Annotated in this window: 114 protein-coding genes and 3 tRNA genes (2 of these 117 only partly in view); 39 read left to right on the top strand and 78 right to left on the bottom strand. The window is 58.0% G+C overall.

The window, feature by feature from the left end; genetic code table 11:
- Both HFP51_RS02215 and HFP51_RS02210 read right to left on the bottom strand, forming a co-directional pair.
- A protein-coding gene (locus HFP51_RS02215) for a DUF484 family protein (protein WP_176874163.1) crosses the window boundary here: on the bottom strand, positions 1-217 show its 5' end (the start). The gene continues 344 nt to the left of window position 1, outside the view; only the first 217 of its 561 coding nucleotides appear in the window; it begins with the start codon at positions 215-217; its stop codon lies off the left edge, out of view.
- 48 nt (positions 218-265) lie between these two features.
- Entirely contained in the window at positions 266-1,621 is a 1,356-nt protein-coding gene (locus tag HFP51_RS02210) for a GntP family permease (RefSeq protein ID WP_176874162.1), read from the bottom strand.
- 136 nt (positions 1,622-1,757) lie between these two features.
- On the opposite strand from HFP51_RS02210, the gene HFP51_RS02205 reads away from it, so the two are divergent.
- Together HFP51_RS02205 and HFP51_RS02200 are read left to right on the top strand one after the other, a co-directional pair.
- On the top strand, positions 1,758-1,988 hold the full coding sequence (locus HFP51_RS02205) for a DUF6356 family protein (RefSeq protein WP_176874161.1): 231 nt from the start codon (positions 1,758-1,760) through the stop codon (positions 1,986-1,988).
- Between the two features lie 10 nt (positions 1,989-1,998).
- Positions 1,999-3,195: a thiolase family protein gene (locus tag HFP51_RS02200; RefSeq protein WP_176874160.1), complete on the top strand. Its 1,197-nt coding sequence runs from the start codon at positions 1,999-2,001 to the stop codon at positions 3,193-3,195.
- 225 nt (positions 3,196-3,420) lie between these two features.
- Here HFP51_RS02200 and HFP51_RS02195 read toward each other — a convergent pair.
- Both HFP51_RS02195 and cpdR read right to left on the bottom strand, forming a co-directional pair.
- A tRNA-Val gene (locus HFP51_RS02195) sits at positions 3,421-3,495 on the bottom strand.
- Between the two features lie 51 nt (positions 3,496-3,546).
- Positions 3,547-3,921, bottom strand: coding sequence for a cell cycle two-component system response regulator CpdR (gene cpdR / locus HFP51_RS02190; protein WP_176874159.1), 375 nt, complete (start codon positions 3,919-3,921; stop codon positions 3,547-3,549).
- Between the two features lie 137 nt (positions 3,922-4,058).
- On the opposite strand from cpdR, the gene HFP51_RS02185 reads away from it, so the two are divergent.
- Entirely contained in the window at positions 4,059-4,934 is an 876-nt protein-coding gene (locus HFP51_RS02185; RefSeq protein ID WP_176874158.1) for an N-formylglutamate amidohydrolase, read from the top strand.
- A gap of 182 nt (positions 4,935-5,116) precedes the next feature.
- Here the strand turns inward: HFP51_RS02185 and HFP51_RS02180 are convergent, their stop codons facing one another.
- Together HFP51_RS02180 and HFP51_RS02175 are read right to left on the bottom strand one after the other, a co-directional pair.
- A complete protein-coding gene (locus tag HFP51_RS02180; RefSeq protein WP_176874157.1) occupies positions 5,117-5,917 on the bottom strand; it encodes a SapC family protein in 801 nt (266 codons plus the stop codon).
- Between the two features lie 69 nt (positions 5,918-5,986).
- Positions 5,987-7,429 carry an FAD-binding oxidoreductase gene (locus tag HFP51_RS02175; RefSeq protein ID WP_176874156.1) on the bottom strand — a complete coding sequence of 481 codons (1,443 nt, stop codon included), beginning with the start codon at positions 7,427-7,429 and terminating at the stop codon, positions 5,987-5,989.
- A 94-nt stretch (positions 7,430-7,523) separates the two neighbouring features.
- Here HFP51_RS02175 and HFP51_RS02170 point away from each other — a divergent pair, with 94 nt between their 5' ends.
- The 3 genes from HFP51_RS02170 to HFP51_RS02160 all read left to right on the top strand — a co-directional run bounded on the left by HFP51_RS02170 (position 7,524) and on the right by HFP51_RS02160 (position 11,092).
- The gene (locus HFP51_RS02170) at positions 7,524-7,961 is read left to right on the top strand and encodes a hypothetical protein (RefSeq protein WP_176874155.1); all 438 of its coding nucleotides are present in this window, start codon (positions 7,524-7,526) and stop codon (positions 7,959-7,961) included.
- A gap of 107 nt (positions 7,962-8,068) precedes the next feature.
- Positions 8,069-9,460: a DEAD/DEAH box helicase gene (locus HFP51_RS02165; protein WP_176874154.1), complete on the top strand. Its 1,392-nt coding sequence runs from the start codon at positions 8,069-8,071 to the stop codon at positions 9,458-9,460.
- A 99-nt stretch (positions 9,461-9,559) separates the two neighbouring features.
- Positions 9,560-11,092, top strand: a complete 1,533-nt coding sequence (locus HFP51_RS02160) for an NAD(P)/FAD-dependent oxidoreductase (RefSeq protein WP_176874153.1) — start codon at positions 9,560-9,562, stop codon at positions 11,090-11,092.
- Between the two features lie 9 nt (positions 11,093-11,101).
- Here the strand turns inward: HFP51_RS02160 and HFP51_RS02155 are convergent, their stop codons facing one another.
- The 7 genes from HFP51_RS02155 to HFP51_RS02125 form a co-directional block, all read right to left on the bottom strand.
- Positions 11,102-11,872 (bottom strand): enoyl-CoA hydratase, encoded by a 771-nt coding sequence (locus HFP51_RS02155; RefSeq protein ID WP_176874152.1) that lies wholly within the window; start codon positions 11,870-11,872, stop codon positions 11,102-11,104.
- 3 nt (positions 11,873-11,875) lie between these two features.
- Positions 11,876-12,997, bottom strand: a complete 1,122-nt coding sequence (gene tgt, locus HFP51_RS02150) for a tRNA guanosine(34) transglycosylase Tgt (RefSeq protein WP_176874151.1) — start codon at positions 12,995-12,997, stop codon at positions 11,876-11,878.
- Between the two features lie 9 nt (positions 12,998-13,006).
- Positions 13,007-14,032, bottom strand: a complete 1,026-nt coding sequence (queA, locus tag HFP51_RS02145; RefSeq protein WP_176874150.1) for a tRNA preQ1(34) S-adenosylmethionine ribosyltransferase-isomerase QueA — start codon at positions 14,030-14,032, stop codon at positions 13,007-13,009.
- Between the two features lie 6 nt (positions 14,033-14,038).
- On the bottom strand, positions 14,039-14,752 hold the full coding sequence (locus HFP51_RS02140) for a peptidylprolyl isomerase (protein WP_255454773.1): 714 nt from the start codon (positions 14,750-14,752) through the stop codon (positions 14,039-14,041).
- Between the two features lie 109 nt (positions 14,753-14,861).
- Positions 14,862-15,371 carry a pantetheine-phosphate adenylyltransferase gene (gene coaD / locus HFP51_RS02135; RefSeq protein WP_176874149.1) on the bottom strand — a complete coding sequence of 170 codons (510 nt, stop codon included), beginning with the start codon at positions 15,369-15,371 and terminating at the stop codon, positions 14,862-14,864.
- The gene (locus tag HFP51_RS02130) at positions 15,371-16,228 is read right to left on the bottom strand and encodes a polyprenyl synthetase family protein (protein WP_255454772.1); all 858 of its coding nucleotides are present in this window, start codon (positions 16,226-16,228) and stop codon (positions 15,371-15,373) included. The genes coaD and HFP51_RS02130 overlap by 1 nt, the downstream gene beginning before the upstream one ends.
- A gap of 45 nt (positions 16,229-16,273) precedes the next feature.
- Positions 16,274-16,525, bottom strand: a complete 252-nt coding sequence (locus HFP51_RS02125) for an exodeoxyribonuclease VII small subunit (protein ID WP_176874148.1) — start codon at positions 16,523-16,525, stop codon at positions 16,274-16,276.
- A gap of 109 nt (positions 16,526-16,634) precedes the next feature.
- Here HFP51_RS02125 and HFP51_RS02120 point away from each other — a divergent pair, with 109 nt between their 5' ends.
- Entirely contained in the window at positions 16,635-17,999 is a 1,365-nt protein-coding gene (locus HFP51_RS02120; RefSeq protein WP_176876492.1) for an NAD-dependent succinate-semialdehyde dehydrogenase, read from the top strand.
- A 1-nt stretch (position 18,000) separates the two neighbouring features.
- On the opposite strand, the gene HFP51_RS02115 is transcribed toward HFP51_RS02120, so the two are convergent.
- The 4 genes from HFP51_RS02115 to HFP51_RS02100 form a co-directional block, all read right to left on the bottom strand.
- The gene (locus tag HFP51_RS02115; protein WP_176874147.1) at positions 18,001-19,668 is read right to left on the bottom strand and encodes a long-chain fatty acid--CoA ligase; all 1,668 of its coding nucleotides are present in this window, start codon (positions 19,666-19,668) and stop codon (positions 18,001-18,003) included.
- Between the two features lie 69 nt (positions 19,669-19,737).
- A complete protein-coding gene (locus HFP51_RS02110) occupies positions 19,738-20,499 on the bottom strand; it encodes a DUF1013 domain-containing protein (protein ID WP_176876491.1) in 762 nt (253 codons plus the stop codon).
- A gap of 139 nt (positions 20,500-20,638) precedes the next feature.
- Entirely contained in the window at positions 20,639-21,664 is a 1,026-nt protein-coding gene (locus HFP51_RS02105) for a glycosyltransferase family 1 protein (RefSeq protein WP_176874146.1), read from the bottom strand.
- A complete protein-coding gene (locus HFP51_RS02100; protein WP_176874145.1) occupies positions 21,661-22,545 on the bottom strand; it encodes a UDP-2,3-diacylglucosamine diphosphatase in 885 nt (294 codons plus the stop codon). Before HFP51_RS02100 ends, HFP51_RS02105 begins: the two co-directional genes overlap by 4 nt.
- 121 nt (positions 22,546-22,666) lie before the next feature.
- On the opposite strand from HFP51_RS02100, the gene HFP51_RS02095 reads away from it, so the two are divergent.
- Positions 22,667-24,328: a GSCFA domain-containing protein gene (locus HFP51_RS02095; protein ID WP_176874144.1), complete on the top strand. Its 1,662-nt coding sequence runs from the start codon at positions 22,667-22,669 to the stop codon at positions 24,326-24,328.
- 14 nt (positions 24,329-24,342) lie between these two features.
- Here HFP51_RS02095 and HFP51_RS02090 read toward each other — a convergent pair whose 3' ends face one another.
- Positions 24,343-24,960 (bottom strand): glutathione S-transferase family protein, encoded by a 618-nt coding sequence (locus tag HFP51_RS02090; protein ID WP_176874143.1) that lies wholly within the window; start codon positions 24,958-24,960, stop codon positions 24,343-24,345.
- Between the two features lie 2 nt (positions 24,961-24,962).
- The gene (locus tag HFP51_RS02085) at positions 24,963-25,961 is read right to left on the bottom strand and encodes an NAD(P)H-quinone oxidoreductase (protein WP_176874142.1); all 999 of its coding nucleotides are present in this window, start codon (positions 25,959-25,961) and stop codon (positions 24,963-24,965) included.
- Positions 25,962-26,036: 75 nt separating this feature from the next.
- On the opposite strand from HFP51_RS02085, the gene HFP51_RS02080 reads away from it, so the two are divergent.
- The 4 genes from HFP51_RS02080 (at position 26,037) to HFP51_RS02065 (ending at position 31,777) form a co-directional block, all read left to right on the top strand.
- A complete protein-coding gene (locus HFP51_RS02080; protein WP_176874141.1) occupies positions 26,037-26,234 on the top strand; it encodes a DUF1192 domain-containing protein in 198 nt (65 codons plus the stop codon).
- Between the two features lie 145 nt (positions 26,235-26,379).
- Entirely contained in the window at positions 26,380-28,710 is a 2,331-nt protein-coding gene (gene clpA / locus HFP51_RS02075; RefSeq protein ID WP_176874140.1) for an ATP-dependent Clp protease ATP-binding subunit ClpA, read from the top strand.
- 158 nt (positions 28,711-28,868) lie between these two features.
- Entirely contained in the window at positions 28,869-31,079 is a 2,211-nt protein-coding gene (locus HFP51_RS02070) for a transglycosylase domain-containing protein (protein WP_176874139.1), read from the top strand.
- Between the two features lie 71 nt (positions 31,080-31,150).
- Positions 31,151-31,777: a glutathione S-transferase family protein gene (locus tag HFP51_RS02065; protein WP_176874138.1), complete on the top strand. Its 627-nt coding sequence runs from the start codon at positions 31,151-31,153 to the stop codon at positions 31,775-31,777.
- Between the two features lie 136 nt (positions 31,778-31,913).
- Here the strand turns inward: HFP51_RS02065 and HFP51_RS02060 are convergent, their stop codons facing one another.
- The 3 genes from HFP51_RS02060 to HFP51_RS02050 form a co-directional block, all read right to left on the bottom strand.
- Positions 31,914-32,477, bottom strand: coding sequence for a hypothetical protein (locus HFP51_RS02060; RefSeq protein WP_176874137.1), 564 nt, complete (start codon positions 32,475-32,477; stop codon positions 31,914-31,916).
- 82 nt (positions 32,478-32,559) lie between these two features.
- On the bottom strand, positions 32,560-33,681 hold the full coding sequence (locus HFP51_RS02055) for a hypothetical protein (RefSeq protein ID WP_176874135.1): 1,122 nt from the start codon (positions 33,679-33,681) through the stop codon (positions 32,560-32,562).
- Positions 33,678-34,286, bottom strand: a complete 609-nt coding sequence (locus HFP51_RS02050; protein WP_176874133.1) for an RNA polymerase sigma factor — start codon at positions 34,284-34,286, stop codon at positions 33,678-33,680. Before HFP51_RS02050 ends, HFP51_RS02055 begins: the two co-directional genes overlap by 4 nt.
- Positions 34,287-34,582: 296 nt before the next feature.
- Here HFP51_RS02050 and HFP51_RS02045 point away from each other — a divergent pair, with 296 nt between their 5' ends.
- The gene (locus HFP51_RS02045; protein WP_176874131.1) at positions 34,583-35,299 is read left to right on the top strand and encodes an autotransporter domain-containing protein; all 717 of its coding nucleotides are present in this window, start codon (positions 34,583-34,585) and stop codon (positions 35,297-35,299) included.
- A gap of 72 nt (positions 35,300-35,371) precedes the next feature.
- Here HFP51_RS02045 and HFP51_RS02040 read toward each other — a convergent pair whose 3' ends face one another.
- Positions 35,372-36,124 (bottom strand): Bax inhibitor-1/YccA family protein, encoded by a 753-nt coding sequence (locus HFP51_RS02040; protein ID WP_176874128.1) that lies wholly within the window; start codon positions 36,122-36,124, stop codon positions 35,372-35,374.
- Positions 36,125-36,252: 128 nt separating this feature from the next.
- On the opposite strand from HFP51_RS02040, the gene thpR reads away from it, so the two are divergent.
- Entirely contained in the window at positions 36,253-36,786 is a 534-nt protein-coding gene (gene thpR, locus HFP51_RS02035; protein ID WP_176874126.1) for an RNA 2',3'-cyclic phosphodiesterase, read from the top strand.
- A 1-nt stretch (position 36,787) separates the two neighbouring features.
- On the opposite strand, the gene HFP51_RS02030 is transcribed toward thpR, so the two are convergent.
- Positions 36,788-37,252, bottom strand: a complete 465-nt coding sequence (locus tag HFP51_RS02030) for a low molecular weight protein-tyrosine-phosphatase (protein ID WP_176874124.1) — start codon at positions 37,250-37,252, stop codon at positions 36,788-36,790.
- A gap of 82 nt (positions 37,253-37,334) precedes the next feature.
- On the opposite strand from HFP51_RS02030, the gene HFP51_RS02025 reads away from it, so the two are divergent.
- Positions 37,335-38,939: an MFS transporter gene (locus HFP51_RS02025; protein ID WP_176874122.1), complete on the top strand. Its 1,605-nt coding sequence runs from the start codon at positions 37,335-37,337 to the stop codon at positions 38,937-38,939.
- Here the strand turns inward: HFP51_RS02025 and HFP51_RS02020 are convergent.
- The 4 genes from HFP51_RS02020 to HFP51_RS02005 all read right to left on the bottom strand — a co-directional run bounded on the left by HFP51_RS02020 (position 38,936) and on the right by HFP51_RS02005 (position 42,133).
- Positions 38,936-39,487 carry a superoxide dismutase family protein gene (locus HFP51_RS02020; protein ID WP_176874120.1) on the bottom strand — a complete coding sequence of 184 codons (552 nt, stop codon included), beginning with the start codon at positions 39,485-39,487 and terminating at the stop codon, positions 38,936-38,938. The genes HFP51_RS02025 and HFP51_RS02020 overlap by 4 nt on opposite strands.
- A gap of 94 nt (positions 39,488-39,581) precedes the next feature.
- Positions 39,582-40,313 carry a 3-deoxy-manno-octulosonate cytidylyltransferase gene (gene kdsB, locus HFP51_RS02015; RefSeq protein ID WP_176874118.1) on the bottom strand — a complete coding sequence of 244 codons (732 nt, stop codon included), beginning with the start codon at positions 40,311-40,313 and terminating at the stop codon, positions 39,582-39,584.
- A 10-nt stretch (positions 40,314-40,323) separates the two neighbouring features.
- Positions 40,324-41,157 (bottom strand): 3-deoxy-8-phosphooctulonate synthase, encoded by an 834-nt coding sequence (kdsA, locus tag HFP51_RS02010; RefSeq protein WP_176874116.1) that lies wholly within the window; start codon positions 41,155-41,157, stop codon positions 40,324-40,326.
- Positions 41,150-42,133 (bottom strand): SIS domain-containing protein, encoded by a 984-nt coding sequence (locus HFP51_RS02005; protein WP_176874114.1) that lies wholly within the window; start codon positions 42,131-42,133, stop codon positions 41,150-41,152. The genes kdsA and HFP51_RS02005 overlap by 8 nt, the downstream gene beginning before the upstream one ends.
- Positions 42,134-42,419: 286 nt before the next feature.
- On the opposite strand from HFP51_RS02005, the gene HFP51_RS02000 reads away from it, so the two are divergent.
- On the top strand, positions 42,420-43,616 hold the full coding sequence (locus HFP51_RS02000) for a capsule biosynthesis protein (RefSeq protein WP_255455003.1): 1,197 nt from the start codon (positions 42,420-42,422) through the stop codon (positions 43,614-43,616).
- Between the two features lie 42 nt (positions 43,617-43,658).
- Here the strand turns inward: HFP51_RS02000 and HFP51_RS01995 are convergent, their stop codons facing one another.
- From HFP51_RS01995 to HFP51_RS01965, 7 genes are all read right to left on the bottom strand, one after another.
- A complete protein-coding gene (locus tag HFP51_RS01995) occupies positions 43,659-45,380 on the bottom strand; it encodes a polysaccharide biosynthesis/export family protein (RefSeq protein WP_176874110.1) in 1,722 nt (573 codons plus the stop codon).
- Positions 45,377-46,534 carry a hypothetical protein gene (locus HFP51_RS01990; RefSeq protein WP_176874109.1) on the bottom strand — a complete coding sequence of 386 codons (1,158 nt, stop codon included), beginning with the start codon at positions 46,532-46,534 and terminating at the stop codon, positions 45,377-45,379. The genes HFP51_RS01995 and HFP51_RS01990 overlap by 4 nt, the downstream gene beginning before the upstream one ends.
- A complete protein-coding gene (locus tag HFP51_RS01985; protein ID WP_176874107.1) occupies positions 46,531-47,190 on the bottom strand; it encodes an ABC transporter ATP-binding protein in 660 nt (219 codons plus the stop codon). Before HFP51_RS01985 ends, HFP51_RS01990 begins: the two co-directional genes overlap by 4 nt.
- A 4-nt stretch (positions 47,191-47,194) precedes the next feature.
- The gene (locus HFP51_RS01980) at positions 47,195-48,052 is read right to left on the bottom strand and encodes an ABC transporter permease (protein ID WP_176874105.1); all 858 of its coding nucleotides are present in this window, start codon (positions 48,050-48,052) and stop codon (positions 47,195-47,197) included.
- Between the two features lie 6 nt (positions 48,053-48,058).
- Positions 48,059-49,375 (bottom strand): UDP-glucose/GDP-mannose dehydrogenase family protein, encoded by a 1,317-nt coding sequence (locus HFP51_RS01975; RefSeq protein WP_176874103.1) that lies wholly within the window; start codon positions 49,373-49,375, stop codon positions 48,059-48,061.
- A 79-nt stretch (positions 49,376-49,454) separates the two neighbouring features.
- Complete coding sequence (locus HFP51_RS01970) at positions 49,455-51,167, bottom strand: hypothetical protein (protein ID WP_176874102.1); 1,713 nt, start codon at positions 51,165-51,167, stop codon at positions 49,455-49,457.
- 15 nt (positions 51,168-51,182) lie between these two features.
- Positions 51,183-52,412 carry a glycosyltransferase family 2 protein gene (locus HFP51_RS01965; RefSeq protein WP_176874101.1) on the bottom strand — a complete coding sequence of 410 codons (1,230 nt, stop codon included), beginning with the start codon at positions 52,410-52,412 and terminating at the stop codon, positions 51,183-51,185.
- A gap of 156 nt (positions 52,413-52,568) precedes the next feature.
- On the opposite strand from HFP51_RS01965, the gene HFP51_RS01960 reads away from it, so the two are divergent.
- Positions 52,569-54,605 (top strand): glycosyltransferase, encoded by a 2,037-nt coding sequence (locus HFP51_RS01960; RefSeq protein ID WP_176874099.1) that lies wholly within the window; start codon positions 52,569-52,571, stop codon positions 54,603-54,605.
- A gap of 97 nt (positions 54,606-54,702) precedes the next feature.
- Here the strand turns inward: HFP51_RS01960 and HFP51_RS01955 are convergent, their stop codons facing one another.
- Positions 54,703-55,893: an OmpA family protein gene (locus tag HFP51_RS01955; RefSeq protein ID WP_176874097.1), complete on the bottom strand. Its 1,191-nt coding sequence runs from the start codon at positions 55,891-55,893 to the stop codon at positions 54,703-54,705.
- Positions 55,894-56,446: 553 nt separating this feature from the next.
- Between HFP51_RS01955 and HFP51_RS01950 the strand changes: the two genes are divergently transcribed.
- A complete protein-coding gene (locus HFP51_RS01950) occupies positions 56,447-56,704 on the top strand; it encodes a DUF3297 family protein (protein ID WP_176874096.1) in 258 nt (85 codons plus the stop codon).
- Here the strand turns inward: HFP51_RS01950 and HFP51_RS01945 are convergent.
- Positions 56,701-57,102: a hypothetical protein gene (locus HFP51_RS01945; RefSeq protein WP_176874094.1), complete on the bottom strand. Its 402-nt coding sequence runs from the start codon at positions 57,100-57,102 to the stop codon at positions 56,701-56,703. The two genes, HFP51_RS01950 and HFP51_RS01945, sit on opposite strands and share 4 nt — an antisense overlap.
- A gap of 157 nt (positions 57,103-57,259) precedes the next feature.
- On the opposite strand from HFP51_RS01945, the gene HFP51_RS01940 reads away from it, so the two are divergent.
- Entirely contained in the window at positions 57,260-58,309 is a 1,050-nt protein-coding gene (locus HFP51_RS01940) for a helix-turn-helix domain-containing protein (RefSeq protein ID WP_176874092.1), read from the top strand.
- A 302-nt stretch (positions 58,310-58,611) separates the two neighbouring features.
- Here the strand turns inward: HFP51_RS01940 and HFP51_RS01935 are convergent, their stop codons facing one another.
- Positions 58,612-59,376 carry a CPBP family intramembrane glutamic endopeptidase gene (locus HFP51_RS01935; protein ID WP_255454771.1) on the bottom strand — a complete coding sequence of 255 codons (765 nt, stop codon included), beginning with the start codon at positions 59,374-59,376 and terminating at the stop codon, positions 58,612-58,614.
- Between the two features lie 121 nt (positions 59,377-59,497).
- Between HFP51_RS01935 and HFP51_RS01930 the strand changes: the two genes are divergently transcribed.
- From HFP51_RS01930 to HFP51_RS01920, 3 genes are all read left to right on the top strand, one after another.
- Positions 59,498-60,025: a DUF2975 domain-containing protein gene (locus HFP51_RS01930; RefSeq protein WP_176874090.1), complete on the top strand. Its 528-nt coding sequence runs from the start codon at positions 59,498-59,500 to the stop codon at positions 60,023-60,025.
- Positions 60,025-60,240, top strand: a complete 216-nt coding sequence (locus tag HFP51_RS01925) for a helix-turn-helix transcriptional regulator (protein WP_176874089.1) — start codon at positions 60,025-60,027, stop codon at positions 60,238-60,240. The genes HFP51_RS01930 and HFP51_RS01925 overlap by 1 nt, the downstream gene beginning before the upstream one ends.
- 146 nt (positions 60,241-60,386) lie before the next feature.
- Positions 60,387-61,226 carry a sterol desaturase family protein gene (locus HFP51_RS01920; RefSeq protein WP_176874087.1) on the top strand — a complete coding sequence of 280 codons (840 nt, stop codon included), beginning with the start codon at positions 60,387-60,389 and terminating at the stop codon, positions 61,224-61,226.
- 71 nt (positions 61,227-61,297) lie between these two features.
- On the opposite strand, the gene HFP51_RS01915 is transcribed toward HFP51_RS01920, so the two are convergent.
- The 5 genes from HFP51_RS01915 to HFP51_RS01895 form a co-directional block, all read right to left on the bottom strand.
- Complete coding sequence (locus tag HFP51_RS01915) at positions 61,298-63,079, bottom strand: patatin-like phospholipase family protein (protein WP_176874085.1); 1,782 nt, start codon at positions 63,077-63,079, stop codon at positions 61,298-61,300.
- Between the two features lie 227 nt (positions 63,080-63,306).
- A complete protein-coding gene (locus HFP51_RS01910; protein ID WP_176874083.1) occupies positions 63,307-63,756 on the bottom strand; it encodes a hypothetical protein in 450 nt (149 codons plus the stop codon).
- A 98-nt stretch (positions 63,757-63,854) separates the two neighbouring features.
- Positions 63,855-64,412, bottom strand: a complete 558-nt coding sequence (locus HFP51_RS01905; RefSeq protein WP_176874082.1) for a DUF4287 domain-containing protein — start codon at positions 64,410-64,412, stop codon at positions 63,855-63,857.
- A gap of 154 nt (positions 64,413-64,566) precedes the next feature.
- Positions 64,567-65,139, bottom strand: a complete 573-nt coding sequence (locus HFP51_RS01900; RefSeq protein WP_176874081.1) for an SRPBCC domain-containing protein — start codon at positions 65,137-65,139, stop codon at positions 64,567-64,569.
- Positions 65,136-65,510 (bottom strand): helix-turn-helix transcriptional regulator, encoded by a 375-nt coding sequence (locus tag HFP51_RS01895; RefSeq protein WP_218135318.1) that lies wholly within the window; start codon positions 65,508-65,510, stop codon positions 65,136-65,138. Before HFP51_RS01895 ends, HFP51_RS01900 begins: the two co-directional genes overlap by 4 nt.
- Positions 65,511-65,694: 184 nt before the next feature.
- Here HFP51_RS01895 and HFP51_RS01890 point away from each other — a divergent pair, with 184 nt between their 5' ends.
- The gene (locus HFP51_RS01890) at positions 65,695-67,266 is read left to right on the top strand and encodes a sodium:alanine symporter family protein (protein ID WP_176874079.1); all 1,572 of its coding nucleotides are present in this window, start codon (positions 65,695-65,697) and stop codon (positions 67,264-67,266) included.
- A 78-nt stretch (positions 67,267-67,344) separates the two neighbouring features.
- Positions 67,345-67,926, top strand: coding sequence for a YqaA family protein (locus tag HFP51_RS01885; protein WP_176874077.1), 582 nt, complete (start codon positions 67,345-67,347; stop codon positions 67,924-67,926).
- Positions 67,927-67,937: 11 nt separating this feature from the next.
- Here the strand turns inward: HFP51_RS01885 and HFP51_RS01880 are convergent, their stop codons facing one another.
- The 3 genes from HFP51_RS01880 to HFP51_RS01870 form a co-directional block, all read right to left on the bottom strand.
- On the bottom strand, positions 67,938-69,134 hold the full coding sequence (locus HFP51_RS01880) for a fumarylacetoacetate hydrolase family protein (protein ID WP_176874075.1): 1,197 nt from the start codon (positions 69,132-69,134) through the stop codon (positions 67,938-67,940).
- A gap of 82 nt (positions 69,135-69,216) precedes the next feature.
- Positions 69,217-69,855: a glutathione S-transferase family protein gene (locus HFP51_RS01875; protein WP_176874073.1), complete on the bottom strand. Its 639-nt coding sequence runs from the start codon at positions 69,853-69,855 to the stop codon at positions 69,217-69,219.
- A 103-nt stretch (positions 69,856-69,958) separates the two neighbouring features.
- Positions 69,959-70,498 (bottom strand): DUF6456 domain-containing protein, encoded by a 540-nt coding sequence (locus HFP51_RS01870; protein ID WP_255454770.1) that lies wholly within the window; start codon positions 70,496-70,498, stop codon positions 69,959-69,961.
- Positions 70,499-70,603: 105 nt separating this feature from the next.
- Here HFP51_RS01870 and HFP51_RS01865 point away from each other — a divergent pair, with 105 nt between their 5' ends.
- On the top strand, positions 70,604-71,167 hold the full coding sequence (locus tag HFP51_RS01865; protein WP_176874071.1) for a helix-turn-helix domain-containing protein: 564 nt from the start codon (positions 70,604-70,606) through the stop codon (positions 71,165-71,167).
- Positions 71,168-71,311: 144 nt separating this feature from the next.
- Complete coding sequence (locus HFP51_RS01860; RefSeq protein ID WP_176876487.1) at positions 71,312-71,887, top strand: LuxR C-terminal-related transcriptional regulator; 576 nt, start codon at positions 71,312-71,314, stop codon at positions 71,885-71,887.
- 277 nt (positions 71,888-72,164) lie between these two features.
- Here HFP51_RS01860 and HFP51_RS01855 read toward each other — a convergent pair.
- Together HFP51_RS01855 and HFP51_RS01850 are read right to left on the bottom strand one after the other, a co-directional pair.
- Positions 72,165-72,240: transfer RNA gene (locus HFP51_RS01855), tRNA-Val, on the bottom strand.
- Positions 72,241-72,492: 252 nt separating this feature from the next.
- Positions 72,493-72,912, bottom strand: coding sequence for a hypothetical protein (locus tag HFP51_RS01850; protein WP_176874069.1), 420 nt, complete (start codon positions 72,910-72,912; stop codon positions 72,493-72,495).
- Positions 72,913-73,126: 214 nt separating this feature from the next.
- On the opposite strand from HFP51_RS01850, the gene HFP51_RS01845 reads away from it, so the two are divergent.
- Together HFP51_RS01845 and HFP51_RS14780 are read left to right on the top strand one after the other, a co-directional pair.
- On the top strand, positions 73,127-73,534 hold the full coding sequence (locus HFP51_RS01845; protein ID WP_176874067.1) for a hypothetical protein: 408 nt from the start codon (positions 73,127-73,129) through the stop codon (positions 73,532-73,534).
- A 42-nt stretch (positions 73,535-73,576) separates the two neighbouring features.
- Positions 73,577-73,855, top strand: coding sequence for an Imm27 family immunity protein (locus HFP51_RS14780; protein WP_176874065.1), 279 nt, complete (start codon positions 73,577-73,579; stop codon positions 73,853-73,855).
- Between the two features lie 35 nt (positions 73,856-73,890).
- Here the strand turns inward: HFP51_RS14780 and HFP51_RS01835 are convergent, their stop codons facing one another.
- From HFP51_RS01835 to HFP51_RS01800, 8 genes are all read right to left on the bottom strand, one after another.
- On the bottom strand, positions 73,891-74,316 hold the full coding sequence (locus tag HFP51_RS01835; protein ID WP_176874063.1) for a hypothetical protein: 426 nt from the start codon (positions 74,314-74,316) through the stop codon (positions 73,891-73,893).
- 663 nt (positions 74,317-74,979) lie between these two features.
- A complete protein-coding gene (locus HFP51_RS01830; RefSeq protein WP_176874062.1) occupies positions 74,980-75,447 on the bottom strand; it encodes a hypothetical protein in 468 nt (155 codons plus the stop codon).
- A 1,463-nt stretch (positions 75,448-76,910) separates the two neighbouring features.
- Entirely contained in the window at positions 76,911-77,858 is a 948-nt protein-coding gene (locus tag HFP51_RS01825) for a MarR family transcriptional regulator (RefSeq protein ID WP_176874061.1), read from the bottom strand.
- Positions 77,859-78,092: 234 nt separating this feature from the next.
- Entirely contained in the window at positions 78,093-78,788 is a 696-nt protein-coding gene (locus tag HFP51_RS01820; RefSeq protein ID WP_176874060.1) for an aspartate/glutamate racemase family protein, read from the bottom strand.
- A 91-nt stretch (positions 78,789-78,879) separates the two neighbouring features.
- Positions 78,880-80,385, bottom strand: a complete 1,506-nt coding sequence (locus HFP51_RS01815; RefSeq protein WP_176874059.1) for an NAD(P)(+) transhydrogenase (Re/Si-specific) subunit beta — start codon at positions 80,383-80,385, stop codon at positions 78,880-78,882.
- The gene (locus HFP51_RS01810) at positions 80,385-80,678 is read right to left on the bottom strand and encodes a proton-translocating transhydrogenase family protein (protein ID WP_176874058.1); all 294 of its coding nucleotides are present in this window, start codon (positions 80,676-80,678) and stop codon (positions 80,385-80,387) included. The genes HFP51_RS01815 and HFP51_RS01810 overlap by 1 nt, the downstream gene beginning before the upstream one ends.
- A gap of 9 nt (positions 80,679-80,687) precedes the next feature.
- A complete protein-coding gene (locus HFP51_RS01805; protein WP_176874057.1) occupies positions 80,688-81,818 on the bottom strand; it encodes a Re/Si-specific NAD(P)(+) transhydrogenase subunit alpha in 1,131 nt (376 codons plus the stop codon).
- A 15-nt stretch (positions 81,819-81,833) separates the two neighbouring features.
- Positions 81,834-81,971, bottom strand: coding sequence for an aa3-type cytochrome c oxidase subunit IV (locus tag HFP51_RS01800; RefSeq protein WP_176874054.1), 138 nt, complete (start codon positions 81,969-81,971; stop codon positions 81,834-81,836).
- A gap of 187 nt (positions 81,972-82,158) precedes the next feature.
- Here HFP51_RS01800 and HFP51_RS01795 point away from each other — a divergent pair, with 187 nt between their 5' ends.
- Positions 82,159-83,598: a sigma-54 dependent transcriptional regulator gene (locus HFP51_RS01795; RefSeq protein WP_176874052.1), complete on the top strand. Its 1,440-nt coding sequence runs from the start codon at positions 82,159-82,161 to the stop codon at positions 83,596-83,598.
- Here the strand turns inward: HFP51_RS01795 and folP are convergent.
- From folP to glmM, 6 genes are all read right to left on the bottom strand, one after another.
- On the bottom strand, positions 83,595-84,710 hold the full coding sequence (gene folP / locus HFP51_RS01790) for a dihydropteroate synthase (protein WP_176874050.1): 1,116 nt from the start codon (positions 84,708-84,710) through the stop codon (positions 83,595-83,597). The genes HFP51_RS01795 and folP overlap by 4 nt on opposite strands.
- Positions 84,711-84,775: 65 nt before the next feature.
- On the bottom strand, positions 84,776-85,915 hold the full coding sequence (locus tag HFP51_RS01785; protein ID WP_176874048.1) for a site-specific DNA-methyltransferase: 1,140 nt from the start codon (positions 85,913-85,915) through the stop codon (positions 84,776-84,778).
- Positions 85,916-86,102: 187 nt separating this feature from the next.
- Positions 86,103-86,675, bottom strand: coding sequence for a ribonuclease HII (locus tag HFP51_RS01780; protein ID WP_176874047.1), 573 nt, complete (start codon positions 86,673-86,675; stop codon positions 86,103-86,105).
- Positions 86,666-87,466, bottom strand: a complete 801-nt coding sequence (thiD, locus tag HFP51_RS01775; protein ID WP_176874045.1) for a bifunctional hydroxymethylpyrimidine kinase/phosphomethylpyrimidine kinase — start codon at positions 87,464-87,466, stop codon at positions 86,666-86,668. The genes HFP51_RS01780 and thiD overlap by 10 nt, the downstream gene beginning before the upstream one ends.
- Positions 87,463-87,696, bottom strand: coding sequence for a DUF1272 domain-containing protein (locus tag HFP51_RS01770; protein WP_176874044.1), 234 nt, complete (start codon positions 87,694-87,696; stop codon positions 87,463-87,465). The genes thiD and HFP51_RS01770 overlap by 4 nt, the downstream gene beginning before the upstream one ends.
- On the bottom strand, positions 87,696-89,033 hold the full coding sequence (gene glmM / locus HFP51_RS01765) for a phosphoglucosamine mutase (protein ID WP_176874043.1): 1,338 nt from the start codon (positions 89,031-89,033) through the stop codon (positions 87,696-87,698). The genes HFP51_RS01770 and glmM overlap by 1 nt, the downstream gene beginning before the upstream one ends.
- A gap of 104 nt (positions 89,034-89,137) precedes the next feature.
- On the opposite strand from glmM, the gene HFP51_RS01760 reads away from it, so the two are divergent.
- Positions 89,138-90,532, top strand: coding sequence for a sodium:alanine symporter family protein (locus HFP51_RS01760; protein ID WP_176874042.1), 1,395 nt, complete (start codon positions 89,138-89,140; stop codon positions 90,530-90,532).
- Positions 90,529-91,521, top strand: coding sequence for an aldo/keto reductase (locus HFP51_RS01755; RefSeq protein ID WP_176874041.1), 993 nt, complete (start codon positions 90,529-90,531; stop codon positions 91,519-91,521). The genes HFP51_RS01760 and HFP51_RS01755 overlap by 4 nt, the downstream gene beginning before the upstream one ends.
- Here HFP51_RS01755 and HFP51_RS01750 read toward each other — a convergent pair.
- The 4 genes from HFP51_RS01750 to HFP51_RS01735 are packed head-to-tail and all read right to left on the bottom strand — an operon-like array spanning position 91,518 to position 96,559.
- On the bottom strand, positions 91,518-92,210 hold the full coding sequence (locus HFP51_RS01750) for an NnrU family protein (protein WP_176874040.1): 693 nt from the start codon (positions 92,208-92,210) through the stop codon (positions 91,518-91,520). The genes HFP51_RS01755 and HFP51_RS01750 overlap by 4 nt on opposite strands.
- A 7-nt stretch (positions 92,211-92,217) precedes the next feature.
- The gene (locus HFP51_RS01745; RefSeq protein WP_176874039.1) at positions 92,218-93,519 is read right to left on the bottom strand and encodes an amidohydrolase family protein; all 1,302 of its coding nucleotides are present in this window, start codon (positions 93,517-93,519) and stop codon (positions 92,218-92,220) included.
- On the bottom strand, positions 93,516-94,928 hold the full coding sequence (locus tag HFP51_RS01740; RefSeq protein WP_255454769.1) for an amidohydrolase: 1,413 nt from the start codon (positions 94,926-94,928) through the stop codon (positions 93,516-93,518). The genes HFP51_RS01745 and HFP51_RS01740 overlap by 4 nt, the downstream gene beginning before the upstream one ends.
- On the bottom strand, positions 94,925-96,559 hold the full coding sequence (locus HFP51_RS01735) for a peptide MFS transporter (RefSeq protein WP_255455001.1): 1,635 nt from the start codon (positions 96,557-96,559) through the stop codon (positions 94,925-94,927). Before HFP51_RS01735 ends, HFP51_RS01740 begins: the two co-directional genes overlap by 4 nt.
- Positions 96,560-96,703: 144 nt before the next feature.
- Between HFP51_RS01735 and HFP51_RS01730 the strand changes: the two genes are divergently transcribed.
- Both HFP51_RS01730 and HFP51_RS01725 read left to right on the top strand, forming a co-directional pair.
- Positions 96,704-97,285: a nitroreductase gene (locus HFP51_RS01730; RefSeq protein ID WP_176874038.1), complete on the top strand. Its 582-nt coding sequence runs from the start codon at positions 96,704-96,706 to the stop codon at positions 97,283-97,285.
- A 66-nt stretch (positions 97,286-97,351) separates the two neighbouring features.
- Positions 97,352-97,699: a GntR family transcriptional regulator gene (locus tag HFP51_RS01725; RefSeq protein ID WP_176874037.1), complete on the top strand. Its 348-nt coding sequence runs from the start codon at positions 97,352-97,354 to the stop codon at positions 97,697-97,699.
- Between the two features lie 36 nt (positions 97,700-97,735).
- Here the strand turns inward: HFP51_RS01725 and HFP51_RS01720 are convergent, their stop codons facing one another.
- Positions 97,736-99,481, bottom strand: coding sequence for an acyl-CoA dehydrogenase (locus tag HFP51_RS01720; RefSeq protein ID WP_176874036.1), 1,746 nt, complete (start codon positions 99,479-99,481; stop codon positions 97,736-97,738).
- A gap of 50 nt (positions 99,482-99,531) precedes the next feature.
- On the opposite strand from HFP51_RS01720, the gene HFP51_RS01715 reads away from it, so the two are divergent.
- Both HFP51_RS01715 and aqpZ read left to right on the top strand, forming a co-directional pair.
- Positions 99,532-100,491 carry an L-threonylcarbamoyladenylate synthase gene (locus HFP51_RS01715; protein WP_176874035.1) on the top strand — a complete coding sequence of 320 codons (960 nt, stop codon included), beginning with the start codon at positions 99,532-99,534 and terminating at the stop codon, positions 100,489-100,491.
- 85 nt (positions 100,492-100,576) lie between these two features.
- A complete protein-coding gene (gene aqpZ / locus HFP51_RS01710) occupies positions 100,577-101,293 on the top strand; it encodes an aquaporin Z (RefSeq protein ID WP_176874034.1) in 717 nt (238 codons plus the stop codon).
- 47 nt (positions 101,294-101,340) lie between these two features.
- Here aqpZ and msrA read toward each other — a convergent pair whose 3' ends face one another.
- Together msrA and HFP51_RS01700 are read right to left on the bottom strand one after the other, a co-directional pair.
- A complete protein-coding gene (gene msrA, locus HFP51_RS01705) occupies positions 101,341-101,886 on the bottom strand; it encodes a peptide-methionine (S)-S-oxide reductase MsrA (protein ID WP_176874033.1) in 546 nt (181 codons plus the stop codon).
- A 72-nt stretch (positions 101,887-101,958) separates the two neighbouring features.
- Positions 101,959-102,033: transfer RNA gene (locus HFP51_RS01700), tRNA-Gln, on the bottom strand.
- A gap of 119 nt (positions 102,034-102,152) precedes the next feature.
- Here HFP51_RS01700 and HFP51_RS01695 point away from each other — a divergent pair.
- Positions 102,153-103,142: an NAD-dependent epimerase/dehydratase family protein gene (locus tag HFP51_RS01695; RefSeq protein WP_176874032.1), complete on the top strand. Its 990-nt coding sequence runs from the start codon at positions 102,153-102,155 to the stop codon at positions 103,140-103,142.
- 14 nt (positions 103,143-103,156) lie between these two features.
- Here the strand turns inward: HFP51_RS01695 and HFP51_RS01690 are convergent, their stop codons facing one another.
- Positions 103,157-104,041 carry a branched-chain amino acid aminotransferase gene (locus tag HFP51_RS01690; protein WP_176874031.1) on the bottom strand — a complete coding sequence of 295 codons (885 nt, stop codon included), beginning with the start codon at positions 104,039-104,041 and terminating at the stop codon, positions 103,157-103,159.
- Between the two features lie 70 nt (positions 104,042-104,111).
- Here HFP51_RS01690 and HFP51_RS01685 point away from each other — a divergent pair, with 70 nt between their 5' ends.
- Entirely contained in the window at positions 104,112-104,618 is a 507-nt protein-coding gene (locus HFP51_RS01685; protein ID WP_176874030.1) for a MarR family winged helix-turn-helix transcriptional regulator, read from the top strand.
- Between the two features lie 10 nt (positions 104,619-104,628).
- Here HFP51_RS01685 and proC read toward each other — a convergent pair whose 3' ends face one another.
- From proC to HFP51_RS01660, 5 genes are all read right to left on the bottom strand, one after another.
- Positions 104,629-105,435 (bottom strand): pyrroline-5-carboxylate reductase, encoded by an 807-nt coding sequence (proC, locus tag HFP51_RS01680; RefSeq protein WP_176874029.1) that lies wholly within the window; start codon positions 105,433-105,435, stop codon positions 104,629-104,631.
- Between the two features lie 4 nt (positions 105,436-105,439).
- On the bottom strand, positions 105,440-105,949 hold the full coding sequence (locus HFP51_RS01675) for a YbjN domain-containing protein (protein ID WP_176874028.1): 510 nt from the start codon (positions 105,947-105,949) through the stop codon (positions 105,440-105,442).
- Positions 105,950-106,065: 116 nt separating this feature from the next.
- Positions 106,066-106,368: an accessory factor UbiK family protein gene (locus tag HFP51_RS01670; protein WP_176874027.1), complete on the bottom strand. Its 303-nt coding sequence runs from the start codon at positions 106,366-106,368 to the stop codon at positions 106,066-106,068.
- 51 nt (positions 106,369-106,419) lie between these two features.
- Entirely contained in the window at positions 106,420-106,965 is a 546-nt protein-coding gene (locus HFP51_RS01665) for a TspO/MBR family protein (protein WP_176874026.1), read from the bottom strand.
- Positions 106,966-107,006: 41 nt separating this feature from the next.
- Positions 107,007-107,756, bottom strand: a complete 750-nt coding sequence (locus HFP51_RS01660) for a TlyA family RNA methyltransferase (protein ID WP_176876484.1) — start codon at positions 107,754-107,756, stop codon at positions 107,007-107,009.
- A gap of 86 nt (positions 107,757-107,842) precedes the next feature.
- On the opposite strand from HFP51_RS01660, the gene HFP51_RS01655 reads away from it, so the two are divergent.
- Positions 107,843-108,712, top strand: coding sequence for a hypothetical protein (locus tag HFP51_RS01655; protein ID WP_176874025.1), 870 nt, complete (start codon positions 107,843-107,845; stop codon positions 108,710-108,712).
- On the opposite strand, the gene dxs is transcribed toward HFP51_RS01655, so the two are convergent.
- The 3 genes from dxs to HFP51_RS01640 form a co-directional block, all read right to left on the bottom strand.
- Positions 108,709-110,640 carry a 1-deoxy-D-xylulose-5-phosphate synthase gene (gene dxs / locus HFP51_RS01650; RefSeq protein WP_176874024.1) on the bottom strand — a complete coding sequence of 644 codons (1,932 nt, stop codon included), beginning with the start codon at positions 110,638-110,640 and terminating at the stop codon, positions 108,709-108,711. The genes HFP51_RS01655 and dxs overlap by 4 nt on opposite strands.
- Positions 110,641-110,715: 75 nt before the next feature.
- Positions 110,716-111,180: a Fur family transcriptional regulator gene (locus HFP51_RS01645; RefSeq protein WP_176874023.1), complete on the bottom strand. Its 465-nt coding sequence runs from the start codon at positions 111,178-111,180 to the stop codon at positions 110,716-110,718.
- A 56-nt stretch (positions 111,181-111,236) separates the two neighbouring features.
- Positions 111,237-111,605 carry a MerC domain-containing protein gene (locus HFP51_RS01640; RefSeq protein ID WP_176874022.1) on the bottom strand — a complete coding sequence of 123 codons (369 nt, stop codon included), beginning with the start codon at positions 111,603-111,605 and terminating at the stop codon, positions 111,237-111,239.
- A gap of 164 nt (positions 111,606-111,769) precedes the next feature.
- On the opposite strand from HFP51_RS01640, the gene HFP51_RS01635 reads away from it, so the two are divergent.
- Positions 111,770-112,620: the 5' portion of a COX15/CtaA family protein gene (locus HFP51_RS01635; protein WP_176874021.1), read on the top strand. The gene runs 196 nt beyond the window's last position; only the first 851 of its 1,047 coding nucleotides appear in the window; it begins with the start codon at positions 111,770-111,772; the stop codon falls past the right edge of the window.

The raw sequence follows: 112,620 nt of genomic DNA, 5'->3' as shown, positions 1-112,620 counted from the left end.
CGCCCAGAATGTCGGGCCACTGTTGGGTAACGATGTGCAGGAGATGATCGAGCCCTTCGGCCGAAATCGCTGCGAGCACGGCATTGTGAATAGCTTCGGTTGCACCCGAATGACCGCGCGCAAATGCGAGCAGATCGCTATTTTCCTCTTCCGCTTCTGCCACACGCCTTTGCAGCTGCGCGACAGCCCCGGTTTCAAAGTCGATTACCGTGCCCATAGCGCGGATTCTAACCCAAACATGGTTAAGAAGATATGAGTAATTGCCCTAGAAGATGGCAAAAAGGCCGAGCGCCACGACAAGCCCGATCAGCGGGACAATTACGGTCAGCGCGCCCACAGCGCCGTAGGCGGCAGCATGGGTCTCTCCGCAAATCGCCCGGATGGTTGTTACGACATAACCATTGTGCGGCAGGCTATCGAGCGCACCGGAGGCGATTGCGACGGTTCGATGCAGCTCATCGGCACTGGCACCGGCATCCAGATAATGCGGCGCAATCAGCGGCAACGCGATACTCTGTCCACCGGACGCGGATCCCGTCAGGCCCGCAATCACGGTAACGGCAATCGCGGCACCAATGAGCGGATCGCCTGGCAAGTTCTGGACCAGCACAAGCGCTTCCTGAAACGCCGGCGACAAGGACGCGACTGCGCCAAATCCAACGACTGCACAGGTATTGGTAATGGCTACGACAGCACCGGTCGCCCCTTTCGAAAATGCGCTCGGCATCTTGGCGCGGCTCTGTAGACCGACCAGTAGTGCAATCACCGTTCCCGCTCCCAAAGCAGCCACCAACGCCCATTTGTCGAGCGATTGCTCCGGCATGATCGCGGATAACGGACCGAGCTGCTGCGGATATTGGAAGATCATGAATACGCCCAGCACAGCCACAAGCGGCATTAGGCAGAGGAACGGATTGGGAAGCACGCGATCTTCTTCAACAGCATCGTCGGTATCACGGCCTTCAAAAACTTCGCCGCGCGCAACCGCCCGCCGCACCATCCATTGCAGCCAGATAAAACCGAGTACCGCCATCAGAACGGCAACGACCAGGCTGACTTCCCAGGCCGCATAAGCGGTAGTTCCCAGATATTGCATCGGTATGAGGTTCTGGATTTCCGGAGAGCCGGCCGATGTCATCGTGAATGTGACCGAGCCAAAACAGAGCGCGGCCGGAATAAATCTGCGCGGCAAATTGGCTTCGCGAAACAGACTGACGGCGAGCGAGTAGACGGAGAAGGCAACGATGAAAACGCTGACCCCGCCATAGGTAAGCAAGGCGCAAGCAGCGACGACCGCGAGCACCGCATGTTTGATTCCGATCTTCTCGATAATCCAATGGGCTACACTCGCAGCAGCACCAGACGCGCCCATTACTTCACCGAAGATGGCGCCGAGCAAGAACATGAAAAACCAATCGGCGAAGAAGCGCGTGAATCCGGCCATGTAACTGGTGGCAAAATCGGGTGCATCAGCTTCGGCCAGTGGCGGCAACCAGGCAATCCCGCTCGTCGCCGCGACAATGGCAGCAGCGACAGGTCCGGCAATCAGGATGTTTACACCGCGAACGGTCATCCAGATGAGCAATGCCAGTGCGCCGATCAGGCCGATCGTGCTTATCATGATGTCCCCTCTTCTCGACCGGTTCGTCTAACCACCGGAGCGAGACCGTCAATACGCACTGCCCGGGTGATTTTCCAATTGAGATCGCTTAGGACTGCCCGAACGGGTGTAACCATAGCGAGGATCGGATCTAATTATGGCAACTTTGTTGACGCAGCATCTCCGCGATGTTGGTGAGACATATACTGAGCATCTTGGCATGGCCTCAGGATTTGGATTGAGATTGGTTGTAACAGGGTGTGCCTGCCTTGTTCACGGCATCTTTCCGTTTCTGTTTGAACGTACCGGGAGCAACATGGTTCGCCGCTTACATGCCGAAATGGTGCGGAAACGCGCTGATACCCTGCATCAAGACTGGGTGATCTAGGAGAAACCATATGCGCGAAGCCGCCATCGTCTCGACCGCCCGTACGCCAATCGGCAAGGCCTATCGAGGCGCATTCAACGCAACGGAAGCGCCGGCATTGGGTGCGCATGTTGTGAACGCAGCGATCGAACGCGCGGCGATCGACCCGGAGCGGATCGACGATTTCTTCTTCGGCGCGGGAAACCAATGGGGCACACAGGGCGGCAACCTTGGCCGAATGACATTGTTTGCTGCCGGCCTGTCCAACACGATCCCGGCCTTCACGCTTGATCGGAAATGCGGCTCAGGCCTGACGGCGGTAGCACTCGCGGCTCGTGCCATCATCTGTGACGAGATGGATGTCGCCATGGCCGGCGGGATGGAGAGCATCTCCCACACCGTTACCAAAGATGCGCCGCGACGGATCAACCAGTCCGTGATCGAAAAAGTTCCGCACGCCTATATGCCGATGATCGAGACGGCCGAAATTGTTGCCGAGCGATATGGCATCAGTCGGGAGGACCAGGATGCCTACGGTGCGATGAGCCAGCAACGCGCGGTTGCGGCCACCGAGGCGGGCAGACTGAATGACGAAATCGTCCCGATCACCGTCGAAAAGCAGCTCTACGAAAAAGATGGCAGCAAGGCTGGCATGGAAACGGTTACCCTGGCCCAGGACGAAGGCCTGCGCGCCGGAACAACCGCCGAAGGACTTGCCGGACTGAAAACTGTCTGGTCCGACGGTGCATTTATCAAGGAAGGCAAGCACATCACGGCTGGCAATGCGAGCCAGCTTTCCGACGGTGCGTCTGCCCAGATATTGATGGACCGAGCGACGGCAGAAGCCGAAGGCAAAGAAATTCTCGGAATTTATCGTGGGTTCCAAGCTGCGGGCTGCGATCCGGATGAAATGGGGATCGGACCCGTGTTCGCGATCCCGAAGCTCTTGGAGCGAACCGGCGTGGCAATGGACGAGATCGGGCTTTTCGAAATCAACGAAGCCTTTGCCAGTCAATGCCTATATTGCCGCGATACGCTTGGAATCGATCCGGAAAAGCTAAATGTCGACGGCGGGGCGATCGCCATCGGCCATCCGTTCGGCATGACCGGAAGCCGTTTGGTTGGCCATGCGCTCGTCGAAGGCCGGCGCCGGGGCGTTCGATACGTCATCGTATCAATGTGTACAGCTGGCGGAATGGGGGCAGCCGGTCTTTTCGAGATCGTGTGACCTACATCACAGAGCGAATCATCGCAGCCGCCGATAAGGCTTCTCGACGATAACGACACTCCAAAGCTTTATCGTTATGGCCATCATGGTTCACCCGGTTTATGCGACCCGGCCGGACACCATGATGGCCTTTCCTTTGGACACACAAATATTTCCTCAGACCCACAATCGAGCTGAGATTCTGGTGCAGAATCTTAGGGTATCATGATGACATGTAAGGGAAAATGGTGGGCACGGCTGGGATTGAACCAGCGACCCCTGCGATGTCAACACAGTGCTCTACCACTGAGCTACGCGCCCACGCGAAGGGGCTATCTAGTGGAGCGGCTCGCCATGCGCAACCGCTGATTTTCAAAGGCCTGATGCGTCGCCGACCTCGAACATCCGATCCACTTCAAGCACGAGATCGCGGAGGTGGAATGGTTTTGACAAAACTTTGGCATTTGGCGGTGTTTTGTTGTTTTTCAGTGCGACCGCCGCAAATCCGGTAATGAACATCACGCGCATTCCCGGCGCAATTTTCGAGGCTTCTTGAGCCAATTCAATGCCATCCATGCCTGGCATGACGATATCCGTCAGCAGCAGGTCATAGCGTTCTTTCTCGAGCATCGGCATCGCCGAAACCCCGGAATCCGCGGTATCGACTGCATAGCCGGTGCGTTCCAAGGCGCGCTTCAGATATTCGCGCATCGAGTTATCGTCCTCTGCCAACAGGATCCGGATCATTGTCTTTTCATCGCCTAATTATGCGCCACCCCCTGGCGCTAGTGTCCTGATTATAGAGCAGAGCTCTTAAAATTTTCCAGCCCTTGCGTAAATTTCCGTTGCTTGCCTTTGTTCAAGGGCGATTCTAGGCCGGAATCATGGAAAACAGCGGATCTGAAGAGATCTATCTTACGCAGCTTGGTCCGACCGCACCGCAGAGTCCGGTCATCCTGTCTGTGCCACATGCCGGCCGCATCTACCCGGATGAGCTAAAGCTTCAGGCAAGACTGGACGAAACGCAACTTCGCGGCCTGGAAGACCGCCATGTAGATCGGCTTGTGAGTCCATTGGCCGAACAGGGCTATAGCGTGATCATAGGGACGGTTGCGCGCGCCTGGATTGATCTCAATCGATCCGAACGAGAGGTTGACCCATCGATGATCGCACCGCGACCATCACCCGGCAGCTTCGATATTTCGGCAAAAGTTCGCGGTGGCCTTGGACTGGTTCCGCGCAGACTGGGTAGTTTCGGAAACATTTATCGGCATCCGTTGTCCCAGCGTGATCTGGCAGATCGAATATATCGCGCACATCGTCCCTATCATGCCGCGGTGTCTGACATGCTGGATGCCGCACGTCGGCGCTTCGGGTTGGCGATCCTGCTTGATTGCCATTCCATGCCGCCGTTGAAGCCTAATGATGGAACGGCGCCTGCAAAGATCGTGATTGGCGATCGCAATGGGAAAAGCGCGGCTCCCATATTCGCGGCCCGGACCGAATCAATTTGTCGCGAAGCGGGATTTCGAACGACCCTCAATTCGCCTTACCCGGGCGGCCATATCCTGGCACGCCACGGAAAACCGGAACGCGACATACACGGTCTGCAACTTGAGCTATGCCGATCGCTCTATCTTGACCCGTCCCATGACCAACTCAGTCTTGCGCATGAACGGATAACCGAACTTATCGAACAGATTGCGGATGGTTTGGTTGACGAAGCCATGTCGCCGCCAGACTCGCTCGCCGCAGAATAAAAAAACCGCCCCGCGCCAAAATGCGCGAGGCGGCCAGGTTCAGGGAGGGAGCGCATCACAAGATGCACTCACACCTGGCTGCGAAAAGGGGGGCACGCAGCCACGTGCCCCCCTTAGATATTAACGCAACAATACGGATTCAAGCGGGACCGATAATCAGCCCCAGCTTAAAAGCTCGCAGTTTAGCTCGGCTCCATCGCCTGCGGCACATCAGCGTCGGGCTGCGGAGGTACCTTATCCTGCTGAAGCTGCATGGCGAAAATATCGCGCACCAGCTGCAGTGACATCATGTGCGAATAAATCAGCGCCATCATGCCGTTCTGCACCCATTTACGCGCCTGATCGCCGCGGATTTCCTTGAGCTTTTCTTCGTTGACCATCTGGAAGCCACGATAAACGAAAGGCTTGTCCGAGTTCGGCGTATCGATCGCGACTTCACCTTCCATCAGCAGCTCGGCATCAACCAATTCCTGGACAAAGGCGACGGTGCGATGGCCCGATGTTTCGACCTGCTCGCAGAACTGAAGCAAGCTCTTTGTTGTCTCGCTCGCTTCACCGCCATCGAACAGCGGTTCGCCTTCGTCATATTCACCGATGATATCAGTCGTCGGGTCAAAGCAGAGCGACAGCTCTTCAGAATCTTCCCGCAACTTGGCAAGCAAAAACGGATAGCGACGCGCATAGGCCGGCATATAAACCGGGTTGCCAGCCAATTCGCCGTTCTCGTCGAGGAAAACATTGACGCCCTGGTTCAGGCCCATCAGCGCCAGCGGCACCGGATTTTCGCCCGATGAAAAGACGATCGGCATGACCCGCTGGACCATGACGAATTCGTCAATCGTCACCGGAACGGCATGCGTTTCAGCAAGGAACGGCATCTTCGGACGAACCTGCAACTTATAGTTTGCATGATCCTGGCTCGAGAGCGGAATCACATCATTATACAACAGCGGAAAGTTCTGCTGCGGGGCAGCGCTAGCCATGAAATATCTCCTGTGGCCGGAATAGGGAGGAGCCAACGGCAAGGCCGGTGGAACCAGTTGCCCTGCCCTCTATGGATTATCGTCGGGATTCGCAAGCGGTACGAGCTTGCCAGGGTTCATTATTCCGCGCGGATCAAGCGCCTGCTTGATCGCGCGAAGCGCAGACAGGAGGGTCGGATCCGTTACGCGCGCAAACTCCGATAGTTTCAACTGCCCAATTCCATGTTCAGCAGACAGAGAGCCGCCCACGCCATGGGTTAGGTCATGAACGAAACTACTCACCTGGGGACCGGTTTCCGCTAGCCATTTCGCATCATCGCCGCTCGCTGGTGCACGCACATTGAAATGAACATTTCCATCGCCAAGATGCCCGAACGCAACGACGCGGGTTCCCGCAAAACGGTCTTCCACCGCTTGCGTCGCATCTTCGATAAAGCGTGGCATAGCCGAAACCGGCACCGAAACATCATGTTTGGCAGCACGACCATCGGCCCGCTCGGCTTCAGAAATGACTTCACGAATTTTCCAGAACGCCTCAGCCTGCCCTTCGCTTTCGGCAATCACCGCATCCGCGATCAGGCCTTGGTCGAGGGCCCCTGCAAGCCCGGATTCGCATTGGCTACGCAAATCTTCCGGGTCCGATGCGCTGCGTAATTCTGTCAGGACATTCCAGCGATGCTCTCCGGCAAGCGGGGCCCGGGTTCCTGGAATATGCTTGAGAACCAGTTCCAGAGCGGCTTGCGGCACAAGTTCAAAACTCTCGACGGCATCGCCCACTTCGCTCTCCAGCAACCGCAGGAGTGCGAGTGCATCGCTGGCAGAGCCTAAGCCGATCCAGGCCACTGTCCGGTGCGGCGCGGCAGGAATGAGCTTCAGGCTCGCCGCCGTGATGATACCGAGCGTTCCTTCGGAACCCGCAAGCAGCTGGCGCAGATCGTAACCGCGATTGTCTTTGCGCAAGGTCGACAGACCCTCAAACAGGCTGCCATCCGGTAGTACGGCCTCAACACCCAACGTCAGGTTTCGCATCGATCCGAAGCGCAACACCTGCGTGCCGCCGGCATTAGTTGCGATCAGCCCGCCAATCGTCGCGCTGTCTTTTGCGCCAAGCGACAGGGGAAAGCGCCGCCCATGCTCTTCGGCCGCCGCATGGACATTGCTCAATATCGCCCCGGCCTCGGCGGTAAGGCTATTGTCAGCCGCATCGATGGAACGAATGGCATTCATCTTGCGCAGGGACAGCAGGATTGCGCGATCGCCCGGACATGGCACACCGCCGGCAACCATGCCCGTGTTTCCACCTTGCGGTACAATTACGACGCCTGCCTCGCTCGCCAGCCGCACAATGGCCTGCACCTGGCCAACATTCTTCGGTGAAACCAGCGCCAGGGCATCGCCCGTTACGCGTTCTCGCCAGTCGGTAAGCCATGGAGCAAGATCTGCAGCCGCTGTCGCGATGCCAGAGGGCCCGACTATGTCGGTCAATCCGTCAAGAAAGGATCTATCATCCATGGTGCGTGGATAGCGTTTCCGGCGGCCCAGTCCAATTCATCTTCAGTTAAACGCAGAACAGCGACAAGGCCCTGCACCACAATTGGAACTATTCGTGTCGATCGTTGGAACCGCTTTGATGTTGATGGTCACATCGCCTGTGACCCTTCCGCTGCACATCTCAATGCAGGCGACGATCGAGCAGCGCATCATCATTCGCATTCCAACTCGGCCCACCCAACGGCCCAGGCGCCGCGCGCCGTCCGGGATAGTCTGGCGCGAGCGCCCGACCGATGATTGCCAGCCGGTGTCCGAGATCTCCCGCGCCCGCTTTACCCGGCCCGGTGTGGTCGACCTGCTGATGCAAGATCGCAGCCTGGTGCGAGCACGGCTCAGTTCCGAATGCGTTGCGCTCGGATATTATTCGGCATTCTATCTTGTTCCGGGTGATGATGGACAGATTTGTGCATCGCGGGATGCGATTGTTTCACGCGCTGGAAATGAATGCGCGATATCCGGATTTCACCGGCTCGAGCCGCGCCAGAACGACTGAAGGAAAAGCGCGCTTTCGCTTGACTTTTGGCCGCCTAGCGCCCAATCGCCAGCCGCGAAAGCGCGACCTCGATATTCCGCGCTCAATCAAATTATTTCGGAACCTGTATGACCTTCGCCGATCTCGGCCTTTCTGATGAATTACTGCGCGCAGTTGGCGATGCGGGGTATACCGAACCGACACCTATTCAAGCCGAAGCCATCCCCCCGGTCCTGATGATGAAGGACCTGGTCGGCATCGCTCAAACCGGTACCGGCAAGACCGCCAGTTTCGTGCTGCCGATGATCGATATTTTGAGCCATGGTCGCAGCCGCGCGCTGATGCCACGCTCGCTCATCCTCGAACCGACCCGCGAGCTTGCGGCGCAGGTTGCCGAGAATTTCGAGAAATATGGCAAATATCAGAAACTGGAAATGGCGCTGCTGATTGGCGGCGTGAGCATGGGTGACCAGATGAAGGCGCTCGAAAAAGGCGTCGACGTATTGATCGCTACGCCGGGCCGCCTGATGGATCTGTTTGATCGCGGGAAAATCCTGCTTTCTGGCTGCGATATCCTGGTGATCGATGAAGCGGATCGCATGCTCGACATGGGCTTCATCCCGGACATTGAGAGCATCTGCCAGAAGCTGCCGACCAACCGCCAGACGCTGTTGTTCTCGGCAACCATGCCGCCGCCTATCAAGAAGCTCTCGGACAAGTTCCTTAGCAATCCGAAGCATATCGAAGTAGCGCGTCCGGCAACGGCGGCGACAAATATCGATCAGCGTCTGATTGAAACGAGCCCCCGCGGCAAGAAAACGACGCTGAAAAAGCTGCTGCGGTCTGAAGACATAACCACGGCCATCATCTTCGCCAATCGCAAGACGACTGTCCGTGATCTGCAGAAATCGTTGCACCAGGACGGCTTCAAAGCCGGCCAGATCCATGGCGATATGAGCCAGCCCGAACGGATGCGGGAACTCGATCTGTTCAAGTCGGGCGATATCAATATCCTGGTGGCATCGGACGTCGCTGCGCGCGGACTTGATATCAAGGGCGTCAGCCATGTGTTCAATTATGACGCACCATGGCACCCCGATGATTATGTGCATCGTATCGGCCGGACCGGCCGCGCCGGAGCAGCAGGCACCGCGATCACGCTCGTCACCAAAGCGGACGAAGAAGCGATCGAGAATATCGAAAAGCTGACCGGGCAAACAATTGCACGCGGCGATGACGGCGGTGGGAAAAAGCCAGCGGCCAAATCCAAGCCATCCGAAGATCGCGATGAAGCGGCGGATGACAAACCGAAGCGCAAGCCCCGCTCGCGATCAAAGCCCAAATCGGAACCGAAAGACGACAGCCCGGCTCCCGAAAAGTCTGAAAAGCCAAAAGCCAAAAAAACTGCTGAAAAGAAGCCCAAAAAGGCGCCGGCCAAAAAAGCCCCGGACAGCGATGGTGGCGATGACGAGTGGAACGGCCCGATGCCGGGCTTCCTCAACGTCAAACTCGGCGAATAATTCCTCTAAATCGCTGGTTTTATGCGGGTTAGCCCGGTTGCTTGCCGTTAACGTCAATCCGTTCTACATTGCAACTGAATTTCGCATGAGGAACAGGTTATGGCTCGAGAAGACGCTCCAGAGCATCTAGACGTTATTGTCGTTGGCGCCGGAATTTCCGGAATTGGCGCGGGCTATTTTCTGCAACGCGATTGCCCCGATAAAAACTATGCCATTCTTGAAGGCCGTGAGAATATCGGCGGCACATGGGATTTGTTCCGCTATCCCGGCATTCGCTCGGATTCCGACATGTATACGCTCGGCTATTCGTTCAAACCCTGGACCGAGCAAAAGGCGATCGCCGACGGCCCCTCAATCCTGAAATATCTGGATGAGACGGCGAGCGAGAATGACATTCACGAGAAGATCCGCTTCAAGCACCATGTGAAGGGCGCGGAATGGTCGTCCGATACGGCGACCTGGACCGTGGAAGCCGAGATTGACGGCGAGACCGTCCATATGACCTGCGACTTCCTCTTCATGTGCACCGGCTATTATAATTATGAGGCCGGCTACACGCCCGACTGGCAGGATTTCGAAAATTATAAGGGCACCATCGTCCATCCGCAGCATTGGCCGCAGGATCTCGACTATGCCGGCAAGAAGGTCGTGGTTATTGGGTCGGGCGCAACCGCGGTGACCCTCGTCCCCTCGATGATCGATGGCGAAGGCGCTCCTGAGCATGTCGTGATGCTCCAGCGATCGCCGACCTATATGGTCTCCCGGCCTGCCGAAGATGCCATGGCCAACCGTCTGCGGAAATTCCTGCCCGATATGTGGGCGTACAAGCTTATTCGCTGGCGCAACACATTGCTTCAACACATCATTTTCCGCCGGGCCCGCAACAAACCGGAAAAGGTGAAAACCTTCCTGCTCGACAAGGTGCGCGAGGAGCTGGGTCCCGATTACGATATGGAGACCCATTTCACGCCCAACTATAATCCATGGGAACAGCGTTTGTGCCTGGTGCCCGACAGCGATTTCTTCCGCGTGATCCGCGATGGCAAGGCATCGGTCTCGACTGGTAATATCGAGCGCTTTACCGAAGACGGGATTCTCCTGACCTCCGGCGAGAAGATCGAAGCCGATATTGTGGTCACGGCCACCGGGCTCGACCTCGAAATGGCGGGTGGCGCCAAGCTGGTGGTCGACGGCCAGGCGATCAACTTCCATGACAAGATCACCTATAAGGCAATGATGTTCGACGATGTGCCGAACATGGCCTTCTCGTTCGGCTATACGAATGCGTCCTGGACGCTGCGCGCCGATCTCACTTGCGAATATGTCGCGCGGCTGCTCAACCATATGGATGAAAACGACGCGCAAATTGCTGTGCCGCGCCTGCCACAAGACGAAACGGTCGAGCGGATGCCCTGGGTCGATTTCTCATCCGGCTATTTCAAACGCGCCGAGAAGAAGCTTCCGGCGCAAGGTGATCGCGGTGTTTGGAGAAACCTCCAAAATTATCGCAAGGATATCAAAGAGCTGCGCGAAGCCCCAATTGCTGATGAGGCGATGGTGTTTGCCAAGAAGGGCGAGCTCAGCCTCGGCCCGGCAAGTGCCGAGGAACCCGAAGCAATCGCTGCCGAATAGGCTTTCGACCTAGTCTTTCTGATCGCGTCCGCGCGCCTGAATGGCCGCGCGCCGCGCTTCAATTTCATCTGCTGAAACGCCAGCATTTACCGCCGCGCGCTCCTGTTCGATGGACAGGCCCTCACCAAAGGTGGCGGCAAATCCATCGTCGATAAGCTTGCGATAATTGATCAGCATCTCGGGCTCGACGGAAAGCATGTCCTCAGCCAATTGCCGCGCCGCAGGCAGCAGTTCCGCAGCTGGCACAACGCGATTCACCAGACCCCACCGCTCTGCCTGTTCGGCCAGCAAGAAGTTACCAGTTAGCGAAAGTTCCTTGGCGCGCGATATGCCGATGGCGCGGCTCAGCTTCTGGCTCAATCCCCAGCCCGGCATGATCCCGACCCGTGCATGGGTATCCGCAAATCGCGCATTTTCGCTGGCGATCAGGACATCGCAGGCCAGCGCCAATTCGAAACCTCCGGTAATCGCCACGCCATTGATTGCGCCAATCACCGGTCCGGAGAAACGGCCAAGCGCAGTCACGGGATCTTCGACATCAACGGCGTCACCCACCGACGATTCTCCTGACCCCAGTTCTTTGAGATCAAGACCGGCGGTAAAGGCCCGCTCCCCTGCCCCGGTCAGGATCAGGGCACGGATTTCCGGGTCAGCTTCGATATCGAGAACGGATTGCGCTAGCTCGGCGCGGAGGGCTGCCGACAGCGCGTTCATTGCATCCGGGCGGTTCAGTGTGAGAATGGCATAGCCATCAAAACGATCGATCTCGACAAGAGCCATTGCTTATTCTTCCTGCTTGTAGCGCGCGACAAAGCCCGACGCGAAACGCTGAAACTCGCCGGCGGCAATTGCAGAACGCATATTGGCCATCAGCGACTGATAGAAATTGATATTATGCTCGGTCATCAGCATCGCGCCCAATATCTCACCCGAGCGCACAAGATGATGCAGATAGGCGCGCGACCATTGATTGCAGACCGGGCACCCGCATTCTGGATCAAGCGGCTCGGTATCTTCGGCAAAGCGCGCATTCTTGATATTGATCGGGCCATCAACCGTGAACGCCTGTCCGGTCCGTCCGCTGCGCGTCGGTAAAACGCAATCGAACATGTCGATACCGCGGGCGACCGCGCCGACAAGATCGTCCGGCTTGCCGACACCCATCAAATAGCGTGGCTGGTCCTCTGGAAACTGCGCCGGTGCGAAATCGAGACAGGCGAACATGGCCTCCTGCCCCTCTCCCACAGCAAGGCCGCCAATGGCATATCCATCAAAACCAATATCGCGCAGGGCATCAGCGGATTCCTTGCGTAAACCCTCGTCCAGCCCACCTTGCTGGATGCCAAACAGCGCGCCCGAGTTACCCAGCTCATCAAAGGCCTCGCGCGATCGTTTTGCCCAGCGCATCGAGCGCTCCATCGCTTCGGCCTGCGCTTCTGGCGTATCCGTGGTCTTCACCAGTTGATCAAATGCCATGACGATGTCTGCGCCGAGCAAGGTTTGGACTTCCATCGAGCGTTCCGGGCTCAGCATATGACGAGACCCATCGATATGGCTCGCAAAGGCCACGCCCTCCTCGCTGACCTTTGTGAGATCGGACAGGCTCATCACCTGATAGCCGCCGCTGTCGGTGAGGATCGGGCGATCCCAGCCCATGAATTCATGCAGTCCACCGAGTTTGGCGATGCGCTCAGCGCCGGGCCGGAGCATGAGGTGATAGGTGTTGCCGAGGATGATATCGGCGCCAGCCACACGAACATCAGCAGGTTTCATCGCTTTGACCGTCGCCGCAGTCCCGACCGGCATGAAGGCCGGCGTGCGAATTTCACCCCGCTGCATGCGGATAGCTCCGGTGCGCGCGGCGCCGTCCGTTGCGTCGATCGAAAAAGAGAAACTATCGCTCATGATCGCGGCTTAGGGCAGCAACAGGCTGGCGTCACCATAGCTGTAGAAGCGGTACTTCTCGGCAATGGCATGTTCATAGGCCGCGATCATGCGTTCCCGGCCCATGAGAGCGCTGACCAGCATAAACAGCGTTGATCGAGGCAGATGGAAATTGGTCATCAAGCCGTCAATCGCCTTGAATTCATAGCCTGGCGTAATGAAGATGTCGGTATCGCCATCAAACGGCTGGATGGTGCCATTTTCGTCAACCGCACTTTCCAGCAAGCGCAGACTCGTCGTCCCGACGGCGATCACCCTGCTGCCAGCCGCACGGCACGCATTGAGGCGGTGCGCTGTTTCCGCGTCGATCCGGCCCCATTCGGAATGCATCACATGATCGTCGCTATCATCGACCTTCATCGGCAAGAAGGTGCCCGCCCCGACATGGAGCGTCAGCGTTTCATGGGCGATCCCGGTCGCTTCAAGCCGTGCGATCAATTCCGGTGTAAAATGCAGAGCCGCCGTGGGCGCAGCGACCGCCCCCTTTTCGCGCGCAAACATGGTCTGATAATCTTCGGCATCCCGCTCGTCGGTTGGTCGCTTGCCCGCAATATAGGGCGGTAACGGCATGGATCCTGCCCGTTCCAGCAACACTTCCACCGGCTCATCGCCAGCAAAGCTCAGCAGGAAACTGCCATCCGTGCCACGGTCCGAAGCAATCGCGGACACACCGCCGCCGAATTCGACTGTGTCACCGTCATGCAAGCGTTTTGCATTGCGGATAAAGGCGCGCCATTGGCGAAGGCCTTCGCGCTTGTGCAGGGTCGCGCCAATCTTGGCGTCGCCGCGCCGTCCCACTAGCTGGGCCGGGATGACCTTGGTGTCATTAAAGACCAGCATATCCCCCGGACGCAGGCAATCCGGCAGGTCACGCGCCAGGCGGTCATGTGTTGTGTCTCCATCGAGCACCAGCATACGCGCACTATCGCGCGGGCTAGCCGGGCGCAGCGCTATGCGGTCTTCGGGGAGCGCGAAATCGAAAAGATCAACGCGCACGGCTTGCTATTGGGGCGTCTCGCCCGCCAATTCGCCAAGCGCAGCTTCCAGCGCCGCGGCCTGATCATTGGCGGCCGGCTGGTTCATCGCAGCAATTTCCGCAGCCGATGGCGGCGGTACATTGTCGGACCCGATCGACGCGCGAATGATCCGGGCGGGATTCGCCGGTGGCTCGCCGCGCGGAATGGCATCCACATACTGCATGCCCGACGTCACCCGGCCGAAGGCTGTGTAGTTACGATCAAGGCCGAGATTGGGCATGAACATGATGTAGAATTGGCTATTCGCGCTATTGGGATCGGTAGCGCGCGCCATCGAAACCGTGCCGCGAACATGCGGAAGCGTCGTGAATTCAGATGAAAGGTCCGGCAGCTGCGAGCCGCCCTGACCGGTGCCCGTCGGATCGCCGGTCTGCGCCATGAACCCTTCGATGACACGATGGAAGATAATGCCGTTGTAAAAACCCTGGCGCGCCAATGCCTTGATCCGCTCGACATGCGATGGCGCAGCATCTGGTCGCAGCCTGATGGTAACCCGTCCGCCGGTGGAGAGATCCAAATGCAGCGTATTCTCCGGATCCGCCGCAGGCGTGACTCCTGTTGCATACCGAACTTCCGGCGTACCGCTGACATCGGTGACGCCGCCCTCATCATCCTGCGCATGGGCAGCGCTGCCCATGGCAAGCGCTACAATGGAAAACAGAAACAGCTTCAAACGCATACAATCCTCATACGATTCATTTTACCGAGCGCATGATCCGCCACGGTCATATTTCAATGTGCTTTAGCCCAACCAGAGCGCGTCTGAAAGGAGCATGAACGCTTAGTCGTTAATCGCCCTTCCGGCCGATCTTCTCGACCCGTGCCTTCATTTCGCTTTCGACAGCCGGGGTCACGAATTTGTGAATATCACCGCCATACATCGCAATCTCTTTCACGAGCCGCGAGGCAATTGGCTGCAGGGCCACATCGGCCATCAGGAACAGCGTCTCGATATCCGAGTTGAGCTGCTGGTTCATGCCCGCCATCTGGAACTCATACTCGAAATCGGCCACTGCACGGAGACCGCGCACGATAACCGTTGCGCCTTCCCGCTCAGCAAAATCCATCAGCAACGAGTTAAAATGCACAACGCGAATATCGCCTTCGCAAGACGCCACTTCGCGTTCTACCGTCTCAAGCCGCTCCTCATCCGAAAACATGGGCGATTTGCTGGGATTGGTCGTCACCCCGATGATCAACGTATCGACAAGTTTCGCGCCACGCCGGATGATATCCATATGGCCGAGTGTGATCGGATCAAATGTACCGGGATATACTCCCACCCTGTTCGCGCCCATCAATGCGTCCTTTCAATTGAGAAGCGAGCAATTTCGCGCAGCATATCAGCCTCTTCGCCATAGTCACGTAGATGATCAATAGCCTGATCTACAAGCATTTTTGCCTGCTGCTTGGCTCGATCCAGCCCGAGTAGCGAGACGAATGTCGCCTTGCCAGCTTCTTCATCCTTTCCGAGCTTCTTACCCGCCATTTCTTCGTCACCTTCCACATCAAGCAGATCGTCTGCGATCTGGAAGGCAAGACCAAGGTCGCGTGCATAGCCGCGAAGGTGCGTACGGTTTTCCGGCGGGATGCGGCCCAGGATGCACGCCGCCTCGAGACAGAATCCCATCAAGGCGCCCGTTTTGAGCTGTTGAAGCCGCGTCACTGCCGGCAGGTCCAACTGTCGATTCTCCGCCTCGAGATCCATCATCTGGCCGCCGCCCATGCCGGACGGGCCGCTGGCCTTGGCAAGGGCCGCCATCAGCTCCGCCCGGACAAACGGATCGGGATGGGTCGCCTCTTCTCCCAAAATCTCGAAGGCCAGCGCCAAAAGGCAATCGCCTGCCAGAACCGCAGTCGCTTCATCGAATTGCTTGTGCACCGTCGGCTTCCCGCGCCGCATGTCATCATCATCCATGCATGGCAGATCGTCATGGATCAGCGAATAGACATGGATGCATTCGACGGCGAACCCGGCCCGCATCGCGCTATCACGATCGACATTGAAAACCTCTGATGCGGCCACCAGCAGCATGGGCCGTAATCTTTTTCCGCCACCAATCGCCGCATAGCGCATGGCTTCATACAGTTTCGAGCGCGAATCACCGGGTACAGTAAGCCAGGTGTCGAACAGAATATCGACATCCTTCGCCATGCGCTCGAGCGCTGGCTTTAGCCCCATGGATACGACCGGCACAGGCTAGTCCGGATCCAGCGGTTCGGTGCCAACCGGTTTGCCGTCCGCATCTATCTGGAGCTTGTCGATCCGCGCCTGTGCCGCCTTTAACCTGGCTTCGCACTGCGCACGCAATTTGTCTCCGCGGGCGTAGAGGGCGATCGATTCATCCAGCGGCGCCTCTCCAGCCTCCAGCTTTGCAACAATCGATTCCAGCTCCTCAAGGGCAGCCTCGAAGGAAAGATCAGCAATGTCATTGGCGCTTTCATCAGTCATGCAGTCGCTATGGGCGAGCGACCAAGCTATGGTCAAGCAAGAGCCGCGCGCGATATGCGATTCGACAGGTTCAAGGGGTCACCGATCGGCACGAAAACGAGGGGGAATGATGCCTACACAAGTAAATCCGGCCACTGGCGAAGAGGGCAAGACCTTTCCGGCACTGACCGATGAGCAAATCGAAGCAAAGCTCGCCAAGGCAAGCGAAACCTTTCGATCGTGGCGCACCACCGATCTTTCGACCCGAACGGACTTGCTGATCCGCATTGCCGACCAGTTTGCCGCGCAGAAGGAATCGCTCGCGAACATTATTACCGCCGAGATGGGCAAACCCATCACCCAGGCCCGTGCCGAGATCGACAAATGCGAAAAGGCATTTCGCTTCTACGCCAAGAACGGCCCGCCAATGCTGGCGCCGGTCGAGCAGAAATTGGTGAGCGGAACATCAGTCTCCCATTGGCTGCCGCAAGGCCCGGTGCTGGCAGTGATGCCGTGGAATTACCCCCTATGGCAGGTTGTCCGCTTCATGGCGCCGACGATCATGGCCGGTAATGTCGGGGTGCTGAAACATGCCAGTTCGACACCGGGTTGCGCTGCTGCGCTTGAACAGATCGTTCTTGATGCAGGCGGTCCCGAAGGCGTTTTCCAGAATCTGCACATCAGCGCCTCCAAAGTAGCAGGGATTATCGCGGATGATCGCATCGTCGCCGTCACCATTACGGGCAGCGAAGGCGCAGGCATCAAGGTCGCCGAAGCGGCTGGCCATAACCTCAAAAAGGTCGTGCTGGAACTGGGTGGTTCGGATCCGTTTATCGTGATGCCGAGCGCCGATGTTCGCAAAGCGGCGGAAACCGCGGTCACTGCACGCCTCCAAAATGCCGGGCAAAGCTGTATCTGCGGGAAACGGATGATCGTCCACGAAGATGTCTATGACGAGTTTATGGAGATTTTTGTCGAGGGCGTGAAAACCATCAAGATTGGTGATCCGACCGACGATGGCACCCAAATGGGACCGCTCTCGAGTGTTGGCGCGCGAGACGAGATTGCCGCGCAGCTGGACCAGGCCGTGCAATCCGGTGCGAACAAACTTTATGGTGGCGATATCCCGGACCAGCCGGGCGCTTGGATGACGCCGGCTATTTTGACCGACATTCCGGATGACGCCCCCGTCGCACGGGAGGAGTTTTTCGGACCGGTAGCAATGGTGTTCAAGATCAAGGATATCGACGAAGCGGTTGCGGTTGCGAACAATATCCCGTTCGGCCTCGGCTCCAGCGCCTGGACCAATGACGCCGACGAACAAGCCCGTTTCATTCGCGATATCGAGGCCGGGATGACCGCTATCAACCAGATGTTGGCGTCCGATCCCTATGCACCCTTTGGCGGGGTCAAACGCTCCGGCCATGGTCGCGAACTGGGCTCACACGGTCTGCACGAGTTCATGAACCTCAAAAATGTGATGCTGCCGGAGTAGCTTAGACGCCCTCTTCCGCGCGCAAGGCCTTGCGATCCAGCTTGCCGATCATTGTCTTGGGAAGCTCGTCGCGCACGACGACCGCGGTTACCTGCTCATGCTTGCCGAGTTGCGGGTTGAGCCAGGCAGTCAGCTCTTCACCCGTCGTGGTTGCGCCGGTTTCCAGGGCCACAAAGGCTTTCGGTTTCTCACCGGTATAATTGTCCGGAATCCCGATCACGAGCGCCTCTTTGATCGCGCGATGCGAATAGAGGACCTCTTCGAGCTGGCTTGGGAAGACCTTGAACCCGGAGACCGCAATCATGTCCTTCAACCGATCGACGATGAAGATATAACCATCCTCGTCAATCGTGCCGACATCGCCGGTACGCAAAAAGCCATCATGCAGGATCTGGTCATCGGCATCGGGTCGGTTCCAATAGCCATACATGATCTGCGGGCCAGCAATCACGATCTCACCCGGTTCACCTTCAGGCGCCGGTTCGTTGGGATCTTCCTTGTCGACCAGCTTCACGATGGTGGCTGGCGCTGGCTGTCCGATCGAACCCGTCTTGTTCTCGCCCTCATAGGGGTTGCACGAGACGACACCGGAGCTTTCCGTCAGGCCATAGCCTTCGACGAGCTTTGCGCCGGTCATCGCCTCGAACTTGGCTTTGGTCTCGGCCGGTAGCGGCGCTCCGCCGGAAATACAGACGCGGAGCGAGCTGAAATCGGTCTTGCGCGTCAGCGGATGATCGAGCAGCGCGGTATACATGGTTGGCACACCGGGCAGCGCCGTTGCCCTTGTCCGCTCCATCGCTTTGAGAGCCTGGGCCGCATTCCAGCGCGGGAGCATGATGATTTCGCCGCCGCGCAATACGGTTCGGTTGAGCACGGTCGCGTTGGCGAAGACATGGAAGAAAGGAAGTACCCCCATGATCCGGTCATCGGCGGTTGGATCAGGATCAAATTCCTGGATCTGACGCGCATTGGCCGTGATATTCTGATGGGTCAGCATCGCACCTTTGGGGGTGCCAGTAGTACCGCCAGTATATTGGATCAGCGCGATATCCTTGCGCGGGTCGATCGGCACGCGGCCGCAATCGCCCTTATTATCAACCACCTCGCTGAACGGAATGATATCGCGACGTTTCGGGATATCGACCGATTCTCCGCCCTTAAACACCCGGAACATTAGTGATTTTGCAAGCGGCAGAGCCTCAACGACTGTACCGACAACCAGCTTTTCCAGCGAACTATTGTCAAGCACTTCGAGCGCAGTCGGCAGCAGGGCCTTGGCCGAGAGCGTGAAGAGCAGTTTCGTTCCGGAATCCTCAACCTGATGGGTGAGCTCATCGACTGTGTAGAGCGGCGAGAAATTGACGACCGTCGCGCCCATCTTCATCGCGCCATAATAGGCGGCAAGATAATGCGGCACATTGGGCAGGAAAATCCCGACCCGATCGCCTCTCTTGATGCCCAGCTTTTGCAGGCCGCGCGCAACGCGGTTCACGCCAAGCCGAACATCCGCATAGCTATATTTGCGGCCCATAAAGTCCGCGAGATAGGCATCGGGATGGGCTGAAGCGCTATCGGCGAACATCTGCGGCACGGTGAGCGGCGCATAGGTTTTATCCCATGTCCCAGGATGCCGATAATCATCGCGCCAGATGTCAGGAATTTCTACCATGATCGCCCTATAGCAAGGACGACCGGCAAATCAAATTACTGACATCCCTGTCAGTAACCGAACTGGCATCTAGTCGTCTTTTTTCTTGAACAGCTCTTCAGCCCCTTCCGGCAATGCCTTCGGAGCGCTGTCTTCGGACGGCGCTTCGGGCCAACTTGGCGCGGCATCGGCATCTTCTGCGGCCGGGGCTTCTTCACCCGCTTCTTCTGCGGCTTCGGCTGCCAAAGCCGCTTCGGCTTCCGCAGCTGCCTCACGACGTTCATTACGCAGTTCAGCGATCAGCGCTTCGCGATCGCCTTCGATCGTTTCGTCCTTCGGCGCTTCGATGCCCGCTTTCTTGGCGGCTTTGGCAACGACCGCATCAAGCTCGCGCTGCGAACACAGGCCCAGCGTAACCGGGTCCTTCGGAACGATTTCGGCGATATTCCAATGCGTGCGATCGCGGATCGCATTGATCGTGTTCCGCGTGGTGCCAATCAGCTTGCCAACCTGCGCGTCGGAGATTTCCGGATGGTTGCGCAGCAACCAGGCGATGCCGTCGGGCTTGTCCTGACGCTTGGAAACCGGCGTGTAGCGCGGGCCCTTGGTGCGGCGAATCTGTTCTGGGCCTTCGAGCATTTCGAGGCGATAATCGGGGTCTGCCTGGCCTTTTTCGATCTCTTCCATCGTCACCTCATGGGCGGCAATCGGATCGCGTCCGGTGAGCTTGGTAGCAGCCGTATCATCGGCAATTGCCTGCACCTCGAGGATATGCAGACCGCAAAATTCAGCGATCTGTTCAAAGGACAATGCAGTGTTGTCGACCAGCCAGCTCGCGGTCGCATGGGGCATCAATGGATGGGCCATCTTGAACTCCAGAAATTAAAAGGGCCGCCCCTGCGGGACGGCCATCGTTGGGCTCCAGATAGGCCGAATTACCGAGCGCGGCAAGTCCTGTGCCGACTGTCCGGCAATGCAGGCGATCCGACCGCTAGGCGGCTACCGGCAATTCAGGGGTGATCGGTTCCAATGCTGCCAAAAACTGCCGGGCACTTTCAGCCCAGCTATAGCTTTGCGCATAGCGGGCGCAGGCTTGGCGATCCCGGCCCAACCCGCCGACGATCGCCCGATCGAGATCGTCATCGAGACATCCCACTGCATCGCCAACGATATCAACTGGCCCCGTCACCGGATAGGCGGCAACCGGCGTGCCGCACGCGAGCGCCTCTATAAGAACCAACCCGAAAGTGTCGGTTTTGCTGGGAAAAACAAATATGTCGGCACCGGCATATGCGCTCGCCAGTTCTTCGCCGAATAGCGGACCAAGAAACACAACGTCCGGATAGGCTCTTTCGAGGCCGGCCCGCGCTGGCCCATCGCCGACGACCACCTTGGTGCCAGTATGGCGCGTTGCGAGGAACGCTTCGATATTCTTTTCCACGGCGACGCGGCCGACATAGAGCTGGATCGGACCGTCCATGTCGGTAAGGGCCGGATGCGGCGGGCGATCAGGTGAAAACAAATCCAGATCAACACCGCGGCTCCACGGCCGTACGTGAGAAATTCCATGGTCTCGCAACTCTGCGCGAATGGAATCTGTGGTTGTAAGTACGGCGCTCGACGGCGCATGAAAGCGACGGATAAAGGGCCAGATCAAATCGGCAGGCAGGCCGGTGCGCTTGGCGACATAGTCCGGGAATTGCGTGTGATAGGCCGTGGTGAACGGCAGCCCGTTGCGCTTGCACCAGCGCCGCGCCGCCAGGCCCAGCGGCCCTTCGGTTGAGATATGAATTGCATCAGCGCCGATCGCTGCCAGCCGGGCACCCACTGCGTCTGCCGTCGTCAGGGCCAGGCGGATTTCGGCATAGGTCGGACAGGGTACCGATCGAAATTGATCCGGAGAGACGATATGCACATAATGACCGAGCTTTTCGAGCTCATGTCGCGTCGCCTTGAGCGTTCGCACGACGCCATTCACTTGCGGTTCCCACGCATCGGTGACGAGGACGATTCTCATGCGGCTTCCCTCCCCTCATCTTGCTCGAGCTCGAAGGCCCGGATCGCATTGCGCGCGGCAATTTCGTCGGCCCAATGCAGGATCTCCATGCGCCCGTCGAAATGCTCGACCAAAGCCGTGCATCCTTCGACCCAATCGCCATCATTATAATATTCAATGCCATCGATATCGCGCATTTCAGCGGTGTGGATGTGGCCGCATACAACACCGTCAACGCCCCGTTTTCCAGCCTCCTCAGACACAATTTCCTCGAACTTCGAGATGAACTCGACGGCGTTCTTCACCTTGTGCTTGGCGTGCTTTGAGAGCGACCAATAGGGTCGGCCAAACCGGCGGCGTATGCCATTTACCCAGTGGTTGAGCGCCATCATGACGGTGTAGGCTGCATCGCCGACATGGGCGAGCCAGCGATGCGACAACATAATCGCGTCAAACTCGTCGCCATGAAGCACCAGCAAGCGGCGGCCGTCGGCGGTCTGATGAATGGCCTTGCGCCGGATCTCGACCTTGCCGAAATTCAACCCGGTAAACTGGCGGAACATTTCATCATGATTGCCCGGAATGTAGACTATGCGGGTGCCGCGCCGCGCGCGCTTCAGGACGCGCCAAATCACGTCATTATGTTCTGACGGCCAGTAGAATTTCTTTTTCATCCGCCAGCCATCAATGATGTCACCGACCAGATACATGGTGTCGCTATCGGTGTTGTCGAGAAAATCGATCAGCAACTCCGAATTGCATCCCTTGGTACCGAGATGAATGTCAGAGACCCAGATTGTTCGGTAACGTTTGCGCTGGTGATCAGGTTCAGGACCGGTCAGTCGCTTGTCCTGCAAATTGGAGATCGCAGCGTCTTTCAGGAAATCATGCGGTGCTTCCATGACGAACCCCTATCGGTTGCTCCGCCTGGAAGCCTATGACGTTTTATTGTTACAGCTAAACGACGGTTCCGCGCATTTTTTCCAGTTGCCAATATGGGAATGCCCAAATAGCAGTGACGCTATGGCGATCCTGAAGATACCCAGCACAACCGCAATACAGACGCTGAAGAGCAACAAAGTCTCGAACTGGGGGAACCGGACGGATCAGAACCGTGTCGAACCCATTGCCGCTCCAGCTTTTGAGGCACCGTTCCAACTTTCACCCGGCGAGAAAATCTATACGATTGGCTCGTGCTTCGCGCGCCATGTCGAGACCAAATTAATCGAGCAAGGCTTCGACTTGCCGATGAGAAACCTCTTCGAAGCCCCCGAATTCGAAGGTTTGCATCCCAACATTGTCAACAATTTTGGGACACCATCGATCTTCAACGAAATTGCATGGGCATTTGATGAAGTGCCTTTCGACGAAGATACCGCATTCCTGAAAATGGCACCGGACAAATATACCGACCTGCACATGGTATCGAGTTTGCGCCCTGCTCCCATTGAGATTCTCAGACAGCGACGCGCGCGCCTGTTCGATGCCACACGCTCGCTGGCTGATTGTCGTGTCGTGATCATGACGCTTGGATTGATCGAAATCTGGTGGGACGAGGAAGCCGGGCTTTACCTGAATACACAACCACCGCGCTCGGCTCACAAGGAAAACCCAGACCGTTTCTCGCTGCATGTTCTGGGGGTCGACGAGTGCGTGGATTATCTTGAACGGACGATTGATATCATGGTTCGGCATGGCAAGCCGGATCTCCAGATGGTCTTGACCGTATCACCGGTCCCGATGACGAGTACGCACAGGCCCATCGATGTGATGATTGCAAACACCTATTCAAAATCAGTTCTGCGGGTGGTCGCGGAATATATTGTCAGCAAACATGACCAGGTTACCTATTTCCCGAGCTATGAGACTGTCACGCTCAGCAACCGCCAGCTCTCCTGGATGGACGATTTCGTCCATGTCCGTGATGAGATGATCGGTTTTAATGTCGAACGGATGGTCAACGCATATTCGGGAAATGCGCGAACGGCCGATATCGCGCTCGCGACAGACGTCGCGGCAAATGCCGAGGATGTCGAGACTGGCTTCATGGCTGAAAAAGCGCGCCAGGCCCGCCTGGACAGTGACGCCGATTTCTTTCGCGAGCACGCAGAACATAGCGCGTCATCTCCAAGTTTCGCGATCGAACATGCACGGTATCTGCTCGATGAAGGGGAATATGCTGAAGCACTCCGCATCATCGAGGATGATGACAGCATTGAAGCTCAGCTTGTGACGGCCAAATGCCTGATCGGAACGAAGGATTTCGACGAAGCGATCAAAACCGCCTGGAATGTCTGCCTCTCGCCGAACAAGGGCATGAACCAGTGGCGCGTATTGCTCGAGGCCACAGCGGCCCGTGGAATGAGCATCGAAGAACTGGAAGAGATTGAAGAGAAATGGCTCCCTGCCGCACCTGGTGCACAACATATGGTCAAATTCCTGTGCGGATCAGCGCTGCGTAGAAGTGGTTTTCCAGAGCAAGGCTTGGAGCGCCTTACCTTCGCCATCGAAGATTCTCGGTCCGTGGGCACGGCGATTATCGAATATGCGCGATGCTTGATTGATATCGGAGATGTTCCCGCCGCCATAGAGAAACTGCGCGGTTTCGAAGGCGACAATGAACACCAGAAGTTCAGGGTCCAGAACATCCTGAAACGTGCGGAAGCCATGCTAGAGAGCAATTAGATCGCCCGGCGATTTTATACTTCCATCTCGACATGGCCGGGAAGCGATGCGACCCGGTCCAGCCAGCGCTTCACGGCGGGCCAGCGGGAAAGATCGAATTCCCCCTCCTCTGCGACGTGCGTGTATGCGTAGAGGGCGATATCGGCGAGCGTAAACTGGTCGCCGAGCATGAAATCTCGCGATCCAAGATGCCCGTCCATCAGCGTAAGCGCAGCTTCGCCACCCGCCAGTTTGTCCGGGATGGCATCGCGTTGCTTGTCACTCAGATTGTCCTTGCCGACATAGAGATAGAAGAAGCGCATCTCCGCGATCGTCGGCTCATGCTTATGCTGTTCCCAGAACATCCAGCGCAGCATGTCGGCATGGTCGAACCGATCGTCGGGGATCAGATCACTACCCGTGGCAAGCAAATAACAGGCTGCATTGCTTTCCGGCATGTAGCGATCGCCAAGCTGCAGCACTGGTATCTTGCCGTTTGCGTTGATCGTTTCGAGGAATTCCGGCGTCCGGGTCTCACCGCGCATGACGTCATAGCGCTTGCGCTTGATCGGAATGTCGAGATGGCCCGCAGTCAGCCGGATTTTATAGCAGTTGCCGCTCCGCGGGTCCTCGTGAAGGATCAACGGCTCCACCGTCAGACTTCCAGGATGATCTTGCCGATATGCGCGCCGGCTTCCATGTGCCGATGCGCGCCAGCCGCGTCAGCCATCGGAAAACTCCGGTCCATGACGGGTCGCAGCTTGCCGTCCGCAACAAATGGCCAGGCCGTGCGTTCGATCTCATCGGCGAGCAGCCCCTTGAACTCGACCGAACGCGCACGCAGCGTCGAACCCGTGAGCATCAGCCGTCGGCTCATCACCTGCGCCATGTTGATCGTCGCTTCGAGGCCGCCCTGGACGGCAATCGTCACATGTCGGCCATCTTCTTTCAGGCATTGGAGGTTGCGCGCAACATAATCGCCCGCCACCATATCGATTACGATCTCGACACCATTGCCGTCGGTCAGGCGCTTCACTTCCTCGACAAAATCCTGGCTCTTGTAGTTGATCGCGTGGGCCGCGCCGATCTCGACAGCGGCGGCGCATTTATCATCGCTGCCACATGTCACGATCACGGTCAGGCCAAACAGCTTGCCAAGCATGATCGCCATTGAACCGATGCCGCTGGTTCCGCCATGGACGAGAACCGTTTCGCCTTCGCGCGCATAGGCGCGCTCAAACAGATTGTGCCACACCGTGAATATCGTTTCCGGGAGTGCGGCGGCTTCTTGCAGCGACAGTCCTTCGGGAACCGGCAGGCATTGGACTACGGGCGCGGTGCAATATTCCGCGTAACCGCCGCCGGCGACCAGTGCGCAAACCTCTTGGCCCATCAGCTCGGCATTCACCCCTTCGCCCAGCGCGACAACTTCGCCGGCGATCTCGAGGCCCGGAATGGACGGCGCGCCTGGTGGTGGCGGATAGAAACCTTTGCGCTGGACAATATCAGGGCGATTCACACCGGCGGCCGCAACCTTGACCAGGACTTCGCCAGCCACTGGCTCTGGCACCGGCCGCGTAACTGTGACGAGCACGTCCGGTTCGCCTGGCCCTTCCATATCGATGGCCGTCATTTCGGTCGGCAGCGTTGCCATGGTTATCCCCTGCTCAAGCACCCCAAATCGCGCTGCCTTATTGACAGCCGTGGGTCGAGGGTCAACGTTAGAACCATGGATTTGGACGAACTTTTCGCCAAGAAGCCCGGAGATCCGCTCACTCAGCTGTGTACCGAGGATCTCGACCCCCTTTCGGTCGAGGAGTTGGAGACGCGAATTCAGGCACTTGAGGGTGAAATTGCGCGGGTAAAAGCCAAGCTTGACGGTGCGGTTACCCACCGAAAAGAAGCCGACGAGCTGTTCAAGCGATGAAGCAAGCGGCGGATATCATTGCACAACCGCCGAATTTCGGGACTTTCGCCCTTTCCCTTCATCCCTCTGTTAACTTTTCCAACAAGCATTCCCATATAGGATTGACCGGGTCTCGGATGTTTCGAGACCGGCAAGGAGTTAACTAATGCCCTCTTTTGCTCGTGAATTGGAACAAACGCTGCATAATGCGCTCGCCGAGGCGGCGAACCGCAAACATGAATATGCAACGCTGGAACATCTGCTGCTGGCGCTGACCGATGACGATCATGCGGCCCAGGTGATGACGGCGTGCGGCGTCGAGATATCGGAACTGCAGGAAGCGGTCGCCGTCTATCTCGATAACGAGCTCGAAGCACTACGCATCGATGGTGCGACAGACCCCTCTCCGACCAGCGGCTTCCAGCGCGTCGTGCAACGCGCCATCCTGCATGTGCAATCCTCCGGACGTGATGAAGTGACCGGCGCCAATGTGCTCGTCGCCTTGTTCTCGGAACGCGAAAGCTATGCCGTCTATTTCCTCCAGCAACAGGATATGAGCCGGCTCGATGCGGTCAGCTTCATCTCCCATGGTGTTGGTAAGGGCGACGCGCTGAGCGAAAGCCGCGAAATTAGCGGCGCCGAAGACGAAGAGCAGCCCGAGCAGAAAGTCGGCGGCAAGAAGAAAGCCGAAAGCCCGCTCAAGCAGTTCTGCGTCAACCTCAACGAGAAGGCCGAAGCCGGCAAGATCGATCCGCTGATTGGCCGCGCTACCGAAGTTGATCGGACGGTTCAGATCCTCTGTCGGCGGTCCAAGAACAACCCGCTCTATGTGGGTGAACCTGGAGTCGGCAAGACCGCGATCGCCGAAGGTCTGGCGCGTCGGATTGTCGAAGAAGATGTTCCCGACGTGCTCCAGCCGGCCGTGATCTACGCGCTCGATATGGGCGCGCTGTTGGCCGGTACGCGCTATCGCGGCGATTTCGAAGAACGGTTGAAGGCGGTTGTGTCCGAACTGGAGAAGATGCCGGATGCCATTCTCTTTATCGATGAAATTCATACGGTTATCGGCGCGGGCGCTACATCCGGTGGCGCAATGGATGCGTCGAACCTGCTAAAGCCTGCTCTATCGAGCGGCGCGATCCGCTGCATCGGTTCGACGACCTACAAGGAATTCCGGAACCATTTCGAAAAAGACCGGGCCTTGCTGAGGCGCTTCCAGAAGATCGATATCAACGAGCCCTCAGTCGAAGACACGATCAAGATCCTTCAAGGCCTGCGTCCACATTACGAAGAGCATCACAACGTCAAATACACGGCGGATGCGATCAAGGCGGCGGTCGAACTTTCGACGCGCTACATCAATGACCGCAAGCTGCCCGACAAGGCGATCGACGTGATCGACGAAACCGGTGCAAGCCAAATGCTGGTCGCTCCATCCAAGCGCCGCAAGATGATTACGCCGAACGAGATCGAGCAAGTTATCTCTATGATGGCGCGGATCCCGCCCAAGCAAGTCTCTACCGATGACAAGCAAGCGCTCGAATCGCTCGATACCGATCTGAAGCGCGTCGTGTTTGGCCAGGATCTGGCGATCGACACGCTGGCGTCTGCGATCAAGCTGAGCCGTGCTGGTTTGCGCGAACCGCAAAAACCGATCGGCAATTACCTGTTCACTGGCCCGACCGGTGTCGGCAAGACCGAAGTCGCGCGGCAGCTCAGCTCAATCATGGGCATCCCGCTCGAGCGCTTCGACATGTCGGAATATATGGAGCGGCATAGCGTTTCACGACTTATCGGCGCGCCTCCCGGCTATGTCGGCTATGATCAGGGCGGCCTCCTTACCGATGCCGTAGATCAGCATCCGCATTGCGTACTGCTGCTCGATGAGATCGAAAAAGCCCATCCGGATCTGTTCAACGTGCTGTTGCAGGTGATGGATAATGGCAAGCTCACCGATCATCACGGCAAGACGGTCGATTTCCGCAATGTCATCCTGATCATGACAACCAATGCCGGCGCTGCCGATATGGCGAGCGAAGGCATCGGCTTTGGCGACATTTCCAAGGAAGACGCCAGCGAAGAAGCGGTCAAGAAGATGTTCACGCCGGAATTCCGCAACCGCCTCGATGCGATTGTGCCGTTCGGCTATCTGCCACCCGCCGTGGTTGCCCGGGTAGTCGACAAGTTCATCCTGGAGCTCGAACTGCAGCTCGCCGATCGCGAAGTGCATATCAAGCTGGACGATGAATCGAAGACCTGGCTTACCGAGCGCGGTTATGACCGGCTCTATGGTGCCCGCCCGATGAGCCGCCTGATCCAGGAGAAGGTCAAGCAGCCTCTCGCTGAGGAATTACTGTTCGGCAAACTGGTCAATGGCGGTGAAGTCGATGTTTCGGTCAAGGATGATGCGCTCGAGTTTCAGCTGACACCGGCTCCGCCCAAGCGCAAACCACCGAAAAAGAAGAAAAAACCTGCGGCCAAGCCAAAGGCGAAATGATCGGAGCGGCGAGCAACTCATGGGTTTCTCGCCGCTTTTTTCTTGCGCAGCCGTACAGCCCAGCTTCAGATTGATGCATTAGACCATGGTCAGGGTCGCGATCAGGGGACACACAGGCTGGCATCATGCCATTTTGTGTAGTATATGACTAATACACTATGGCCGATCGTGACTTCCCTTTTGAGCGCCGAAGCTATGAAGACCGTCAATCGCGCCTGATCGGACCCCATGCCGACGATCCGGCCTTCGATCCCTATTATCGCAGCGACCCGCGTCGCGAACCACCGGAACCGGTCGATTCCGATTATCCCGGCTATTCCGAATATGCCCGTCACCGGGATGATCCAGTCTATGACGAATATCCATTCGAATATGAAGATGGTGATTTCGAAGAGCCCCCGCCGCGGCGCAAGAAGCGCTGGATCATCCTCAAATGGATGCTGCGGCTTGCCATGGGTTTTCTCACGCTGCTGCTATTATGGCTGATCATATTCGCGCCGATCTCCCAGACCGCCGAACCGCTTGTACCCCCGCCCATCGTCCTGACGGCGGAAGACGGGAGCCCGGTCGCCAGAATGGGGCCAGTGATGGATCGCCCGGTCCGGGTGGATGAGCTTCCCGACTATGTCGCGCAGGCGTTCATGGCGATTGAGGATCGGCGCTACGAAGATCATTGGGGCATCGATCCGCGTGGCATCGCACGCGCCCTTTGGACCAACATCACCTCTGACGCGACCCATGGTGGCAGTACGATTACCCAGCAGCTTGCCAAGCTCACCTATCTGGAATCGGATCGCACGCTCAGCCGCAAGATCCAGGAAGTGCCGATCGCGCTGTGGCTCGAAATCTGGCTCAGCAAGGATGAAATCCTCGAACGCTATCTGTCGAACGTCTATTTCGGCGACAATGTTTATGGCCTGCGGGCCGCCTCTCTGCACTATTTCTACCGGCACCCGGAAAACCTTACCCTCTCCCAGGCAACGATGCTGGCCGGCTTGGTGAAAGCGCCGTCGCGGCTCGCACCGACCCGCAATCTAGAAGGTGCCCAGGCTCGCCAACAGGTTGTCATCGCCGCGATGGCAGATGCCGGTTATCTGACCCGCGCCGAAGCCGATGCGATCGAGCTGGCGACAGTCGATCATCGACCGCCACCCGCCATGCCGCGCGGTGGCTATTTTGCCGACTGGGCGATCCAGGAAGCTCGCGCCGGCCGTGATCGGGGGTATCAGAGCGTCGAAGTGGCCACGACGCTGAATCAGGATCTCCAAGCCCTGGCCGAACGTGTCACACAACAGCAAACGCCAGCCGGCGCACAGGTCGCGCTGGTTGCGATGCGACCGAATGGCGAGGTCGTCGCCATGGTCGGCGGACGCGATTATTCGGAATCGCCTTTCAATCGGGCGACGCAGGCGAACCGCCAGCCGGGCTCAACCTTCAAACTGATCGTCTATTTGGCGGCCCTGGAAGCCGGGATGACGCCAGATATGCTGGTCGATGACAGTCCAATTGAAACCGGCAGCTATCGCCCCAGCAATTATGGCGGTCGCTATCGCGGTGAGATCACCCTGCGCGAAGCCTTTGCCTATTCGAGCAATGTCGTCGCCGTTCGGCTGTATCAGGAACTTGGCAGCGAAGCGGTTGCGAATGCAGCGGAAATACTTGGTATCGATCGTGAATTTCCGGCCAATGCCAGTGTTGCGCTAGGCAGCGCTGAAATGCCGCTCATCGAACTGGTTTCGGCCTATGCAATGGTCCTTAACGACGGCTACCAGGTCGATCCCCACGCCATCGCGCGCCCGGAACCGGGCGTTTTTGAACGCTTCCTCGATCGGCGACCGCGCTTGTCCGCGCATCGCCGAAACCAGCTGCGCGACCTGCTCGAAACCGCGATCACCGATGGCACAGGTCGAGCGGCCAATCTTTCGATCCCCGCCTTCGGCAAGACAGGCACAAGCCAGGACAGCCGCGACACTCTCTTTGTCGGGTTCGCCGGGAATCTTGTCGTCGGAATATGGATTGGCAATGACGACAACACACCGCTTGGCGAGGCAAGCGGCGGCGGAATACCGGCACAGATGTGGCGCGCTTTCATGATTGGCGCTGTTCCGAACGCAGAGCCGCGACGGGCGCGCAGCATCGATTCAGGCGGAGACGATCGCGTCGCCATTCTCTCCAATCCCGAGTTTCGTATCGACCCGGATGGCGGCATCACCATCGATACGCAGCTCGGCGGTGCGCGGATCACCTTTGATGGTGATGAACTCAATTTCGAGCCGAATGACGATCTCCGTCGTCGTCTGGATGAGCTTGAGGAGCTGGGTGACAGGGCTGATCGCGCTATCGACGAAAACGAACGATCTGGCCGTTAGGCAAGCCGCAGACATTCCCCTACCCGCCGATCAGCGATAGCATCTTCGTCTACCCGAACAGGAGATGGACGATGGCGCTGACTTTTTACACCAACCCGATGTCGCGCGGACAGATTGCGCGCTGGATGCTCGAAGAAGTCGGTGCCCCCTATGAGCAGATCCTGCTCGACTATGGGACGACGATGAAGGCCGACGACTATCTCGCTATCAATCCGATGGGCAAAGTCCCGGCAATCAAACATGGCGACAAGGTGATCACGGAATGTGCGGCGATCTGCGCTTATCTGGCCGAAGCCTTTCCCGAAGCCGGCCTGGCCCCGATATCCGATGAAGAGCGGGCAGATTATTATCGCTGGATGTTCTTCGGCGCCGGGCCACTGGAAAGCGCGGTAACGATGAATTCGCTGGGCTGGTCACCGGATGAAGAGCAGGAACGCATGGTCGGATTCGGCGATTATGACAGGGTCGTCGATGTGCTCGACACCTATTTCAAATCCCATGAGTATGTGTGCGGAGAGCGGTTTACGGCCGCCGATGTCTATGTCGGCGCACATATCGATTGGGGCATGGCATTTGGCAGCTTGCCAGAGCGCGATTCCTTCAATGCCTATGCAGGGCGCTTACGTGATCGCGCGCCCTATAAGCGGGCCAAAGCGATCGATATGGAACTCATGCCCGAGCAGCCGACCGCCGAGTAATAACCCATCCCAAATAAGGGGGGGGTCCGCCCCCTCGGGGGTGAGGGAGCGGACCGGGTCGCAGGGTCGGGTTGCACGTCGGAACACTAAAGGACGCACCCCTGCACAGGGTCTGGGTTGATTTGAGGCTCGCCGATTAGCGCCGCCGACGATTGACGGTGCGACGCGTGGTTGTCACCCGGCGCGCACCATCTGCATTTCCTGCGACCACACGACGTGTCCGGGTATTTCCATTCTGGCGGACGCGGACATTGCGACCGGCCACCACATCACCATCACTGTTGCGGACACGTTGCTGGCGATCGAAACCGTTCGGCGTGCGCCGCCCGCGGGCATCATAGGTATAGCTATTGCCGTTGAAGCCCGTGCCGGAACCGCTCGTGCGATAGCCGTTCTCGGTGCGCACGCGTTCGCCCTCATAGGACCGCGTATCGCCATTGAAGCGGGTGCGGGTGCCGCTGATTGTCGCGCCCGTGTCCGTGCGCTGGGTTTCCCGATAGGCTGTAGCAACCGCGCCATCTTCCTTGCGGGTCAGCGTTGAATCGACGGTCCGCAGACCGGCATCGCGGTCGCGGGTAACGACGCGCTCGCCTTCGACACGCGGAGTATCGATGGTGATGGTCCGCGTCTGCGCCTCGGCCAAAGCCGGCCCGGGCAACAGCAATGCGATTGCAGCGGTAGTCCAAAAATTGGGTTTCATTTTACTCTCCCTACTGGATACGCGACAGCGTTTCTTGCTGTCTCATCCACCCTAACGCGGGACGAGGAGATTCCCTTCGCGGCTATCGCCTGGGGCGCGGAATCCGCGGCCTGGGGGGTCTTTGCGGCGGATTGCGTCCAGCCGCGCGTGCGCGCTGGGCGGCACGTGCAGCCTGAATTCGCGCCTGAATTGCTGCGCGGCGGGCAGCGGCGGTCGCTGGCGTATCTGCCGCCGACATATTTGGGCGGGCCTCTGGCATCTGCATAGGTTCCGGGCCCGGTCCGCTATCCTCAATCGTTATCGATCTGCGAGTGACAGGTGCGTCCGGCACAGGGCCTTCAATGGCTACAGGCGTCGCTGTTGGTGGCGCATCCACCGGCGGAGCAGCCATCGGCCGAGCCGGCGGCCTGTTTGTCGATTGTAACGCTGGCGGCGGCGGATTGGCGCCGCGTTCCCGCATGCGTTGCTGAATCCGTGCCCGGCGGGCCTCGATCGCCCGCTCGCGTGCCGCCGGCGGTGTAACGGCGCGCCGTTGACGTATCTCTTCGATGCGCTGCTGGCGCTGTTCGGGCGGCATGGCCTGGATCCGCTCGCGGATGCGTGCGCGCTGGGTCTCGGTCAGCCTGCGACCGGGCTGGCTCAATGACCGCCGAATGATACGCCGTTCAAGCGGCCGGTTTACGACCGGCGTAACCCCGGCCAGCGCGCGGCGTGTCCGGATGCGCTCGATACGCTGACGGATCAACCCGGCGCGGACAAAGGGACGGTCAATCCATGTCGCGCGCTCGCGCGGTGCATCGGCGCCCGGAGCGCCGTCTACCGCGATGGACGCAGGCCGCGGCGTTACTGGAGCCGCCGGTGCGGCTGCTGTTTCTTGCGGCGCCGCTGGCGTGAACAGCTCAACCACGGGCTTTGTAATGCGAGCAATCTCGAACGTGCCATCGCTGACCCATGCCGCGGCAACGGCGCTTGCCGCCATCAGCCCGCCGCCAATGACACCGAAAACGACCGGACGGCGCGTGCGACGCGATTTGTTCGTCCGACGCGTCCGCCATGCCTGAAATGGTCCGCTGATCTTGCGTTGCGGCTGGGCCACGGCCTGCGCGGCAATGCGCGTTGTGAGACCCGCCGGCACGACAGGATCGCGCGAGGCAGAAAGAGCCCGATCCAGGGCCGGGTCTATCATCTGTGGTTCGGCGGTCATGTCAGTTGCTCCACATCGGACGCCAGAACTCCCCGCCCCTCCAGCAACACCCGCATCTTCTTGCGCGCTCTTACCAAAAGGGATTCCATGGCCTTCACATTCAGTTCCAAAATCTTGGCCGATTCTGCATTCGGCAATCCTTCAAAATAACTCAACACCAGCGCAGCGGCCTGACGCTCGGGCAGTTCCCGCAGGCAGCTATCGACGACCGACCCGATTTCATCCGATACCAGCTGCGCATCGGCGCCCGGCTCGTCATCCGCCGTTTCGGGTGGTTCTTCGGGTGCAATCCGCTTGCGTTTACGCAAGCGATCGAAGCACAGGTTCATTCCGACCCGGCGGAGCCAGGCACCAAGGCCGCCGCCGCTCGGCTGCCATTGCGGGGCATTCGTCCAAAGACGGGTGAAGGTTTCTTGCACGATATCCTCGGCCTCATGGCCGTCACCCAGCAATCTATATGCGACGCGATAGATGAGCGGCGTATGTCTCTCAACGAGCGCACCAAAGGCCACAGCATCGCCATCCCGAACACGCGCCATCAACGCCCGATCGGCTTGGTCAGCTTCGCCAGAAGCTGTGCTCACCGGCTGGGACGCCGGCGTCATTCGGCTTTGGTCTTGTTCAAACACTGTGCCTCGTCTTCCCCCCTTCAACGCACGAGCACCAGAATTCCTTCGTTCAGCGCGAAGGTTTTTAGCCTGAATCACGTTAATGCAGCATGTCGGAACCAAAAAGGGCTGGATTTATGCGCCTCACAGCATCGTGCACCGCGTTGTTTTTATGTATCATTCCTCATTCTGCCTATGCGCAGGAGGATAGCTCTCCAAAGTGGCGGCTGGACGTTTCCGGCGGTATAACCAGCTTTAGCGGGGACCAGGAACAGCCCTATATCTCGACAGTATTGCGCCGCGATCTGGGCGATCTCTACGTCAGCCTGGGTGGGTCATTGGTCGGATATGATGGTCCGGCCCCGATAGTTGGAGACACGATCCCCGCCACGACGCGCCAAGCCGTCCTTGGCTTTGGCTACTCAAGCGATTCCCTGAGTATCGATAGCTATGTGTCGCTCGGTGACCGCGATTTCGACACCATCGATATAGCCACGCAAAATGGCGCTGTGGTGCAATTCGAAGCCGATGGCAGCAGCTGGGGCACCGGCATCGCCATCACCTATCAGCAACCGCTCGGTGGCCGCTGGTTCATCTCACCCTTTGCCTCTCTCGACTATAGTGAAATCGATACCGCCCAGGCGATCCAGGGCCCGGTGAACCAGCTTTTTGCACGCGAAGTCGAACAATCCGGGGTAACCGGTTCGGGCGGAGCCACGCTCCAATATGCGCTGGGTGAGCAATATCAGCACAGCCTCGGCCTCTATTCGGCCTTTGTGGCGACCTCGAACGCTGCGTCGACCACGCGCATAGGTGCCGCTGGGTCGGCCACCAGCGCATCGCGGCCAATTGACGGAGCGGGCGATGGCGATGGCTGGTTCGAATATGGAGCGAGCGCCAGCTTCAGCCTCTCTGACACCATATTCCTCGACTTTTTCGTATCGCGGACCGCAGGCTTGCGCTTTGGCGAGGCGAAGTCCGGATCAGCGGGTCTGTCCTTCACCTTCTAGCCTGCGCCGAAAAAAGAAAAAGGCCCGGCAGATCTCTCTGCCGAGCCTTTATTCGTGCGATTTCATCCGCTGCTATTCGCGGCCGCCCATGAAGTTGAGCAGGAACAGGAACATGTTGATGAAGTCGAGATAGAGGTTGAGGGCACCCATGATGACCGTCTTGCCCATCATGTCCGTGCCGGCGACATATTGGTACATCGACTTGATCTTCTGCGTGTCATAGGCGGTGAGGCCAGCGAAGACGAGAACACCGATGCCGCTGATGACATAGGTCATCGCCTGGGATTGCAGGAAGATGTTGATCACCATCGCAACCAGCAGGCCGACAACGCCCATAATCAGGAACGTGCCCCAGCCGCTCAGATCCTTCTTCGTGGTGTAACCCCACAAGCTAAGGCTGACGAATGCTGCCGAGGTCGCAAAGAAAGTCTGTGCGATCGAGGTTCCTGTATAGCGCAGGAAGATCGTCGATAGAGACAGCCCCATCACGGTCGCAAAGGCCCAGAAACAGACCTGTAAAGCGCCCGTCGACATGCGGTGCATGCCGAAGCTCATCACCAGGATGAAGGCCAGCGGCGAGAGGATGATCACCCAGCTCAGCAGGCCGCCTGACATGATGATTGTCGCGGCGGGTGATTCTGCACCACCCCGCGCAAAGAGCATCGCAACGATACCCGTAAGCAGAATACCCGAAGCCATGTAATTATAGACTTTGAGCATGTAGGACCGCAGGCCGGCGTCATATGCGACGTCGCGGGCTCCGGTATCCAGTCCAGCGCGGGCTTCGCCCTGCAGACCGGCTTTCGGATCGGACCAATTAGCCATTTGAACAATTCTCCTCGCATCAATCGGCAGAACTCCGCCGATTTTCTGCTAATATCGGTCATTAGGGCCGGGTTTTCAAGGCAAATCGGCGCTAACATCAGGATAGAAAACGTCTATTGCCAGAGAATATGATGAGGCTTTTTGTCGCAATCCGCCCACCCAAGCCGGTTCGGGAGCAGCTTTTGCTGCTGATGACCGGCGTCAGAAGCGCGCGTTGGCAAGATGACAGCCAACTCCACCTGACCCTGCGTTTCATCGGCGAAGTCGATCACAATCGCGCCGAGGATATCGGCATGATGCTGGAATCGATCCGCTTTCCGAAGTTCGAAATCGCCCTGGAGAGCGTCGGGATGTTCGAACGCAACGGCCGACGGTCGGCACTGTGGGCAGGGATTGCCATGTCGGAACCACTGACCCGCCTCCAGCACAAGATCGAGAATGGCCTCCAGCGGCTGGGACTCGAACCCGAGCATCGCGGCTTTCTGCCGCACATCACCCTGGCGCGGCTCAATAGCAGTACCGGACCGACAGATGACTTTCTCGCCGACCATGCAGCGCTTACTGGCCCCGCCTTCCCCGTCGATCATTTCGACCTGATCGAGAGCCGTCTCGGCAGCAAAGGCGCACGCTATGAAAGCCTCGCCCGCTATTGGCTGGATTAGCTCAGCGCGCCGTTATCAGGTCCAGCAACGCCTCTGCGCCCGCGGCGACGTCATCCCAGACCGTTTGAAAGCCATCATCGCCGCCATAATAGGGATCGGCAACATCCTGCCCTTCCCGGCCCGGCAGATGATCCAGAAACAGGGACAGCGCGGCTGGGGATTGCGGTCGTTGTATCAGCGCCAAATCACCCAGCACCGAACCATCCATCGCCAATATGTGATGAAAGTGATCAAAGTCCGAAGCGCTGATCTGCCGCGCCTGCTGGCCCGAAATCTCCACCCCATTGGCGCGCGCAGCGGCTTGGGCCCGGCTGTCCGGTGGATCGCCGATATGCCAGCTGCCGGTTCCGGCGGAATCGATATGGATATCAATTCCGCGCGCCTCGGCTGCTGCGCGCATGGCGCCCTCAGCCATGGGCGAGCGACAGATATTGCCGAGGCAAACGAACAGGATGGAATGGGTCATTGTAATCGATGCCTTATAAAGTTTTTGCCAATGGCGCTGACGCTGGTACACCAAAAGAAAAGTTAGAGAGTAGGGTTCCTGAATGACAGATAGTGTTGACGGGCGCGAGAGCGCCGAAGCCACTGCTCCAGCTGCAACCGATCCGGTCGAAGAGGAGCAGAAAGCCAGCGGCTATGCCTGGTATGTCCTTTCAATCCTCGTCATCCTCTACATTCTGAACTTTATCGACCGGAACATCCTGTCGATCCTCGCTGAAGATATCAAAGCCGATCTTGGCCTAACCGATGACCAGCTTGGCTTCCTTTACGGTACCGCATTCGGCGTCTTCTACGCGCTGTTCGGCATCCCGCTCGGGAAACTCGCCGATAGCTGGCACCGCGTTCGCCTGATGTCGGCTGGCCTTGCGCTCTGGTCCGCGATGACGGCGCTGTCGGGTTTTGCCAAAAACTTCACAACCTTGAGCGTCGCCCGGATCGGTGTCGGCGTTGGTGAGGCGACCGCCAGCCCGGCCGCCTATTCGCTGATTTCGGACTGGTTTCCGAAGAAGATGCGCGCGACCGCGCTCGCCATCTATTCATCCGGCCTCTACATTGGCGGCGGCGTATCGCTGCTGATTGGCGGCGCAATCGTCGAACGCTGGAACGCCGCCTATCCGGTCGATGCACCGCTCGGCCTCGCTGGCTGGCAGGCTGCCTTTATCGCCGTCGGCCTGCCTGGACTGTTACTGGCGCTCATCGTCCTGACGCTGCGTGAGCCGATCCGCGGCCAGAGCGAGGGTATTGTTACCCCGCCACCGAAAGATCCGTTCCGCGGTTTCGTGCGTGAGCTATTCGCCGTCATCCCGCCATTCACGCTGATCGCGGCGATCCGTGGCGGCAGCCGCACCTTGATGGTCAACCTCGCCGGATTGACTGTCATTGGCCTGGGTGCGTGGGGCATGGCAACGCTGACCGGAAACACCCAGCAATGGGTCGCGGTCGGGATCGGCTATTATGCGATCTACTCCTGGGCCAGCACCCTCAAGAAACGCGATGAGCCGACATTCAAGCTGATCTGGGGCACGCCGGCGTTTCTGACCACCATCCTGGGCTATGGCATGGTCGCCTTCATGTCCTATGCGGCGTCCTTCTGGTCTGCGCCTTATGCGATCCGCGTCCTCGGCGAAGCCCCGGCCCTTGCCGGTTGGTGGATCGGGGGCCCGGGTGCAGTCGCAGGCTTTCTCGGTGTAATCATGGGCGGCCGCATGGCCGATTGGCTGCGCCAACGTAACCCGGCGGGTCGCATTCTCGTCGTGATGTTCGGCCTGGCGGTTCCGGCCATCCCGCTCGCCTTTGCCTTCACCACGCAAAGCCCGTTCGCTTTCTATGTCCTGGTTTTCCTGATGTCTTTTGTTGCAAGCTCCGCGCTTGGTGCGGCTGCCGCGACAACCCAGGATCTCGTCCTGCCGCGCATGCGGGGAACCGCGACGGCCACCTTCTTCCTGTCGACAACTCTCGTCGGGCTGGCGCTTGGCCCTTATATGGCCGGGCAGGTATCTGCGGTCAGCGAGAGCCTCTCGACCGGCGTGTTGAGCCTGTTGATTGCGGTACCAATCGGGATGGCGATGTTGCTTATCGCCTATCGCACGGTGCCGGAGGCGGAACGGACGGTCATCGAACGCGCCCGGGCCGCCGGTGAAGATATCTAGCCAGGCGTAATGACACCGCAGGCGATACGCCCGCCGGCATTGCCGGTCGGGTCACTGCGGTAATCGTCGGGCCCGGCATGGATCATCACGGCGGCACCATCAGCGTCGAGCAAGGCACGATCACTCCCATCAATCCAACCGCCGGTAATGGTCACTTCAAGCAGGCCGCGACCACCCTGCCCCACAATCAGGTTCGGCATATCGCCCATATGCTGGCCGGCCGGATTGTCGCGTCCATGTTCGCGGCCTTCAGGATTCCAATGGCCGCCGGCCGACCTGAAATCTGGTGCGTCGCACCGTCCTGTCATGTGGAGATGGGCCGCCTTCACCCCGGGCGATAGTCCCACAACGCGGATCACGACCCGGATCCCTTGATCAAGCTGAGTGAGCAGCGCATCGCCCACTTCGTTTCCGGAGGCATCACGCAACACGGCCTGGGCAATATCGGCTGGCGGTGGCGGCGCATAAGCCGGTTCTTGAGGCGCAGGCGTGCAACCACCGACAATCATCATCGGCGTGCAGATCATGGCGAGTGTGGCGATACGCATGCTGAGTCCCCTTGCTTGGTCGCAGATACACGGCCCATAATACTGATTTCCGGCGATTTCGCACCCCATGACGGCGAATGCTGGGCTCACCCGACTATCCGGCTTCCTGTTCCTTCAGCAGCGCCTCGACAATCGCGACATCTTCGGGCGTATCGACGCCCGGCCCGCTGGGCTCGGTCTCGATCATCCGGATATCGATATCGGCCGCGAGATAGCGCAGTTGCTCGAGAGCCTCACTACGTTCCTCGTCGGGGATCGGCAGGTCCGCAAATGCCAACAGCATCTCGCGGCGATAGGCATAGATTCCCGCATGCTGGAAATAGCGAGCCGTCTCACCATGCCGGGGATAGGGAATCTGAGCCCGCGAGAAATAGAGCGCATTGCCCTGTGCATCCCGCACGACTTTCACCCGATTGGGGTTCGCAGCCTCCTCAGCCGAGATCGCGTGGCACAAGCTTGCGACCTTTACACTTCCATCAGACCGCATCAGCTGGGCGAGGTGATCAAGGTCAGACGCCCGGACCAGCGGCTCATCGCCCTGGACATTGATGATCGCATCGGCATCTATCCGTTCGGCTACCTCAGCAATCCGATCACTGCCGCTTTGGTGATCGTCCCGGGTCATCTCGACAGTTCCGCCGAAGCTTTGAACGGCGTCCGCGATACGTTCGTCATCGGTTGCCACGATCACCGAATCCACTTCGGTTGCAGCGGCTGCGCGATCCCATACCCGATGGATCATCGGCCGCCCGGCAATCATCGCCAGCGCCTTGCCGGGAAACCGAGTCGAACCCCAGCGGGTTGGAATGATGGCAACGATCTTCATCGGCCGCGCGTCATCCAGCGCGGGAAATGGCGGAAATTGCCTTCAGCTCGGCAAGCAGATCGGGCAGCCATTCGAATGGCAGCATGTTGGGTCCGTCGCACGGGGCATTATCGGGATCAGGATGGGTTTCCATGAACACGCCGGATACAGCACCGGTTGCCACTGCAGCCCGCGCCAGTGCCGGCGCATGTTGTCGCTCTCCGCCACTGCTACCGCCCTGTGCGCCGGGCAGTTGGACCGAATGGGTTGCGTCGAAGATCACCGGACACCCGCTCGTTTCGCGCATGATCGTCAGGCCGCGCATGTCGACAACAAGGTTTCCGTAGCCAAATGATGTGCCACGTTCGCAGACGAAGAAGTCTGACGAAACGCCTGCTTCATCGGCAGCAATACGCGCCTTTTCAATGACTTTTGCCATATCCCAGGGCGCGAGAAACTGGCCCTTTTTTATGTTGACCGGCTTCCCGGCAACAGCGACAGCAGCGATGAAATCCGATTGGCGACACAAAAAGGCGGGCGTCTGCAGCATGTCCACAACCTCTGCCACGGGAGCGACTTGCGCTGCTTCATGAACATCGGTGATCACTGGAATCCCGACCCGTTCGCGGACTTCCGCGAGGATATCCAGACCGGCCTCCAGGCCCACCCCACGAAAGCTGGACGCCGAAGTCCGGTTCGCCTTGTCAAACGATGATTTGTAAATCAGGCCGACACCGGCCGCAGCGAATATATCGCGCAACTGTTCTGCCGTCTCGAGCGCAAATTCGCGGGATTCTATGGCGCATGGACCGGCAAGAACGAAAAGCTCCTCACCCGCCCAGGGCGCAGGGCTCAGATCAGTCATGAATCTGGATAACGCCGAGCACTTGCTTGGCCGGATCGGCGACGACCAGCGCCGTCACGCGCGCTTCGTGCATTTGGGTATCGGCTTCATAGAGTGTCGCGTCCGGGCCGATCGTGATCGGATCGGGCGTCATGATGGCCTCTGCCCGGAGGTCACCCAGCTGATCTACATCTTCGAGACCACGGCGAAGGTCACCATCAGTGATGATACCGCGCAGGGTCTGGTCAACCATGACGAGGACCAGACCAAGCTTCCCGTCTGTCATGATCGGCAGCATATCCTTGAGCGGCGTATCGGTCGCGCAGATAGGAAGATTTGCCCGGTGCATAGCGTCCCGAACCGGTGTTTTGAGCCGCTTTCCGAGCTTGCCGCCTGGATGATATTGAGCGAAGTCTGCCGCCTGAAAGCCGCTGGCTTCACACAATGCAATGGCGAGCGCATCGCCCATCGCCATGGCGACAATCGTCGATGTCGTCGGTGCCAGATTGTGAAGGCACGCTTCGCGTTCAATCGAGCCATCAAGGGCGATGTCAGACTGACGCGCGAGCGTCGATCGCATGTCACCCGTAATCGCAATGATCGGTACTTCGAGCGTCCTGAGATAGGGGATCAGCCCGAGCACTTCATCCGTTTCGCCACTGGCCGAAATCAGGATCGCGGTGTCCCCACGCGTGATCATACCAAGATCGCCATGGCCGGCATCGGCGCTGTGCACGAAGATACTGGGGGTTCCAAGTGAGGCTAATGTCGCGCTGATCTTGCGCGCCACAAGTCCGGATTTTCCCATTCCAGAAACAACGGCGCGGCCATTACGGCCGAGAATAAGGTTTACTGCTTCACCAAAACTACCGTCGATACGGCTCGCCAGGGTCGCCACAGCCGCAGCATTTATCGACAATGCATGGGCGGCCGCTTTTATCGGACTCGTAAGTTCTTCGCCCGGTTCTACGCGTGGGCGAGCTACAGAATCGGTCATTATGGCCCCTTTGGTGACCGGTCTGCGGCGTTTTAGCCACATTTCGTCGGTCGATTAACTAATTTACTGACTTTTCCTGCTTCTAATGATGACAAGAGCGTTACGCAACAATAGTACATGCCCTGCATGGGGGGGCAATGGGAGCAAATATAGCATGAACACCCCTATGCGTCCTGCCCGACTGGTATCGGAACAACAATCCGACGCCATCGGCTCCAGTAATCGCACCGACCTACCTCATATTCCAGAAAACGCCCCTTATTGCTTCAGGGGTCGCAACATTTTGATGTTGCAAGGCCCGGTAGGTCCGTTCTTCGCGCGCCTCGCCAAAGATCTGCAATGGGCCGGTGCCAAGGTCCACAAAGTCAATTTCAGCGGTGGCGACTGGTTTTACTATCCTACCGGAGCCACCAGCTTTACCGATCCAATCGGTCGCTTTCCCGCCTTCCTGAACCGGATGTGCGACGAAAAACGCATCGATATGATCATGCTCTTTGGCGATTGCCGAGAGATGCACCGCCTGGCCAGCGAAATTGCCGCCGATCGCGATATCGAAGTCTATGTGTTCGAAGAAGGCTATATCCGGCCCGATTACATCACCATGGAGTATCATGGCGTGAATGGGCGCAGTACAATGCCGCGAGCCGGAATTTTCTACCTCAACACACCAGCACCTGAACCGGCCGAGACCAGCACAGTTGGCCAATCGATCTGGCATGCAACCGGCTGGGCCTTCACCTATTATTTCTGGTCGATAATCCTTTGGCCGTTCTTTCCGCGCTATCGCCACCACCGTCCGCTCAGTTGGTTTGAAGGATTGGCATGGGTGCGCGGCGCTGCACGCAAATATTGGTACCGGTGGAAAAACAAGCCGGACGTCGACATGCTGATCTCAGAAGATGCTCCGCCATTTTTCCTGGTGCCATTGCAAGTGCATAACGATGCGCAGATTGGCGTGCATTCGGCATTTGATACGGTCGAGGATTTCATCCGCTACACCGTGAAATCATTTGCAAAGAATGCGCCGGCAGACACGTTGCTGGTGTTCAAACATCATCCGATGGACAGGCCGTATACCGACTATACCAGATACATCCGCAAGTTGCGCAAAGAGGCCGAGCTTGGTGATCGGCTGATTTATGTGCACGATCCTCACCTGCCAACGCTGATCAACAATTCGCGTGGCTTGGTAACGATCAACAGCACGACCGGCATGTCAGCGATCCATCATGGCAAGCCGACACTTGCGCTTGGCGATGCGATATACAGGATAGACGGCCTAACCGCTTCCACGGACCTTGATCGGTTCTGGACCAGCGCTGACGAATTTCCGATCCATTCGGAGCTTTACAAGAATTTCCGCCGCCAACTCATATACCGGACCCAGCTCAACGGTAACTTCTATAGACGGATCAAGATTCCTGGAACATTGGCCGGCATTAATTGGACGCGCGGAAGCATGTCTGAAGACGCGAATTCCTAACGTACCAACCCTGCCTTCACGGACCGGACACTCTTAGAAATTCTAGCGGAAGACTGCGGCCGCGGCGATGCCGACTTGCGCGAATACCTGGGTGATGTCCCGGATAAACTGCAATGTCTGACCCGGTGCTTTCGGCGGCACGAGGATGCGATCGCCGGCGCGAACGGATCCACCGCGCTGGACACTGCCATCTGGGCGGATAACCAACGTGTCAGAGCGGTTGGCAAGGTTCGTAAAGCCACCGGATCGCCTCACATAATCGCGGGCATCGTTGCCAGGGGTCCAGAGCAAGGTCTGCGGAAGCTCAACCTCGCCGGCCACAATCACAGTCTGGGTCGCATAAGGAATGACGATCACGTCATCGGGTTCGAGCAATACTCGGCTGAGATCGGCTTCATCCGGGAAGGCTACAAGTCCGCGCGGCTGCACAAGCCGCGCACGCTCGATAAAGGCACCCAGTGACGTTGCTTGCGCGGCCCGTGCCTGCGCCGATGCGGCCGATGTTGACGGCGCCGTGTAGATTGCCCGCTCAAGCCGCGCGAGATTTTCCTGAAGCAGGACGCGCTGGGTCTCCGCAACGCTCTGACGTTCAAGATGGATCATCGGCGAATCTGCCAATGGATCGAGTGGAATCTGTGCCAGTAGCGGCCCGAGATAATCGCCACGATTCACAACATAGGCCGATGGCCCCGTATGGGCCCCGACCACTCTCACGATAAAGGTACCGGACGGGGCATCCGCTTCGAAACGGACACGATCGCCATCCATCAACTCCATCATCGCGAATTCTTCACGCGTGACATAGTCATTAAATGGCACACCGTTTCGCGTCCCGAGAATCGAGACATGGGTTACTTCGGGTCGCGGCCTTGAGTAGCGAAGCAGTTCACCGCCACTGGCGACACGTGCTGAAAACTCGAAAGTATAGGAAGACCGCGCATCGCCCGACACCGAGACGATGGGTCCTTGCTGGCCGACCACAATGACATCGCCATTGCTCAGAGAAACTCCTGACAGTTCACCGTTGAGCAGAAAATTGTAAAGATCGATCGAGCCGATGGTCTGACCGCCGCGGCGGATAATGATGTTACGATAGCTACCGCGATCAGCGTCAATCCCGCCGGCACGCTGCAAAAATCCAATAACAGCGGACTGGCTTGGCCCCTCATGTCCGCCAGGTTCGAGAACCGGACCAGCGACAAATACCTGGATCTCACCTGCATCCGCCATGGTCGCGTAAACCTGGACCGTTGATTGGTAGACTTGCGAAGCAGCCCCGCTAATCACCGAATTGACCTGCGACGCGGGTGTACCGGCAATCTGGACTGGACCCACATTGGGCAGAGCGACATTACCTTCGGCATCGACCGGCAATTGAGCGGTCTCGTTGACCAGGCCATAGGTCGTCACAGAGATGATATCGCCGGGTTGGACAATATGATTGGGGTCGGCTGAGCCGGACATGGTCCCGCCAATTGTCCCCGGAGCGCTTTGACCAGTTTGCGGAGCCTGCTGGCGAAACAATTCTGAACCAAAAGGTTCAGGCCGCCTGCCAGACAGCTGGTCCTGACGAAGTGTTGTATTCTCTCGCTCTGCGCCGCGTTGATCGTCCTGGATCACAGCCGAAGGCGCTGATCCTGCGCCCACCGCGCTCGCACCGGCATTTCGGTCAATTTGCGCCGATGCGGGAACAGCGGCCAATGCTAGAAACGCACTGAAAAACAACGCATAGGCGCGAATATGAAGCTTCGACAGGATGGTCATTCCATATGATCCTTGACGACGGAATAGCCCAGAGTTGCAATGGCCATCAACAGGGCCGCCGCAATTGCAAAGGCAAATATATTGGCAAATCGGCCCCAATAGTTGGAAATTTCGGCAGGCCGTGGCGGAACAATGGCGACAAGATAACGTCGTTCATTGGCGCGCTGTGAGATTGCCTGACGTTCGGCCTGAATGGCGGCGTAATAGGCCTGTTGGGCAAATTCGTAATCGAGCAGGGCTGTCTGGGCCGATACATCGCGTGACGCTTCGGATTCGCCAAAGCCGCCGCGTGCATCCCTCAGCGCCTGGTCACGCTGGGCTTCCAGTTCACGGATACCCTCATCCATGGCCCGGATCTGCGGCGAGTTTGGACGGAATTGAGCAATGGCCGCAGCGCGCTCAACCCGCGCATTGGCAAGCTGGCCCTCAATCTGTCCGACCAGACCGACCTGCTGGGCGGCTTCGCCTTCCAACGTGGTGGCGCGGTTCGCCCGCGAGGCAATCACCCTCTGGCGCGCGTCATTATAGGCTTCGCGGCGCGACGCAACTTCTTCGCCGGCCACGCGAACAGCCTCGTCTTGCACCCGACCGTTCAGCGCATTCACGACATTTTCTGTTTCCGCCATCACGCCTTCGGCGAGTCGCAGCGAATCCTCCGGCGAATAGGCGCGCACATTCACCGAGATAATTTTCGAGACGCTGTCATAATTGGCGCTGACCTGGCCCTGCCAGTAGGCAGTCTTTCGTTCGATCGGCGCGCTTGGGGATATCCAGGAGGGTAGATCAAGGCTCCAGCCCGAATAGGCCGCATCAAATCCGTAATCAGCTTCCAGGCGGCGCACCAATGCGCTTGAGGTTACAAATTCGGTGACAACCAGCCCATCATTGGTGGACGTTGATATCGCCGGAAGGCCAATGCCACCCAGAAGATCGGGCGGCTGCTGTTCCAGCCCCTGTACCGTGAACATCATTTCAGTGTCATATTCGGGCCGCGCCAGCAGCGCATAATATATAAAGACCAGCAGCGTCGGAATCAGGATCCCCGCAGCAATGAACCGGAAGCGCAGACGGCGACGCGCGTGCCTGTCACTCGCCTCGTCTTCGGAAATCTGAAACCAGCTTTTCACCCGGTCAGTAAGTTCAACGCGATTCATGACTGTGCGACCCGTTCATAATATTCCGTTGCTTCGTCCACACTATCGAACATTTTCAGGCGGCCGTGATGCACGACTCCCGCGCGATCGCAATAATCCTTGATCGTGTTCGGCATGTGAGAGGTCATCAGGATATCGGATTCTTCTCGGCGCCGCGCGAATTCGGCCTTGGCTTTCTCTTGGAAGGTAAAATCGCCGGTAGCAATGGCTTCGTCGATTACATACACTTGGAACCTGATAGCCATGCTCAGCCCGAATGCCAATCGTGATCGCATTCCGGACGAATATGTGGCCACTGGCTCATGAATCGCATTACCGATATCGGCAAAGTCAGCGACAAAATCCGAAACTTCTTCGATGTCTGCATTATAGATGCGGCACACGAAGCGCAGATTTTCCATGCCGGTCAAAGAACTGTTGAAGGACGAGGTGAAACCGAGCCGCCAACTTACGCTCACATCCTTATGTACCGATCCAAATGTCGGGCGTTCGGCCCCGCAGATTATCCGCAACAGCGTTGATTTTCCGGCCCCGTTAATCCCAAGAATACCATAGCTATGGCCGCGTTCGAAAACGGCATTGATATCGCTGAGGACAGTCTTGCGGCCGATTCTGCGCGATCGATATGTCTTTGAAACATTGCGAAGTTCTATCATCCGGCTAGCTCACAATCTCTTCATCACCGGTCATCAACAAAATACGGTCGATCACCAGGCCGATGATCAAACATGCCGTTGCAAATGCCATGGGGAACAGGATCGAATAGGCACTGCTATCAAAGCCAGGAATCGCGGCGGACCTGAACCATTCGACCATATGCGCCACCGGATTATAGGCCATGTAGACCCGTAACCCCGTCGGTAATTGTTCGAGTGTGAAAAAGAGTCCTGATAATATCCAGATAGGTCGACTCATATACGACCAGATATTTTTCCATATCGGCAGAATTCGGGCAAGGCTCGAGCTCAAAAACGAGGTCCCTATGGTGAAATAGAAAATCGCCAGCGATGCAAGCAGCAATTGTGACGGATCGCCAAAAAACCAGCTGGGCGAAACACCCGCGACCATGTTGAGGCCGATGAGAAACAGAAAGAACACCAGAACCGTGGTTGCGCCTTCCAACAGCAACCGCGCAATCACGACATCTGAGGGCATGACCTGCGGGTAGGAGAGCAATCCAAGGCTCGCGCTGACCGCATTGGCCGACTGCCCAACGGCGCCGCGCCAGAAAAACAGAGGGACAATTCCCGTGACGAAGAACACGGGGATGGGACCGGGAACAGGTGAGGTTCGGCCCAGAGCCGAGAAGACCCCAATGAACACCGCCAGCGTCACCAATGGATCAACAATCGCCCATGCATATCCAATATTGGAACTGCCATAGCGTGTCCGAGCCTCGCGCATGATCAGCGCAAAAATGACCCGCCCCATAATGACCAGACTTTGCCGCAGCTCCGCAAACCATTCCGGACTGAACGGCAAACGAAATTTTGTTTCGGTTGAAGGCTGGTCCGACATGCTGCGCTATGCTGCCTTTGTTGCCCGACCAATGCCGTGATAGCGCAATCCGGCTGCTTCGGCTTCATCGCTTGAATAGATATTTCGCAGGTCAACCAGCACCGGTCCCTCCAATATTTGCGACAAGCGCCGCAAATCGAGCGCGCGAAACTGGTCCCACTCGGTCACAAGGACCAGTGCGTCGGCCCCCTCGGCCGCTTCATACGGATCAGCACAGAAATCAACGCCCTCCATTATGGCTCGCGCCTGGTCCATGCCTTCCGGATCATACGCACGGACATTCGCGCCCTCATCCTGGAGCGCCTGAACGATGGCGATGGCAGGGGAATCGCGCATATCGTCTGTATTCGGTTTGAATGTAAGCCCCAGCAAAGCAACCGTCTTGCCACGCACATCGCCATTCATCGCCTTGATGATCTTGCGGCCCATCGCGCGCTTACGGGCATCGTTCACCTTCACCACCGATTCCACAATGCGAAGCGGTACTTGTTCATCCTCAGCCGTTTTCAGCAAGGCAAGCGTATCTTTGGGAAAGCAGGATCCTCCATAGCCCGGACCCGCATGTAGGAACTTCGGGCCGATCCGGTTATCCAGGCCAATTCCGCGCGATACGGATTGAACGTCGGCGCCCACGGCTTCGCACAGATCGGCCACTTCATTGATGAAGGTGATCTTCGTCGCGAGGAAGGCATTGGCCGCATATTTGATAACTTCAGCCGTTCGGCGCGTCGTGAACAGCAACGGCGCCTTGTTAAGGTTGAGAGGCCGGTAAATGGCCTCAAGGGCCGAACGGGCGCGCTCATCCTCAACCCCCACAACTATCCGATCGGGATGTTTGAAATCTGTAATTGCGGCGCCCTCGCGCAGGAATTCAGGATTTGAGGCGACCGAAATTTCGGCATCCGGTGCTGCGTCCCTAATCAGTCGCTCGACTTCGTCACCCGTCCCCACCGGAACGGTCGATTTGGTCACGATGACAGCAGGGCCGGTCAGCGCAGCAGCAATTTCCTCTGCCGCGGCATAGACATAAGAAAGGTCGGCATGACCATCACCGCGCCGCGACGGCGTACCTACGGCGATGAACACGGCATCGGCACCGGCCACGCCTGCGGCAAGATCGGTGGTAAAGGACAGCCGGCCACCACGAACATTATGCTCGACCAGAGCATCAAGGCCCGGTTCGTATATCGGCATGATGCCTTTTTCGAGAGCGGCTATCTTGTCGGCATCTTTATCGACGCAGACAACCTGATGGCCGAAATCCGAGAAACAGGCTCCGGAAACCAGGCCAACATAACCCGTCCCAATCATCGCAATACGCATTATACTCGTCCCAAATTCGTCTGCGCGCTGTTACAATAGCGAATATCCGAGCGCCACCCCGCGCGCAAAAATGAAATGCCTAAGACTGCACGGAAAAAGCTGCATAGACATCGGCAATCGATCGACCAGATCCCTTGGCCTGAGGGGCGCTGGCTGTATTTTCTAAGGACAGTTTGATCTGGTCTGCCCAATTGCCACTTTCCAGCAGGAGCTGATCTGAACCCATCTGCCAACTGCCTTGGCTGTCCCAGGCGGCCTGGCTCGCCAGAACCCGCCGCTGATCCGCAATTGCCTGGTTCAAAATTGCCGGAATCTCAGACCCCAATGGCTCAAGCCTGCCCGAGGGGAATACCATGAGATCTATTCCCGCGAGAAGCGCTCGCCACCGCTGTGGCGGCGGCAAGCCGATGCAATCTACGTGTAGCGGCACGCCCAGCCTATCCGCAGCGGTGGCGAGTACGGTCGCATCCCCTTTGCCGAATATCACGATATGCGAAACTCTGGGGCCAAGGCTGGCACACGCCTCCAGGCATTGAATCATGGCAGGATCATTTGACAGCGTTGCGGCAATTCCAATTGCCATGCCGTCGGATCTAATCCCATATTCGAGAAAGGCAACATCGATCGTTCCATCGCCAACCGGGTCCGCCGGGATTGCGGGATGATGGTCCACCAGGACATGGTCAATATCCTGCTGCTCCAGGAAACGGGCAGCTGCAATGCTGCGCGCGATAAGCTGATCCGCGCCGGCGCCCAATCCGACAAGACGAGCCTGTTCAACAATCGCCCTTTCGGAATCTGGCGCGGTTCCCTGCCAACTGGGTGGATTGGAAATGTCGATTATCAAACGGCACCCCGCAACCAATCCGCTGACGGCATCGTCACTGCACTGTGCAATCGACGTTGCAAATATGTGAACAATATCAATCTTTTCCAGATCGACAGTGTCAAACGAAGAGGCGACGGTCACAGTCAATCCGGCTGCCTCCGCCTTGGTTCGGCACTCTGTGACTTGGGATAGCGATTGCCATCTTGCCGGACATAGCAGTAGCAATTCGTTCCCGTCAGAATCGTGATTGCCATCTGCGCGGCCCGGCATGCGCCATTCTCCCTGCTCCAGAATCTCGCCATCCTCGATCATTCGGTTGCACGCGTGATGATCGAGTGCCGACAGAGATTGGTGGCTTTCAATCGCGCCACACAGGAGAGCCGGAACACGCACCTGCCCCGCTGCTTGCAGTCGCTGTGCCAGTGAGAATAGACGCGCCTCGCCAGGGTCGATCTGCACCGCCTGTACCGCCGCACTACCGGCCATATCGGGATCATTGGGCAGAACCCAATGCGCGATTTCAGCGAGTGCACGCGCTTGTGCCTCAGAACCTGCCTGCGCGCCCATAAGCCAGTCCAACGCGGCCTGCGCGCCGTCATTTGCCGCTTTCTCAAGCGCTGGTTCGACAAGCTTCAGCCGCGCTGAAATATCATCATCGAAGCTATTGGGAACGCGCTCACGCCGTTTCGCTCTTTGTTTGGAACGAAGGCGCCGTATCTTTCCCGGCAAACCGAAAAACCCTTTCAGGGTTCGTGCTTCGATCAACGCGCGGCCAAGGCCATATGCCAAGGTGCGATTGGCATTGATCACCCGATATTCGAGCGCTTGTTTCTCTGTCTTGAGGGATACTATCTCACGCTCAGCGGACTCTCGTGCGCGGCGCTCCGCAGACAGCTGCGATTCCAGAGACTTCTCGCCCTCCCCGTTGCGGTTGGTATCGCTAATCTCTTCTTCCTCAATCACATATTTAACCTGTGTCTATGCCGCCGCTGGCCCCGCTGGCAAGCCAGGCGCCGCGCGGCCGGCATGACGAAACATCCAGTCAGCGCGATAGTCATAGCGTTCCTGGCCAAAAAGCCCGCCCTCTTGCGCATCGCTCAACGAGCCGGATCGCCATCGAGCGATCAACAACACCGCCGAATCCCGATCAATCGCTTGCTTGCCATGTACCATTTCAAGGCGCGCAAACATTTCGGAATCCGCGCCGGTTACAACTTCCTCAAACGGCCCCGCATTCATCAGCGTGTTGCGGCGGGTGAGCAAGGTGATCGGAACCGGGCGAACGATCGGAAATACCCTTGGTGCAACAGGACGGCCCGCTTCATCCATCCGGATATGGTTGCCAATACCAACGGCATGGCGATCCAGTCGATCGACCTGGCGCGCAATCCGCTCTACTGGAGACCAATCATCCGCATCAAGAAATGTCAGATAGTCGCCACTTGCAACGTCGATAGCCGAATTGCGAGCGCCATAGACACCTGCGGTGCGCTTGTTCTGGATGGTCAGGATACGTGCGTCGGATTGCGCCATCCGCTCCGCAATCTGTGGTCCATCATCCGTAGACGCATCATCGACCGCAATAATTTCGATATTCCGCCAGCTTTGATTGGCAATCGAGCGGATAGCCGTTTCCAGGGTTGCCGCTGCATCGCGATAGGGAATGACCACGGAAACTTTTGGTCCATTTTCAACAATTTCGGCAGAACCTCCAAGATCATCGATAGTGAAAGCGGCGGCGCCCTCCTCCAATATCGGTCCAAGACCACCGTCTTTCATCAAGTCGTTGAGCGCTGTCCGCGCTGCGGCATGATCGCCATCGCTGATTGCGATATGGGCCAATAGCGCCGCCGCTTCCGCATTGGTGGCTGGCTGCCGGCCGAGTTGTATACGCGCGTCCTCTGCTCGATTGAGGGCAAGGAGGCAGGCTGCGATCGCCTCTCTGTCTCCTCCATCCAATAATGAAATTGCCGCTTCCCTGTCATGGATTGCCACGAGCCGGGCCGCCCATCTGCGCATCGAGGGAGGTAATGCCGACAAGGCAGCAATATCCTCTGAATCTGTACCGGGCGTCGCGGCACGCGCCAGAATCTGTCCCAGGCGCCCTTTTTCGTCAGCGGCCTTTGCATGAGCAGCGAGCGGAAAAAGGCCAAGCCGGGCAAGGACATAAGGATCATCCGGCGCACCTTTCAGCGCTGCCCAATGCATCGCACGATCGGCAGCCTTGCGACTGGCCCAACGGCGCAGCGCAGGAAGACGAGCGCCGACTAGCCAGTTGATCAGACCGTCATTTGGAAACCGCGTCAGAACTAGCCCTCCCCATAGAATTTGCGGCCCGCGTCCGCTCCTACTATGCCGAGATCCGTGACTGGCACCATCCCTGCTTCTGCGCAACGTCGGAACCCACCGGACCATGGCGGTGTGCTACCGACCGATCCGCTCAGCGAGGCGCTGGAGCGGCCTTTCCGGGATCCTATGCTGATCCCGATTTCGGAAAGCGAAGCATTGGAAGAGGCTGCTCTTCTTGTCGACGAGGCAGATCGCGGCGATTTCTCGCCCTGGCTCGTGTCCCGAACAATCAGCCTTGCCGTGCAATTTCCGGCAAATGAGCAACTGCAATATAATGTTGGCCGTCTGTTGTTGCTTTCCGGAGACACGGAAACGGCACGGATATGCTGGCGCGGCATTGTTGAAAGATTTCCTCAATCTTACAATGCGTTCCCGCAATATCTTCGAACGGTATTGAACGCATTCGGGGGCGATGTAGCGAACGAAATTCTGGCTAGTCATTGCGCCGAAGCCGATCTTGCGAGTGACCCGGCAGCGGTCCTGCTTGTCGCACGCTGCCGAACGCTGCTGGGCGCGCCAGAAGAAGCGCTGACCCTTCTCGAAAAAGCACATCCGGGTCCACTGGCCACTGAATTCACTGTCGCGCAGGCACAGCTGCACCGCATGGCAGGTCGCTTCGACCAAGCCCTGGCACTGCTCGAGAACAAAGAGGCCGCAACAGCTGCCCCGGATCTGGCGCGGAATATTTCTACTGCTGCGCGGCTGTTTAAGGGCCCGCACGCAGCGGGTCCACCAAGCGTTGCCGCCATCGACACGCTGATCGGCATGGCCCTCGAAAAACGGGAGTCGCGCAGGCCTGACGGGCCTGTCGATGGGATCGGCCGTGTGATCTTGATCGGCGGTTCGCTGGGTGGCGGCGGCGCCGAACGACAGCTGGCAAACACGGCGATCGGCCTGACGTCTCGCATGCATGCGGGCAGTCAGATTGGCGGGCCAGTAAGCATTTATTGTCGAAAGCTCGATCGGCGACGCAGCAACGATTTTTATCTTGCTCGCCTGGAAGCAGCCGAGGTCCATGTCGCTGATTATCTTGCGGCATCGGAATGGGGCGGCGATCGCGAGGCGAGCATCCTTGCGCCCCATCGCGAGCTGATCGACCTCTTGCCGCCCCGCATGCGCGAAGGCGTGATCAGGCTAACCGATGCCTTGCGATATGAAACACCGGATGTCGTCCAGATATGGCAGGATGGAATGATCTTTGCCGCAGGACTTTCAGCACTGCTCGCCAACGTTCCGCGGATCATTCTCAACGTCCGCACAATGCCGCCAAACCGCAGGAAAGACAGGCAAAAACCAGAACAGGAAGTCCTGTATCGCGGTCTGCTGTCTGCGCCCGGGGTGACGCTTTCAGCCAATTCTCAGATGGCTGGACGAGCCTATGAAGATTGGCTGAACCTTCCCGACGGGAGCGTTGTGACAGTGCCCAATGGCGTGGATCCACTACCAGGCGATGCGCCCAGCGACGAACAGGCACGCTGGGAGCGCTTTGACAGGGAAACCGGCCATAGCGGCTTTGTGCTGGGTGGCGTCATGCGTTTTGACGATAACAAACGCCCATTATTCTGGTTGGAAATCTGTGCGGCCCTGGCAAAGCGCCATCGCGATGCACGGTTCATCATCGCGGGAAGTGGGCCGCTACGCGGCGCCGCTGAGGATCATGCGCGCCGCCTGGGGATTGCCGAACAAACGCTGTTTGTTGGGCGGACTACCCATATTGGTTTCTGGCTCGACCGAATGGACGCTCTCGCACTGACCTCCCGGCACGAAGGCGTCCCAAATGCCTTGATCGAAGCACAATTGGCTGGCGTTCCGGTGCTGACAACACCTGCCGGCGGCGCTCCCGAAGCGGTGGCACCGGTGGAAGCAAATGCGATTCTCAGCGATGCAGAATCGCCCAGCGCAGAGGAAGCCGCAGCGCATCTTGCGACATTGGCTCAACTGTCAGAGGATAAGATTGTCTCGGCACGTGCGAGTGTAAAAAGCTGGGCGCGAGACCATTTCGCGATGGACCAAATGGTCAAGCGGACAATCGATGTTTTCATGAATCAGTGATCGCAGGCGTAATAAGCGCCAGTCACATCTCATACAGGCAAAGAAAAAGGGGCCGGTCGCGAGACCGGCCCCTCTTTCGTTTGGCTTGCGCCGATCCTTACATGCCTGGGCCGTAAGTGATCTCAACGCGACGGTTCTGCTGTTCACGAACCCCGTCGGCGGTGTCGACCAGAGGCCGGCTCTCACCAAAGGCTTCGCTCGCCATCGCACCATCCGGAACACCGCGCGAAGCGAGGTATGCACGGACAGAAGCGTTACGACGCTCGGACAGACCAACGTTGTACGTGGCCGAACCCGAACGGTCAGCGTGACCAGCAAGCATGACCGAGGTCGGGCAACGACCGGTCTGATACTGGGCAGCAACCGCATCAAGCACTGATGCCGCATCCGGACGGATGTCCGACTCATCCCAGTCGAAGAAGACCAAGAACGGGCCAGGCTCACACGGCGGCGGCGGAGGCGGCGGCGGCGGAGGTGGCGGAGGCGGCGGAGGAGGCGGCGGAGGCGGTGGCGGCGGCGGTGGCGGTGACCCGAAGTTATAGGTCAGCGTAACCAGCGCACTGTGCGACCGGACGTCCGTCTCATCAGACGTGCTGTAGAAGCTGTTCGTTCCAACATCATCATGGTTGAAGAGGCGATACTTCACACCGATGTCGAAATTCCGAGAAAGCGGATAGCGGACGCCGGCAACAATCTGCCATGCGAAACCTGAATCCGAGTCATCGGTGATTACCGGAGCAGCATCCGTTACGCGGACACCGTCGAAGCTGGTGCGGGCGATACCAACACCACCACCGATGTAACCCTGGAAACCATCATCATCGCCAAAGTCGACAAGACCGTTAGCCATGAATGCGAGAATCCGCATGCTGCCTGCAGCACCGTTCCACTGGAACGGGTTGCCAGGTGCATTGCCGTTCGGGCCACCCGGGTTGTAATTGACGCCGCCGTCCGCGCGCGGGGTACCCGCGATCGGAAGAAGAGCACCAAGGTTTTGCTCGATGGTCGTCACTTCAGCCCGACGATATGAAACGTCAGCTTCGAGACGGAACCAACCGAAATCGTAACCAAGAATACCGCCAACATCGAAGCCAGGCTCCGTGTTGATGCTATAGGCATTGTTGGTGAACACACCGGCCGAATTCGTGACATCGACGTCAGCATTGCTGATGATCGTACCACCGGCTTCTGCACCGATATACCAAGAATCATCGCGAGCCAGCGCTGGCGTAGCCGCCACGGTGAGCGCGGTTGTCGCGAGCGCCGCTTTGATGGCGAACTTGCGCATAACTATCCCCTTTCTTACAAATTCCTAGCGTAGGAATACCAAAACCATTATCGAAACCACACTGTCCACGCAAGCGGACAATTAGCTTATCTGTTGCCAAAATGCCGCAACTGCACATCCAAATGGATTACGAGCAAGCCCCGGATTCGAGTAACAAACTACCTAACGCTTCTATGGCGAGATGGTTTCGCAGTGGCAAGCGAAGTTGGTTATTTAATTGTGAGCCACTGCAATATCATGTCGCGATCAGCCCGTGTGCCCGCAGAACCGCCAATATTGAGGCAGTTACGGCCCGCGCTTCAACATCAACATTTCTGCCACCTGAGGCCGGTTCGATTGCCGACTGTTGCCGACCTATCACGGTTTTCCCGTCGATTTCGACCGAGCAACATGGATGGAGTGTCTAATTCAAATAGAAATTGCACAATTCGTAGGGCCGAGAATTTGGGTGAGATTCGATTCTGTCTGATGCTGACTCTGGACCGCGAGGACATTTCCGTCGGAGAAGACTCATGTCTTTCCATCTATTTTCTTTGGCATTACATGCCGCGCCATGACAGACGCCAAAGACACACCGCCCGATCGCCTCTCGAACAACCCAATGAGCGATCATTATGAACCCAGCACGCTCGAACGCGGCATCGGGATCCGCTTCAAGGGCAAGGAACGCGCAGACGTTGAGGAATATTGTATTTCCGAAGGCTGGATCCGCGTCCAGGCCGGCAAAACCCGCGACCGCCACGGCAACCCGCTCACGATCAAGCTGAACGGCGAAGTCGAAGCCTGGTATGAGGATGGTGGCGAGGGTTAGTACGTATCATCCGTTTCCGGCAGCTGCTCTTTCCAATAAAATCCGTGCATGATCAGGTAGAAAACCGCTCCTGCCATAAATCCAATCTGCGTCAGGAACAAAGTTGCCTCAGTAGCCTGTTCGACTGCCCGACTGGGTCCCAGCAAAACCAGCGCTACCATTGCTCCGCCTACCACACCGCTAATGCCGGCTTTCACGGCCGTTACCCGACCGGTTCTCCATATTAGGAGATATAGCGGCAGGCCGATCAAGCAGATGAAAACCAGGGAAACAAAAGAGAAGAATAGCCAGGCTCCGATAGATTCGAACTGCGCCGAAAAAAGGAAACCAGCGGTCGCTGATGATCCGATCAAACCAATCACAATGCGTAGCAGCGAAATATCGTCCGAACGATCCATATCCACCTACTTGTACCGCTCAGAACGTTGATTCTCAATCGGCCACCGCATGCACCCGTGCCAGCGGCTGCATCGGCAGTGTCACCAATAATCTCGCGCCTTTTTCCCCACCATTGCACCCCTCCCCATTCTCTGACACCTAAGCGGCATGGAGAATATGGCGGATTTTGACCTGGTGGCGCGCGGTGGTTCGGTGGGGATCCTCCTGCTGATGATCGTCATTTTATGGCGCGATCATCGCCATACCAATGCCGGCAGCATCGGGATCGTCTTCCTGGCGTCCGTCTGTTGCCATGTCATTGCGACAATTCGGCTGACGGGCGGGGATGGCCTGCCCTCCTTCACCGATTGGGTCTTCGAGATCGGTTCCAATGCAGCGCCCGGCATGTTCTGGCTGCTGACCCGGGCCTGGTTCAATGATGAACGGCCGGGGTGGCGCAGCTGGGCAATTGTCGGGCTGTCCGTGGCCTGCATGCATGTCCATGCCTGGATATTGTGGCTCGACATGGATCCCTGGATCCTCCCGACTGGAATATTGGGGCGCGCTGCGGCGATCGGCTTGGTGGCGCTTGGGCTCTATGTCGCCTGGCGCGGACGCGGCGATGACCTGATTGAAGAGCGCCGCCGGCTCCGTTTTTGGGGCGTTGGGGCAATCGGTGTGTACACCTTGCTGGTGCTCACCGTGGAGATCGGCATGCGCCCCGGCTTTGTGCTGTCGACCAATGGCGCGCGCTCCTGGTTGATCCTTGGCATCTTCTTCCTGGCGCTCGCCTCGGCCGTTGCGATCCTGGCGACCAACCGTGCAGACCTGTTCGGTTCGCCCCAGCGCAATGCCGATACCAGCGATGCCAAGCCGGAGCTCGATACCGAGCTTGCGGCCAAGCTTGAGGCGCATATGACCTCCGAACTCGCCTGGCGCGCAGACGGGCTGACTATTGCCGCACTCGCCCGGCGGCTCGACACGCAGGAATATCGCTTAAGGCGGCTGATCAATCGCCAGCTCGGCCATCGCAACTTTGCCGCCTTCCTCAACAGCTATCGGCTGGAGGAGGTGCGCACGGCGCTGGCCGATCCCGAGCAGCGCGATGTGCCGATCCTGACGATCGCGCTGGATGCCGGCTTTGGTTCACTCGGCCCGTTCAATCGTGCGTTCCGCGATGCCGAGGAAATGACGCCCAGCCAGTATCGCGCCGCCAAGATCGGCTGAATTCCGGGCTTTTCTGAACCTATCGATTTCGAAATCCGGCTGGTCGCGTTCGAAGCCGAGAGAGAAATGCCCGTCGCGATAGGCGAAACAGCTCCCGTCAACACCGACAGGAGACTGAAAATGACTTATAACCTTTCCACGATGCAGCGGACGCTTTTTTCGACGCTTGCTGGTTTCACCTTCAGCGCACTCTGCATTGCCGCGGCGATTGGCCCGGCTGTCAACCTTGCCTGAGCCCATGCCCCAATCGACGGCCGGGCGTCCCCCTCACCTCTGGCCGTCGATTGGGTGCTTATCGGGATCTAGATATCCCAGTTCATGAACATGGCCGTGAAGGCCATCGTATCGATAATCCCATGCCAGAGGATCACCGGCCATAGATTGCGCCGGAACAACACAAACATGATGCCGAGCACCAGGCCGATCGCGCCGGTGACAATGACACCGCTCAATCCCTGATAATAATAATGGCCATAACCGAACAGCATCGCGGGCAGCAGGATGGCGAGCACGACACCCCAGCGGATATCGGCGAAGGCGGTTTCGAGGCGGGTGATCAGATAGCCGCGGAAGAACATCTCTTCGCCAAAAGCCGCGGCGGTCCAGACAATTGCCAGCCATAGCAGGAAGAGCGGGAGGTTCCCCTCGAGATCGCCAAAGCGATCGCCGACCGTGTCCGGCACCTGGCCAATAAAATCGAGTCCGATCGCCGGGCCACCGATCAGCACCGTTGCGACCGCTCCGAAAAACACCATGCCTGTCAGCACCGTTTGCGGGATCACCCACAGCTTGGCTTTGAGTCCGGGCAAGCGGCGCACGCCCAGATCACGCCAGCCGATGCCCCGTCCGCGCAGATAGACGGTGAGAATGCCGAGCGTGAAGATCAGCGATACCGGCCCGGCAAAGCGCCAGAAGAACAGGCTCATCACATAGCGGGAGCCGAGGGCCAGCGCGACGAAGGCGAGCACCTCCGCGATGATCAGCCAGCGGTTCATGCTGCCCGGCTCAGCGCCGGTTTCGGTGGCGGTTTGGGGCGGATTTGCGGGGCTTTGGGCGGCTGTCGTCATGGTCTGTGTCCTTTGCGAGTCGCGGCCAAGATACACATCTTTTATCGTTTATCAATATATCACTTGTTATTTATCAATAAATGCAATATTGATTTTCAATATTGAGACAAAGGATATCGCCATGGATTCACCCCCCAAGGATTCGCTGCTGAGCTTCACCCTGTTCGCCACCCGCGCGATCACCTTCCTGCTGATGTTCGCGGGCGTCGCGATGGTGATCGGCATGGCGCTGGTCGGCTATGACATGACGAACGGATCGCCGGCCCTGCTGAGCGAATATCCGGGCGTTGACCTTGCCGCCTTCCAGACGAACTTCTGGCTGCTCGTGCCGACTGCCCTGGTTGGCGTCGTGCTCGGCATATTCTTCTTCCGGCTGCTGACGCGGATCGTGCAGTCGGTGGGCGAAGGCGATCCCTTTGCCGCGATCAACGCGACGCGGCTGCGCAATATGGGCTGGCTCGCCCTCGGCTTTCAGCTGATCGCGCTGCCGGTGATATTCCTTGAGGCGCGGATGGACGAGATATCCGGCCAACCCAGCGGCCTCGACCTTGATCTGGGCGGCTTCGTCCTCGCGCTGGTCCTGTTCGTCCTCGCCCGGGTATTCGAACGGGGCGCCGAGATGCGCGATGATCTCGAGGGGACGGTATAATGACAATCACCGTCAAGCTCGACGATCTGCTCCACGACAATCGGATGACGCTGACCGAGCTCGCCGATCGCGTCGGGATCACCATCGCCAATCTCTCAATCCTGAAAACCGGCAAGGCCAAGGCGATCCGCTTTTCGACCCTGGAAGCAATTTGCCGGGAGCTCCACTGCCAGCCCGGCGATTTGCTCTCCTTTGACGGACCATCCAGCGAATAATCGGGCCAATATCCGATAATCGCATTATTTCAGTGCGTTAGTCTCTAGCCGATTTCGAAATCCGGCTAGCCTGGTTCCGATCCGGGCGAGAATCACTACCCGTCTAGCGGCATAACGGCTCCACCAATTCACATGGGAGAGCCCCAATGCCGACCGACCCGATTTTTGCCCTGCTGCCTGAGCCGATCCAGATCGGCATCGGCGCATTGCCCAATATGATCCTGTTCGATTTTGGCCGCTACATTATTGCCGCCACCCTGATCGCCGCGATTGTCTGGGCCGCCAAGCGGACGGGCTGGGCCTATCGCCAGATCCAGGACCGGGTGGCAAGCTCGGCCGATTATCGCCGCGAGTTCTTCGCCTCGCTGCGCAGCTGTGCGATATTTGTCTTCATGGGCATCTTCGTAGTCGCGGGTGACCAGGTCGGCATCTTCTACGATATTCGTGGCAGCTATGGCTGGGCCATCGATCTTGGCCTTTTTGCCGCGATCCTGGTCGGCCATGACGCCTATTTCTACTGGACGCACCGGATGATGCACCATCCCAAGCTGTTCAAGACCTTCCACCGCTTCCATCATCGCTCGGTCACCCCAACGCCGTTCGCTGCCTATGCCTTCGATGTTCCCGAAGCGCTGGTGATGTTTGCCTTCCTGCCGATCTGGCTCCTCTTCGTGCCGACCCCGGTAACCGTGATCTCCGCTTTCCTCGGCCTGATGATCATCCGCAACGCGATGGGCCATGCCGGGCTGGAGCTGCATGCCCGCTGGTGGCTGAAGACTCCTCTGACGCGCTGGATCAGCACGACGACCCATCACGACCTCCACCATTCGGGAAGCTTCAAGCATAATTATGGCTTCTACTTCACCTGGTGGGACAAGCTGATGGGCACCGAGCATCCAGAATATGCCGCTGAATTTGCCAAGTCGGTTGCCAAGCCCGACGCCGAACAGGCGAGCGAAACGGGCGAGCTGGCGCCGGCACGGTAATCGCCCGCACGCAACACTGAGCTACTCCCCTCGGAGCGGGCGGCCTCACAGCATGCCCGCTTCTTTTTTGGCTAGAGCACGTCCTTCATTTCGCCGAGCGCCTCATGCTCCATGATCCGTTGCGCTGTATATTGGCGGGCGGACTCGCTGAGATCGCGGCCGAGATGCCAGTCGAGGATCTTCATGGTTTCCGGGATCGGCGGGGTCAGCAACACATCGGCCTGGCTGAGATTGCTGTTCACCGCACTGGCACTGGAGACGACCATCGATCGCGACATGATCTCGACGATACTCGGGAATTCATGCTTGGGCTTGCGCCGGAAGATCACATCGGCAAGCAGCTTTCCGCGCGAACGCAGCGAACTATATTTGGTCTCAAGCCGCCATTCCTCGCCCGCATCTGAGCGCAGCGAGACCACGACATTCGGGCCGGCCTTGGCTTCGCGCATGATCGTGACCGGAATATTGTCGAGCACCCCGCCATCGACCAGGATATCGCCCTCGCGCGTAATGAAGGGCGGCAGGATAGTTGGCAGCGATCCCGATGCCCGCACCGCATGCCAGAGCGGCCCGCGGCGATGGATATAGACGCTGTTGGTCGACAGGTTGGTCGATACGCCGAAGAAATTATACGGCAGATCGGCAATATCCTTATTGCCATATCTGAGCTCGAGCTGCTCATCGAACACCCGAGGATCGAGGATCGAGTGCACCGGCACCGTGACCCGCTTCATCGCCTTTTTCGCGATAAACATATCCTGCATTTGCACGATCGTCTGTTCCGGAGTCAGGCCCTGAGCAAGCGCACCGCCCATTGCCGCACCGGCACTGGTGCCGCCGTAAAAGTCGATCGGGATGTCATTTTCGATCAATCCCTGCATCACACCGATATGCGCGCAACCAAGCGCACCGCCGCCGGCGAGCACTACACCATTGGCGCAACCGGCCATGAAGCGGCCGACACGCGCAAAGGCGGGTTCGCTATCGAGCGGAATATGATGGTGGAGCTTTACATTGCGGCTATCGAGCCAGCGCCCGCTGCCTTCGATTTCCTGGGCTTCCTTGTCGCGCCACAGCAGTAGCGTCCGGTTGGCCCGCAGGAATAGCGGAATCGCATAATCTTCCAGCTCGCTGCGTTCGGATTGCTCATCGAACAGCGGCGCGGCGATCACCAGATCATCGGAGTTGCGGGTAATGGCCCGGTCCCATTCCGGATCATCGCCGGCCACCAGGATCACGCGTTTCGCGCTGCGCTCCAATTCCCCAAGCCAGCGGCCAAAGCCTTCACTATCTGCGGACAATCCGTCGGGACGATCGGAATATTTGACCATGCGGGGTTCATCATGACGCCCCAGCGCCGCGCAGAGGCGATCGGCAAACCCGTCAGGCAAGGCTGATCCAGCCGCCGGGATCAGTGCGACGACGCGGCCGGGCTTGGCTTCCATCGCACTGGCCGATCGTGTGGCCACGGCAAGGCGGGACGAAACTGTCGCAAGAATCGCATCGGCGATTGCGGGATGCGCGGATACCACCTCATCATAGGCAGCGCGGCTCAGCAGATAGACCGTACTGTCGCGGCTGGCGCGGACATCGGCCGTTCGCACGCCGCCAGAGAAGAAGGCGAGCTCGCCAACCGGTTCGCCGGCACCAATCTCGGCAACCACGCGGCCATTGGGGAGCTGAACATAGAAGCGTCCCGTCGAAACGAGATACAGCGTGTCGGCTTCTTCGCCGTAGCGAACAAGGTAATCCCCGCCCTTGACCGGGATTGGCTTGGCCGCATTCTGCAATGCTTCCAGCCCATTTTTGTCCAGTCCCGCAAATGCTTCGACTTGCGAAAAGTCATTCGCCATTGAAACACCCCCCTGTTTGCCCCCCCGGGCCTTCCCAATTCTGCGCTATCTAGAGGAAAAATAAGGGGGTTGGGAAGGGGCGGTAGACATAGCGCGTCATCAGTAGCGATTATGGGTGTCAGGGTTGGCCTGATTGCGTCATTCCCGCGCAGGCGGGAATCTCCTGCTGAAGGCCTCAGCGCAAGCCGTTATCGATTTCCGCCTGCGCGGGAATGACGGGCGGAATGCTAGCCGCGATTGACGTCGATTTTTCCGCCATCGGTACGCACGAAACAGCCCTCACCTTCTACATCAGGAAAGATGTGATCATCCTGATGACCGAGCCCGGCAGTTACCTGGGTCAGGGTAAAAGGCTGTGCGCCCGAATTGGGGCCACCGAGATCGAACGCATCGACGCGGATTTTCTCATCGAATTTGAGGCCGAAATTCATGCCATCAATCCAGACCAGCTTGGCACCGATCTGCCCGATGCCTGACAGCTGGACCTGCAAGGTTTCCGAATAGCGATATGACAATCCGTTGCCGCCAAGGCCGTCCGCTGAAAGATTGTTCAACTGGACAGCACCAAGATGCCTGCCGCCGCCGAAAATATCAGCATAGGCGAGCAACGGCTTGCGCGGCGCCCGATAGGGAAACGGCCCCATCTTAAAGCTCGATTGGCTCCAGATCACTGTCATCTGCGAAGTATCGCCGAACATAGTTGAAACTATGCTGATAGGCCTGGTTAACGAGCCGTTGAGAAATACTCCGGAAATGGATCATTAAGCGATTGTAACTATGCGTTTTCGTACGCGATGCGTAGCCATTCCCTGACCTCGTCATCCACATCATCGGCACTTTCCAACCGAATTCGATGGCTGACCATAGCGTTAAAGCCGCCCGAGGATTCGAGGCGGCCAACCGGCGCGACATCCTTGAGATTTATCCCGAGATCTACGCGGGTGCGAGTGCTTGGCTGGACCAGGCCGAACTGCTTGGACCGCCTGAGGCTGACATAGCTTTTCTTGGGCGCAAGCTCCGCATTGGATCCGAGCGATTCCACAAAATCAGCAATAGCGTCATAGATCGGCCGGAGTGCTTCTTTCGGTCCGGCATATTGGCTGGCGACCAGATCAGTCTCCCCGCCCCCGTCAGCGGCCTCGCGTGCCTTATGCGCGACCAGGTTCGCAAAACCATGGGTCATGCCATGCTCAGCCTTGAGCAGTTTGACGATCTCGCCATGTTTGGCCGCGCCACTTTTAGCGACAATTGCCACCCAGTCTTCGAGCGGTTTGCCCGTCTTTTCCGGCATATTCGCAATCATCGATGCGGCTTGTTCTTCCGGTGTAGCCATTTCCCTCTTCCCTGTTTCCCTTTGTTCAATGCAGTTCATCGCATCGTCATGCTGAACTTGTTTCAGCATCCACCCATCATCCCGATATGCCGGTGCCGATGGAGCGGTGGACCCTGAAACAAGTTCAGGGTGACGGAAGAGCGGATGATGGCCCTCAAAACCCCCTGATCCGGTCAAAGGGCCAGTTCTCCGCGCGACAGACTTTCGGTGTGAACCAGCCCATCAAAGGCCCGAGCATCATCACCATCCGGCCGCTCATCAATGGCTTGCCGGTTTCGACCAGCGATTTGAGATTGGCCGTGATGAACGGGCCGCCCTGCGCCATGGATTTTTCCGATTTGGTGCCCGCCGGAACATTGTCGGTGATCAAGGTGAACTCCGTGCCGCCATCCGCTTCTTTCAGTTCATAGGTCACAGTGCTCGCTGGATCGTCCATGTTGGTGAACATCATGGTGTGCGAATATCGGTGCGGCGGATCAAATTCGAGCACCTTGCCGACGACGCTGGCGAACTTCCCATCCTTGGTCTGCATGGCCATCGGCTCGCCGGGCGCCAGGCCATTGGGCGTGCGGCACACGGCGCCAAAGAAGAATGGCAACACTTCATCCGTCGTCACGAGCACATTCCAGACCGTTTCGATCGGTGCCTCGATATGGACTTTATAATAGGCCCGCTCGGCCTTTGCGTTGGTGTCCGCCATGGATGGTTCGCCCGTCATACTCGTCATTTCCCTTTCCTCTCGCTTGATTGTTTTCGCGCAGCTGCCTCAGCGGCATATTTGAGACCGGTGACCCGGCCCGCCCACAGCGCGCTATACTCATCAGTCCAGCGATCATGGATCATCTGGATCGGTGCGGCATTCAGATAGAGCCGACGCACCCGGCCATCGCGTTCGCTGACCACCAGGCCGGCCTTTTCGAGAACGGCCAGGTGATTCATGATCGCGATCCGGCTGACATCGAAGCCCTTGGCGAGTTCGCCAACGCCCTGCCCCGGCCGATCCCGCAACAGATCCAAAATCCGCCGCCGCACCCCATGCGCCAGTGCATGAAACACCGCATCCATCGCCAAATCTGCCTGATCCGAATCAGTAATCATGTAATTACATTATTACATATGATCGCGGAGTCAAGAGCGGTGGATTTGGTGGGGTTGAGAATATGACTGTGCGCACTTCACATTTACATGGGCGACAGTTGCGCTAAACCACTGCGCAATAACAACGGGCGCGGTCAGATGGGGTGGATCTGCGTGACACCGAAAAGGTCGAGGGAGTAGATTCATGGCAGCAGATGCACCGGTTTCGCTGGGTACGCGGATTATCGACAACATCACCAATGTGAGCGATTTCATCTGGGTAGGCACCTGGAATGGCGAAGAGGTGATGCAAGTCTTCGGCTATAATATTCCGCCGATGGCCGCGATCCTTCTCGGCGCGGGTCTCTATCTGATGATCGGGCTGCGCGGCTATCCCTTGCGCAAATTATTCAGTTCGCTGGCCGGCATATTCAAGAAATCGGACAAGAAGGGCGAAGGCGAAATTTCGCCCTTTGCCGCACTCTCAACTGCCCTTTCAGGCCAGGTCGGGACCGGCAATCTGGTCGGCGTGGCGACCGCCATTACGCTGGGCGGCCCAGGTGCCATCTTCTGGATGTGGATCACCGCATTGTTCGGTATGGCGTTGGCGTTCGGCGAAGGCGCGCTTGCCGTTCGGTTCAGGGAGCGCACTGAGGACGGCGTCTATCGCGGCGGTCCGATGAGCTACATCACCTATGGACTGGGGCCGAAATGGAAATGGCTCGCAATCCTGTTTTGTTTCGGCGCCCTGTTTTCGGCGGTGGTGACCGGTAACGGGATCCAGGCCAACAGTTTCGGCGACAGCGTCAGTGAATTGACCGGCTTCGAAGAATGGGTCGGCGGGCTGATTGCGGCCATCGCGGTGTTCATCGTTATCATCGGCGGCATCAAATCGATCGGCAAGGTGGCCGAAACGGTCGTGCCGTTCATGGCTGGGCTGTACATCGTGATGGCGATTATCGCGCTGATCCTCAACGCAGAATATCTCCCTGAGACATTCTCGCTGATCTTTACGAACGCCTTTGGGCTCGACGCCGCTACGGGCGGATTTACCGGGGCGTTGATCATGATGGCCATTCGCGCCGGTGTGGCACGCGGGCTGTTCTCGAACGAGGCCGGTCAGGGTTCTACAGCGATCGCCCATGCCGTCGCCCAGACCAATGATCCCGCGGCGCAGGGCCGATTTGCGATGATGGGGACATTTATCGATACGATCGTCATCTGCACGATGACGGCGCTGGTCATGCTCACCGTCGGCGGCGATTTCACCGCAACGGTCGATGGCCAGCAAGTCGCTGTCGCCCATGCCTGGCAGTCCGATCTGCAAGGTTTTGCGATGACGTCAGGCGCCTATGCAGCGGCCTTCCCGCTTGAGGTGTTCAATATCCCGATCGGGACGTTGATCGCGTCAATCGCGCTGCTGCTGTTCGTGTTCACGACGCTGCTCACCTGGTCCTATTATGGCGAGCGGGCGATCACCTATCTCTATGATCAGCTGCCGGGCGCCACCCGTCAGGGCGAGCTGAGACTGCACCTGTTGTGGCGGATAGTCTGGTGCCTGGTGATCTTTGTCGGCTCCTTCGCCCCACTTGATGCGATCTGGCGCCTCGGCGATATTTCGAACGCCGCGATGGCGTTGCCGAATATCGTGGCGCTGATGGCATTGTCGGGCGTGATCTTTGCTCTCGCCCGCGGTGAACGCGCGGCTGGCACGGACCATGGTCGCGAAACGCCAAAAGAGCTGCTGGAAGATGTCAGCGGTGCGCCGGGGCATTGATCCGGCGATAGCGGCGGGTTGATGATCGCGATGACAAAGACGATTCCCTTTTACCGCTCGCACCTATAAGGGGCGGCAATGTTGAAACGTCTTTACGAATGGACGCTTGAGAAAGCCGGGCATCCAAAGGCCGAGCGTTGGCTGGCTGGCATTTCGTTCGTGGAATCGAGCTTCTTCCCGATTCCGCCCGATGTCATGCTGCTGCCGATGTGCCTGGCGCGACCGGACCGCGCGCTCCGATATGCGCTGATTTGCACGATTGCATCGGTTATCGGTGCGCTACTTGGTTATGCGATCGGCTATTTCCTGTTCGAAACGGTCGGACAAGCGATCCTTGATCTCTATGGGCTCGGCGAGGAATTTGAGGGCTTTGCGAGCGCGTTCAATGAACAAGGCTGGCTGATCGTCTTGCTGGCGGGTTTCACACCCTTGCCGTTCAAGGTGATCACCATCGCGGCAGGCGCCACGGCCATGCCGCTGCATGTGCTTATCTTCGCGGCGATCATCGCCCGCGGCGCGCGTTTCTTCCTCGTCGCCATCCTGCTCTGGAAATTTGGCGAGCCGATGAAAGCGTTCATCGACAAATATTTTGCCATTCTGACGGTTCTCGCCGGCATCCTGCTCGTCGGCGGATTTATTGCCCTGCGCTACATCTTCTAGCGGTCGATCTTCTACTCCACTTCGATGACGATATCGCCCATCGAGCGTGATCGATAATGGACGGTATCGCCCGCCTGCAGAAACTGACCAGACTCGACTTCATTGGCGAGAAACACCTCGATCACTGAGGACGTCACGGTTTCGCCTGAGAAAATTCTGCCTGAGAATAAATGCCAGACAGCGCCCTCGATGATGTCGCCGCGCGTTGGTGGTGTGAAGATCACCCCTTCTGATGTTCCAGACATCAGCGTCATGCCGGTCGCGATATAGGGCACCGGTGATAGCCGGTGATAGGAATCCTGATAGAGAAACCGGGCCTGATCCATGTCATCCAACGCCTGCGCCGTGAGCTCGCGGAAATCGAGCGTCATCTCCCCGCCACGGGCGTCCTGCCGCGGGTCATCATTCACCGCGGTCGTCATCCGTTCCTCGGTAATGAAGCTCTGCCAGTCGCGCGGAATGACGAGGAAGGGCCCTGACGGATAGAAATCCGGCCCACTCTTTGCATCGCTAAAACCATGACCGGAATCGAGATTGTCGGGATCAACCAGGCGCACCAGCGTCGCGCGATCCGTAAAGTCACCGCACAGGAAAAAGCCCTTCTCTGCTGCGTCGAAATCTTCGACGGAGCGAATGGGACGATCGAAGATCATGCACATCTCAATCTCATAATCGAGTAGCATGTCTGGACGGGCCGTGACGGTTGTCCGCGCCGGCGTCGCCAAGCCGAATTTCGGGAAGTTGAACACCTTGTCGCTTGATGCTTCTTCGGCATGTTCGGGGAAATTGGTGCCCGTTGCGATGTGGCGATCGCCTCCTCCTGCTGCGGGTAGAAGGTCCGCAATCGCAACGGTTTCGCGCGTGGTAATCGCTGCCACCTGCTCTGTCAGCGTCGATGCATCGATACTGGCGAGTGCCTCAAACGGGCTATCGGCTGCGTCGGCACCCAACGCCTGCAGGTCGATCACCGACGCTTCGGTCGCATCGAAATCCAGCACGATCAGTGTTGCGATATTGCCGCCCGGCCGCTCGATCTGGGCCAGGGTGACAGCCTCATCGAGCGGACGGATGGATGGCACGAGGTCTCCATCTTCGAACGATGCCGGATTGCCCTGTGGGTCTGGTGACGTCGCCCAAAGGCCGAGCGCGAGAATACCGCCAATTGCGAGAATCGCCACAATCCCGATTGCCAATTTACGCACCATCATTCCACCCCAGCTTGCTCTATGTGCAGGCCGCAATGGCCGCACAGTCAAACACAGCTTTTGAGGAAATCACTGGCCGGCGCAACTAGCCGCCCATCATGGCCGCATCCATGGCGAGAATTTTGGCGAAGCTGTCACGCCCCAATATGCGATCCGTATAGGCCCGGGTTTTCGGGTAAGCATCCCAATCGATTGCCGCCTTGCCATATTCCAGATTCTTGAATGGCGCAGCCACGGCAATATCGGCCAGCGTGATGCTATCGCCGACCAGATAGTCTGGCTCATCGGCGAGCAGTCCTTCGAGATAGGCCAACAGCGGCGGCAGGGTTTCCTGCTCGGCCGTGACAGCCGCAGCCTCGTCCCCTTCCTGCCCCATCATCGTTGCAACCACGCGATTGAAAAAGATCGCGCCACCGGCTGGAACGAGCATCGTATCGCCAAACTCATCGAACCAGATCGTCTTGCCTCGCGCTTCGGGATCGGCCGGGATCAGTGCCGGATCGGGGAACTTGCTTTCCACATAATGAGCGATCGCGGAGGAATCCGACAATGTGAAATCGCCATCCCGGAAACCGGGTACTTTCCCAAAGGGCGAACTCTCCCGAAACTCCGGATCATCGGCGCCGGGCATCACGAGCTGGTGATCAAAGTCGATGCCCTTTTCGTGGAGAAATGCCATGGCCTTGCGGACAAAGGGAGAAAGAGAGACGCCATAGATAATCATCGAAAACTCCAGATTCAGAGAGAGGGGATCAGAAGGTGCTAGCACAGCGATGCCCCATCGCAACCCATGTAAAAACGCACCAGCGTTGCGAAAAAACGATGCGCTAATCCGGCAGGCGATAATGGCTGGCCAGTCGATCCAGAGCGAGGACGAGAACCACTTTTCCCGAGCGGCTAGGCCAGCCCATCTCCTTCTCCGCGCCCTTAAGGCCTTCGCCCGCACATAGAACCCGCCAGGCAATATCATCCAGTCCGGAGCCCAGCACCTGCATTGCATCATCAAATCTTCGCTTCGCGGCCAACTGAGCCTCGCTCGGACTGAGCACAGCCGGCGCGGCGCGCGCGATCTTGCTGGTCGGCGGTGCATCCCATTGCATCGTGGTGCGCGGCGCGAGCTGGGAGAGCTCATAGTCCCGCCGTAGCGCTTCCCCCGCGTCAAAGTGGCGCGCGGTGATATGGCCGCGCGCATGCAGCCAGCTGAGCGGCGATTCCGCGAGGTTGACGGTTACCGAACGGGCCAACCGCGCCTTGCGAGCCGGATGGCTGGGCGCGCTATCATGGACCCGCAATCGTCCATCTTGGGGTAACGGCCGCTCGACAAGCACTCTTGGGTCCGCCCCCCGCGATAGACTTTTCCCCGCCATTCCAGCTCTCCTGACTGCCTTCCAATCCCTGCGAATCGACCTTGCCATTTCGGCAATAGTGTAGGACAGATAAAAACCAATTTGGTTCGTCGAGGATAGGCCAATATGATCACGACAATCCGCGAAATCCGCAAAGCCAAGCGCCTGACGCTGCAGGAAGTGGCTGACCGCTGCGATCCGCCCACCACCGCACAAACGATCGGTCGGTTGGAGACCGGCATGCGGACCGTTTCGGTGGCCTGGCTGAATCGCATTGCCGATGCGCTGGGCGTTGAGGCGGCAGATCTGGTCACATTGCCGGAGCAGACGGATCTGACCGTCGCGGCGGTGCTCGACGGCAATGGCGCCGAGGCGCCGCGCCACGCGACGCGTTTCACGCCCCCTCGCCCCTCGCCTGGGATGGTGGCGATCCAGGTCGATGGCGGCATTGGCGACTATCGGGCCGGTGACGAAATCTGGTGCGAACGGTTGGATCCGGATGCCTTCGCGACTGCGTTGAACCGGGATGTGCTTGTCCCGCGCCCGGCCGGTCGCTTCCTGTTCGGCCGCCTGATCGGGAGAGAGGGCGAGCGCCTGCAGCTGCTCCCCCATGGCGCTGGTGGACGCCAGCAGGTGATCAAGGATCCCAGCTGGATTGGTGTCGCCACGCGCCTCGTCCGCGCGCTTTAGGCGATCTGCGGCCCGCGCGAATATTCGCAAGCGAGCCTTGCCGCGTCTCTTGCCTGCAATCTATAGTCGCTCGTGGAGGTATGCGTGACGAATACAGGGAATCCCCTTCCCGTTCCGGATGAGCCGAACGCAGAGCTGATGCAGATGATCGCCAACAGCCCAGTGGCGTCGGTGATCAGCAATCCGCGTCTCCCCGACAATCCTATCGTTGCGTCGAATGACAAATTCAGCGAGCTGACCGGCTATCCGCGGGAGGAAATCATCGGCCGCAACTGCCGTTTCCTATCCGGCCCGGGCACCGAACCCTGGCTGACCGAGGAAATCCGCCGCGGTGTCCGCGAAAAGACCTCCGTACTGGTCGAGATCCTCAACTATAAACGCGACGGCACACCCTTCCGCAACGCCGTGCTCGTCGCGCCGATCTACAACCAGGCGGATGAGCTCGACTATTTCCTGGGGTCGCAGGTCGAGATTCCAGATGAAGCCGGCAGCATATCGACCGCGCGCCGTATAGCCGCCGTTGATGCGGTCAAGAACCTGTCCGAGCGCCAGCGCCAGGTCCTCACATTCGCCGCGGAGGGTTTGCTGAACAAACAGATTGCGCACGAGCTTGGCGTGACCGAGCGGACGGTAAAGATGCACCGGGCCTTGCTGATGGAACGGCTCGAAGCGCCGACCGCAGCCGACATGATCCGCACCGCTGTCGAGGCGGGTCTATAGGCAATTCAGTCCGTGCTGAGCGACCAGGAGCTCACCGCGCGACATGGTCCAAAGGACATGTAGGATGAGCGGCACCGAACGGGCATAACAATGGTGTTGCGGCGTTGCAGGTCCTTTGGTTGATACAGCCATCTCCCATCCCTCGGCTCCCCTTGACCGGACACCTCCCTCCCACGCCGCAACATTTTTTCCCGGATGCGCTGAGACAAGCCGCACCAAAGCGCGGCCAACGCCGTACGTGCGCGCGCGGCGTGAAACGATCAGAACTGTCTAGGAATGGTGGGCGCTGACAGGCTCGAACTGCCGACCCTCTCGGTGTAAACGAGATGCTCTACCAACTGAGCTAAGCGCCCTTCCTTGCGGAACGCTGGGCTTTTAGGGAATTTCGCGAAGGCGTCAATAGGCGTTTCGCCGAACGGAGCGGTTAGCGGCGGAGATGCACGGATTTTGGAGTCCCAAGGGGGGCCTGAGAATATCCCGGGCGCAAACACCGCAGCTTGGGTGTATGCCGTTAAGGGTCCCGGTTAGACTGACTGATATGTGTCGGACTAAAATCGAATGTCCGCTTTGCGCCCATTGCGGACATTCTGTAGCTTCGAGCTTCGCTATAGATTTAAAGGATACTCTACCTTCAAATGCCGCCTAACATTAATGACGTTCAGTCGTTTTGCTTCGCTTCCAGATCGGGTTTCTGAGTTTGCAGCCGCAAGCAGCACATCGCAAAATTTGGCGATGTAGATCTTCTCATCTTGATTTAGTCTTCGACTTTCATCGATCTTTCGTAAAGCCCTTTGAATATGCAATGTCGCCAGTTGATGATTCCGATCTCCTAAGGCCCCCTGGGCCATTCGTATATCAAACTGAAAATATTTGGGTTTCCGTGCCTCTTGATCGTCGATGAGCGAAAAGGCTCGGCTCATCTGGTCGATGCATCTCGAGTAGTTCCCTCGATCCATCAGCATACCAGCTTTTGTGAAATGGTAAGCCATTCTCGGAGCCATCAAAATGCGCTTCAGATAGTTCATATCGCTAGACTATCGTAAATCATGGCAGACACCACCTAGGGCCCATAGCGAATTGGTAGCTGGAAAGTACAGCGATCAGATATGTCTGCCACAGCCATGATCGATACAACCCTATGCCGGCGGATATTGCCTGGAGTTTTGACTGAGAAGGATCAGCAAATGAGTCTGCCTTCCACCCATTGCGGACGCTAAGATTGTAGGCCAATATTCCTCCATGTCTAAAAAAATCGGCAAACAGGAACGGATGGAGCTACGGCGCAAGATCGGCAATCGAGTGATCACTCCGCCCCCGGAACCGCGGCTGCACAGAGGCCCAGACTACTTGACCTCCCATGCATGTTTTCAATGCCGCAAGTCTTGGAAGCGCAGCGAGGAGCGTGAGCATGTTTGCCCGGAATGCCAAAGACCGTTGGCGATGATGGGACGGAGTTTTAGTGCGCCCAAGAAACGAGAAGTCGACAAGTGGACAGCGGTCCGCAAACTCTGGAACGCGGGATTCAGATTCTGGAGTTATCGGAGCTATCCAGGCGGCGAAAAATACCCCGACGAACTACGCGAGATTGATGCGTTCATTCGCCGAAACCCGGACCATCCGATGCGCATTGCAAAGCAATTCCGCTAACCACCCTTTGCAGACACCATTGAAAACAAATACTGGTTCCGGATGGATCAGATTTCGCGCAACGAGACGAACATATCCGGACGATGGGACTCTTCGAGCGATCGAACTGTCGAGGATGAGACTTGCAAGAGGATTAGGTCTCTCATCAGCGATCACTTGATCGAGCGTCGTCGATCCACTTCTGGATGGGACATTCTGTATCAAGATCCCAATGACGGTCGTTTCTGGGAGCTAACCTTTCCGCACAGCGAGATGCACGGTGGTGGCCCTCCCGAACTGAACGCCATTTCAGCCGGTGATGCTGATGCAAAGTATGATTGAACAATTTTGTCCGCTTCCCACCCATCGCGGACATCCTATTGTTTGACAAACAATCGGTCCCCGATCCTTGATTTTAACGTGATGAACACCGCGGTTGTTACAAATCCGTAGAGCGCCCCAAACCGAATTGGCATCGCGCCCTGGAATAGCAGCAGCAACATCAAACCGCCGGCGAACGTTCCAAATACCAGCAACAGCACATTGGTTGCCGGAATTGCCACTCCCCGTTCGTCAAGTTCTGTCCGAAAACCAAACAGCATCAATGTACCAGGAATTGTGAAAACCATCGTGAATACCGAAACTCCTAAGAAAGCTCGGATTGGAGATGAAACTGCTTCCACAAATCCGGCAATGAGAAACGACATAATGAAGGTTGAGATCAAACTACCCAGGGCAGCAGACAAAATGAGGATCGATAAAAATCGCCACATTACGTCAGTGTAAATGGCTTCAATAATCAACACAATTGTCCGCTATCCACCGGTTGCAGACCGTCGCACCGGTCGCCTATTCTCGCATTCGTGAGAGAACGGGTGTCAGCATATCGAATTGGGAGCATCATCGCCGCTACAGGTCTGTCGCAATCCTGTGCAGCGAACGACGTGGACTATCGAGTTGCCAGCACTCAAGCCGTAGATGAGATAACAATCGATCAGGTGATCGAAGACCCCCACAGCAATGATGGCGCAATAGTTACGACGGAGATTTTTCCGTTTGATAACGGGTTTTCGGAATCATTCCCGTTCTGCCTAGAGCGCTGCTTGCCCCTCGACAGCGAACAGACCCCATTTGTGGTGTTTACGTCACCTGGACGTTTTGCCGACTCAGATGGCACAGCTGGGGTGACCATTCGAATGGTGTTTGACGCAGGATGCTATCTTGGAAATGCGATTTGCGTAGATCTACGGTTCGGCAGATTCACCGAAGTGAGATGAGTATGGCGCGCGCTTAACCGAACGGAAGAGGCTGATTGGGAACGGGGTACTGAACGTCCGCTTTCGGCCAGCGGCGGAAACGTCCGCTAACCACCCATTGCGGTCGTTGTCTGAGTTGGCGACGGTTACCCTGCACCGGGGCTGAAAATTTCAATTCTATACCGGCTTCAGATGTCGGCAAGCGGTAGATTAATCTACTTTCTTCGGCAGGTTTTTTGAGATTAGCCAGGCGAATAATGCACTTATTGCAAAAACTTGGATCGATCCGATTACCAAGCCGGAGACCACCAAAAGCTTCGTGGTATCCACATCTAAGCCTTCTCCGAGTACGGCTCCGACGCCTTCCCAAGTGAAGGTAAGATCTAGCAGCCATATTGAGCCAATACCCCACAACACACTGAGCAAAACGTCGGTCAGCGCTGTGCCTAAGGAAAACTTTAAAATTTCCGACCCGAGCATCGGTCGATTAACTGCTTTGACGTACCACCACATGGCGAGTCCAACTGCTGCTATGGTTATACCAATGGTGGAAGTGAAAAGCTCGGTTCCCGTCGTAAGGAAATAGAGCGTCAGTCCGCCAGCTGCTACGAGTTTCACGACAAGATAAACCAAGACAAAACGCAACATCGAGACGGGTTCAACACTATGACTTTCCATACCGTCCCCTTACGCGACGGAAGGTCCGCTTTCCACCCATTGCGGACATTCGAGTGCGAGGGCATTATACTTGAATGCGCTGGCCTTGGCCTAGAACACCTGCAATCGCACAAGGCCTCCCCTCTGACGTTCGCGAGGGAACGCAAGAACTCGACCGGCGTGTGAAATCTGAGTTTTCACCCGGAACAAGCGAAGCGGATTTGATCCAAGAATTGAGAAGCCAAGGGTTCCGGATCGACCGATCTCACGAAGACTGTAGCTATGCCACACTAACGCATGGCGTGGTGATGAGAACGCTTTGGTCTGTGCGCTGGAGAGCAGAGCATGGGAATATCAAAGAAATCTGGGGTGTGTTTGGATATATCTATCCGTGAGATCTTAGGGTCCGCTAACCATCGATTGCTGACGTTCACTCTGGGTTCGTTCGATGTGCGCGCCACAACAGGTAGAAGCAGATCGCCCATGGAATGATCAAAAATGTCAGAAAGACGTCCCAAAATTCAATCAACAACGACCAATCGTAGAGGACAGCACCAACGGCCATAAGGAAAATCATGGCTGTACCGGTCATTATAGCGAAAGCCAGATTCCTGGCCGTATCTTTTTTCATCTTGATCTTCGATCCAATGACCGTCCTCGGTCGTACCACTGACAATTCGACACCTATTGTGCTCTGAAGGGACGACCCGAGTTTTCGGATATGTTCTCACCGACTGAGCAGGGCAACAAGTACCACAATCTAGTGGATCGCCAATGTCCGCTATCGGCCAGAAGCGGAACGTCCGCTTTCCACCCATTGCGGACGTTAAACATCCGACATAGCCTGCCAGTATGGCAGATATTCTCGGCTACATTTGGACAGCATTGTTAGTCGTCGGATGGGTCGCCGCGACTTATTTCATTATTCGAGCCGGAATAACCGGTCGACCATTCTCCTATACGAGAAAAGCCAGCGGTAGAAGCTGGCCGCCGCATAGATCTGAAAACCCTGTTCGATTTTGGTTCTATTGGCTACCACTAGCCGTACCGGTGTTGTTTCTAAATGCCGCGTTAGTCGCTTGGATCATCAAAATTCTGATTGGATGGTCGTAGCGTTGGGCTACGTGCAATTGTCGACCTGATGCTGACCTTTGCGAAATTCTTCCGTCTGCAACGTAAGCGGAGCGCACGACTTTTGTGGCGGAGTCAAGCGAATGAAGGAACATAATCAGTGAACATTCCAACGATTATAGTTCTGATCTTCATTGCAGTTTATGTTGCATGGAATCTCCTTATTGTCTGTTTTGAAATTCCTCATTTCCGAGAAGGTCGCCGATACATTTTTTCGGCTCTTGCGCGATTGGCGATAGCTGGTGTGGGCGTGTGGCTAATTGTGAGAATGCTATCTGTGTGACCGCAACTCAAATGTCCGCTTTCGGCCAAAAGCGGACTCTCGTCGTAACGGATCCATCCCCCTCCCCCAATTAACTCGGCAGGACGTCGCCATTGTCATGCACCTCGGCAAACCAGCGGTCCAGCGCCTCGGCCGCTTCGTCGGCGAGGTCGATGAAGATGCGGCGGCCGTCGCGGGGGTCGGATCGGCGGACGAAGAGGCCGCGATCGGTCATCGTGCGGATCCAGCGGAGTGCGGTGGTTGGCGGAACTGCGGCGGCTATGCACAGGCTGGACACGGCGACCTGGCGACCCTCGATACGCGCAGCCATCAGATCGAGCAGCATATCCCATGCAGGATCGGCAAAGAGTTCCGCATCGAAAAATCGATCCCGACTCCGCCGCATCCGGATTATCGCCCGAATATCTTCGGCGCCGAGCCGATATGTTCGAACAGGCTCGGCGTGAAAAGCAAAGGGCGCTTCGCCCAGCGCATTGCCTCCCGGCGCGACGGATGGGGCATCGCCATGCGAGAGATCGGCCAGCGCAGAGGCAATACGGGCGGCCTCTTCGCTCAACCTGCGTAAACGCGCATTGCCGCGTTCGCCGCCAATGTCCCGAAGCGTGAGCCTGTGTCCTGCCGTGGCAAGCCCCAGCGCGGCCGCGCGATCGACCTGACCCGGTGCGCAGAGCAAGGCGATGTCCGGATGCTCGATATGGGCATCGACGATATCGACCAGTTCGATCGGGACACTAATCACGCTGCGATAGCGGCCGGCGCGCGCTGCACGCTCAATGTCCTGCAACAGTTCGTCAAGTTGCGGCCCATGGTCTTCGTTCAGATCGACAAGCGCGACATCGAAGACGATTTTTTCATCGATCTGCCGCCGGGCTCCCTCCGGCCTCTCGACGCCGATCACCCGCCCGCCAATGGCATCCACCGATGATCGGCATTGATCCTCGCCATTTTGGCTATCCGAGACAATCAAAACGGATGGAGACAGGCCGCGCTCCTCGGGTACCGATAGTGAATGTGGCATAGCTTCTCCGCTCGGGCTCTCCGCTGGCCCGATCCTCGCTATATTCGCACCGATGCGGAGCGAGAAAGCGCGATATGATCCATTATGGCGAACGGACAGGATCCGCAATAAAGCAATTATATTGCAGATAGTTAGCGAGAATGGCGGGAATCGCCGGATTTACATCCGAAAAGTCAGCTTGGCCGGCTCCTGAAGTTACACCGAAATGGTGATGTCCATAGCGAAGCTGGGCAATCAGTCGCTGCTCAGGATCCAGTCCAGCGCGGCTTCGGCATGCAATGAGGTCGTGTCGAAGATCGGCAGGACATTGCTGGTCGGGTTAACCACCATCACCAATTCTGTGCAGCCCAGGACGATCGCCTCATTCCCGGCCTTTTCAAGATTGGCGATGAAGGTCTTCATCGTGCGTTTGGATTCAACCCGCGCTTCGCCCATCACCAGTTCTTCGAAGATGATCCGATCAATCTCCGCCATCCGCTCCGGATCGGGGATGGCAAGATCGATGCCGTGGCTCTTCAGCCGATCGCGCAGGAACCCTTCGCTCATCGTGAACCGGGTGCCGAGCAGGGCCGCGCGGCTGACATTGGCGTCCTGCATGGCCTTGGCGGTGACATCGCCGATATGGAGCACGGGCACATCGACGGCATCGGAAAGCGGTCCATAGAGTTTGTGCATGGTGTTGGAGCACAGGACGATGCCGTCGGCGCCTGCGGTCTGGAGCCGGCGTGCGCTATCGGCGAGCTGGTTGCCGAGCGCGTCCCATTCGCCGGCCGTCTGAGCCTGGGCAATCGGTTCGAAGTCGAAGCTCTCCATCAGGAGATGCGCGCTGTGCCGATCGCCGAGCCGTTGCATGACGCCGCGGTTGATCTTCTCATAATAGATGGCGGTCGAGGCCCAGCTCATCCCGCCAATCAGGCCCAGTTTACGCATGGCAACTTTCCTCTGCACAGATTCGCTCATGCAAGATAACGGTATGCGGCATCAATCGTTCCGCTGACGGCATGATTTAGTCGCGGCGCGATCAACCGAGATTCTTGTTGATTTCCTCGACCATCTTCTTCGCATCGGACAACAGCATCATCGTATTGTCGTTGTAGAAGACCTCATTATCGACCCCGGCATAGCCCACACCGCCCATCGAGCGTTTGATGAAGAACACCGTCTTGGCCTTGTCGACGTCAAACACGGGCATGCCATAGATGGGTGAGCTCTGGTCGGTTTTTGCGGCCGGGTTCACGACGTCATTGGCGCCAATGATGAAGGCGACATCGGCCTGGGCGAACTCGCTATTGATATCCTCAAGCTCGAACACCTCGTCATAGGGCACATTCGCTTCGGCCAGCAGTACGTTCATATGGCCGGGCATGCGGCCCGCCACCGGATGGATCGCATATTTGACCGATACACCCTCCGCCTTGAGCAAGTCCCCCATCTCCCGCAGCACATGCTGCGCCTGGGCGACGGCCATGCCGTATCCCGGGATGATGATGATCTTCTCGGCCTGCTTCATCAGGAAGGCCGCGTCATCGGCGGAGCCCGCTTTCCACGGCCGCTCGATCCGCTCGCCTTTCTCGCCGCCACCGCCGCCATCGGCACCAAAGCCGCCGGCGATCACGGAGAGGAATTTCCGGTTCATTGCGCGGCACATGATATAGCTCAGGATCGCGCCCGAGCTGCCAACCAGCGCACCGGTGATGATCATCGCGGTGTTACCCAGCGTGAAGCCCATCGCGGCTGCGGCCCAGCCCGAATAGCTGTTGAGCATCGACACGACGACCGGCATGTCCGCCCCGCCAATCGGTATGATCAGCAGGAAGCCGACCGCAAAGGCCAGACCCGTCACCACCCAGAACAACCAGGGCGTATCGACATTGGGCTGCGGCACGAAATAGAAATAGCCGATCAGCCCGAGGATAGTGGCCATCGTACCCAGGTTGATGACGTGGCGACCCGGCAACAGGATCGGTGCCCCCGACATGTTCCCGTTCAGCTTGAGAAACGCGATCACCGAGCCGGAGAAGGTAATCGCACCAATCGCGACACCCAGCCCCATTTCGACGCGGCTAACCGGAAGCAAGATCCCCTCAGCATCGGTGATCCCAAAGGCCCCGGGATTGAGATAGGCCGCAGCGGCAACCAATACCGCCGCCATACCGACCAGCGAGTGAAAGCCGGCAACCAATTGCGGCATCGCCGTCATCTCGATCCGGCGCGCGATCACAAAGCCAATCGATCCGCCAATCGCAATCGCAATCAGGATTTCCCAGATGCTGGCAATCTCATGGGTGACCAGGGTGGTGACGACAGCGATCGCCATGCCGATCATGCCAAAGCGGTTACCCGCGCGGCTGCTTTCCGGGCTCGACAAACCCCTTAGCGCCAGGATGAAGAGCACCCCGGCTGCAAGATAGGCGAGAGCGGCGATGGGATTGACGGCGGTCTCGCCGCCAGCGGCGAGCGCCGGTGAAGCCACCACAAATGCCGTAAGCGCGAGGCCGGCCCTAGCCGTGTGCGATAGAGCGCTCATCAATTGCGCTCCTTCTTCTTGTACATGGCCAGCATGCGCTGAGTGACAGCAAAGCCGCCAAAAATATTGACCGATGCGAGGACAATGCCGAGCAAGCCCAGCCATTTCGCCTCTTCGCCGCCAGCCAAACCGCCAGCCGCGGCAGCAATAAGCGCGCCCACGATGATCACCGAGGAGATCGCGTTGGTCACGGCCATCAACGGCGTATGGAGCGCCGGCGTAACCGACCACACCACATAATAGCCGACGAAACAGGCCAGCACGAAAATTGAGAGGATCGAGATAAAGTCCATGGTAAGTCCCTAATTCGCCGTAAGCCGTTCGTTCACGATCTGACCGCCTTTGGTCAGCGTGACACCCTGAACGATCTCGTCATCCTCGGGGAGGACCGGCGCTTTCGCCTCCTCATCCCAGAACGCGCTGAGGAAATTGTAGAGATTGCGCGCAAACAAGGCCGATGCATCTGCAGCCAGCCTGCCGGCAACATTGCGATTGCCAACGATCTTCACGCCATGTCTTTCGACCGTCTCTCCGGCAACCGCCCCTTCGACATTGCCGCCCTGCTCGACCGCAAGATCGACGATAACGCTGCCCGGCCGCATCGAGGCCAGCTGCTCATCCGAAATCAATCGCGGCGCCGGGCGCCCCGGAATGAGCGCGGTGGTGATCACGATATCCTGCTTGGCGATATGGGAAGACACCAGTTCGGCTTGCGCCTTTTGATATTCTTCGGACATCTCGGTTGCATATCCGCCCGTGCCTTCGCCTTCGATCCCTTCGACTTCCTCGACAAAGATCGGCTTGGCACCAAGGCTTTCAATCTGCTCCTTGGTCGCAGCGCGCACGTCTGTCGCGGAAACCTGTGCGCCCAGCCGCCGTGCGGTTGCGATTGCCTGGAGACCCGCAACACCGACCCCCATCACGAAACAGCGCGCAGCGGTGACTGTGCCAGCGGCCGTCATCATCATCGGAAAGGCACGGCCATATTCGCCCGCCGCATCGAGGACGGCCTTATAGCCGGCAAGATTCGATTGGCTCGACAATATGTCCATTGACTGGGCGCGGGTGATGCGCGGCATGAATTCCATTGCCAGCGCTTCAACACCGGCCTTGGCATAGGCATCTATTGTCTCGCGCCGGTTAAACGGATCAAGCGCACCGATCAGGCGCACGCCTTGTTTGGCCGAGGCGAGTTCATCGGGGTCTGGACCGCGGACACAGAAAATTACATCGGCATTTTCGATAACCGCAGCGCGATCGCCGACCGTCGCACCAGCCTCACTATATTCACCGTCCGATACGCCAGCCGTATCACCGGCACCCGCCTCAACGGCCATTTCAGCCCCAAGAGCCAAGAATTTCTTAACGCTTTCGGGCGTTGCAGACACACGGGATTCGAGCGGATCCCGCTCATTCAGGACGGCGATTTTCAAGTGATCAGCCCCTTATCAAGTTATGGCGACTATGGCTGCAATCGCGGCGATAATAGACAGGATCGTTCCCCACTTCAAAAGGCCAAGAAAGCCCGAATATGTGTTGTCATGCGACTTATAGTCCATGTCCGGATGGCCGTTTCCGTCCGTCATTAGCGATACCCCTGCGTTAGAAAAGCGTTGTTGCGGTTACGTCTACCCATGCCCCCCGCCTGCCTCAAGCTCTTTTGATGATGATTTTTCTGGGTTCGCAAAAAGGTTAACTGTTATCGCGGCCTTAAGGTCGCTTTTACCCTGTCTGGTCTAACACTCGTTGGTTCATTCTGGAGAGAGTGCCTTAATGTCGGCAGAGCGCGTAAAAACCTTATTGTTGATCGATGACGAACCCGCACAGGGACGTCTGATTTCGGCTATCGCCGCACGGGCTGGCTGGCGCAGCTTGCGGGCGGAAACCGGCAAGGATGCACTGTTGTTGCTCGAGTCAGCTGAGAGCGAAACGGTCGATGCTGTCTTGATCGATTACTGGGCGCCCAATGCTGATGATGTCGAGCTGATCCAACACATCGCGAACCTGCCGCAGAAGCGCCCGATCCTGGTCATCACGGCTCAGTCCGAAGTGTCGATTGCCGTTGAGGCAATGCGGGCCGGTGCCACCGATTTTCTTGCCAAGCCGATCGCACCCGAACGGCTGCTCGCTGCACTTGAAGCGGCCACGGAAGCCAATATCCATCGCGGCGAGCTTCGGCCATTGAGCGAAAAAGTCTCGCAGACCCTGCCGTTCGATGAGATTGTCGGTTCGTCGCCTGAGTTTCGGGCCGCCTTGGCGATCGCGGCAAAAGCGGCGCGATCACGGGTGCCAGTTCTCATCGATGGTGAACCTGGCGTTGGCAAAGAAGTTTTCGCTCGCGCAATTCATGCCGCCAGTCCGCGCGCAAAGCGCCCGCTCTACACCCTCAATTGCAGCGCCACGCCGGCCAATCTCATTGAATCCGAATTGTTCGGTCATGAAAAAGGCGCCTTTGCCGGGGCATTTGAAAAACATATCGGCAAGCTCGCCGAGGCCGACAGCGCCACACTCTTCATCGATGATATCTCCGCTATTCCCGCTGAAGTACAAGCGAAGCTTGCCAAGACAATCGAAACGGGAATCATCCGGCCAATTGGCGCACCGCGCGGATTTGAAGTCGATGTTCGGCTCATCAGCGGCGCCAATAGCGATCTTTTGGAACAGGTTACTGCCGGCAATTTTCGCGAAGATCTCTATTACCGCCTGAACATTGTCGGGCTCACCATTCCACCGCTGCGCAAACGGGCCGGAGATATTCCGCCGCTTGCACGCCACCTGCTCACCCGGATAGCGCGCCAACCCGGAATTGAGTCACTCGGCATTACCGACGACGCGCTTGCCGTGCTGATGCGGTACGAATGGCCGGGCAATGTTCGCCAATTGCAGGACACCTTGTTCAGGGCGGCCATCGATTGTCAGGGCGCCGCTTTAACATCAGCCGATTTTCCTGAAATCACAGATCATGTGCGGCAAGCGGAAAACCGTCCCCAGGAACAACCGGTAGCGGTCCACGCCTTTGCCGACGGCCCAGGTGTTGCACTCTATGAACCGGACGGGAATCTCCGACCCCTGTCGGATATCGAGGCCGATGTCATCCGCCTCGCGATTGGCCATTATCGTGGCCGCATGACCGAGGTTGCTCGGCGATTGGGAATCGGTCGATCCACGCTTTATCGGAAACTGGCCGAACTCGGCATCGACAACGCCGCCTAGCTGGTCGGCATCAGTGCCGCGTCTCTCATACCGCGCCAGATATGGAGCGCTTGCAGGCTCTCAGGCACATCATGAACTCGTAACAGCTGAACGCCTTGGTTCGCCCCGAGCACGGTAAGTGCCACAGAACCGCCAAGCCGTTGCTCGACAGGCGCTTCGTTAGATAGTGCTCCGATCAACCGCTTGCGGCTGGCACCCAACATGATGGAGCAACCAAGCGCATGGAACAGACTTAACCCGTTGATCAGCGACAGATTATGTTGAAGCGCCTTACCGAAACCGATGCCGGGATCCACAACGATCCTATCGCGACTGATCCCTGCTTGTTCGAGGTCTGCAATACGGTCTTCAAACCAGTCATATACTTCAATCAGAGGGTCCCGATAGTTGGGATCCGCATGAAGTTCATGCCCTTTGCCCGCATGGTGCATGATGATGACCGGGCAACCGGCATCAGCGACGAGGCCCAGGGCGCGATCGTCAAACCGCAACGCGCTGACATCATTGACGATTGCGGCACCGGCCGCCAGCGCGGCCTCCATAACACTCGCCTTGCGCGTGTCGATCGATACCGCGACGCCGGATGCGGCAAGCCGTTCGACCACAGGTAGAACCCTTTCGAGCTCATCGCCTTCCCACACATCCGCAGCGCCCGGTCGGGTAGATTCTCCGCCGACATCGATCATCGCTGCGCCCTGCGCGCTCATCGCAAACCCTGCGTCAGCGGCCGCCTGCGGATCTTCACTATGCTTTCCGCCATCTGAAAAACTGTCCGGCGTGACATTGAGGATCCCGGCAATGCGTGGCTCGTCCATGCGCAATACACGCTCACCGAACTGCAGTGGCTCGCGGGATGCGGTCACGCGTTCAATGGATTGCCGCGCGTCTTCGGCGTGTTCGTCCGAAAGGGTCTCAAGAAACGTATCGAGCGCCGCGACCGAAACGAGCCTGGGCGCGAGCCGCTGACCACCGTCGAGCACAATCACATCAAATGCGCTGAACCAGAGCATTCCGCCGGAGAGCCGAAGTACCTGGCCATCCAGATCAAATGGCGCATCGACAAATCCAGTGGGACGGAAATAGAGCCGCGCGGATGAGGGGATGTCAGTCATAGCCGATGTTTAACCGAGCCGCGCGAGAAAGCCATGGGCTGATTCAGTCAGGTCTAGGCGGGCTTCTATGCGAAATGGGCCAGGCGATATTCAGCGCGCAATTCGTCAATCGATTGCAGGCCATCCTTTGTCTCGACGAACCAGAAGGTCCAGCCATTGCAGGATGGAGCGCCTTGCAACAGGGCGCCGAGTTTGTGGATCGACCCCTCTTTGCCATTCTTTGTCGCCAGCGACCCGTCAATCCGGACCTCCGCTTTCCAGCGGCGCTTGGAGTCCGTGAGGATCGCGCCCGGCTTCAACATGCCGGTTTCGAGCAAGGAGCCAAAGGGTACTTTGGGCTGTGCAGCGTTGGATTTCATAATCGTGAGCGCGGACTCATCGAGCGGCAGCGCATCTTCAATCCGTTCGCGCGCCACCCGGCAATAGCGTTTCTCACGTTCGATGCCGAGCCATTTGCGCCCAAGGCGGCGCGCAACCGCGCCTGTGGTTCCTGTTCCAAAAAATGGATCGAGGACGACGTCGCCGGGTTTGGTGCTGGCGAGCATCACGCGATAGAGCAAAGCTTCGGGTTTTTGCGTGGGATGCGCTTTCTTGCCGCCATCTTTGAGACGCTCCTGCCCGGCGCAGATCGGAATCAGCCAGTCAGAACGCATCTGCAATTCGTCATTGAGCGATTTCATTGTCTTATAGTTGAATGTGTATTTCGCCTTCTCGCTCTTGGAGGCCCAGATCATCGTTTCATGGGCATTGGTGAAGCGGGTGCCGCGAAAGTTCGGCATCGGGTTGGCCTTGCGCCAGACAATGTCATTGAGGATCCAATAGCCTTCATCCTGCAAGGCAGCTCCGACCCGGAAGATATTGTGATAGCTGCCAATTACCCACAATGTGCCGTTGGGTTTGAGAATCCGCCGCGCCTCTTTCAGCCAGGCGCGGGTAAAGGCGTCATAAGCACCGAAACTGTCAAACTTGTCCCAATCATCGTCGACCGCATCGACCTGGCTGCCTTCCGGTCGATACAGATCGCCGCCAAGTTGCAGATTATAGGGAGGATCGGCAAAGATCATGTCGATACAGGCATCGGGCAGCGACGCCATTGCCGATACGCAATCATCTTCGAGGATACGATCGGTTTCGATCGCGACCGCCGTTTTCTGCGGCTTTGCGCGCCGTCGATTGGCCGTCTTAACTTTTGCCGCAGTCGCCATCCCGCATTACCCCCTCACACAAAGAGACGGGAGCCTGAGTCAGCCGGACTCCCGGGTCAAGCTGAACTTAGTTAACGCATAAGGTTAGGATATGGTTAACGAAGGGCGAACGAAAAGAGTCCAACACCAGATATAGCGCGTCGAGGGGCGTGACGGACTCAAGATGATGGGGTGTGGCGGGAAAGACTCAAAGATCGAGCAATGACTGGGCGACCGGTCCGAAACTCCGCCGATGCAGCGCGCTCGGCCCATGTTTGCGCAGCGCCTCAAGATGCCGCTGTGTTGGATATCCCTTGTTGCTCTCCCAACCATAGTGGGGATGTTCATGCGCAGCTTCACGCATCATCCGATCGCGCGTTTCCTTCGCAACGATCGAAGCAGCAGAGATACATGGATGAAGCGCATCTCCACCAATCACCGCCTCTGCCGAATATCGCCAGTCGGGTAACTTGTTGCCATCGACGAGGATATGATCCGGCTCAAAATCCAGCGCTTCAACCGCCCGCCTCATTGCAGCTAAGGTCGCCTGGAGAATATTGATCGTGTCGATCTCCTCCGGCTCCGCCCAACCAATGCCAACCGCGCAATGTTGGCGGATCTCAATTTCGAGATCACCTCTGCGGCGCGCACTCAATTTTTTGCTATCATCAAGGCCGTCTATCGCGGCATCGCGGAGAATCACCGCGGCGGCTACTACCGGTCCGGCCAGCGGCCCCCGACCTGCCTCGTCGACACCGGCAATGACTCGGCTCACGGCCAATACTCGCGCATTGTCGCAAAGCCGAGCGGTCCGTTGCCCTGCCCTAGCTCCGGGGCGGCTATTAGGGCCGCTCGTACAAATCCACGTGCCTGGCTAATAGCATCTACAGGCGCCAGACCTTGCCCAAGTCCGGTCGCAAGCGCACTTGACAGGGCGCAACCTGTCCCATGGTTGTTTTGAGTTTCAATCCGTCCGGCCTTCCAGCGATCAACTTTGCCATCTGGCTGAACGAAAATGTCGGTGATCAAGTCACTTTCCAGATGTCCGCCCTTGGCCAGTATCATGCAATTCGAGTCTCTCGACAGGCGCCGGGCTTCGCGTTCCATTTCATAGGTAGACGAGAGTTGCGACGATGTTAGTCGCGCCAGCTCTGTTAGATTCGGGGTTGTGATTGTCGCGACACGCATCAGCGCGTGAAAACCGGCAATTGTAGCCTCGTCCGCCAGCATGGAGCCACTCGTCGCGACCATGACCGGGTCAAACACGATCGGAACTTCCAGATGTGCAAGCCGCTGAGCCAATGGGCCGATCAAATCGCTCGAGCCCAACATACCGATCTTGATCGCGTCAATCCCAATATCGGACTCAACAGAGTCAATTTGCGCCAACACAATATTGATGCTGACCGTCTCTGACTCCTGCACGCCGAGAGTGTTTTGCGCCGTAATCACGGTAACTGCGGTCATCGCATGGCCACCGAGATTGGTGATCGTTTTGATGTCAGCCTGAAGGCCGGCACCGCCCCCGCTATCCGAACCCGCGATTGCGAGTATTCGGGCTGGTTTCGTCATGCGTTCGCCTTATATTTCCGTTCGGTCGAAGCCGGAAAGCGTTTAAGCAGCGCAGTTGCGCGAATTGGCCGCCGCTGAAGCTCGCCGCCGCAGTTGGGGCACGTGCCAGCCAGCGGGCCCTTTGTGCAATCTTCGCAAAAGGTGCACTCAAAACTGCAAATATGGGCACCGGGCGCATCGGCGGGCAGGTCTTTTCCACAGCGTTCGCAATCCGGACGCATCTCAAGCATCAGTCGACTCCCTCAACCGCTGCGCAGATGTCGCCCACAACGGCTTCTATCAGATCTTCATTTTCACCTTCGGCCATAACTCTGATCAACGGTTCGGTACCGGATTTACGAATTAACACCCGTCCGGTCTCGGAAAGTCGGCTCTCACCAGCCGCAATTGCCTGCTTCACAACTTCTGCGTCCAACGGACTGCCGCCATTGTACCGTACATTCTTCAACAACTGCGGGTAAGGTTCGAAAAGGTGTAGCAGCTCGCTGGCAGGCTTTTCGCTAGTAACGAGCGCCGCCAATATTTGGAGTCCTGCAATCAAGCCATCTCCAGTTGTCGCATAATCAGTTAGAATTAGGTGTCCGGATTGCTCACCGCCGACATTGCAACCTTTTTCGCGCATGCGCTCCAGAACATAGCGATCACCAACTTGAGATCGTTCAAGACCAATGCCTTCGTCTTCGAGAAACCTTTCGAGTCCAAGGTTCGACATGACGGTAGCCACAATAGCATCGCCGACAAGTTTGCCGCGTCGCTTCCAATCGCTACCGATCAGCGCCATCAGTTGGTCGCCATCGACCAGCTTCCCTTTTTCATCGACGACAATCAGTCGATCAGCATCGCCATCCAGCGCCAATCCGATTGCCGCGCCTTCTTCGACAACGCGCTCACACAGGCCCTGCGGATAGGTCGATCCGCAATTGTCATTGATATTGGTTCCGTTCGGCGAGACGCCCATAGCAATCACATCCGCACCGAGTTCCCAGAGTGCCGACGGGGCAACCTGGTATGCCGCGCCATTGGCGCAGTCCACGACAATCTTTAACCCGTCGAGCCGCAGCTTGCTGGAAAATGTCGCCTTGGCATCGTTGATGTACCGGCCTTGCGCATCATCCACGCGACGAGCACGCCCAATTTGCTCAGAATCAACCAGTGACGGCGGGTCTTGCAATAACGCTTCAATCGCCGCCTCGTCTGCATCGGATAGCTTGTAGCCATTGGGGCCGAACAGCTTGATACCGTTATCAACATAGGGATTATGACTCGCCGAAATCATCACGCCTAAATCAGCGCGCATCGACTGGGTCAGCATCGCAACTCCTGGAGTCGGCATCGGCCCAACCATGACGACATCCATGCCTACGCTTGTGAAACCAGCAACAAGCGCCGATTCCATCATATAGCCTGAGAGGCGCGTATCCTTGCCGATCACCACGCGATGGCGGTGCTCGCCGCGCAGAAAGTGGGCACCGGCAGCCTGGCCGACCTTCATCGCGACATCGGCCGTCATCGGTGTCTGGTTGGTGCGGCCCCTTATGCCGTCGGTCCCGAAATAGCTGCGCGTCATCGATATTCAACTTTAAGTTGTTTCTGCTTGTGACTCTCCTAGCCGCCCCCCATGATCGTGTGAAGCGTGATGCATATGAGAAGAGTGGGCGGAGAAGGACTGGCATGATTGCATGGCTTGAACGGGCGCTCGCCGATCTCAATGCGATGGTGTTCATGAAAGTACCGATCTTTGGAGTCGAGGTTACGCTGATTGTGATCTGGCTCGCGGTGCCGATGATCTTGTTCACCTTATGGCTGGGTTTCATTAACGTACGCGCCCTGCCCTATTCGGTGCGGATCCTTACCAAGCCGGGACATAATATCGATGCGCCCGGCCAGATCAGCCAGTTTGGCGCGCTAACCACCGCGCTTTCCGGCACGGTCGGCCTTGGCAACATTGCCGGTGTTGCGGTCGCCATAGCGACCGGCGGACCCGGCGCTGCGTTCTGGATGTTCATCATCGGCTTTTTCGCGATGACCCTCAAATGCGTCGAGGTGACGCTTGGCCACAAATACCGCGTGGTGAACAAAGACGGCACGATCCGCGGCGGCCCGATGTACGCCCTCAAAAACGGACTGGCCGCCCGCGGCTGGCCGAAAGTCGGACTGGTGCTCGGCGGCATCTACGCCTTTTTCGCGCTCGGCGGCGCGATACCGCTGGTCCAGGTCAATCAGAGCTTTGCCCAGATTTCCAACGTTACCGGCTTTACGAGCGGCGCAGGCTATGGCGCGATCCTGGCGGTACTGGTTGGACTGGTCGTCGTCGGCGGCGTCCGCTGGCTGGCGCGCGTTACCTCAGTCCTCGTTCCCGGCATGGCGGCCATCTACCTGGTCGGCGTTTTCGCCATCATCTTCATGAACGCAGCCGAACTCCCCAATGCGCTTGCGATCATCATCGGCGACGCGTTTAGCGGCGAAGCTGCAGCGGGCGGAATGCTCGGCGCCTTTGTCGTCGGCATGCAACGCGCGGTCTATTCCAGTGAAGCCGGTGTCGGATCGGCGGTCATCGCTCATGCCCAGGCCCGCACCCATGATCCGGCCTCCGAAGGCCTTGTCGCCCTGCTCGAGCCATTTATCGATACCGTGATCGTCTGTTCCCTCGGCGCGATCGCCATCGTCCTGGCTGGCACGCACGAAAGTGGCCTCAACGACATCACCATCACCTCCGCGGCCTTCGCGCAGATATCGAGCTGGTTCCCGATCCTGCTTGCGGTCGCTGTCTTCCTGTTCGCCTATTCCACGCTCTGCGCCTGGGGGTTTTACGGTTTGCAAGCCTGGGGATATCTTGTGGGCGAAGGTCCAATCCGGACCATGACCTACAAGATTCTCTATGTCGTAATGCTACCCATCGGATCGATCCTGCCGGTCCAAGCCGTTTTCGACCTGGTTGATAGTGCATTTTTCCTGATGGCAATTCCCAACGTGATCGCCATCTATATATTTGGGCCGGAGATCAAACGCGAGATTACCGGCTATCTGAACCGCCATCGCAGCCCGCAAGAGGAGCCCGCCCCATGAAGACCCGCACCTTAGGAACCGACCTCACCGTCTCATCCCTTGGCCTTGGCTGCATGCCAATGGCCGGCATCGGCAAGGGTATGTATGGCGTGGCCGACGAAATGGAATCCATCGCCACTATCGATCGCGCGATCGAACTCGGCGTCACCTTTTTTGACACCGCTGAAGTCTACGGACCGCACCGTAATGAAGAACTTCTGGGCAGAGCCATCGCCGGCAAGCGTGACGGCCTCGTAATCGCCACAAAATTCGGCTTTGCTTTTGATGAAAAGGGATTTCGCGGCGTCGACAGTTCTCCCGAAAATGTCCGTCGGGCCTGCGAAGGTTCACTCCAGCGGCTCGGTACCGATACGATCGATCTCTATTACCAACATCGGGTCGACCCCAATGTGCCGATCGAAGAAACGGTCGGCGCAATGGCGCGGTTGGTTGAAGAAGGCAAAGTTCGTCATCTCGGGCTGTCTGAAGCCGGCCCCGATACCATTCGCAAGGCCGCCGCCACCCACCCCATCGCTGCGCTTCAATCCGAATATTCCCTCTGGGAACGCGATGTGGAAGCAGAGATCCTGCCCCTCTGCCGCGAACTCAATATCGGTTTTGTCCCCTATTCTCCGCTGGGCCGGGGCTTTCTTACCGGCCAAGTCACCTCGCGAGACGATCTCGATGAAGGCGATTATCGGCTGAACGATCCGCGCTACAGCGAGGAAAACTTCGCAAAAAATATGGAGATGGTGGCGGTCGTCACAACCATTGCCGAAGCGCATGGCGTCTCGCCGGCTCAAATCGCCCTCGCCTGGCTCTTGCATCAGGGCGACGACATTGTGCCAATCCCGGGATCGAAACGCCGCGTAACGCTCGAAGATTCCATGGCGTCAGCGGATGTGTCGCTCAGTGATGACGATCTGGCAAAGCTCGACGCCGCTGCACCGGCTGGCGAAACAGCAGGGCCGCGCTATCACGAACCGATGATGAAGATGGTGCGGATTTAAGCGGTCCAGGCCCAGACGCCAACCAACATGGTATGGAAATAGCTGGCGGCCACCCACAGTATGATCCCGCCAATCAACGGAATGAATCCGGGCCAGGCAGCGCTTAGCGGGACACGGCCTTTGGCGATCGCGCCAAAGGGAATGAAGGAGGTTCGCGCTTCCCAGCCTTGCCAGGCATCGCCGAGCAGCGCTTCCTTCTTCTTGTCCTGAAGCAGCGAGCCGAAAAATGTCAGCACGAGAATGCCGCTCGCAACCACAAGATTCATCGGGCTCCCGCTCAGCGCAATATGGGTCAAGGCCCAGATAATGAACGCCCAGTTCATCGGATGCCGCGTAATTGCAAAAACGCCGGTTGCCGGCCGCACAATCTCCGCCTTTCCAGACGGATCCGGAAAAGCCGGATTACCGATATTGGATCCCACCAACAGGATGCTGGCAATCAACATCAGGACGGGCGCTGCCCATGCAAAGAACCAAGGCGGTGCCACCCAATAGGGCGCCATCGCCGGCATCGTCCATGCGACCCACACCATCCAGCCCAGCGTGACCAGCGACACCAGCGAATAGAAGCCGAGAAAACCAGTCTCGCCCATGCGCCCGACCAATGCGGCGCGGAGCGGATGCGACATCAGGAAATGACTTCCGACAAATGCCACGGTGGCGATGATCAACAGGGTCAGAGGGCTCATATCTCAGCTACCATTCATACGCTTGGGGCAATTCCCGTTCGTCGATCGACAGATAGCGATCGCGCAAGCGTGTTTGCCGCGATGTCAGCGGCTGCTGCACGCCATCGATCAGGACCACATCCACATTGGAGCTCAGCTCCAGCGGATCTCCATCCCAGATCACTACGTCAGCGCGCCGTCCAGGCCGCAGCGATCCGATCTCATTGCCAAGGCCCATAATTTCGGCTGGCCAGGAACTGATCGCGGCGAATGCCTCGCCCCAGCTTAGTCCAGTCGCACCGGGAACGCGGCCCAATGCCACGAGGTTACCGGCGTACTGCGTTGAATAGCGGATCTGATGCGCGTCGCGATCATCGATCATCCCAATCGCTACCTGCACGCCGGCTGCTCTCATCCGCCCGATATTGGACTGGGTCGCCGCGAGCTGTTCAAACTCGGCGGGAAGATCATTAAGCGCGGAAGCGATGACGGGAACATTAGCCGCCGCCAATTGCGATGCCACGGTCCATCCTTCGCTCACTCCAACCAGAATTAGCCGCAGCCGCGGATAATCTTCGCGGAGCGCAATCACATTCAGTATATCACGCGCCTGTTCGACATGGACGATCAGCGGCACAGTGCCCTGAACGACCGGAACCAGCGCAGCCGCATCAACGCGATTCAGCAAGGAATCGGCCGATCGCCCACCATAACCAGCCGGATTGCGCGCGTAGAGCTGTGCCTGATCCAGTGCATTGCGAAATGTCGCAAAACTGGCCGAACGGCTGCCTCCGGCGCGCGCGGCACCGCGTTCGCCAAGCTCGACAAATTGGAATGCGCGCGGACGCATGATCGCATCCATGTCCGCACCCAGATCGATGATTGCACCCTGCCCGCCAAAGATCGCGCCGCTCGTTCCCGGCGCAACAACGGCGCGGGTGATGCCACCAGCCCGATTGACAGCGATGGAAGCCGCCAATGGATTGATAGCCGGGACCACATCTAGCCCAGCACTGAATTCGGATTCAGCGGCGGAAACATCATTGGTTTCGCTGACGGCCGATACTTCGACCAGGCCAAGGCGTGTAAAGCCGCCGACAATACCCGGCGTCACCCATTGGCCAGTCGCATCAACAGTTTGCGCTCCGGCAGGAATTGAAACATTGGAACCGGCGGCAACCACACGACCATTGCGCACGACGACCGTGCCACCCGGAATGGGTTCAGACCCATCACCGATAACGACAGTGCCGCCCGTGATAGCAAGCGTTTGTGCGGCGGCTGGAAGTGCCATGAATGCGGCACAGGCGAGAGCGAGAAGCTTTTTCATCGGACGCTCCCCTCGCTTGGCTGGCCGAGCTCGAAATCGGAAATCGGCCGCAATTCTGGATTGTTCATATCGTAGAGCAAGGCGCCGTCGATCCAGACCATTTGTGGCCGCGTATAAACACTGAACGGATCGCCATTCCACAAGACGAGATCGGCGCGCTTGCCGTTCACCAGGCTACCGGTCTGATCATCGATACCCAGCGCGCGCGCCGGATTGATGGACAGCCACTGCCAGGCCTCAGCATCGCTGATGTCGATTCCTGCTCTACGTCCATCGGCGAGCGCCTTGGCCGCTTCCTGATTCAATCTTTGTATCTGGTTCTCGTCATCTGAATGGACGATCGCGCAGGCCCCGCCATTATGGACCATCGGGATATTTTCGTTGACGGTGTCATAAGCTTCCATCTTGAAGCCCCACCAGTCAGCCCACATTGCCGAACAGACGCCATTTTCGCGGAGCAGGTCAGGAATCTTATAGGCTTCAACAGCGTGCTGGAAGGTTGAGATGCTGTATCCAAACTCCTCGGCCATATCCATCATGATCGCCATCTCGTCCGCGCGATAGCAGTGATTATGGACGAGGATTTCGCCTGCCATCACGCCTGCCAGAGTTTCGTGGCGCAAATTGCGCGCTGGCGGCGTTCCGCCATTCTCCCGGTAATTCTCCCATTGCCGTTGATAGCGCTGAGCATCGATCCACGCCTGACGCGCCACGGCGATATTCGCCATGCGGCTGCCGGGCGTTTGGTTGCGTCCGCCATAGACCCGCTTCGGGTTTTCACCACAGGCCATTTTGAGACCATAAGGTGCGTCCGGGAATTTCATGGCCTGCATGGTACGAGCGGGCACGTTGCGCAGCGTCACCGATCGTCCACCGAAGAGGTTGGCAGAGCCCGGCAGGATGTTCAGCGTCGTTACGCCGCCATTGGCCAGTGCCCGGCTAAAGCCTGGATCCTGTGGCCAAACGCTATGTTCGGTCCAGACATTGGCTGTATTGTTGCCGGTAATCTCATTGCCGTCCTGATGAGCAGCGACGCTCGGCGTCGGATAGTTGCCGAGATGGCTATGGATATCGATGATACCCGGCGTCACCCAAAGCCCGGTGCCGTCCACGACCGTGGCGCCTGCGGGCACCTCGAGCGTTTGGGCTACGGCCTGAATGCGCCCATCGGCGAAATAGACCATGCCATTATCGATCCGGCCCCCTTCGCCATCATAGATGGTCGCGCCCTGGATAACTGTCGGGCGGCCGGGATAGGGCCGGTAGGTCGATGGAAACGGGTCTGGATCAAAGGCCGAGACCGTATCGCGTTCCTGGGCGGCGGTGCTGTTGCTGGCGCTTTGGCTACCAGTGGTGGCGCATCCGAATAACGCCAGCACTGCCGCCAGCAGGAAAGCAGGTTTCATCATGAACGGACTTCTCCCGAGGTATCGATGCCAGCCGCATCAGGCTGAGCGAGTTCGGACTGACCGAGCATGTCGTCGCCGACATTGTCATCGGAAAGACTGTCGAGATGCATCCACCGTTTGACGAAGCGGGAAATCAGGATGACTACGACGCCAACGCCAATCGCGATCCAGCCGATCTGTAGATAAATCGACATGGTAGCCTCGCGTGTCATTGCTCCGTCCTCGCCGCCGGTCGCCGCACCGATCATGCCAGCAACATAGTTGCCGCCAGCCGTTGCAAAGAACCATGCTCCCATGATGAGGCTGGCCAGGTGTCGCGGCGACAACCGGTTCATGGCGCTCAGACCAACCGGCGACAAACACAGCTCGCCAGTGGTGTGGAACAAGTAGATGCCGAACAGGAAGATCACCGGAACCAGTGTTCCCGCGGGAACGGACGCCGCGCCCCATACGAGGACAAGGAATCCGAAACCCAGTTGCATCAGACCAAGTCCGAACTTCGCAGGTGTCGACGGTTCGAGTCCTCGCTTGCCAAGAAAAGTCCAAAGCCATGCGAATATCGGTGCAAGCACAATTATGTAAATTGGATTGATCGACTGGAAGATCGGGGCCGGAACGCCCTGAAGGTCGACAAAGCGATCGGTGAACAGATTGAGCGAACCGCCCGCCTGCTCGAACAATCCCCAGAAAAGGGGCTGTAGCGCGATCAGGAAAAGAATAGCGAACAGGCGTTCGCGCGGTTCTTTTTCAAGCTTGAATGCCTCGTAGAGGACATAACCCAGCAGTGCGAGGCCGGAAATCAACATCAATCCGCCGACGACCGACTGATATTGAATCAGCACCCACATTACGCCGATGGCTGCAATACCGACGCCATAGAGGGAAAACTCAGTACCTCTGGCAAGCGGAGCCGGTGCTTCGCCCTGCCCAAGTAGCAGCGGCTTACCCAGAATGAAGACAATCAGGCCAAGCAACATGCCGATACCTGCAGCGCCAAAGCCATAGGACCAACCGAGGGTAACGCCGAGATAGCCAGCGATAATTGTACCGATGGCGGCACCAACATTAATGCCCATGTAGAAAATGGTGTAAGCACCATCGCGGCGGACGTCGGTGCGCGGATAAAGCTGCCCAACAATCACCGAAATATTGGCCTTCAGAAAGCCTGAACCAACGATAATGAAGGACAGCGCCAGCCAGAAGATATTGATGGTCGGATCATTCTGCCCACCCGTCCCTTCAAACGCCATTAAGAAATGGCCGAAGGTCAGCAAGATCGCACCGAACAGGACCGCTTTCCGCTGGCCGAGATACCGATCGGCCAGCCAGCCGCCAAGCACAGGGGTAATGTATACGAGACTGACATAAGCGCCGTAAACGATATTGGATGCACTATCATTGAACAGCCAATGTTGCGTGAGATAGAAAATCAACAGAGCCCGCATGCCGTAATAGGAGAAACGTTCCCACATTTCGGCAAAGAAGAGGATGTACAATCCTTTAGGATGACCACCCACTTCCGGTTGCGGCCTGGTGACCGCATACGCGCCCAGTGCCAGGAACATAATCAGCACGATGGAAGCGATGCCCGCGATCCAATCGCCCTGATTCCACAAGGCAATATCTTTCAACTCTGTCACGATAGATTCCCCTCAGAACTCTATGGGCGCGCCTGCATTTTATGGGGGCGCTTGTTATGGCGGCGCAGACTAGCGTCGAAATCCCCGCTGTGAAGGGGCTGGCACAATTAGCCGCGGATGCTAGGAGCAACAGCCATGTTCAATGATCTCTCCACCCCGCTCGATTTTCTGGCCACCCGGCGCTCATCACGCCCGCGCGACATGGTCGCTCCCGGCCCGCAACCCGCAGAATTGCAACAGATTCTCGATATCGCGATGCGCACACCCGATCATGGCAAACTTGCCCCGTGGCGGTTTGTTGTAGTCGACGCGGCACAACGATCACGCTTTGCCGAAATTCTGCATGCGGCATACCAGATCGACCGAGAACAGCCGGGAAAGCTGGAAGTCGAGGCCATTGACCAGTTTGCGCATCAGGCACCGACTCTCATCGTCGCCCTGCACAGCCCGAAATCCAGCAGCAAGATTCCGCTTTGGGAGCAGGAACTTTCCACCGGTGCCGCCTGTTTCAACCTGCTCGCGGCAGTGCATGCCCATGGCTATGTCGGCGGCTGGCTGACCGGATGGGCGGCCTATTCAGACGCGGTGCGTGATGCCTTTGGCGAGGCGCCCGAAAAGATCGCCGGCTTCATCTATGTCGGCACCGCCGGTGCGGAACTCAAAGAACGACCGCGGCCCGAACGCGATGCTGTGGTGAGCGATTGGACGCCTGAATAGCGGCAAATCGAAATAATTCTTGCTCACCCCTTGACGCGCCACAGTGTTTTACTACACTATAGCGCAATGTCTAAAGCAGAACAGCCCGTATATCTCAAGCTGCGCGAGAAGATTGCCGCAGCCATTCTCGATGGTCGCTATGGCGATGGGGACCCGCTTCCCTCTGTCCGCGCCTTTGCGGCGGACGAAGGTGCGAACCCGCTAACCGTTGCGAAAGCCTATCAAACTTTCCAGGATGATGGGATCGTAGTGGTACGTCGTGGCGTCGGGATGTTTGTCGCCAATGGCGCATCAGAAAAGCTAAAGACGCGGGAACGCAGCACCTTCCTCAAGGAAGAATGGCCGAGGATCGTCCGCCATATCGAACGACTCGGTCTCGATACCGCTGACCTGCTGGACCGCGAAACGGCCTAGCCACAACTCCAAGAATTCAATTGACTGCGTTCGCGCTCAGGCGGCGAATGTCTCATCGTCTATGGAATAGAGGATGTCAGCCTTGGCCATTGCCGCCGACTTCAAACCACCGGCTTCCGGAACCACCTGATCCAGATAGAAGCGCGCAGCAGCGATCTTCATCTTGAGAAATTCGCTATCCCCTGCCCCGTTCTGCATCTGCTCCAGCGCAACACGATGCTGCCGGGCCATGAGCCAACCGCAGGTGGCCACCGACAACATGGTGAGAAACGGATAGCTTGCAGCAAGCTGATCATCGACGCTGGCCTGACCGGAACTCAGCCAATTGACCACGGCTTCACAATCGGCTGCGAGCTGCGCCAACCCGGTTTCGCCCTCAGCACCGTTCGCAATATCACTGAGCAGTGAGGCCACCGCCTCACCGCCCTGCATGCGCAGCTTGCGTCCGACCAGATCGGCCGCCTGAATGCCATTAGTGCCTTCGTAGATCGGCGCGATGCGGATATCGCGATAATATTGGGCGGCCCCGGTTTCTTCGACAAAGCCCATGCCGCCATGAACCTGCACACCAAGGCTGGCGACTTCGCAACCGATATCCGTTCCATATGCCTTGGCCAGCGGCGTCAACACTTCGGCGCGCGCCTTGGCATCTTCATCACCAAGCGTCGCCGCATCGACCTGACCGGCGGCATAATAGACCAGCGCGCGGATCGCCATTGTCGACGCTTTCATCCGCATCAGCATGCGGCGCACATCGGGATGCTCGACAATAGCGACGGGATCGCGCGTTTCGCCACCAGCCCGCGCCGATTGAATACGCTCCCGGGCAAAGGTGACGGCCTGTTGGGTCGCCCGTTCGCCAATCTGCACGCCTTGGAGCCCAACATTGAGCCGTGCATTATTCATCATTGTGAACATCGCTCGCATGCCGCCATTTTCCGGGCCAATCAGCCAGCCATGGCAATCGTCATCGTCGCCAAAGGACATGACACAGGTCGGCGATGCATGGATCCCGAGCTTGTGCTCAATCGAAACGGCCCGCGCATCATTGAATTCGCCCGGTGCGCCATTCTCATCAAGCCGGTAACGCGGCACGAGGAAAAGCGAGATCCCCTTGGTCCCTTCCGGCGCACCTGGCGTTCGTGCGAGCACGAGGTGGATCGTGTTCTCGGCCAGATCATGTTCGCCAAAGGTGATGTAGATTTTCTGGCCCTTGATACGCCAGCTGCCGTCCTCAGCTGGCTCGGCTTTGGATTTCAGCGCGCCAACATCAGAGCCGGCTTGCGGCTCGGTCAGGTTCATGGTCCCGGTCCATTCGCCGGTCGACAATTTGGGCAGATAGGCCGCTTGCAGCTCAGGACTGCCGTGATGCGTCAGCGCCTCGATCGCGCCGACGCTGAGCATCGGGCACAGGCTGAACGCCATATTCGCGGATCCAAGGGATTCCAGGATCGAGGCAGCGAGGCTGAAGGGCATGCCCTGCCCGCCAAAATCTGACGGCGCGGCAATGGTGCCCCAGCCACCCTCAACATAGGCTTGATAGGCATCGCGATAGCCATCGGGCATCACCACGCCGTCTTCGGTGAGCTTTGCACCTTCGGTATCGCCGATCCGGTTCAATGGCGCCCATTCGCCTGCTGCAAGTTGGCCGGCGCCATCGAGAATCGCATCGACCATATCACCGGTAGCGTCGGCAAAACGATCGCTGGCGGCAAGGTCGGCTATGCCCGCGATATGTTCGAGCACAAAGCGTTGTTCGGTAACCGGTGGCGTAAAGCTCATGACATGGTCCTGCTCTTGCGGAGAATCTGCGCGCGCTATAGCCCGAGCGGATGCAGAGGCCAAATCCCTCGATAGCAACGGTGATCCGGCCGTTTGACGATGCAGCGATCAAGGACGCTGCCACGCGCATCAGTGCTGGCGAATGCGTCGCTATACCCACTGAAACTGTCTATGGCCTCGCCGCCGATGCAACCAATGGTGAAGCCGTGGCGTCCGTCTATGCCGCCAAGGGCCGCCCCTCCTTCAATCCGCTCATCGTCCATGTCCCGGACATCGAAATGGCAAGAAGCTTGGCCGAGATTGACACCGTTGCAGAGAAACTGGCGGGACAATTCTGGCCCGGGCCGCTCACAATGGTGCTGCCAACGGCAAAGAACAGTCCGGTCGCCGACATTGTAACGGCAGGTTTGAATACCATCGCAATTCGAATTCCTGCGCATCCAGCCATGCAGGCACTTTTGCGGGCAACTGGCCTGCCGCTCGCCGCTCCGTCCGCCAATGCCAGTGGACGGATCAGCCCGACCCAGGCCGAACATGTGCGCATGAGCCTCGACGGAAAGATCGGCCTGATCATCGATGCTGGCCCTTCCAGCCTCGGGCTGGAATCGACAATCATCGCTCCAGGTGAGTCCGGTGTTCGCATGTTGCGGCCGGGACCCATCACGGCGGAACACATCTCAAGTGCCACCGGATTACCAACCGAAACGGGTAGCACTGGCACGATCACAGCGCCTGGCCAGCTAGCAACGCATTATGCGCCCGCGAAACCAGTGCGACTGGATGCGTCATCAAGTGAGCCAGACGAATGGTTGATTGGATTCGGAGCCATCGCTGGCGATGCCTCGCTGAGCGAGAGCGGAGACCTGATCGAAGCCGCTGCCAATCTCTTTGGTTGCCTCCATGAGGCAGATGCCAGCGAGCGACCCAAAATTGCCGTCGCTCCCCTGCCTCGTGACGGTATTGGCGAAGCGATCGCCGACCGCCTGGCGCGCGCGGCACATCGCGACTGACACCCCCCTCTATTTGTCCTTCGGCCCGTTCCGGCCTAAACTTCTCCAATCAGACCAAAAGGTCGAGAGAAACAGGGGGGACGATATGTCTATATTACAGCGCTCTGGCGCGGAATTCCTTGGAACATTCTGGCTTGTCTTTGGCGGTTGCGGCAGTGCTGTGCTCGCTGCGGCCTTTCCCGAAGTCGGTATTGGATTGCTTGGCGTATCGCTCGCCTTCGGCCTGACCGTGCTTACCATGGCCTATACGATCGGCCATATTTCAGGCTGCCATCTCAATCCTGCCGTCACCGTCGGCCTTTGGGCGGGCGGCCGTTTTGCGGCATCCGATATTCCCGCCTATGTAATCGCGCAGGTGCTCGGCGCCATAGCGGCAGCCTTCGCACTCTACACGATCGCCAGTGGCGGTCCCGATTATAGCGGCGGACTGGCATCGAATGGCTTCGACGCTCATTCGCCGGGTCAATATACGATGATGGCAGCACTGATGATTGAGGTCCTGCTCACTGCATTCTTCATCTTCATCATCATGGGCGCGACCGACGGACGGGCTCCGGCTGGTTTTGCGCCGATCGCTATCGGCCTGGCGCTGACCCTGATCCATCTGATCAGCATTCCGGTCACCAATACATCGGTCAATCCCGCGCGCAGCACCGGACCAGCGCTGCTCGAGGGCGGTATCGCCATGGAACAGTTATGGCTGTTCTGGGCAGCACCGATCATCGGCGGGATTATCGGCGGAATCATCTACAAGATGCTCGGCGCTGAAAAACCACCAATCGCAGGGGATGCCGCGAGCTAGGGCTCGGCTGAACCTTAGCTAGGACGCAAGAAGCGCCGGTGGCCGGATCAGGTCGCCGGCGCTTTTTTCAAGCGATCCTGGTAACTTCTACGGAACTTTTGGAGCTTGGGCGCAACCACCGCCATGCAATAGGGGTTTCGGCTCCCTTCCCGTTCAAAATAGTCCTGGTGATATTTTTCCGCCGGGTACCACTCGCTGAACGGTTCGATTGTCGTCACAATCGGATCGGGCCATTCGCTATCGGCGGCCTTGATGGCTTGCTGCGCAAGTTGCTCTTGCTCCGGTGAATGGGGGAAGATCGCCGAACGATATTGCGTACCCACATCATTGCCCTGGCGGTTGAGCTGCGTCGGATCATGGATATGGAAGAAAATGTCGAGCAGGTCGGCATAGCTGATCTGATCGCTATCAAATGTCAGACGCACGGCTTCTGCATGACCGGTGTTACCGGAACAAACCGAGCGATAATCGGGATTGGTCGTCTCGCCGCCAATATAGCCACTTTCGACATTGGTGACGCCAACCACGTCATTATACACAGCCTCGGTGCACCAGAAGCAGCCGCCGGCCAATGTTGCCTGTTCGGTCGTCATCGCAATCTCCTTTGCGTCTATCTTGTTAGAGATAGCGACGGAGCCCGCCCGATCAAGATGAAGGGTATCGGCTGGCTGGGGCGGCAGGGATCGAACCTGCGAATGGCGGCATCAAAAGCCGCTGCCTTACCACTTGGCCACGCCCCAGCAGCCGGGCGCCTATATAGCGACCCTTACGTCGAACGAAACCCCTATTCCCACCGCTATTCCGGCTGGCCAGACCCGGCGCGCAAAGCTAAGGCATCGGGCATATCGAGGAGATTGTAATGGGCGTTCTGGTTACCGGCGCTGCTGGCTTTATCGGCATGCATGTCTGTGAGCGACTGATTGCGCGCGGCGAGCAGGTGATCGGGATCGACAATCTCAACGATTATTATTCGGTACAGCTCAAAAAGGATCGACTGGCGAAACTCGCGGGCGACGCCTTCACCTTTGAAAAGGTCGATTTTTCCGATCATGCCGCGCTCGACAAGGCGCTCGACGGAAAGGCATTCGACCGGATCGTCCATCTCGGCGCGCAGGCTGGCGTGCGCCATAGCCTCACCCATCCGCGTGATTACATCACCGCCAACCTGATGGGGCATCTCAACATGATGGAGATTGCCCGTCACCAGGACATCGACCATCTGGTCTATGCCTCTTCGTCATCGGTCTATGGCGGCAATGAAGATTTTCCGTTCAGCGTCGATGACCGGGTCGACCATCCGGTGTCACTCTATGCGGCAACCAAAAAGTCCGACGAGCTGATGAGCGAAGCCTATAGCCATCTCTATCGCACGCCGATGACCGGGCTGCGTTTCTTTACGGTTTATGGCCCCTGGGGCCGGCCGGACATGGCGATGTGGATCTTCACCAAGGCGATCCTGGCCGGTGAACCGATCCCGGTGTTCAACCATGGCAATATGCGCCGCGATTTCACCTATGTGGACGATATCGTCACAGGCGTCATTGCAACGCTTGATCATCCGCCTGCTGACGATGGCGAGACCAAAGCCGGTGGCAGCAGCAAACCGCATGCAGTCTATAATATCGGCAACAACCAGTCAGAAGGTCTTGGTCATATGATCGACGTGCTCGAGGATGCGCTGGGCATGAAGGCCGAACGTGACCTTCAGCCGATGCAACCGGGCGATGTGATGGCGACTGCGGCCGATATCAGCGCGATCCAGAATGATCTTGGCTTCGAACCATCAACGCCGATCGCGGTCGGCATTCCAAAATTTGTCGACTGGTATCGCGACTATCACGGGCTGTGAGCGCAGGCTTAGCGCTAATAATTCCCCAGCTGGCCGCGGACGAGCTTTGAATAATCGTTCATCAGGGTGAGCGTCATCTCACCAACTTCGAAGTTCCACGGGCCGGCTTCGCGCACCGGCGTTACCTCTGCCGCGCTGCCGGTCAGGAAAAATTGCTCGAAACCTTCCAGCTCTTCGGGCCAGATATCGCGCTCGACCACCTTGATTCCGCGCTTCTTCGCAAGCCCCATCACCGTCTGGCGGGTTATGCCGTTGAGGAAGGAATCAGGCGTCGGCGTGTGGATGATGCCGTCCTGGATGAAAAAGGCATTGGCACCGGTCGCCTCGGCAACCTGTCCGCGATAATCCATCATCAGCGCATCGTCATAACCGCGATCGGCGGCGTGATGCTTGGACATGGTGCAGATCATGTAGAGCCCGGACGCCTTGGCATGAACCGGCGCGGTGTAGGGCGCAGGCCGCCGCCAGGGTGCGATATCTAAGCGGATGCCCTGTTCCTTGTCAGCAAAATAATCGCCCCACTCCCAGGCTGCGACAGCCACATGGGTTTGGGTAGCCTGGGCAGCGACGCCCATTTGTTCCGGTCCGCGCCAGGCCACCGGTCGCACATAGGCATCGACCAGATTATTGGCGGTCAGCACATCCCGACACGCCTGATCAATCTCTTCGACGCTGTACGGCATCGGCATTCCCATGATCTTTGCGGAGTTATGCAGCCGCTCGCTGTGACGGGTCAGTTCAAAGATTTCGCCGCCATAGGCGCGCTGTCCTTCGAACACGCTGGATGCATAATGCATGGCGTGGGTGAGAATATGGACGTTCGCTTCGCGCCACTCAACAAGCTGGCCATCCAGCCAGATTTTGCCGTCGCGGTCGTCATAGGGTTGGGCCTCGGCCATCGAATTGCCTCTTGGATGAGAATCAACGGGATATTGCACCCGGTTAGGCGCGCTGCCAAAGACGGTCAATATGGCGTCAGACCCGCGCAACCCTTCCGCTGCCTCTCCCCTCTTTTTGCGGGAGCCCGAGATCCGTCGCGGGATCGAGTTGCTATTCTTTGCCCATGCTGAGCTGATGCAAAGCGGAGACGCGATTCTCGCAGAAAACGGCTTGGGACGAGCGCATCACCGTGCTTTGTACTTCATCGCACGCAAACCGGATCTCGCAATTGGCGAGCTGATGACACTGCTGGGGATTACCAAACAATCGTTAGGCCGGGTGCTCGGCGAACTCGAAGATCGCGAGTTGATCGCCCGCAAACAGGGCCAGCGCGACCGTCGGCGTATCCTGATTCGCCTTACAGCGGCAGGCGAGACACTCGAGACCGAACTTTTCGCCGAATTCCGCAAGAAGATGGTCGCCGCATACAATGAGGCTGGCCCCGGAGCGGTGACAGGCTTCTGGACGGTGCTGGAAGAGCTGATGCCCGATGACGTACGCGAGCGAGCAGCAGACTTGGCGCGACGGAACGTCTAGCAGCAGCCGGTCAGCTTCGCGCTTCGGCGGCCATTTCCTGATTGCGTTTGGTTGCTGCATCGAGCGTCAGCCGAACCAGCTTGAGGAGCGCATCCTCGGCATCAAGAATATCAAGGCCACTGCGTGTTGAACCGCCGGGACTTGCCACACGATCGGCCAGAACGCCTGGATCTTCCGTCGACTCAGCCGCGAGCTCTGCCGACCCCTGCACGGTCGCCATGGCCAACCGCTGCGATTGTTCGGGCTCGAGCCCCAATGCAATTCCACCCTGCGCCAGCGCATCGATGAAACGGAACAGAAAGGCCGGGCCACTTCCGGACAGGGCCGTCACGACATCGAACAGAGCTTCATCAGCAATCCATTCCGCTACGCCGAGCTGGTCCATCAACCCGGCGACCAGCTGGGCACGGGAATCATCGGGATTCTCTGCAATCAGGCCAAGCGCCCCTTTGCATCGTGCCACTGGGGTATTTGGCATTACGCGGACGATCTGTCCCGCCTCGGGAAACGCAGCATTCAGCGTAGCAAGCTCAACGCCCGCCAAAATAGACATGACAATTGTCTCTGCACCTATGTGCGGGCGCAACGTTGGTCCGATATCGGCCAGCATATGGGGTTTGAAACCGAGCTGAACGATGGCCTCACCAAAACCGGCCACTGGCGGCGAGTCTGATTGCCCGACACCATCCGGCAGTGTCGGACCACCCGGATCTAATACGTGAAAACGATTGGGATCTTCGCCAGCGCGGAGCCAACCAGCCAGCATCGCACCGGCCATATTGCCGCAACCGATCAACCAGATCGGACGATCGGCCATCGCCTCAGGCCTCGCCAGCCGTGTCTATCAGAGCCGCCTCAAGCGCTTCCTGCGGCGTCTTGTCACCCCAGAGAACGAACTGGAATACGGGGTAGAAACGTTCGCATTCGTCGAGTGCCGCCTCGATCAAAGTTTCGGCCTGCTGCAGCGTCAACCCCGCCTCATTGGTGGTGTCGAGCAGGGCCGCATGACGGAACAGGATCATGCCTGATGCCGCCCACATTTCGAAATGTCCGAGCCATAATTGCTCGTTTACCAGCCCGAAAGTTTCATAGACCAACTGGCGCCGTTCCTCCGGAACGCGAATATCCGGAAGTGCCAGGAACTGCAGAACCCGATCATCGGCCCGCCATACAGCTCTCAGCTCATACTGCGTCCAGCTGCCTTTTACCGCGACAACGATCTCTTCATCACCATTGCGCTCGGATTGCCAACCATGGGCAGTAAAATAGTCCTCGAGCACGTCGAGAGGCGCATTTGCCAGCGTCCCTTCGCCATAATCTTCGAGGTTCATGCTATCTGCGTCCCACCCAGGTTTCCCATCCGCCGGAAGTGAAGAATCGGCGTGCGTCGCGCAACCAAGCGGACCAGAAAGCTGTGGACGAGAGCGAAGTGAAGCGATTGCGCTTTCTAGTTAGAATCGCTGCTCTTTTTCGTTGTTTTTGAGGCGGATGCCTTGCGCTTCGTAGGCGCCTTGGCAGCTTCGAGAGCGTCGAGCCGTTCCTTGAGCGCGTCCGCCTCATCTCGGGCGGCCGCCGCCATTTCCTTAACCGCCTCAAACTCTTCGCGGCTCACAAAATCCACGCCGCCGACGAAATCCTTCGCCTTTTCGCGCAGAGAGGATTCGGCTTCACGGCCAACCCCGGCCAATGTTCCGGCCGCGCTGTTCACCATTTTGACGAAATCGTCGATCAGCTTGTTTTCGGTTTGCATGGTAAGCTCCTGGGAATGATCCCGTCTAAGTGCGTTATTGGACTAATACAGTTATATCTGGGTACTCGTTGCGCCGACGACAAGGGTTTCGGCGTCAGGATTTAGGCGATCGATCTCAAAATTGAGCACTGCGGCAAAGCTTATCCATGCCAAATAGGGAAGCATCAGCCATGCGGCTACTCTGCGAACCCGCGCAAAAACCACCGTCGTTGCGACGGCCAGGCCGATCATCAGCAAGATCCAGAAAAAAGCAAAGCTCACCTGGTGCATCCCAAAAAAGATCGGGGACCAGAGGAGATTGACCAGGAGTTGCGCGACAAACAGACCGATCGCGATCCCGCGCCAGCGCGATCCGCGCGCCTGAATCACATTAACGAGTGCGAAGGCCATCAGCGCATAAAGGATCGGCCAAACGATGCCGAACAGATATGGCGGCGGCTGGAAAGACGGTTTTTCAAGCGCAGCGTACCAGCTCGTATCACCGGATCCTGACAGCGCACCGGCAAGCGAGCCGATCAACACGATCAACGGCACCAGGACCAGCGCCCAGCGCAGGAATGACATTCGCAGCTGCCCTTTGGTGGCAATGCCAACCATATCGCGACTCTCCCTTTACGGTGTTCCAGCCTTCGTTAGCGTCAACTCGCGACGCTTTCCAACCGTTCCGCTCCAATCAAAAATTCGACATTCCCTTGAGGCCCCGTAATTGGGCTCGGAGTGGTGTCGATCACGTGCCAGCCGCTGGCCGTGAGCCAATCCGCCACCTCGGTACATACCCGGTCATGAACCGCAGAATCACGGACCACGCCACCCTTGCCAACTTCACCGCGACCAGCTTCGAATTGCGGCTTGATCAGAGCAACCAGGCGCGTACCATACTTCGAATATTTAAGAGGTGTTTCCAATACTTTAGTAAGTGATATGAAGCTTGCATCACAAACAATGATATCGGCAGTTTCAGGGATATCATCAGGCGTTAGATGCCGTGCATTGGTCTGTTCGAGGACAATGACGCGGTCGTCATCGCGCAACTTCCAAGCCAGCTGGTTGGTTCCGGAATCCACCGCATAGACGCGCAGTGCACCCTGGCTCAGCAGCACATCGGTAAAACCGCCGGTGGACGAACCAACATCGATCGCTATGGCCCCCTCGCCCGTCCATCCGAAATGTTTCAGGCCGTGGTCGAGTTTGATTCCGCCGCGCGAGACCCAGGGATGATCGCGACCCCGCACTTCAAGAGGTGCATCGGGCGCGACCGGCTGACCCGCCTTCTCAATCCGGTGTTCACCGGAGAAGACTGTACCTGCCAGAATGAAAGCCTGGGCACGCGAGCGGCTCTCCGCCAACCCGCGTTCGACCAAAGCTTGATCCGCCCGCATCTTCGCCATTTGCGTCTCTCTTTGTAGCCACTCAATACACAGCCGTTTAGCAGAAACCATTGCTCTGTCTGCCTGTTTGGAGGAAATGAGACCGCATGGTGTTTCCGGTTGAGACCGACTACCGCCGATGGCGGCAGAAAGAGTATCGATACAGCCTGGATGAGTTTCTGGCGCTCAGTGATTTGCCGTCAGGTCTAATCATGATTGACTACGGCTCGGTAGAGCTGGCGCTATTGGTGAAGAATCGCGGGGCGGCCGCGAACTTCTATGGTTTCCATGCAGCGCAGAGCCCCCTCACCCGCCAACCAGTGCCCTATTTCCAAGGCCGTAAGGTCGCGCCGAGACGGATGAACCAAATCCTGATTAGCGATCCTTCTCTCTATCTCGATGATAATGTGCGCGTCGGATGGTTCCTCGGTAACAAATATTGCGATCTGGCAAACGATCTGCCGCGTGTGATGGACAAGATTGATGCGCTGACAGGCACGGACAAGCGGCTTTTATGGGGCAATAGCGCGGGCGGCACAGCGGCGCTGATATACGGACGACCGCAAGACATTGCTGTGGTGATGAATCCGCAGATAATCCTCCGCAATTTTACATGGAGCCGCGTCCAGCCCTGGCTCCTTCACGGCTGGGATATCGAGGAATATTTTGAAGGCCAGGCTTATGGCGATCAATTTCTCGATCTCAGAGACCAGGTGACTGTTGGTCGGATTGTCTATTGTCAGAATGAACATGATGATCATGTCGAGCTGCAGCTACGGCCATTGGCAGAGACGCTCGGCGTTTCGGCTGAAAGCGGCGATGATGGCCGATTCAAACTGATCCTGGGTGATTGGGGTAAGGGCCATATTCCGCCCTCGTCGGATATCCAGCAACAGATTGTCGGTGAAGAGGTTGAACGAATGCTCGGCAAACCTCGCGGTTTGCTTGCACGCCTCCGGGCATTGAAGTCAGCTTAGGCGCGCTCGCCCAACTCTTCGACATTCACACTGTTGTGGCGCAGCGCCTTGAGCGCCGTATCGACAATGCCGTCGGCATCAAGACCGGCCATCGCATACTGCTTTTCCGGCTTGTCCTGATCGATGAACTCATCCGGCATGCGCATCGTGCGAACGGTAAGCCCGGCATCGGTTAGCCCGTCATCGCTGGCCATAGTCAGCACATGCGCACCAAAACCGCCGATACTTGCTTCTTCGATGGTAATCGCCACTTCATGGCTCGTCAGCAATTGGCGGATCAAATCTTCATCGAGCGGTTTGGCAAAACGCAGATCGGCGACCGTCGTGCTCAGCCCCATCGCCTCGAGCCGGTCGGCAGCCGTTTTCGCTTCTTCCAGTCGCGCACCCAGCGATAAGATCGCGACCTTGCTACCGTGGCGCACAATGCGACCTTTTCCGATTTCCAGCTTTTCGGGCGTTTCGGGGATCGGAACGCCGACACCCGCTCCGCGCGGATAGCGGACAGCAATCGGCCCAGTGTCATGTTCAGTCATGGTGTGGACCATATGGGTGAGCTCGGCCTCGTCAGCCGCCGCCATCACCACGAAATTCGGGAGTGTAGCCAGATAGGCGAGATCAAAACTGCCCGCATGGGTCGATCCATCCGCACCGACAAAACCGGCCCGGTCCATCGCGAAACGCACTGGGAGATTCTGGATCGCCACATCGTGGACGACCTGATCATAGGCGCGCTGCAAGAAGGTTGAGTAGATAACCGCAAATGGCCGCATGCCTTGGGCTGCAAGGCCGGCAGCAAAAGTCACTGCATGTTGTTCGGCAATCCCGACATCAAAGGAGCGATCGGGAAAAGCTTCGCCAAATTTGTCGACGCCCGTACCGCCAGGCATTGCCGCGGTAATCGCACAGACCCGCTCATCCTTCTCGGCTTCGGCGATCAGGGCATTGGCAAACACACCGGTATAACTCGGAGGACCGCCGCCCGGGCCTTTATCTTGTTTGCCGGTAACAACATCGAATTTGGCGACGCCATGATATTTGTCATCCGATTCTTCGGCATAGGAATAACCTTTGCCCTTTTGCGTCACGACATGGATGAGGCACGGGCCTTCCGCTGCATCGCGCACATTTTCGAGGACCGGAATGAGCTGGTCCATGTCATGGCCATCGATCGGGCCGACATAGTAAAAACCAAGCTCTTCGAACAAGGTACCGCCAGTGACCATGCCGCGCGCATATTCATCGGCTTTCTTCGCCGTCGTCTGGAGCCGCTTGGGCAGTTTCTTGGCAACCCGCTTGGCGATTTCGCGCAGGCCGAGAAATTCGTGCGAGGAAATCAGGCGCGCCAGATAGCCGGAGAGGCCGCCAACCGGGGGCGCGATCGACATGTCATTATCGTTGAGGATGACGACCAGCCGATTGCCAGCCGCTTCCGCATTGTTCATCGCTTCATAGGCCATGCCAGCGCTCATGGCGCCGTCACCAATGACCGCAATGCCTTTGCCGGGCTTGCCGGCGAGCTGGTTGGCAGTCGCAAAACCGAGAGCCGCAGAAATTGATGTCGAGCTGTGCGCGGCACCGAACGGATCATATTCGCTTTCCGAACGCTTGGTGAATCCCGAAAGCCCGCCACCCTGGCGTAACGTACGGATTCTATCGCGGCGGCCCGTCAGCACTTTATGCGGATAGCATTGATGGCCAACGTCCCAGACCAGCCGGTCTTCGGGCGTGTTGAATACATAGTGGATGGCTGCTGTCAGTTCGACCACGCCCAGACCCGCCCCCAAATGGCCGCCGGTCACGGACACTGCGGCAATCACCTCTTGCCGCAATTCATCGGCAAGCTGACGGAGCTGATCAGGCTTTAAGTTTCGAAGATCTGCCGGATACTCAACCTGGTCGAGCAACGGGGTATCGGGACGATCGGACATGTATAACGCAACCTTTCTCGATTCGCCGTAATAAAGCCGACAATCACCGGTGTCGAACCTGCCAATTGGTTCAGGCTAGCCGCATGCAGAACACAGGCCGCGCACTTCGATCACCGGACGTTCCGGATTGAAGCCTTGGCGCTTGGCCGCAGCGCGCACTCCATCGGACAATGTATCGTCATCGAGATGGGTCGTTTCTCCGCAGCTATCGCAAACGAGGAAGATGCAATCATGCAAGCATTCCGGGTGCCGATTGGCAAGATAAGCGTTCGCGCTTTCAATGCGGCGAGCGACATTGGCGGCGGTAAACAAGTCGAGGATCCGGTAAACACTGTTCGCGGCGACACGGCGCTCCTGGGCATTGGAAACAGCTTCCGCGATGTCATAGGCCGAGGCCGGCCGCTCAAAGGCAGCGAGCGCATCGAACACGGCTGCGCGCATCTTGGTCCATTGCTCGCCCGATTTTTCGAGCGCTGTTTTTGCGGCGTCGGTAAGCGCCTCGCCCTCATACAATATGTGCGTGTGATGATTGTGAGCCATGGTTCAAAGGTAGGCGCGATAGGGCGGGTTCGCAATCCCCGGCCGGGTTTCAGCGCTTAACGATAGGCTCTGCGATTGAGGTCATGGCCAAGCGCCAGCAACGCCACTCCAACCACGGTGTAGACAAGCTCCATATCGCCATGCGGCAGCGAGAGTGCGCCCGCCATCGTGCCAACGCCAAGCGAACTGATCGAGACCGGGAGCATATAGCCATGCTGGAGAGCGCCACGACCGATCGCGATCACGCCAAAGCCAATCGCGATGATCAGGCCGACTTCATGAACGACCGGATCGAGCAAAACCCCGCCAGCCGATGCAGCCAACGCAAAGAAGACCGCCCCGGACAGGCAATGGACGATACACAGGCCCGAGAGCCATATGGCCCAGCGGTCGAGCATTCCATTTTCTGTCGCCAAAAGTGGCATTCGGCCCAATTCCTTGTTTGCATAGGCTAAGACGGGCCGACTCAATCGAACCCGCACTGGCAAGATATGTTATTACACGAAGGATACAATATCACACAACCAAAAAAACATGGGCAAAAGATCAGGTTGGCTTTCGGCGCGCGGACGCATATCTGCGCGGGATCATGACCAGCACGGCCCTTTCCAGCGAAACTGCAAGCATTGGTCGGCCACGCGCCATTGCCTGGTGGTTGCTGGGCGTCGCCGGGCTGGTTTTCGTCATGGTTGTGGTCGGCGGGATTACCCGACTGACCGAGTCCGGCCTCTCCATGGTCCGCTGGGAGCCGATTTCAGGGATCATTCCGCCACTCAATGCCGAGGAATGGCAGGCTGAACTCGATGCCTATCGCGCGACGCCGGAATATCAGCAGGTCAATCGCGGCATGTCGATGGCCGAATTCCAGGCGATCTTTTTCTGGGAATATGTCCATCGCGTGCTGGGTCGGCTGATCGGCCTGGCCTTTGCCCTGCCCCTCGCCTGGTTCTGGATCAAGCAAGCAATTCCGTCCGGATACAAGCTGCGCCTCACCGCGCTTCTCGCCCTGGGTGGTTTGCAGGGTGCGATTGGCTGGTGGATGGTTGCCAGTGGCCTGATCGACCGCCCAGATGTCAGCCATGTCCGGCTCGCCGTCCATCTGATGACCGCGCTGTTCATTCTTGGGGGGCTGGTCTGGACCGCCCTCGATCTGTTCGCGCTGGACAAGGATCGCAGCGCCCGGCCTGCGCGAATGACGGTTTATGGATTTGTCGTGATCATCATCCTGACCATCCAAATTATGTGGGGTGCCTTTGTGGCCGGCCTCGGGGCAGGATATGCATTCCCAACCTGGCCGCTGATGGGCAATGAATTCTTCCCCGCCAACACGCCGATGCTCGAAAGCGCGTGGCGTAATCTGGTCGACAATCCGATCGTTGTGCAGTTCGCCCATCGCTGGTGGGCCGTGGTTACCGTTATCGCGCTTGTCTGGCTCGCGCG

The organism is Parasphingopyxis sp. CP4, assembly GCF_013378055.1.
Lineage (GTDB): Bacteria > Pseudomonadota > Alphaproteobacteria > Sphingomonadales > Sphingomonadaceae > Parasphingopyxis.
The sequence above is the reverse complement of the archived record's forward strand: the minus strand, read 5'-3'. Positions and strand labels throughout refer to the sequence as shown.

Coding starts and splice junctions, on each gene's coding strand:
- HFP51_RS02210 (WP_176874162.1), bottom strand. CDS start 1,621: ATGATAAGCACGATCGGCCTGATCGGCGCACTGGCATTGCTCATCTGG.
- HFP51_RS02205 (WP_176874161.1), top strand. CDS start 1,758: ATGGCAACTTTGTTGACGCAGCATCTCCGCGATGTTGGTGAGACATAT.
- HFP51_RS02200 (WP_176874160.1), top strand. CDS start 1,999: ATGCGCGAAGCCGCCATCGTCTCGACCGCCCGTACGCCAATCGGCAAG.
- cpdR (WP_176874159.1), bottom strand. CDS start 3,921: ATGATCCGGATCCTGTTGGCAGAGGACGATAACTCGATGCGCGAATAT.
- HFP51_RS02185 (WP_176874158.1), top strand. CDS start 4,059: ATGGAAAACAGCGGATCTGAAGAGATCTATCTTACGCAGCTTGGTCCG.
- HFP51_RS02180 (WP_176874157.1), bottom strand. CDS start 5,917: ATGGCTAGCGCTGCCCCGCAGCAGAACTTTCCGCTGTTGTATAATGAT.
- HFP51_RS02175 (WP_176874156.1), bottom strand. CDS start 7,429: ATGGATGATAGATCCTTTCTTGACGGATTGACCGACATAGTCGGGCCC.
- HFP51_RS02165 (WP_176874154.1), top strand. CDS start 8,069: ATGACCTTCGCCGATCTCGGCCTTTCTGATGAATTACTGCGCGCAGTT.
- HFP51_RS02160 (WP_176874153.1), top strand. CDS start 9,560: ATGGCTCGAGAAGACGCTCCAGAGCATCTAGACGTTATTGTCGTTGGC.
- HFP51_RS02155 (WP_176874152.1), bottom strand. CDS start 11,872: ATGGCTCTTGTCGAGATCGATCGTTTTGATGGCTATGCCATTCTCACA.
- tgt (WP_176874151.1), bottom strand. CDS start 12,997: ATGAGCGATAGTTTCTCTTTTTCGATCGACGCAACGGACGGCGCCGCG.
- HFP51_RS02140 (WP_255454773.1), bottom strand. CDS start 14,752: ATGCGTTTGAAGCTGTTTCTGTTTTCCATTGTAGCGCTTGCCATGGGC.
- coaD (WP_176874149.1), bottom strand. CDS start 15,371: ATGGGCGCGAACAGGGTGGGAGTATATCCCGGTACATTTGATCCGATC.
- HFP51_RS02130 (WP_255454772.1), bottom strand. CDS start 16,228: ATGGCGAAGGATGTCGATATTCTGTTCGACACCTGGCTTACTGTACCC.
- HFP51_RS02125 (WP_176874148.1), bottom strand. CDS start 16,525: ATGACTGATGAAAGCGCCAATGACATTGCTGATCTTTCCTTCGAGGCT.
- HFP51_RS02120 (WP_176876492.1), top strand. CDS start 16,635: ATGCCTACACAAGTAAATCCGGCCACTGGCGAAGAGGGCAAGACCTTT.
- HFP51_RS02115 (WP_176874147.1), bottom strand. CDS start 19,668: ATGGTAGAAATTCCTGACATCTGGCGCGATGATTATCGGCATCCTGGG.
- HFP51_RS02110 (WP_176876491.1), bottom strand. CDS start 20,499: ATGCCCCATGCGACCGCGAGCTGGCTGGTCGACAACACTGCATTGTCC.
- HFP51_RS02105 (WP_176874146.1), bottom strand. CDS start 21,664: ATGAGAATCGTCCTCGTCACCGATGCGTGGGAACCGCAAGTGAATGGC.
- HFP51_RS02100 (WP_176874145.1), bottom strand. CDS start 22,545: ATGGAAGCACCGCATGATTTCCTGAAAGACGCTGCGATCTCCAATTTG.
- HFP51_RS02095 (WP_176874144.1), top strand. CDS start 22,667: ATGGCGATCCTGAAGATACCCAGCACAACCGCAATACAGACGCTGAAG.
- HFP51_RS02085 (WP_176874142.1), bottom strand. CDS start 25,961: ATGGCAACGCTGCCGACCGAAATGACGGCCATCGATATGGAAGGGCCA.
- HFP51_RS02080 (WP_176874141.1), top strand. CDS start 26,037: ATGGATTTGGACGAACTTTTCGCCAAGAAGCCCGGAGATCCGCTCACT.
- clpA (WP_176874140.1), top strand. CDS start 26,380: ATGCCCTCTTTTGCTCGTGAATTGGAACAAACGCTGCATAATGCGCTC.
- HFP51_RS02070 (WP_176874139.1), top strand. CDS start 28,869: ATGGCCGATCGTGACTTCCCTTTTGAGCGCCGAAGCTATGAAGACCGT.
- HFP51_RS02065 (WP_176874138.1), top strand. CDS start 31,151: ATGGCGCTGACTTTTTACACCAACCCGATGTCGCGCGGACAGATTGCG.
- HFP51_RS02060 (WP_176874137.1), bottom strand. CDS start 32,477: ATGAAACCCAATTTTTGGACTACCGCTGCAATCGCATTGCTGTTGCCC.
- HFP51_RS02055 (WP_176874135.1), bottom strand. CDS start 33,681: ATGACCGCCGAACCACAGATGATAGACCCGGCCCTGGATCGGGCTCTT.
- HFP51_RS02050 (WP_176874133.1), bottom strand. CDS start 34,286: ATGACGCCGGCGTCCCAGCCGGTGAGCACAGCTTCTGGCGAAGCTGAC.
- HFP51_RS02040 (WP_176874128.1), bottom strand. CDS start 36,124: ATGGCTAATTGGTCCGATCCGAAAGCCGGTCTGCAGGGCGAAGCCCGC.
- thpR (WP_176874126.1), top strand. CDS start 36,253: ATGATGAGGCTTTTTGTCGCAATCCGCCCACCCAAGCCGGTTCGGGAG.
- HFP51_RS02030 (WP_176874124.1), bottom strand. CDS start 37,252: ATGACCCATTCCATCCTGTTCGTTTGCCTCGGCAATATCTGTCGCTCG.
- HFP51_RS02025 (WP_176874122.1), top strand. CDS start 37,335: ATGACAGATAGTGTTGACGGGCGCGAGAGCGCCGAAGCCACTGCTCCA.
- HFP51_RS02020 (WP_176874120.1), bottom strand. CDS start 39,487: ATGCGTATCGCCACACTCGCCATGATCTGCACGCCGATGATGATTGTC.
- kdsB (WP_176874118.1), bottom strand. CDS start 40,313: ATGAAGATCGTTGCCATCATTCCAACCCGCTGGGGTTCGACTCGGTTT.
- kdsA (WP_176874116.1), bottom strand. CDS start 41,157: ATGACTGATCTGAGCCCTGCGCCCTGGGCGGGTGAGGAGCTTTTCGTT.
- HFP51_RS02005 (WP_176874114.1), bottom strand. CDS start 42,133: ATGACCGATTCTGTAGCTCGCCCACGCGTAGAACCGGGCGAAGAACTT.
- HFP51_RS02000 (WP_255455003.1), top strand. CDS start 42,420: ATGTTGCAAGGCCCGGTAGGTCCGTTCTTCGCGCGCCTCGCCAAAGAT.
- HFP51_RS01995 (WP_176874110.1), bottom strand. CDS start 45,380: ATGACCATCCTGTCGAAGCTTCATATTCGCGCCTATGCGTTGTTTTTC.
- HFP51_RS01990 (WP_176874109.1), bottom strand. CDS start 46,534: ATGAATCGCGTTGAACTTACTGACCGGGTGAAAAGCTGGTTTCAGATT.
- HFP51_RS01985 (WP_176874107.1), bottom strand. CDS start 47,190: ATGATAGAACTTCGCAATGTTTCAAAGACATATCGATCGCGCAGAATC.
- HFP51_RS01980 (WP_176874105.1), bottom strand. CDS start 48,052: ATGTCGGACCAGCCTTCAACCGAAACAAAATTTCGTTTGCCGTTCAGT.
- HFP51_RS01975 (WP_176874103.1), bottom strand. CDS start 49,375: ATGCGTATTGCGATGATTGGGACGGGTTATGTTGGCCTGGTTTCCGGA.
- HFP51_RS01965 (WP_176874101.1), bottom strand. CDS start 52,412: ATGCATTGGGCAGCGCTGAAAGGTGCGCCGGATGATCCTTATGTCCTT.
- HFP51_RS01955 (WP_176874097.1), bottom strand. CDS start 55,893: ATGCGCAAGTTCGCCATCAAAGCGGCGCTCGCGACAACCGCGCTCACC.
- HFP51_RS01950 (WP_176874096.1), top strand. CDS start 56,447: ATGACAGACGCCAAAGACACACCGCCCGATCGCCTCTCGAACAACCCA.
- HFP51_RS01945 (WP_176874094.1), bottom strand. CDS start 57,102: ATGGATCGTTCGGACGATATTTCGCTGCTACGCATTGTGATTGGTTTG.
- HFP51_RS01940 (WP_176874092.1), top strand. CDS start 57,260: ATGGCGGATTTTGACCTGGTGGCGCGCGGTGGTTCGGTGGGGATCCTC.
- HFP51_RS01935 (WP_255454771.1), bottom strand. CDS start 59,376: ATGACGACAGCCGCCCAAAGCCCCGCAAATCCGCCCCAAACCGCCACC.
- HFP51_RS01930 (WP_176874090.1), top strand. CDS start 59,498: ATGGATTCACCCCCCAAGGATTCGCTGCTGAGCTTCACCCTGTTCGCC.
- HFP51_RS01925 (WP_176874089.1), top strand. CDS start 60,025: ATGACAATCACCGTCAAGCTCGACGATCTGCTCCACGACAATCGGATG.
- HFP51_RS01920 (WP_176874087.1), top strand. CDS start 60,387: ATGCCGACCGACCCGATTTTTGCCCTGCTGCCTGAGCCGATCCAGATC.
- HFP51_RS01915 (WP_176874085.1), bottom strand. CDS start 63,079: ATGGCGAATGACTTTTCGCAAGTCGAAGCATTTGCGGGACTGGACAAA.
- HFP51_RS01910 (WP_176874083.1), bottom strand. CDS start 63,756: ATGACAGTGATCTGGAGCCAATCGAGCTTTAAGATGGGGCCGTTTCCC.
- HFP51_RS01905 (WP_176874082.1), bottom strand. CDS start 64,412: ATGGCTACACCGGAAGAACAAGCCGCATCGATGATTGCGAATATGCCG.
- HFP51_RS01900 (WP_176874081.1), bottom strand. CDS start 65,139: ATGACGAGTATGACGGGCGAACCATCCATGGCGGACACCAACGCAAAG.
- HFP51_RS01895 (WP_218135318.1), bottom strand. CDS start 65,510: ATGATTACTGATTCGGATCAGGCAGATTTGGCGATGGATGCGGTGTTT.
- HFP51_RS01890 (WP_176874079.1), top strand. CDS start 65,695: ATGGCAGCAGATGCACCGGTTTCGCTGGGTACGCGGATTATCGACAAC.
- HFP51_RS01885 (WP_176874077.1), top strand. CDS start 67,345: ATGTTGAAACGTCTTTACGAATGGACGCTTGAGAAAGCCGGGCATCCA.
- HFP51_RS01880 (WP_176874075.1), bottom strand. CDS start 69,134: ATGATGGTGCGTAAATTGGCAATCGGGATTGTGGCGATTCTCGCAATT.
- HFP51_RS01875 (WP_176874073.1), bottom strand. CDS start 69,855: ATGATTATCTATGGCGTCTCTCTTTCTCCCTTTGTCCGCAAGGCCATG.
- HFP51_RS01870 (WP_255454770.1), bottom strand. CDS start 70,498: ATGGCGGGGAAAAGTCTATCGCGGGGGGCGGACCCAAGAGTGCTTGTC.
- HFP51_RS01865 (WP_176874071.1), top strand. CDS start 70,604: ATGATCACGACAATCCGCGAAATCCGCAAAGCCAAGCGCCTGACGCTG.
- HFP51_RS01860 (WP_176876487.1), top strand. CDS start 71,312: ATGATCGCCAACAGCCCAGTGGCGTCGGTGATCAGCAATCCGCGTCTC.
- HFP51_RS01850 (WP_176874069.1), bottom strand. CDS start 72,912: ATGAACTATCTGAAGCGCATTTTGATGGCTCCGAGAATGGCTTACCAT.
- HFP51_RS01845 (WP_176874067.1), top strand. CDS start 73,127: ATGTCTAAAAAAATCGGCAAACAGGAACGGATGGAGCTACGGCGCAAG.
- HFP51_RS14780 (WP_176874065.1), top strand. CDS start 73,577: ATGGATCAGATTTCGCGCAACGAGACGAACATATCCGGACGATGGGAC.
- HFP51_RS01830 (WP_176874062.1), bottom strand. CDS start 75,447: ATGGAAAGTCATAGTGTTGAACCCGTCTCGATGTTGCGTTTTGTCTTG.
- HFP51_RS01825 (WP_176874061.1), bottom strand. CDS start 77,858: ATGCCACATTCACTATCGGTACCCGAGGAGCGCGGCCTGTCTCCATCC.
- HFP51_RS01820 (WP_176874060.1), bottom strand. CDS start 78,788: ATGCGTAAACTGGGCCTGATTGGCGGGATGAGCTGGGCCTCGACCGCC.
- HFP51_RS01815 (WP_176874059.1), bottom strand. CDS start 80,385: ATGAGCGCTCTATCGCACACGGCTAGGGCCGGCCTCGCGCTTACGGCA.
- HFP51_RS01810 (WP_176874058.1), bottom strand. CDS start 80,678: ATGGACTTTATCTCGATCCTCTCAATTTTCGTGCTGGCCTGTTTCGTC.
- HFP51_RS01800 (WP_176874054.1), bottom strand. CDS start 81,971: ATGACGGACGGAAACGGCCATCCGGACATGGACTATAAGTCGCATGAC.
- HFP51_RS01795 (WP_176874052.1), top strand. CDS start 82,159: ATGTCGGCAGAGCGCGTAAAAACCTTATTGTTGATCGATGACGAACCC.
- folP (WP_176874050.1), bottom strand. CDS start 84,710: ATGACTGACATCCCCTCATCCGCGCGGCTCTATTTCCGTCCCACTGGA.
- HFP51_RS01785 (WP_176874048.1), bottom strand. CDS start 85,915: ATGGCGACTGCGGCAAAAGTTAAGACGGCCAATCGACGGCGCGCAAAG.
- thiD (WP_176874045.1), bottom strand. CDS start 87,466: ATGACGAAACCAGCCCGAATACTCGCAATCGCGGGTTCGGATAGCGGG.
- HFP51_RS01770 (WP_176874044.1), bottom strand. CDS start 87,696: ATGCTTGAGATGCGTCCGGATTGCGAACGCTGTGGAAAAGACCTGCCC.
- glmM (WP_176874043.1), bottom strand. CDS start 89,033: ATGACGCGCAGCTATTTCGGGACCGACGGCATAAGGGGCCGCACCAAC.
- HFP51_RS01760 (WP_176874042.1), top strand. CDS start 89,138: ATGATTGCATGGCTTGAACGGGCGCTCGCCGATCTCAATGCGATGGTG.
- HFP51_RS01755 (WP_176874041.1), top strand. CDS start 90,529: ATGAAGACCCGCACCTTAGGAACCGACCTCACCGTCTCATCCCTTGGC.
- HFP51_RS01750 (WP_176874040.1), bottom strand. CDS start 92,210: ATGAGCCCTCTGACCCTGTTGATCATCGCCACCGTGGCATTTGTCGGA.
- HFP51_RS01745 (WP_176874039.1), bottom strand. CDS start 93,519: ATGAAAAAGCTTCTCGCTCTCGCCTGTGCCGCATTCATGGCACTTCCA.
- HFP51_RS01740 (WP_255454769.1), bottom strand. CDS start 94,928: ATGATGAAACCTGCTTTCCTGCTGGCGGCAGTGCTGGCGTTATTCGGA.
- HFP51_RS01730 (WP_176874038.1), top strand. CDS start 96,704: ATGTTCAATGATCTCTCCACCCCGCTCGATTTTCTGGCCACCCGGCGC.
- HFP51_RS01725 (WP_176874037.1), top strand. CDS start 97,352: ATGTCTAAAGCAGAACAGCCCGTATATCTCAAGCTGCGCGAGAAGATT.
- HFP51_RS01720 (WP_176874036.1), bottom strand. CDS start 99,481: ATGAGCTTTACGCCACCGGTTACCGAACAACGCTTTGTGCTCGAACAT.
- HFP51_RS01715 (WP_176874035.1), top strand. CDS start 99,532: ATGCAGAGGCCAAATCCCTCGATAGCAACGGTGATCCGGCCGTTTGAC.
- aqpZ (WP_176874034.1), top strand. CDS start 100,577: ATGTCTATATTACAGCGCTCTGGCGCGGAATTCCTTGGAACATTCTGG.
- msrA (WP_176874033.1), bottom strand. CDS start 101,886: ATGACGACCGAACAGGCAACATTGGCCGGCGGCTGCTTCTGGTGCACC.
- HFP51_RS01695 (WP_176874032.1), top strand. CDS start 102,153: ATGGGCGTTCTGGTTACCGGCGCTGCTGGCTTTATCGGCATGCATGTC.
- HFP51_RS01690 (WP_176874031.1), bottom strand. CDS start 104,041: ATGGCCGAGGCCCAACCCTATGACGACCGCGACGGCAAAATCTGGCTG.
- HFP51_RS01685 (WP_176874030.1), top strand. CDS start 104,112: ATGGCGTCAGACCCGCGCAACCCTTCCGCTGCCTCTCCCCTCTTTTTG.
- proC (WP_176874029.1), bottom strand. CDS start 105,435: ATGGCCGATCGTCCGATCTGGTTGATCGGTTGCGGCAATATGGCCGGT.
- HFP51_RS01675 (WP_176874028.1), bottom strand. CDS start 105,949: ATGAACCTCGAAGATTATGGCGAAGGGACGCTGGCAAATGCGCCTCTC.
- HFP51_RS01670 (WP_176874027.1), bottom strand. CDS start 106,368: ATGCAAACCGAAAACAAGCTGATCGACGATTTCGTCAAAATGGTGAAC.
- HFP51_RS01665 (WP_176874026.1), bottom strand. CDS start 106,965: ATGGTTGGCATTGCCACCAAAGGGCAGCTGCGAATGTCATTCCTGCGC.
- HFP51_RS01660 (WP_176876484.1), bottom strand. CDS start 107,756: ATGGCGAAGATGCGGGCGGATCAAGCTTTGGTCGAACGCGGGTTGGCG.
- HFP51_RS01655 (WP_176874025.1), top strand. CDS start 107,843: ATGGTGTTTCCGGTTGAGACCGACTACCGCCGATGGCGGCAGAAAGAG.
- dxs (WP_176874024.1), bottom strand. CDS start 110,640: ATGTCCGATCGTCCCGATACCCCGTTGCTCGACCAGGTTGAGTATCCG.
- HFP51_RS01645 (WP_176874023.1), bottom strand. CDS start 111,180: ATGGCTCACAATCATCACACGCACATATTGTATGAGGGCGAGGCGCTT.
- HFP51_RS01640 (WP_176874022.1), bottom strand. CDS start 111,605: ATGCCACTTTTGGCGACAGAAAATGGAATGCTCGACCGCTGGGCCATA.